This window comes from Modestobacter sp. VKM Ac-2978, assembly GCF_026968025.1.
In the GTDB taxonomy this organism is placed as follows: Bacteria; Actinomycetota; Actinomycetes; order Mycobacteriales; family Geodermatophilaceae; genus Modestobacter.
In genome coordinates, this window is record NZ_JAPVBP010000002.1 from 54,855 (window position 1) to 166,605 (window position 111,751).

Annotated in this window: 112 protein-coding genes, 3 tRNA genes and 1 pseudogene (2 of these 116 only partly in view); 64 read left to right on the plus strand and 52 right to left on the minus strand. The window is 74.1% G+C overall.

The window, feature by feature from the left end:
- A protein-coding gene (locus tag O2W53_RS04075) for an SDR family NAD(P)-dependent oxidoreductase (RefSeq protein WP_269161758.1) crosses the window boundary here: on the plus strand, positions 1–336 show its final stretch. Its footprint begins 582 nt before the window's first position; only the last 336 of its 918 coding nucleotides appear in the window; its start codon lies beyond the left edge, outside the window; the stop codon is at positions 334–336.
- Between the two features lies 1 nt (position 337).
- On the opposite strand, the gene O2W53_RS04080 is transcribed toward O2W53_RS04075, so the two are convergent.
- The 4 genes from O2W53_RS04080 to O2W53_RS04095 all read right to left on the minus strand — a co-directional run bounded on the left by O2W53_RS04080 (position 338) and on the right by O2W53_RS04095 (position 4,632).
- Positions 338–1,894 (minus strand): FUSC family protein, encoded by a 1,557-nt coding sequence (locus O2W53_RS04080; RefSeq protein WP_269161759.1) that lies wholly within the window; start codon positions 1,892–1,894, stop codon positions 338–340.
- Between the two features lie 86 nt (positions 1,895–1,980).
- Positions 1,981–2,952 carry an aldo/keto reductase gene (locus O2W53_RS04085; RefSeq protein WP_269161760.1) on the minus strand — a complete coding sequence of 324 codons (972 nt, stop codon included), beginning with the start codon at positions 2,950–2,952 and terminating at the stop codon, positions 1,981–1,983.
- 52 nt (positions 2,953–3,004) lie between these two features.
- The gene (locus O2W53_RS04090) at positions 3,005–4,057 is read right to left on the minus strand and encodes a winged helix DNA-binding domain-containing protein (protein ID WP_269161761.1); all 1,053 of its coding nucleotides are present in this window, start codon (positions 4,055–4,057) and stop codon (positions 3,005–3,007) included.
- 35 nt (positions 4,058–4,092) lie between these two features.
- The gene (locus O2W53_RS04095) at positions 4,093–4,632 is read right to left on the minus strand and encodes a GNAT family N-acetyltransferase (protein ID WP_269161762.1); all 540 of its coding nucleotides are present in this window, start codon (positions 4,630–4,632) and stop codon (positions 4,093–4,095) included.
- 224 nt (positions 4,633–4,856) lie between these two features.
- Here O2W53_RS04095 and O2W53_RS04100 point away from each other — a divergent pair, with 224 nt between their 5' ends.
- Entirely contained in the window at positions 4,857–5,288 is a 432-nt protein-coding gene (locus O2W53_RS04100; protein WP_269161763.1) for a DUF1801 domain-containing protein, read from the plus strand.
- Here O2W53_RS04100 and O2W53_RS04105 read toward each other — a convergent pair.
- Positions 5,273–5,917 carry a phosphoribosyltransferase gene (locus tag O2W53_RS04105; RefSeq protein ID WP_269161764.1) on the minus strand — a complete coding sequence of 215 codons (645 nt, stop codon included), beginning with the start codon at positions 5,915–5,917 and terminating at the stop codon, positions 5,273–5,275. The two genes, O2W53_RS04100 and O2W53_RS04105, sit on opposite strands and share 16 nt — an antisense overlap.
- Before the next feature lie 174 nt (positions 5,918–6,091).
- On the opposite strand from O2W53_RS04105, the gene O2W53_RS04110 reads away from it, so the two are divergent.
- Positions 6,092–6,301, plus strand: a complete 210-nt coding sequence (locus tag O2W53_RS04110; RefSeq protein ID WP_269161765.1) for a hypothetical protein — start codon at positions 6,092–6,094, stop codon at positions 6,299–6,301.
- A gap of 63 nt (positions 6,302–6,364) precedes the next feature.
- Positions 6,365–7,984, plus strand: coding sequence for an ABC-F family ATP-binding cassette domain-containing protein (locus O2W53_RS04115; protein ID WP_269161766.1), 1,620 nt, complete (start codon positions 6,365–6,367; stop codon positions 7,982–7,984).
- Positions 7,985–8,015: 31 nt separating this feature from the next.
- On the opposite strand, the gene O2W53_RS04120 is transcribed toward O2W53_RS04115, so the two are convergent.
- Together O2W53_RS04120 and O2W53_RS04125 are read right to left on the minus strand one after the other, a co-directional pair.
- Complete coding sequence (locus tag O2W53_RS04120) at positions 8,016–9,284, minus strand: MFS transporter (RefSeq protein WP_269161767.1); 1,269 nt, start codon at positions 9,282–9,284, stop codon at positions 8,016–8,018.
- A 179-nt stretch (positions 9,285–9,463) separates the two neighbouring features.
- Positions 9,464–10,645, minus strand: a complete 1,182-nt coding sequence (locus tag O2W53_RS04125; protein WP_269161768.1) for a zinc-dependent alcohol dehydrogenase — start codon at positions 10,643–10,645, stop codon at positions 9,464–9,466.
- A 276-nt stretch (positions 10,646–10,921) separates the two neighbouring features.
- Here O2W53_RS04125 and O2W53_RS04130 point away from each other — a divergent pair, with 276 nt between their 5' ends.
- The 4 genes from O2W53_RS04130 to O2W53_RS04145 all read left to right on the plus strand — a co-directional run bounded on the left by O2W53_RS04130 (position 10,922) and on the right by O2W53_RS04145 (position 14,461).
- Positions 10,922–12,004: a M23 family metallopeptidase gene (locus tag O2W53_RS04130; RefSeq protein WP_269161769.1), complete on the plus strand. Its 1,083-nt coding sequence runs from the start codon at positions 10,922–10,924 to the stop codon at positions 12,002–12,004.
- Positions 12,005–12,141: 137 nt separating this feature from the next.
- A complete protein-coding gene (locus tag O2W53_RS04135) occupies positions 12,142–13,065 on the plus strand; it encodes a cation diffusion facilitator family transporter (RefSeq protein ID WP_269161770.1) in 924 nt (307 codons plus the stop codon).
- Between the two features lie 32 nt (positions 13,066–13,097).
- On the plus strand, positions 13,098–13,616 hold the full coding sequence (locus O2W53_RS04140; RefSeq protein ID WP_269161771.1) for a metallophosphoesterase family protein: 519 nt from the start codon (positions 13,098–13,100) through the stop codon (positions 13,614–13,616).
- Positions 13,613–14,461 carry a putative RNA methyltransferase gene (locus O2W53_RS04145; RefSeq protein ID WP_269161772.1) on the plus strand — a complete coding sequence of 283 codons (849 nt, stop codon included), beginning with the start codon at positions 13,613–13,615 and terminating at the stop codon, positions 14,459–14,461. The genes O2W53_RS04140 and O2W53_RS04145 overlap by 4 nt, the downstream gene beginning before the upstream one ends.
- A 101-nt stretch (positions 14,462–14,562) precedes the next feature.
- Here O2W53_RS04145 and O2W53_RS04150 read toward each other — a convergent pair whose 3' ends face one another.
- Positions 14,563–14,838 carry a GlsB/YeaQ/YmgE family stress response membrane protein gene (locus tag O2W53_RS04150; protein WP_241175772.1) on the minus strand — a complete coding sequence of 92 codons (276 nt, stop codon included), beginning with the start codon at positions 14,836–14,838 and terminating at the stop codon, positions 14,563–14,565.
- Positions 14,839–15,117: 279 nt separating this feature from the next.
- Between O2W53_RS04150 and ctaD the strand changes: the two genes are divergently transcribed.
- Complete coding sequence (gene ctaD / locus O2W53_RS04155) at positions 15,118–16,878, plus strand: aa3-type cytochrome oxidase subunit I (protein WP_269161773.1); 1,761 nt, start codon at positions 15,118–15,120, stop codon at positions 16,876–16,878.
- A gap of 133 nt (positions 16,879–17,011) precedes the next feature.
- Entirely contained in the window at positions 17,012–18,262 is a 1,251-nt protein-coding gene (serB, locus tag O2W53_RS04160) for a phosphoserine phosphatase SerB (RefSeq protein WP_269161774.1), read from the plus strand.
- 112 nt (positions 18,263–18,374) lie between these two features.
- Here serB and O2W53_RS04165 read toward each other — a convergent pair whose 3' ends face one another.
- Positions 18,375–18,935 carry an isochorismatase family protein gene (locus O2W53_RS04165; RefSeq protein ID WP_269161775.1) on the minus strand — a complete coding sequence of 187 codons (561 nt, stop codon included), beginning with the start codon at positions 18,933–18,935 and terminating at the stop codon, positions 18,375–18,377.
- 48 nt (positions 18,936–18,983) lie between these two features.
- Entirely contained in the window at positions 18,984–20,279 is a 1,296-nt protein-coding gene (locus O2W53_RS04170) for a nicotinate phosphoribosyltransferase (RefSeq protein WP_269161776.1), read from the minus strand.
- Positions 20,280–20,341: 62 nt separating this feature from the next.
- Between O2W53_RS04170 and clpS the strand changes: the two genes are divergently transcribed.
- Both clpS and O2W53_RS04180 read left to right on the plus strand, forming a co-directional pair.
- Positions 20,342–20,638, plus strand: coding sequence for an ATP-dependent Clp protease adapter ClpS (gene clpS / locus O2W53_RS04175; RefSeq protein ID WP_036333437.1), 297 nt, complete (start codon positions 20,342–20,344; stop codon positions 20,636–20,638).
- The gene (locus tag O2W53_RS04180) at positions 20,635–21,147 is read left to right on the plus strand and encodes a DUF2017 family protein (protein ID WP_269161777.1); all 513 of its coding nucleotides are present in this window, start codon (positions 20,635–20,637) and stop codon (positions 21,145–21,147) included. The genes clpS and O2W53_RS04180 overlap by 4 nt, the downstream gene beginning before the upstream one ends.
- Here the strand turns inward: O2W53_RS04180 and O2W53_RS04185 are convergent.
- The gene (locus tag O2W53_RS04185) at positions 21,086–21,439 is read right to left on the minus strand and encodes a hypothetical protein (RefSeq protein WP_269161778.1); all 354 of its coding nucleotides are present in this window, start codon (positions 21,437–21,439) and stop codon (positions 21,086–21,088) included. The two genes, O2W53_RS04180 and O2W53_RS04185, sit on opposite strands and share 62 nt — an antisense overlap.
- Before the next feature lie 122 nt (positions 21,440–21,561).
- Between O2W53_RS04185 and O2W53_RS04190 the strand changes: the two genes are divergently transcribed.
- The 7 genes from O2W53_RS04190 (at position 21,562) to O2W53_RS04220 (ending at position 26,727) form a co-directional block, all read left to right on the plus strand.
- The gene (locus tag O2W53_RS04190; RefSeq protein WP_269161779.1) at positions 21,562–22,035 is read left to right on the plus strand and encodes a M67 family metallopeptidase; all 474 of its coding nucleotides are present in this window, start codon (positions 21,562–21,564) and stop codon (positions 22,033–22,035) included.
- Positions 22,036–22,154: 119 nt separating this feature from the next.
- Complete coding sequence (locus tag O2W53_RS04195; RefSeq protein ID WP_269161780.1) at positions 22,155–22,433, plus strand: MoaD/ThiS family protein; 279 nt, start codon at positions 22,155–22,157, stop codon at positions 22,431–22,433.
- Between the two features lie 44 nt (positions 22,434–22,477).
- On the plus strand, positions 22,478–23,428 hold the full coding sequence (locus O2W53_RS04200) for a PLP-dependent cysteine synthase family protein (RefSeq protein WP_036333447.1): 951 nt from the start codon (positions 22,478–22,480) through the stop codon (positions 23,426–23,428).
- Positions 23,419–24,072 carry an HAD-IA family hydrolase gene (locus O2W53_RS04205; RefSeq protein WP_269161781.1) on the plus strand — a complete coding sequence of 218 codons (654 nt, stop codon included), beginning with the start codon at positions 23,419–23,421 and terminating at the stop codon, positions 24,070–24,072. The genes O2W53_RS04200 and O2W53_RS04205 overlap by 10 nt, the downstream gene beginning before the upstream one ends.
- Before the next feature lie 78 nt (positions 24,073–24,150).
- Entirely contained in the window at positions 24,151–24,978 is an 828-nt protein-coding gene (gene murI / locus O2W53_RS04210; protein ID WP_269161782.1) for a glutamate racemase, read from the plus strand.
- Complete coding sequence (locus tag O2W53_RS04215) at positions 24,975–25,715, plus strand: MBL fold metallo-hydrolase (RefSeq protein ID WP_269161783.1); 741 nt, start codon at positions 24,975–24,977, stop codon at positions 25,713–25,715. Before murI ends, O2W53_RS04215 begins: the two co-directional genes overlap by 4 nt.
- Positions 25,716–25,770: 55 nt before the next feature.
- Positions 25,771–26,727 (plus strand): DNA polymerase domain-containing protein, encoded by a 957-nt coding sequence (locus O2W53_RS04220; protein ID WP_269161784.1) that lies wholly within the window; start codon positions 25,771–25,773, stop codon positions 26,725–26,727.
- Positions 26,728–26,737: 10 nt separating this feature from the next.
- On the opposite strand, the gene O2W53_RS04225 is transcribed toward O2W53_RS04220, so the two are convergent.
- On the minus strand, positions 26,738–27,118 hold the full coding sequence (locus O2W53_RS04225; RefSeq protein WP_269161785.1) for a VOC family protein: 381 nt from the start codon (positions 27,116–27,118) through the stop codon (positions 26,738–26,740).
- 195 nt (positions 27,119–27,313) lie between these two features.
- Between O2W53_RS04225 and O2W53_RS04230 the strand changes: the two genes are divergently transcribed.
- Positions 27,314–27,838 (plus strand): AAA family ATPase, encoded by a 525-nt coding sequence (locus O2W53_RS04230; protein WP_269161786.1) that lies wholly within the window; start codon positions 27,314–27,316, stop codon positions 27,836–27,838.
- Positions 27,839–27,923: 85 nt separating this feature from the next.
- Here the strand turns inward: O2W53_RS04230 and gndA are convergent, their stop codons facing one another.
- From gndA to O2W53_RS04245, 3 genes are all read right to left on the minus strand, one after another.
- A complete protein-coding gene (gene gndA / locus O2W53_RS04235; protein ID WP_269161787.1) occupies positions 27,924–29,363 on the minus strand; it encodes an NADP-dependent phosphogluconate dehydrogenase in 1,440 nt (479 codons plus the stop codon).
- Positions 29,364–29,445: 82 nt separating this feature from the next.
- Entirely contained in the window at positions 29,446–29,946 is a 501-nt protein-coding gene (gene bcp / locus O2W53_RS04240) for a thioredoxin-dependent thiol peroxidase (protein ID WP_269161788.1), read from the minus strand.
- A gap of 49 nt (positions 29,947–29,995) precedes the next feature.
- Complete coding sequence (locus tag O2W53_RS04245) at positions 29,996–30,400, minus strand: YjbQ family protein (RefSeq protein ID WP_269161789.1); 405 nt, start codon at positions 30,398–30,400, stop codon at positions 29,996–29,998.
- Positions 30,401–30,439: 39 nt separating this feature from the next.
- On the opposite strand from O2W53_RS04245, the gene rph reads away from it, so the two are divergent.
- Together rph and rdgB are read left to right on the plus strand one after the other, a co-directional pair.
- On the plus strand, positions 30,440–31,162 hold the full coding sequence (rph, locus tag O2W53_RS04250) for a ribonuclease PH (RefSeq protein ID WP_269161790.1): 723 nt from the start codon (positions 30,440–30,442) through the stop codon (positions 31,160–31,162).
- Positions 31,159–31,767 (plus strand): RdgB/HAM1 family non-canonical purine NTP pyrophosphatase, encoded by a 609-nt coding sequence (rdgB, locus tag O2W53_RS04255; RefSeq protein WP_269161791.1) that lies wholly within the window; start codon positions 31,159–31,161, stop codon positions 31,765–31,767. Before rph ends, rdgB begins: the two co-directional genes overlap by 4 nt.
- A 4-nt stretch (positions 31,768–31,771) precedes the next feature.
- On the opposite strand, the gene O2W53_RS04260 is transcribed toward rdgB, so the two are convergent.
- The 3 genes from O2W53_RS04260 to O2W53_RS04270 all read right to left on the minus strand — a co-directional run bounded on the left by O2W53_RS04260 (position 31,772) and on the right by O2W53_RS04270 (position 35,254).
- Positions 31,772–32,398 (minus strand): hypothetical protein, encoded by a 627-nt coding sequence (locus O2W53_RS04260; RefSeq protein ID WP_269161792.1) that lies wholly within the window; start codon positions 32,396–32,398, stop codon positions 31,772–31,774.
- Positions 32,395–34,473 carry a glycosyltransferase gene (locus tag O2W53_RS04265; protein ID WP_269161793.1) on the minus strand — a complete coding sequence of 693 codons (2,079 nt, stop codon included), beginning with the start codon at positions 34,471–34,473 and terminating at the stop codon, positions 32,395–32,397. The genes O2W53_RS04260 and O2W53_RS04265 overlap by 4 nt, the downstream gene beginning before the upstream one ends.
- Positions 34,474–34,564: 91 nt before the next feature.
- On the minus strand, positions 34,565–35,254 hold the full coding sequence (locus O2W53_RS04270) for a hypothetical protein (RefSeq protein ID WP_269161794.1): 690 nt from the start codon (positions 35,252–35,254) through the stop codon (positions 34,565–34,567).
- A 138-nt stretch (positions 35,255–35,392) separates the two neighbouring features.
- On the opposite strand from O2W53_RS04270, the gene O2W53_RS04275 reads away from it, so the two are divergent.
- Both O2W53_RS04275 and O2W53_RS04280 read left to right on the plus strand, forming a co-directional pair.
- Complete coding sequence (locus tag O2W53_RS04275) at positions 35,393–35,641, plus strand: hypothetical protein (RefSeq protein ID WP_269161795.1); 249 nt, start codon at positions 35,393–35,395, stop codon at positions 35,639–35,641.
- Between the two features lie 41 nt (positions 35,642–35,682).
- Positions 35,683–36,603, plus strand: a complete 921-nt coding sequence (locus O2W53_RS04280; RefSeq protein WP_269161796.1) for a DUF6910 family protein — start codon at positions 35,683–35,685, stop codon at positions 36,601–36,603.
- Here the strand turns inward: O2W53_RS04280 and O2W53_RS04285 are convergent.
- From O2W53_RS04285 to O2W53_RS04295, 3 genes are all read right to left on the minus strand, one after another.
- Entirely contained in the window at positions 36,596–37,294 is a 699-nt protein-coding gene (locus O2W53_RS04285; protein WP_269161797.1) for a hypothetical protein, read from the minus strand. The genes O2W53_RS04280 and O2W53_RS04285 overlap by 8 nt on opposite strands.
- A gap of 126 nt (positions 37,295–37,420) precedes the next feature.
- On the minus strand, positions 37,421–37,855 hold the full coding sequence (locus tag O2W53_RS04290; protein WP_269161798.1) for a hypothetical protein: 435 nt from the start codon (positions 37,853–37,855) through the stop codon (positions 37,421–37,423).
- Positions 37,856–38,007: 152 nt separating this feature from the next.
- Positions 38,008–38,088 (minus strand) — tRNA-Leu (locus O2W53_RS04295).
- 64 nt (positions 38,089–38,152) lie between these two features.
- Between O2W53_RS04295 and O2W53_RS04300 the strand changes: the two genes are divergently transcribed.
- From O2W53_RS04300 to O2W53_RS04325, 6 genes are all read left to right on the plus strand, one after another.
- On the plus strand, positions 38,153–38,434 hold the full coding sequence (locus tag O2W53_RS04300; RefSeq protein WP_269161799.1) for a DUF3618 domain-containing protein: 282 nt from the start codon (positions 38,153–38,155) through the stop codon (positions 38,432–38,434).
- A gap of 83 nt (positions 38,435–38,517) precedes the next feature.
- Positions 38,518–38,883, plus strand: a complete 366-nt coding sequence (locus O2W53_RS04305; protein WP_269162370.1) for a GNAT family N-acetyltransferase — start codon at positions 38,518–38,520, stop codon at positions 38,881–38,883.
- Positions 38,884–38,970: 87 nt separating this feature from the next.
- Positions 38,971–39,489 carry a DUF427 domain-containing protein gene (locus O2W53_RS04310; RefSeq protein ID WP_269161800.1) on the plus strand — a complete coding sequence of 173 codons (519 nt, stop codon included), beginning with the start codon at positions 38,971–38,973 and terminating at the stop codon, positions 39,487–39,489.
- 31 nt (positions 39,490–39,520) lie between these two features.
- Positions 39,521–39,814 carry a metal-sensitive transcriptional regulator gene (locus O2W53_RS04315; RefSeq protein ID WP_036333592.1) on the plus strand — a complete coding sequence of 98 codons (294 nt, stop codon included), beginning with the start codon at positions 39,521–39,523 and terminating at the stop codon, positions 39,812–39,814.
- 38 nt (positions 39,815–39,852) lie between these two features.
- Positions 39,853–40,059, plus strand: a complete 207-nt coding sequence (locus O2W53_RS04320; protein ID WP_269161801.1) for a heavy-metal-associated domain-containing protein — start codon at positions 39,853–39,855, stop codon at positions 40,057–40,059.
- Positions 40,056–42,326 (plus strand): heavy metal translocating P-type ATPase, encoded by a 2,271-nt coding sequence (locus O2W53_RS04325; protein ID WP_269161802.1) that lies wholly within the window; start codon positions 40,056–40,058, stop codon positions 42,324–42,326. The genes O2W53_RS04320 and O2W53_RS04325 overlap by 4 nt, the downstream gene beginning before the upstream one ends.
- A 28-nt stretch (positions 42,327–42,354) precedes the next feature.
- Here O2W53_RS04325 and O2W53_RS04330 read toward each other — a convergent pair whose 3' ends face one another.
- Entirely contained in the window at positions 42,355–42,975 is a 621-nt protein-coding gene (locus tag O2W53_RS04330; protein ID WP_269161803.1) for a TetR/AcrR family transcriptional regulator, read from the minus strand.
- Between the two features lie 120 nt (positions 42,976–43,095).
- Between O2W53_RS04330 and O2W53_RS04335 the strand changes: the two genes are divergently transcribed.
- Positions 43,096–44,175, plus strand: a complete 1,080-nt coding sequence (locus O2W53_RS04335) for an EAL domain-containing protein (protein WP_269161804.1) — start codon at positions 43,096–43,098, stop codon at positions 44,173–44,175.
- A gap of 11 nt (positions 44,176–44,186) precedes the next feature.
- Here the strand turns inward: O2W53_RS04335 and O2W53_RS04340 are convergent, their stop codons facing one another.
- Genes O2W53_RS04340 through O2W53_RS04350 form a run of 3 tightly spaced genes read right to left on the minus strand, consistent with a single transcriptional unit; the run spans position 44,187 to position 46,751 of the window.
- Positions 44,187–44,930: a phosphotransferase gene (locus O2W53_RS04340; RefSeq protein ID WP_269161805.1), complete on the minus strand. Its 744-nt coding sequence runs from the start codon at positions 44,928–44,930 to the stop codon at positions 44,187–44,189.
- Positions 44,927–45,526 (minus strand): histidine phosphatase family protein, encoded by a 600-nt coding sequence (locus O2W53_RS04345; RefSeq protein WP_269161806.1) that lies wholly within the window; start codon positions 45,524–45,526, stop codon positions 44,927–44,929. The genes O2W53_RS04340 and O2W53_RS04345 overlap by 4 nt, the downstream gene beginning before the upstream one ends.
- Complete coding sequence (locus O2W53_RS04350) at positions 45,519–46,751, minus strand: MFS transporter (RefSeq protein ID WP_269161807.1); 1,233 nt, start codon at positions 46,749–46,751, stop codon at positions 45,519–45,521. The genes O2W53_RS04345 and O2W53_RS04350 overlap by 8 nt, the downstream gene beginning before the upstream one ends.
- Positions 46,752–46,969: 218 nt before the next feature.
- On the opposite strand from O2W53_RS04350, the gene O2W53_RS04355 reads away from it, so the two are divergent.
- Together O2W53_RS04355 and O2W53_RS04360 are read left to right on the plus strand one after the other, a co-directional pair.
- Positions 46,970–47,824 (plus strand): aldo/keto reductase, encoded by an 855-nt coding sequence (locus O2W53_RS04355; RefSeq protein ID WP_269161808.1) that lies wholly within the window; start codon positions 46,970–46,972, stop codon positions 47,822–47,824.
- Between the two features lie 106 nt (positions 47,825–47,930).
- Positions 47,931–49,085, plus strand: coding sequence for an acyl-CoA dehydrogenase family protein (locus O2W53_RS04360; protein ID WP_269161809.1), 1,155 nt, complete (start codon positions 47,931–47,933; stop codon positions 49,083–49,085).
- 90 nt (positions 49,086–49,175) lie between these two features.
- Here O2W53_RS04360 and O2W53_RS04365 read toward each other — a convergent pair whose 3' ends face one another.
- The 6 genes and pseudogenes from O2W53_RS04365 to O2W53_RS04385 form a co-directional block, all read right to left on the minus strand.
- Positions 49,176–50,255, minus strand: a complete 1,080-nt coding sequence (locus O2W53_RS04365; protein ID WP_269161810.1) for an NAD-dependent epimerase/dehydratase family protein — start codon at positions 50,253–50,255, stop codon at positions 49,176–49,178.
- 29 nt (positions 50,256–50,284) lie between these two features.
- Positions 50,285–52,090, minus strand: coding sequence for a SpoIIE family protein phosphatase (locus O2W53_RS04370; RefSeq protein WP_269161811.1), 1,806 nt, complete (start codon positions 52,088–52,090; stop codon positions 50,285–50,287).
- 38 nt (positions 52,091–52,128) lie between these two features.
- The gene (locus O2W53_RS04375) at positions 52,129–52,974 is read right to left on the minus strand and encodes an alpha/beta fold hydrolase (RefSeq protein WP_269161812.1); all 846 of its coding nucleotides are present in this window, start codon (positions 52,972–52,974) and stop codon (positions 52,129–52,131) included.
- 56 nt (positions 52,975–53,030) lie between these two features.
- On the minus strand, positions 53,031–53,255 hold the full coding sequence (locus tag O2W53_RS04380; RefSeq protein ID WP_269161813.1) for a PCC domain-containing protein: 225 nt from the start codon (positions 53,253–53,255) through the stop codon (positions 53,031–53,033).
- An 82-nt stretch (positions 53,256–53,337) separates the two neighbouring features.
- A pseudogene (locus O2W53_RS23870) lies at positions 53,338–53,475 on the minus strand (PPC domain-containing DNA-binding protein); the annotation flags it as partial.
- Between the two features lie 5 nt (positions 53,476–53,480).
- Positions 53,481–53,711, minus strand: coding sequence for a hypothetical protein (locus tag O2W53_RS04385; RefSeq protein WP_269161814.1), 231 nt, complete (start codon positions 53,709–53,711; stop codon positions 53,481–53,483).
- Between the two features lie 169 nt (positions 53,712–53,880).
- Here O2W53_RS04385 and O2W53_RS04390 point away from each other — a divergent pair, with 169 nt between their 5' ends.
- The 4 genes from O2W53_RS04390 (at position 53,881) to O2W53_RS04405 (ending at position 60,352) form a co-directional block, all read left to right on the plus strand.
- On the plus strand, positions 53,881–55,668 hold the full coding sequence (locus O2W53_RS04390; RefSeq protein ID WP_269161815.1) for a thiamine pyrophosphate-requiring protein: 1,788 nt from the start codon (positions 53,881–53,883) through the stop codon (positions 55,666–55,668).
- 3 nt (positions 55,669–55,671) lie between these two features.
- Positions 55,672–58,761, plus strand: coding sequence for an FAD-binding and (Fe-S)-binding domain-containing protein (locus O2W53_RS04395; RefSeq protein ID WP_269161816.1), 3,090 nt, complete (start codon positions 55,672–55,674; stop codon positions 58,759–58,761).
- The gene (locus O2W53_RS04400) at positions 58,761–59,900 is read left to right on the plus strand and encodes an enolase C-terminal domain-like protein (RefSeq protein ID WP_269161817.1); all 1,140 of its coding nucleotides are present in this window, start codon (positions 58,761–58,763) and stop codon (positions 59,898–59,900) included. Before O2W53_RS04395 ends, O2W53_RS04400 begins: the two co-directional genes overlap by 1 nt.
- A 65-nt stretch (positions 59,901–59,965) precedes the next feature.
- On the plus strand, positions 59,966–60,352 hold the full coding sequence (locus tag O2W53_RS04405) for a DUF2267 domain-containing protein (RefSeq protein ID WP_269161818.1): 387 nt from the start codon (positions 59,966–59,968) through the stop codon (positions 60,350–60,352).
- A gap of 50 nt (positions 60,353–60,402) precedes the next feature.
- On the opposite strand, the gene O2W53_RS04410 is transcribed toward O2W53_RS04405, so the two are convergent.
- Positions 60,403–62,982: an EAL domain-containing protein gene (locus O2W53_RS04410; RefSeq protein ID WP_269161819.1), complete on the minus strand. Its 2,580-nt coding sequence runs from the start codon at positions 62,980–62,982 to the stop codon at positions 60,403–60,405.
- Between the two features lie 150 nt (positions 62,983–63,132).
- Here O2W53_RS04410 and idi point away from each other — a divergent pair, with 150 nt between their 5' ends.
- A complete protein-coding gene (gene idi / locus O2W53_RS04415; RefSeq protein ID WP_269161820.1) occupies positions 63,133–63,684 on the plus strand; it encodes an isopentenyl-diphosphate Delta-isomerase in 552 nt (183 codons plus the stop codon).
- A 75-nt stretch (positions 63,685–63,759) separates the two neighbouring features.
- On the opposite strand, the gene O2W53_RS04420 is transcribed toward idi, so the two are convergent.
- The gene (locus O2W53_RS04420) at positions 63,760–64,752 is read right to left on the minus strand and encodes an ATP-binding protein (RefSeq protein WP_269161821.1); all 993 of its coding nucleotides are present in this window, start codon (positions 64,750–64,752) and stop codon (positions 63,760–63,762) included.
- A gap of 135 nt (positions 64,753–64,887) precedes the next feature.
- On the opposite strand from O2W53_RS04420, the gene O2W53_RS04425 reads away from it, so the two are divergent.
- The 5 genes from O2W53_RS04425 to O2W53_RS04445 all read left to right on the plus strand — a co-directional run bounded on the left by O2W53_RS04425 (position 64,888) and on the right by O2W53_RS04445 (position 69,666).
- Complete coding sequence (locus O2W53_RS04425; RefSeq protein WP_269161822.1) at positions 64,888–65,931, plus strand: methylenetetrahydrofolate reductase C-terminal domain-containing protein; 1,044 nt, start codon at positions 64,888–64,890, stop codon at positions 65,929–65,931.
- The gene (locus O2W53_RS04430) at positions 65,928–66,692 is read left to right on the plus strand and encodes a class I SAM-dependent methyltransferase (RefSeq protein WP_269161823.1); all 765 of its coding nucleotides are present in this window, start codon (positions 65,928–65,930) and stop codon (positions 66,690–66,692) included. Before O2W53_RS04425 ends, O2W53_RS04430 begins: the two co-directional genes overlap by 4 nt.
- An 87-nt stretch (positions 66,693–66,779) precedes the next feature.
- Entirely contained in the window at positions 66,780–67,829 is a 1,050-nt protein-coding gene (locus tag O2W53_RS04435) for an NAD(P)-binding domain-containing protein (RefSeq protein WP_269161824.1), read from the plus strand.
- 251 nt (positions 67,830–68,080) lie between these two features.
- Positions 68,081–69,028 (plus strand): ice-binding family protein, encoded by a 948-nt coding sequence (locus O2W53_RS04440; RefSeq protein ID WP_269161825.1) that lies wholly within the window; start codon positions 68,081–68,083, stop codon positions 69,026–69,028.
- Complete coding sequence (locus O2W53_RS04445) at positions 69,025–69,666, plus strand: class F sortase (RefSeq protein WP_269161826.1); 642 nt, start codon at positions 69,025–69,027, stop codon at positions 69,664–69,666. Before O2W53_RS04440 ends, O2W53_RS04445 begins: the two co-directional genes overlap by 4 nt.
- Positions 69,667–69,676: 10 nt before the next feature.
- Here the strand turns inward: O2W53_RS04445 and O2W53_RS04450 are convergent, their stop codons facing one another.
- Positions 69,677–72,064: a SpoIIE family protein phosphatase gene (locus tag O2W53_RS04450; RefSeq protein ID WP_269161827.1), complete on the minus strand. Its 2,388-nt coding sequence runs from the start codon at positions 72,062–72,064 to the stop codon at positions 69,677–69,679.
- 172 nt (positions 72,065–72,236) lie between these two features.
- Positions 72,237–73,442: a PucR family transcriptional regulator gene (locus O2W53_RS04455; protein ID WP_269161828.1), complete on the minus strand. Its 1,206-nt coding sequence runs from the start codon at positions 73,440–73,442 to the stop codon at positions 72,237–72,239.
- Between the two features lie 145 nt (positions 73,443–73,587).
- Here O2W53_RS04455 and O2W53_RS04460 point away from each other — a divergent pair, with 145 nt between their 5' ends.
- Both O2W53_RS04460 and pruA read left to right on the plus strand, forming a co-directional pair.
- Positions 73,588–74,520, plus strand: coding sequence for a proline dehydrogenase family protein (locus O2W53_RS04460; RefSeq protein WP_269161829.1), 933 nt, complete (start codon positions 73,588–73,590; stop codon positions 74,518–74,520).
- A 54-nt stretch (positions 74,521–74,574) separates the two neighbouring features.
- Positions 74,575–76,200: an L-glutamate gamma-semialdehyde dehydrogenase gene (pruA, locus tag O2W53_RS04465; protein ID WP_269161830.1), complete on the plus strand. Its 1,626-nt coding sequence runs from the start codon at positions 74,575–74,577 to the stop codon at positions 76,198–76,200.
- Between the two features lie 68 nt (positions 76,201–76,268).
- Here pruA and O2W53_RS04470 read toward each other — a convergent pair whose 3' ends face one another.
- A complete protein-coding gene (locus O2W53_RS04470; protein WP_269161831.1) occupies positions 76,269–76,817 on the minus strand; it encodes a gluconokinase in 549 nt (182 codons plus the stop codon).
- 56 nt (positions 76,818–76,873) lie between these two features.
- On the opposite strand from O2W53_RS04470, the gene O2W53_RS04475 reads away from it, so the two are divergent.
- Positions 76,874–78,049 carry an MFS transporter gene (locus O2W53_RS04475; RefSeq protein ID WP_269161832.1) on the plus strand — a complete coding sequence of 392 codons (1,176 nt, stop codon included), beginning with the start codon at positions 76,874–76,876 and terminating at the stop codon, positions 78,047–78,049.
- A gap of 16 nt (positions 78,050–78,065) precedes the next feature.
- Here O2W53_RS04475 and O2W53_RS04480 read toward each other — a convergent pair whose 3' ends face one another.
- Genes O2W53_RS04480 through O2W53_RS04490 form a run of 3 tightly spaced genes read right to left on the minus strand, consistent with a single transcriptional unit; the run spans position 78,066 to position 80,009 of the window.
- Complete coding sequence (locus O2W53_RS04480; protein ID WP_269161833.1) at positions 78,066–78,437, minus strand: hypothetical protein; 372 nt, start codon at positions 78,435–78,437, stop codon at positions 78,066–78,068.
- Between the two features lie 14 nt (positions 78,438–78,451).
- The gene (locus tag O2W53_RS04485; protein ID WP_269161834.1) at positions 78,452–79,246 is read right to left on the minus strand and encodes an enoyl-CoA hydratase/isomerase family protein; all 795 of its coding nucleotides are present in this window, start codon (positions 79,244–79,246) and stop codon (positions 78,452–78,454) included.
- Positions 79,247–79,283: 37 nt separating this feature from the next.
- Positions 79,284–80,009 carry a GAF and ANTAR domain-containing protein gene (locus tag O2W53_RS04490; protein ID WP_269161835.1) on the minus strand — a complete coding sequence of 242 codons (726 nt, stop codon included), beginning with the start codon at positions 80,007–80,009 and terminating at the stop codon, positions 79,284–79,286.
- Between the two features lie 325 nt (positions 80,010–80,334).
- Here O2W53_RS04490 and O2W53_RS04495 point away from each other — a divergent pair, with 325 nt between their 5' ends.
- Together O2W53_RS04495 and O2W53_RS04500 are read left to right on the plus strand one after the other, a co-directional pair.
- Positions 80,335–81,096, plus strand: a complete 762-nt coding sequence (locus O2W53_RS04495; protein ID WP_442929268.1) for an ANTAR domain-containing protein — start codon at positions 80,335–80,337, stop codon at positions 81,094–81,096.
- A 248-nt stretch (positions 81,097–81,344) separates the two neighbouring features.
- Positions 81,345–82,211 carry a GNAT family N-acetyltransferase gene (locus O2W53_RS04500; RefSeq protein ID WP_269161836.1) on the plus strand — a complete coding sequence of 289 codons (867 nt, stop codon included), beginning with the start codon at positions 81,345–81,347 and terminating at the stop codon, positions 82,209–82,211.
- Between the two features lie 578 nt (positions 82,212–82,789).
- Here O2W53_RS04500 and O2W53_RS04505 read toward each other — a convergent pair.
- Positions 82,790–82,862 (minus strand) — tRNA-Lys (locus O2W53_RS04505).
- 232 nt (positions 82,863–83,094) lie between these two features.
- Here O2W53_RS04505 and O2W53_RS04510 point away from each other — a divergent pair.
- Positions 83,095–84,273: a L,D-transpeptidase gene (locus tag O2W53_RS04510; protein WP_269161837.1), complete on the plus strand. Its 1,179-nt coding sequence runs from the start codon at positions 83,095–83,097 to the stop codon at positions 84,271–84,273.
- A 31-nt stretch (positions 84,274–84,304) separates the two neighbouring features.
- Here O2W53_RS04510 and O2W53_RS04515 read toward each other — a convergent pair whose 3' ends face one another.
- Complete coding sequence (locus O2W53_RS04515) at positions 84,305–84,847, minus strand: DUF1353 domain-containing protein (protein WP_269161838.1); 543 nt, start codon at positions 84,845–84,847, stop codon at positions 84,305–84,307.
- Between the two features lie 130 nt (positions 84,848–84,977).
- Between O2W53_RS04515 and O2W53_RS04520 the strand changes: the two genes are divergently transcribed.
- Genes O2W53_RS04520 through O2W53_RS04540 form a run of 5 tightly spaced genes read left to right on the plus strand, consistent with a single transcriptional unit; the run spans position 84,978 to position 87,364 of the window.
- Positions 84,978–85,334, plus strand: coding sequence for a DMT family transporter (locus O2W53_RS04520; protein ID WP_269161839.1), 357 nt, complete (start codon positions 84,978–84,980; stop codon positions 85,332–85,334).
- On the plus strand, positions 85,331–85,651 hold the full coding sequence (locus O2W53_RS04525; RefSeq protein ID WP_269161840.1) for a DMT family transporter: 321 nt from the start codon (positions 85,331–85,333) through the stop codon (positions 85,649–85,651). The genes O2W53_RS04520 and O2W53_RS04525 overlap by 4 nt, the downstream gene beginning before the upstream one ends.
- A gap of 50 nt (positions 85,652–85,701) precedes the next feature.
- Positions 85,702–86,091, plus strand: a complete 390-nt coding sequence (locus O2W53_RS04530) for an ArsR/SmtB family transcription factor (protein WP_269162372.1) — start codon at positions 85,702–85,704, stop codon at positions 86,089–86,091.
- Entirely contained in the window at positions 86,088–86,714 is a 627-nt protein-coding gene (locus O2W53_RS04535) for a methyltransferase family protein (RefSeq protein ID WP_269161841.1), read from the plus strand. Before O2W53_RS04530 ends, O2W53_RS04535 begins: the two co-directional genes overlap by 4 nt.
- Entirely contained in the window at positions 86,711–87,364 is a 654-nt protein-coding gene (locus O2W53_RS04540) for a cation diffusion facilitator family transporter (RefSeq protein ID WP_269161842.1), read from the plus strand. The genes O2W53_RS04535 and O2W53_RS04540 overlap by 4 nt, the downstream gene beginning before the upstream one ends.
- A gap of 6 nt (positions 87,365–87,370) precedes the next feature.
- On the opposite strand, the gene O2W53_RS04545 is transcribed toward O2W53_RS04540, so the two are convergent.
- The 3 genes from O2W53_RS04545 to orn all read right to left on the minus strand — a co-directional run bounded on the left by O2W53_RS04545 (position 87,371) and on the right by orn (position 89,245).
- A complete protein-coding gene (locus tag O2W53_RS04545; protein WP_269161843.1) occupies positions 87,371–88,246 on the minus strand; it encodes a F510_1955 family glycosylhydrolase in 876 nt (291 codons plus the stop codon).
- Between the two features lie 189 nt (positions 88,247–88,435).
- Positions 88,436–88,511: transfer RNA gene (locus O2W53_RS04550), tRNA-His, on the minus strand.
- A 62-nt stretch (positions 88,512–88,573) separates the two neighbouring features.
- Positions 88,574–89,245, minus strand: a complete 672-nt coding sequence (gene orn, locus O2W53_RS04555; RefSeq protein WP_269161844.1) for an oligoribonuclease — start codon at positions 89,243–89,245, stop codon at positions 88,574–88,576.
- A gap of 139 nt (positions 89,246–89,384) precedes the next feature.
- On the opposite strand from orn, the gene O2W53_RS04560 reads away from it, so the two are divergent.
- Positions 89,385–90,608, plus strand: a complete 1,224-nt coding sequence (locus tag O2W53_RS04560) for a hypothetical protein (RefSeq protein ID WP_269161845.1) — start codon at positions 89,385–89,387, stop codon at positions 90,606–90,608.
- A 117-nt stretch (positions 90,609–90,725) separates the two neighbouring features.
- Complete coding sequence (locus O2W53_RS04565; RefSeq protein WP_269161846.1) at positions 90,726–92,495, plus strand: hypothetical protein; 1,770 nt, start codon at positions 90,726–90,728, stop codon at positions 92,493–92,495.
- Between the two features lie 62 nt (positions 92,496–92,557).
- On the opposite strand, the gene O2W53_RS04570 is transcribed toward O2W53_RS04565, so the two are convergent.
- Positions 92,558–93,154 carry an SACE_7040 family transcriptional regulator gene (locus tag O2W53_RS04570; protein ID WP_269161847.1) on the minus strand — a complete coding sequence of 199 codons (597 nt, stop codon included), beginning with the start codon at positions 93,152–93,154 and terminating at the stop codon, positions 92,558–92,560.
- Between the two features lie 63 nt (positions 93,155–93,217).
- Here O2W53_RS04570 and O2W53_RS04575 point away from each other — a divergent pair, with 63 nt between their 5' ends.
- Positions 93,218–94,819 carry a carboxyl transferase domain-containing protein gene (locus tag O2W53_RS04575; RefSeq protein ID WP_269161848.1) on the plus strand — a complete coding sequence of 534 codons (1,602 nt, stop codon included), beginning with the start codon at positions 93,218–93,220 and terminating at the stop codon, positions 94,817–94,819.
- Positions 94,820–94,871: 52 nt separating this feature from the next.
- On the opposite strand, the gene O2W53_RS04580 is transcribed toward O2W53_RS04575, so the two are convergent.
- Positions 94,872–95,402 carry a ferritin gene (locus tag O2W53_RS04580; RefSeq protein WP_269161849.1) on the minus strand — a complete coding sequence of 177 codons (531 nt, stop codon included), beginning with the start codon at positions 95,400–95,402 and terminating at the stop codon, positions 94,872–94,874.
- Positions 95,403–95,500: 98 nt separating this feature from the next.
- On the opposite strand from O2W53_RS04580, the gene O2W53_RS04585 reads away from it, so the two are divergent.
- Genes O2W53_RS04585 through O2W53_RS04595 form a run of 3 tightly spaced genes read left to right on the plus strand, consistent with a single transcriptional unit; the run spans position 95,501 to position 98,893 of the window.
- The gene (locus tag O2W53_RS04585) at positions 95,501–95,686 is read left to right on the plus strand and encodes a hypothetical protein (RefSeq protein WP_164702154.1); all 186 of its coding nucleotides are present in this window, start codon (positions 95,501–95,503) and stop codon (positions 95,684–95,686) included.
- A gap of 55 nt (positions 95,687–95,741) precedes the next feature.
- A complete protein-coding gene (locus O2W53_RS04590) occupies positions 95,742–97,736 on the plus strand; it encodes an acetyl-CoA carboxylase biotin carboxylase subunit (protein WP_269161850.1) in 1,995 nt (664 codons plus the stop codon).
- Between the two features lie 2 nt (positions 97,737–97,738).
- Positions 97,739–98,893 (plus strand): acyl-CoA dehydrogenase family protein, encoded by a 1,155-nt coding sequence (locus O2W53_RS04595; protein WP_269161851.1) that lies wholly within the window; start codon positions 97,739–97,741, stop codon positions 98,891–98,893.
- 100 nt (positions 98,894–98,993) lie between these two features.
- Here the strand turns inward: O2W53_RS04595 and codB are convergent, their stop codons facing one another.
- Positions 98,994–100,289 (minus strand): cytosine permease, encoded by a 1,296-nt coding sequence (codB, locus tag O2W53_RS04600; RefSeq protein ID WP_269161852.1) that lies wholly within the window; start codon positions 100,287–100,289, stop codon positions 98,994–98,996.
- Positions 100,286–100,792, minus strand: a complete 507-nt coding sequence (locus tag O2W53_RS04605; RefSeq protein ID WP_269161853.1) for a nucleoside deaminase — start codon at positions 100,790–100,792, stop codon at positions 100,286–100,288. Before O2W53_RS04605 ends, codB begins: the two co-directional genes overlap by 4 nt.
- 145 nt (positions 100,793–100,937) lie before the next feature.
- Between O2W53_RS04605 and O2W53_RS04610 the strand changes: the two genes are divergently transcribed.
- Complete coding sequence (locus O2W53_RS04610; protein WP_269161854.1) at positions 100,938–102,470, plus strand: helix-turn-helix domain-containing protein; 1,533 nt, start codon at positions 100,938–100,940, stop codon at positions 102,468–102,470.
- Positions 102,471–102,693: 223 nt separating this feature from the next.
- On the plus strand, positions 102,694–105,036 hold the full coding sequence (locus O2W53_RS04615; protein WP_269161855.1) for a metallophosphoesterase: 2,343 nt from the start codon (positions 102,694–102,696) through the stop codon (positions 105,034–105,036).
- A 76-nt stretch (positions 105,037–105,112) separates the two neighbouring features.
- Here the strand turns inward: O2W53_RS04615 and O2W53_RS04620 are convergent, their stop codons facing one another.
- From O2W53_RS04620 to O2W53_RS04635, 4 genes are all read right to left on the minus strand, one after another.
- Entirely contained in the window at positions 105,113–106,126 is a 1,014-nt protein-coding gene (locus O2W53_RS04620; RefSeq protein ID WP_269161856.1) for an NADPH:quinone reductase, read from the minus strand.
- Positions 106,127–106,165: 39 nt separating this feature from the next.
- Complete coding sequence (locus O2W53_RS04625) at positions 106,166–106,513, minus strand: WhiB family transcriptional regulator (RefSeq protein ID WP_269161857.1); 348 nt, start codon at positions 106,511–106,513, stop codon at positions 106,166–106,168.
- Positions 106,514–106,820: 307 nt separating this feature from the next.
- Positions 106,821–108,500: a DUF885 domain-containing protein gene (locus O2W53_RS04630; RefSeq protein ID WP_269161858.1), complete on the minus strand. Its 1,680-nt coding sequence runs from the start codon at positions 108,498–108,500 to the stop codon at positions 106,821–106,823.
- Positions 108,501–108,542: 42 nt separating this feature from the next.
- Entirely contained in the window at positions 108,543–108,992 is a 450-nt protein-coding gene (locus tag O2W53_RS04635) for a cupin domain-containing protein (protein ID WP_269161859.1), read from the minus strand.
- 141 nt (positions 108,993–109,133) lie between these two features.
- On the opposite strand from O2W53_RS04635, the gene O2W53_RS04640 reads away from it, so the two are divergent.
- Positions 109,134–109,982, plus strand: a complete 849-nt coding sequence (locus O2W53_RS04640; protein WP_269161860.1) for an SRPBCC family protein — start codon at positions 109,134–109,136, stop codon at positions 109,980–109,982.
- 252 nt (positions 109,983–110,234) lie between these two features.
- Positions 110,235–111,751: the 5' portion of a glycosyl hydrolase family 28-related protein gene (locus tag O2W53_RS04645; protein WP_269161861.1), read on the plus strand. The gene runs 328 nt beyond the window's last position; the window shows 1,517 of its 1,845 coding nt (coding positions 1–1,517); it begins with the start codon at positions 110,235–110,237; its stop codon lies off the right edge, out of view.

The following is a 111,751-nucleotide window of genomic DNA, read 5'->3' on the forward strand; positions in this document are numbered from 1 at the left end:
TGGTGCAACGTGCTCTTCACCCGGGAGCTGGCCCGACGATGGGCGCCGCAGGTCACCGCCACCTGCTTCGACCCGGGGGCGGTCGCCTCGTCCTTCGGCACGGCCTCCGGCGGGATCACCGGCCTGGCGTTCCGCACGCCGCTGACCGCGTTCATGCGCACCCCGGCCCAGGGAGCGGACACCCTGGTCTGGCTGGCCACCGCGGACGGCGGCTGGCGCAACGGCGGGCACCACGCGGACCGGTCGCCGGCCTGGACGGTGCCCTCGGCCCGGGACGACGTCCGGGCCCGCGAGCTGTGGGAGCTGTCGGCCCGGCTGGTCGGCCTCCCCGCCTGAGTCAGCCCGCCAGCTCGGCGTCGATCCGGGCGGAGACGGCGGCAGCCAGGGCGGCGTCGCCCCGAGCACGGGCACCCAGCAGGGCCCAGCTCAGGTCACCCACCTGGCGGGAGCGGCGCCCCCAGGCGTCCGCGCCGGGTGCGGAGAACAGCTCGGCCCGGGCGGCGGTGGCCACCTCGTTGAGCGTGACGAGCGCGTCCTCCAGCCGGCGGTCGGCCGGGGACCCGGCCGGGGCGTGCGCGGCCGCCACGGCGCACGCCGTCGTGGCGGTGACGGCGGCCGGCAGCCGGCGGCTGCCGGCCCGGGCGAACAGGAACAGCCCGGCCAGCAGGGCGACGGCCATGCCGACGAGGTTCTCCTCGATCCGGGCGACGATCAGCGCGGTGCCGGGGCGGTCGGGTGCGCCCAGGTGCACCAGCAGCAGGACCAGCGGGGTCAGGCAGGCGACGGAGATGACGTACTGGTGGGCGATGGTCAGCTCGACGGCCACCAGCAGCACGGCCACCAGCAGCACGGTCACCGCGGTCGGGGGCTGCAGGGCGAACGCCGCCCCGGCGACCAGGGTGCCCAGCAGGGTGCCGGTCACCCGGTGGAAGGCGCGGGCCCGGGTGTGCCGCGCGTCGACGCCCAGCAGCACGGCGACGGCCGAGCTGGCCGCCCAGTAGGGGCTGGGCAGGTCCACCGCGACCGCCACCAACCCGGCGACGGAGACCCCGATGCCGATCCGGGCAGCGGTCGACGTCCACAGCGGGGTGCGCCGCTGCCGGATCGCCGACGGGTCGGGTGCCGGGACGGCGGAGGCACCGGTCGGGTCGACCGGGGGGAGGGCTCGGGCGAACCGGTCCTCGATCTCCTGGACCTCGGTCACCAGCGAGGGGCGCCGGCGGCTGCCCATCGCGACCGCGGCCACCGCGGCCCGGACCGCGCGGGCGACGGCACCCGGACGGGTCGGGCCCAGCGCACCGCCCTCGGCTGCGGTGACCTCGGCCGACGCCGCCTGCACGGCCCGCCGTTCCGGGCCGGCCGGGTCCCACCACCAGGGGAGCATGACGACGACCCAGCTCAGTGCGGCAGCCGCGGCAGCCGCCGCCACGTGCTGGGCGACCACGTCCGGCGCGGAGGCGAGGGCGCTGGCGCTGCCGGCGACCAGCACGGGCGGGAGCGCCCCGGGCGGGCCGATCCGCCAGATCGCCGTCCCGGCGGCGGCCGCCGCGGCGATGCCGCCGAGCACCAGCACCAGCAGCACGGGGCGGTTCCCGGTGAGGCCGCCCAGGGCGATGGAGCAGACGATCACCACCGCGGTCCCGGCCGAGATCCAGGCGCGCCGGCGGTAGGGCAGGGAGTGCCCGTAGACGGCGGAGAAGCCACCGGCGAGTGCTCCCACCGACGCCGCACCCGGGGAGCCGAGCGCGAGCCCGAGGGTGAGCGGGACGACGAGGCAGAAGGCGGCCGACAGGGCCCGGACCCGGTGCAGCGACCAGAGGGTCGCGAGTGGGGGGAGCCGGGGACCCAACAGGTGCGGGGCGACCCGGCGCACGGAGGAGCGGGTGCCGGCCACGGACTCCACTGTGGCCGACACCGGGCTCCGTGTCGTGGACCCGGGTCACCCGCGCCGGGCGAGCTGGGTCACCCGCCTCCCCGTGCTCAGGAGAAGCCGACCACCGCATGCGGCGTGTAGGGCTCCTCGAGCCGGGCGATCTCCTCCGCCGACAGCCGCAGCTCCACCGCCGCGACCGCATCGTCCAGGTGCCGGTCCTTGGTGACACCGACGATCGGCGCGGTGACCACCGGCTTGCCGAGCACCCAGGCCAGGGCCACCTGCGCCCGCGGGACGCCGCGGGCCTCGGCGACCTCGGCCACCCGCTCGACGATCACCCGGTCCTCGTCGTTGTACAGCCTGCTGCCGAACTCGTCGGTCTCCGACCGGTTGGTCTGGGAGTCCCAGTCCCGGGTCAGCCGGCCACGGGCCAGCGGGCTCCACGGGATCACCCCGATGCCCTCGTCGGCGCAGAGCGGCAGCATCTCCCGCTCCTCTTCCCGGTTGAGCAGGTTGTAGTGGTCCTGCATGGAGACGAAGCGGTGCCAGCCGCGCTCGCCGGCCACGTGCAGGGCCTTGCTGAACTGCCAGGCCCACATGCTCGACGCGCCCAGGTAGCGCACCTTGCCCGACCGCACCGCGGAGTCCAGGGCCTCCAGCGTCTCCTCGATCGGCGTGGCCGGGTCCCAGCGGTGGATCTGGTACAGGTCCACGTAGTCGGTGCCCAGCCGCCTGAGGCTGGCGTCGAGCTCGGCCAGGACGGCCTTGCGGGACAGCCCCGCGCCGTTCGGCCCCGGCCGCATCCGGCCGTGCACCTTCGTGGCCAGGACGACGTCCTCCCGGTCGGCGAAGTCGCGGATCGCGCGGCCGGTGATCTCCTCGCTGGAGCCGGCCGAGTAGACGTTCGCGGTGTCGAAGAAGGTGATCCCGGCGGCCAGCGCCTTCTCGATGACGGCCCGGCTCTCCTCCTCGGGCAGGCTCCACGGATGACCGCCGCGGGCGGGGTCGCCGAAGCTCATCATCCCGAGACAGAGGCGGGACACCTGCAGGCCGGTGCTGCCCAGACGCGTGTACTCCATGGCCCGTCCCTTCCCCCGGCGCCGCCCTGCCCAACCCCGGGGGACGACGTGCTCAGGGCAGGGCGGCGTACCGCGCCTGCACGGCGGCCAGCCCCTCCGCGGACAGCTCGGTGAACGGCTCGACCTCGATGGGCCGGCCCTTGCCCCGCCCCGCCCGCCAGACCGCGACGACCTGCCCGGCACTGACCACGGTGGCCCGGAACATGCCGTTGCCGCCGGGCACGATCCGGTCGGCGAACGCGGCCGGCACGGTGCAGCTGCGGTCGGCGTAGCCGAGCACCAGTTCGTCGAAGCCGGGCAGCAGGTGGACGCCGTCGGCCTCGGCCCGGGCGGCGGCCAGCCGGTCGGGGGTCGCCGGGTCCATCCAGTGCTCGGTGCCGTCGACGACGAGGCGCTCCAGCTGCGGTGCGGCGATCGCCAGTCCGGCCTTGACGTCGCGGACGAGGACCCCGGCCCAGCGGACGAGGTCCTTCACGGTCGCCGGGCCGTGGGAGGAGAAGAACCGCCGGGTCAGCTCGCCGAGGGCCTCCGCACGCTCCAGCCGGCGGGGGGCGGGCACCCACTCGTCGAGCAGCACGAACTGCTGGTCACCGTCGGCGGTCGGGCCGAGCACGAGCGTGCCGGTCTGGGACAGGTACCAGAGCAGGTGGTAGCCGCGTTGACCGGTCGTGGGCACGCCGCCGGCCGAGATCGCAGCGAGCAGCTCGGCCCGGGACGACCGTCCACCGCCGCTGAGCGCATCGACGGCCAGCTCCCGTGCCCGCTCGATCTCGGCGTCGGTGATGCCCAGCGAGGCCCGTCTGGTGGACGCGCCGGCCAGTACCCGCGGGCCGAGCAGCTCCAGCATCCAGGGCAGGTCCTCGGCGGCGGTGAGGTGCAGCGTGCCGCGCATCGGCCAGGAACGGACCACCTCGCCGGCGTCCAGTGCGGCGGTGACCGCGGCCCGGGTGCCGCCGGCGGTGCGCAGCGCCACCGAGGTCAGCGCACCGGGCAGGTCCTGCCCCTGGACGGCGGCCGACCAGCGCACCGCCTCGGCCGGGGTCGCGCACCGTGGCCCGATCAGCCGCTGTGCCGCCATCCGGAGCCGGGCCAGGTCCACCGTCATGCCGACACCCTGGCAGCCCCTACCGACGGTCCTGGTCAGCGCGCCCGGTGCAGGTAGACCAGTCCCTCGGCGTCGGGCTCGGTGGTCAGCGGCCCGAACCCGACCGCGTCCGCCGTCCGCAGGCTGGCGGTGTTGTCCGGCTCGACACCGAGCACGAACTGCTCGACGTCGGCGAGCTCGTCGGCCGTGACGAGGGCGCGGAGCGTCGCCGTCCCGTACCCGTGGCGCCAGCGGGCCGGGTCGACCACGTAGGCGGCGCCCATGGTGCGGCGCTCGTCGGTGGCGACCACCTGCTCGGTGGCCGGGTCCCACTGCGTCCAGCGGTCGTAGACGTCGCCGCCGATCAGCGCGACCGGGGTGCCGTCGGCGTCCAGTGCGACGTACGAGTGCGCCCGCAGCACGGTCTGGCCGCGGAACTGCTCGCCCCGGGCGGCGGTGCGCAGGGCCAGCTCCCGTGCCGGCCAGCTGCGGCCGCCCAGCCGGCGCTGCACCTCGGGGTGGTCGAACCAGGGCAGCACGGACGGGAGCAGTTCGGGCTCGAACGGCACCAACCGGAGCGTCTCGCAGACGGACACGACCTCACCCTGCAACAGCCGCCCGGCCACGTCATCCGGAGGCGACGACCGCCGTCCCGCCCGGCGGGACGGCGTCCTCGTCGGCTGACGTCGTACCGTGCCCTCATGATGGGGATGGGCAATCTCGGCCCGGACGGGCGCCGCCGGCAGCGGCTGGTCGCCGGGATCATCGTGGCGGCGATGCTGCTGGCCGCGGGCGCGGTGCTGTTCAGCGGCGCCTTCTGATGGACGGCGGGCCGGCCATCGAGGCCTGGTTCGCCGCCGCCGGCACCCGGGAGGCCGACCTGCGGGCCACCGATGCGCTGGTCCAGGCCGCCGCGCCCGGCATCGATCGGCAGCTCGTGCCGATGGGCCGCGGGCAGGTGCTCGGGTACGGCCTGATGCCCTACCGGCCGCGATCGGCGACCGAGGCGACGATGTGGCCGCTGATCGCGTTGGCGGCGCAGAAGCGGCACCTCTCGCTGTACGTGTCGGCCGTCGTGGAGGGCGCCTACCTGGCCGAGTCGCGGGCCGCGCAGCTGGGGAAGGTGTCCTGCGGCAAGAGCTGCATCCGGTTCACGTCCCTGGACCGGGTGGACACGGTGGCGCTGGACCAGCTGATCCGCGACGCGGTGGCCAGCACCGCCCGTGGGGCGAACGACTACACGGGCGGCTGAGCGGCGCGGCGGAGGAGGTCGAGCACCTCGTCGTCCTCGGTGGCGCGGAAGTCGGCGTAGGCCTGGCCGACCGAGCGGAAGCCCGGCGGGCTGCTGAGCACGACCAGCTCGTCGGTCGCCGCGGCCAGGGCCGGGACCGCGTCCGGGGAGCAGACCGGGACGGCGAGCACCACCCGCGCGGCGCCCTGGGCCCGGGCGACGGCGCAGGCGGCACGGGCGGTCGAGCCGGTGGCGATGCCGTCGTCCACCAGCACGACGGTGCGGCCGGCCAGCGGCACCCGCGGGCGCACCTGGCGGAAGAGCCGGACCCGCCGGTCGACCGCCGCCTGCTGCTCGTCCCGGACGCGGGTGAGGTCGGCGTCGACCACGTCCGCCACCCGGAGCACCCGCTCCTCGAGCACCACCACGCCGCCCTCGCCGACCGCGCCCATGGCGAGCTCGGGCTGACCGGGCACCCCGAGCTTGCGCACGACGAGCACGTCCAGCGGTGCGGCGAGCGCTGCGGCGACCGGGGCGGCCACCGGCACTCCGCCCCGCGGCAGGCCGAGCACCACGGGCCCGGCCGCACCCACCTGGTCCAGCCGGCGGGCCAGCTGGGCGCCGGCATCGGCGCGGTCACGGAAGAACACGGCCACCTCCGGAGTGCGGTCCCTGCCCCGATGCTGCCGTCTCCGTGCGGGGTCCGGACGGGGTCCTAGGTCCCTGGTGGGTGCGCGGGGGACGGGGGAGCGTGGTGCCGGAGCAACACCCCGGGGGACGGGCCGGTCAGCGGCACGCGGGGCACGAGCACCGGAGGGCCCACGATGCCGTTGGCCGCGCTGCACACCGTCGGACCCGACCTGGCCGTCGACCTGGCCGTCGACCGGCTGGCCGAGGAACTCGGGCAGTGGCCGCAGGTGGTCCGGCCGGTGGTGCAGGAGTGCCGGCAGCAGCTCAGCGGCGCCCCCGCCGGTGCGTTGCCCGAGCTGGTCGAGCGGCTGGCCCGGCATCGCCTCCGGGCATCGGTGGACTGACCTCCGGACGGAGGTGGACTGACCGCCGGGAACCCGGTGGCGCCGTCGGCGGATGATGGTGGCATGGGATACGTCGACGTCACGGGGATCCGGTTCACCCTGCCGGACGGGCGGGTGCTCCTCGACGACGTCGCCTTCCGGATCGGGGAGGGCGCCTGCGCCGCGCTGGTCGGGGAGAACGGCGCCGGCAAGACCACGATGCTCCGGATCATCAGCGGTGACCTGACGCCGGACGCCGGTTCGGTGGCCCTCATCGGCGGGTTGGGCGTCATGCGCCAGTTCATCGGCTCGGTGCGCGACGACACGACCGTCCAGCGCTTCCTCGTCGACCTCGCCCCACCCGCCGTCCGGGAGGCCTGGCACGCCGTCGAGGACGCCGAGCTGCGGATGATGGAGGACGACGACGAGCCCACCCAGATGGCCTACGCCAACGCGCTGGCCCACTGGGGCGACGTCGGCGGGTACGACGTCGAGGTCACCTGGGACACCGTCACGGTCGCCGCGCTGGGCGTGCCCTACGACGGCTGCAAGTACCGCGAGCTGAACACGCTCTCCGGCGGTGAGCAGAAGCGGCTGGCCCTGGAGTGCCTGCTCCGCGGCCCCGACCAGGTGCTGCTGCTCGACGAGCCGGACAACTACCTCGACGTCCCCGGCAAGCGGTGGCTGGAGGAGCGGCTGATCGAGACCCGCAAGACGGTGCTGTTCGTCAGCCACGACCGGGAGCTGCTGGCCCGGGTCGCCGACCGGGTGGTCACCGTCGAGGGCGGCACGGCGTGGGTGCACGGCGGCAACTGGGCGAGCTACCCCGCGGCGCGCACCGCCCGGCACGAGCGGATGGCCGAGCTGCGCAGGCGCTGGGACGAGGAGCACGAGCGGCTGATCGACCTGGTCCGCACGCTGCAGCAGCAGGCGAAGAACTCCCCGGCCATGACGTCGACCTACCACGCCATGCAGACCCGGCTGGCCAAGTACGAGGCGGCCGGCGCACCGCCGGAGCCCCCGACGGAGCAGCACGTGACGATGCGGCTGCGGGGCGGCCGTACCGGCGTGCGGGTGGTGATGGCCGAGCAGCTGGAGCTGTCCGGCCTGATGCGCCCCTTCGACATAGAGGTCGAGTACGGCGACCGGGTCGCCGTCCTGGGCTCCAACGGGGCCGGCAAGTCGCACTTCCTGCGGCTGCTGGCCGGCCAGGACGTCGCGCACACCGGTGACTGGCGGCTCGGGGCGCGCGTCGTCCCCGGGTTCTTCGCCCAGACCCACGCCCATCCCGAGTGGCTGGACCGCACGCTGGTCGACCTGCTCTGGCACGGCGAGCCCGGGCGACCGGGCGTCGACCGCGGGCGGGCGATGGCGGCGCTGCGCCGGTACGGGCTGGCCCCTTCCGGTGACCAGCTGTTCCGGTCGCTCTCCGGTGGTCAGCAGGCCCGGTTCCAGGTGCTCCTGCTCGAGCTCTCCGGTGCCACCCTGCTGTTGCTCGACGAGCCGACCGACAACCTCGACGTGCTGTCGGCCGAGTCGCTGGAGGAGGCGCTGGACGCCTTCGACGGCACCGTGGTCGCGGTGACCCACGACCGCTGGTTCGCCCGCACCTTCGACCGCTTCCTGCTCTTCGGCGCCGACGGGCACGTGCGCGAGGTGCCCGAGCCGGTGTTCGACGAGGGCCGGGTCCAGCGCGCCCGCTGAGGCCGTCCGCCCCGCGGCGGCGGGGACGCCGTCAGCGGACGACGAACGGGACCTCGGGGACGGCGATGGGGGAGAGGACCCGCTGCCAGACGGCGACGTCGGCGTCCACCCGCGCGGCGCCCTCGGCGACCCGGGTCTCCGCAGCCAGCGCGGCCCGGTCCGCGCGGTCGCCCCGCACCGCCACCACCGCGATCCCGGTGCCGGCGAGTGCGAGGCCGGCGCCCACCCAGATCGGGGCGGTGTAGCCCAGCCCGGCCGACAGCACGCCGGCGCCGAGAGCAGCGCCCAGCGCGTTCGCCAGGTTGAACGCGGCCTGGTTCGCCGCGGACACCAGGCTCCCGCCGGGGACCCGGGCAGCCTCGATGACCCGGTTCTGCACCACCGGGCCGAGCGCGAAGGCCAGCGTCCCGAAGAGCACGAGCACCGGGACGGCGAGCACCGCGGTGTCGACGACGAGCGCGAAGAGCGCCAGCGCAGCGGCGGTGGCGACCAGGCCGACGGCGACGAAGGAGAGCCCCCACCGGTCACCGAGCCGGCCGCCGATCAGCGTGCCCACGGTGGTGCCGACGCCGAAGAGCGCCAGCACCGGGGTGACCCAGCCCTCGGACAGGCCGGTGAGCTCGGTGAGGATCGGGCTGACGTAGCTGTAGACGGCGAACAGCGCGGCGAACCCGACCATGGTCAGCCCGAGCACCAGCCACACGCCGGGCCGGCGGAATGCGCCCAGCTCGCTGCGCAGGTCGGTGGGCTCACCGGCGACGCCGGGCATCCAGGCGAGCAGCCCGGCGATGGTGACCAGCCCGATGACGGCGACCCCGGCGAAGACCACCCGCCAGCTCAGCTGCTGGGCGACGAAGGTGCCCAGCGGCACGCCCACGACGTTGGCCAGCGTCAACCCGGTGATCATCAGCGAGATCGCCTGGGTGGCCTTCTCCTTGGGCACCAGCCGGCGGGCGGCCACCGCCCCCACGCCGAAGAACGACCCGTGCGCCAGCGCGGCGAACACCCGGGCGGCCACGAGCGTGCCGTAGTCGGGGGCCAGCGCGGACAGCAGGTTGCCGATCGTGAACAGCACCATCAGCGCGACCAGCGTCTGTCGCGGGGTGAAGCGCACCCCGAGGGCGGTCAACGTGGGGGCGCCGATCACCACGCCGATGGCGTAGGCGGAGATGAGCAGCCCGACGGCGGAGACCGAGACGTCCAGCCCCTCGGCGATCTGGGGGAGCATCCCCATCACCACGAACTCGGTGGTGCCGATGCCGAAGGCACCGATGGCGAGCGCGATCAGGGCGCGGGGCAAGTCGGGACTCCTCGGTGGACTGCGGAGGGGGGCGGCCCTGACGTGGGCCTCCTCCAGCCAAGGGCAGGAGGGCCCCGGACCCTGCCTGCGCCGAGCATGAGACTGGTCACGTCGTCCCACCCGGCCACGTGCGACGGGCCGCGCACCGGTGCGCGGCCCGTCGGCCGGAGAGGGGTGGATCAGGGCTGGAGCAGCACCTTCACCGCGCCGTCCTGCTTCTGCCGGAAGGTCTCGTAGGCCTGCGACGCCTGCTCCAGCGGCACGTGGTGGGTGGCGAAGTCGTCGACGCCGAGCGGGTCGGCGTCGGTGAGCAGCGGGAGGATGTCGGGCACCCAGCGCCACACGTTCGCCTGGCCCATCCGCAGCTCGATCTGCTTGTCGAACATCCGCATGAGCGGCATCGGGTCGGTCGCCCCGCCGTAGACGCCGGACAGCGAGATGGTGCCGCCGCGGCGCACCGCCTCGATCGCGGTGTTGAGCGCGGCCATCCGGTCGATGCCGGCCACCGTCATGACCTTCTCCATGATGGCGTCGGGCACCAGGGCGCTGGCCTTCTGCGCGAACTTCGCGCCGGGGGAGCCGTGCGCCTCCATGCCGACGGCGTCGATGACGGCGTCCGGGCCGCGGCCGTCGGTCTTGTCCCGCACCCAGGCGACGACGTCGGCCTGGTCGGTGGAGTCCAGGACGTCGATCCCGTTGGCGCGGGCCCGGGCCAGCCGCTCGGGCACGACGTCGGACGCGAGCACCTGGGCCGCACCGAGGTGCTTGGCGATCCGGGTGGCCATGTCGCCGATCGGGCCGAGACCCAGCACCAGCACCGACCCGCCGGGGACGACGCCGGCGTACTGCACGGCCTGCCAGGCGGTGGGCAGCACGTCGGAGAGGTAGACGAAGCGGTCGTCGGCCGGGCCCTCGGGGACCTTGATCGGCAGGGTGTTGCCGAAGGGCACCCGCAGGTACTCGGCCTGGCCGCCGGGCACCTGGCCGTAGAGCTTCGTGTAGCCGAACAGCGAGGCGCCGAAGCCCTGCTCCCGGTTCTGCGTCGTCTCGCACTGGCTCTGCAGCCCCTGGTTGCACATCCAGCAGGTGCCGCAGGAGATGTTGAACGGGACGACGACGCGGTCGCCCGCCTTGAGCTCGGTGACCGCGGGACCGACCTCGCGGACGATGCCCATCGGCTCGTGGCCGAGCACGTCGCCGACGGTCATGAACGGCGCCATGACCTCGATCAGGTGGAGGTCCGAGCCGCAGATCCCGCTGGAGGTGACCTGCACGATCACGTCCGTGGGGTCCTTGATCTCCGGGTCCGGGACGGTGTCCACCCGGACGTCGTCCCGGCCGTGCCAGGTCACTGCGCGCATGGGGGTGCTCCTCGGGTCTGGGGTGCCCCGGACGGCCGCGACGGGGTCAGCAGGCCGTTCACCGGGGCGTGACGTTCCTCGCCCCTACCCATCACGGCGCGTTCGATTCCTGACCCGCGCGCAGTGATGACGTGACAGAGGGTGCCCGTTTGGCACTACTTGTTGTGACGTCGACCACTTGACCGGGTGTGCTTACCCGGCCGTCCACATCACGAACCGGTCACGGCGTGTTTACATGGGCGCCGCCCGAATGGCCCCCGACGGAAAGACAGGTGCATGGAACCGCAACACCTCGCCCGGCTCGACGACGAGGGGACGGTGCTCTCGGCCGGCACCGCTGGCGGGTCCGCCGCCACCACCCCGCCGTCCGGCCGCCCCGAGGTGCTCGCCTCCGTGCTGCCTTTCCGCCGGGCCGTCCGTCGTCCGCGCCGCCTCCTCGGTGCCGCCTCGACCCACACCGCGTCGGTCGCCTGCCCTGTCCCGGCCGGCGCCTCGCCGGTCACCGGGGCGGCGCAGTGGCCGCTCCCGGTCGAGGGTGCCGACCCGGTGCTGGTCGACGCCTGGCCGCTCGGGCCGGCCGGCACCTCGCTGCCGGCCGATGCCGCACCGGCCGCCGAGGTCGCGCCGAGCTCCCGCCGCCGGTTGACGGTCCCGTCCGGCCGCCCGGCGTTGTTCGTGGCCGCGGCGATCCTCGGGGTGGTCGGGCTCGGGCTCACCGCCGCCGGCGCACCATCCCCGGTCGCCCGGGCGGCGGCCGACGAGCCGGTCAGCGTCGCCGAGGAGCTGGGCCTGGTCCGGGCGGAGCAGCCCGCGCTCACCGGCGAGGAGGCCGCCGCCCGCCTGCAGGAGCTGGCCGTCACCCGCGCCCAGCGCGAGGACGCCGAGGCCGCCGCCGCCCAGGTGCAGGCCGAGGCGGACCGCGTCGCGGCCGAGGCTGCCGCGGCGGCCGCTGCCGAGGCGGCCCGGCCCAAGGCCGTGCTGCCCGTGCAGGGGCGGCTCACCAGCCAGTTCGGTTCGCGCTGGGGCACGCTGCACGCGGGCATCGACTTCGCCGCGCCGTTGGGCACCCCCGAGTACGCGGTGATGGACGGCGTCGTCCTCCGCGCCGGCGCGGCCAGTGGCTTCGGGCTGGCGGTCTACGTCCAGCACGCGAACGGCGACGTCTCGGTCTACGGCCACATGCAGGAGATCCTGGTCGAGGAGGGGCAGACCGTGCGGGCGGGCGACACCATCGCGCTGCTGGGCAACGAGGGGCAGTCCACCGGGCCGCACCTGCACTTCGAGGTGCACACCGGCGGCCTCGACGGGCCCCGGATCGACCCGCTCCCGTGGTTGCGCGAGCGCGGCGTCGCGATCTGAGGAAGGACCCCCTCGCCCCCACCACTCGCAGGCTGGTGGCGGGTCCCTGCGAGAGGGGCCGGACTGACGTGCCTGGCGTTCCCGGCTGACATGCGGCATCGTGCATGTCAGAACGCGGGGCGACGGAGGGGACGGCGATGGGTCACGACCACGGTGCGGGGCACGGCTCCGGCACCACGGCCGCCGGGCACCGCGGCCGGCTGGCCGTCGTCCTGGTCCTCACCGGCTCGGTCTTCGTCCTGGAGCTGGTCGGCGCGCTGATCTCGGGCTCACTGGCCCTCCTCGCCGACGCCGCCCACATGGCCACCGATGCGCTGGGCATCGGCATGGCCCTCGGTGCGGTCACCCTCGCCCAGCGCCCCGCCCGCGGCCGGCGCACCTTCGGCTGGCAGCGCATGGAGGTCCTCGCCGCCGTCGGCAACGGTCTGCTCCTGCTCGTCGTCGGCGGGTACGTCGTGGTCGAGGCGGTCCGCCGGATCGGCGACCCACCCGACATCGACTCCGGCTGGATGCTCGGCGTGGCCCTCGTCGGGCTGGCGGTCAACGTCGGCTCGCTCGCCCTGCTCCACTCCGGCCAGCGCGAGTCGCTGAACACCCGAGGCGCCTACCTCGAGGTGGTCGGTGACGCGCTGGGCTCCGTCGCCGTGATCGTCGCCGCCGTCGTCATCGCCACGACCGGCTGGACCGGGGCCGACGTCGTCGCCTCCCTCGCGGTCGGCGCGCTGGTCCTGCCCCGCGCCTGGTCGCTGCTGCGGGAGGCACTGGACGTGCTGCTGGAGGCGGCTCCCAAGGGGGTCGACCTGGCGCAGGTCCGCGACCACGTGCTCGGCGTCCCCGGCGTCCTGGACGTGCACGACCTGCACGCCTGGACCATCACCTCGGGTCTGCCGGTGCTCTCCGCGCACGTCGTCGTCAGTGACGAGGCGCTGGCCGACGGGCACGGCGGCCGGGTCCTCGATGCGCTCTGCAGCTGTCTGGGCGACCACTTCGACCTGGAGCACTGCACCTTCCAGCTCGAGTCGCCCGGGCACCGGAACCACGAGGCGCCCGTCCACGACTGAGTGGTCCCGAGGCGGACTGGGACGATGCCCCCGTGTCCGTCTCCCTGGTGATCACCGCCGACACCCACGTGCCCAAGCGGGCCCGTGACCTGCCCGATCCGCTGTGGCAGCAGATCGAGGCGGCCGACGTCGTGGTGCACGCCGGCGACTGGGTGGACGTGGCCCTGCTCGACGAGCTGGAGCGGCGGTCGCGGCGCCTGGTGGGGGTGTACGGCAACAACGACCACGGGGTGCTGCGGGACCGGCTCCCGGAGGTCACCCGGGTCGAGCTCGACGGCGTCCGGTTCGCGGTGGTGCACGAGACCGGGGACGCGAAGGGCCGGGAGCAGCGGTGCGCGGCCGCCTTCCCGGACGTCGACGTCCTGGTGTTCGGGCACAGCCACATCCCCTGGGACACCACCGCACCCACCGGTCTGCGGCTGCTCAACCCCGGGTCGCCCACCGACCGGCGCCGCCAGCCGTTCGCCACGTACCTCACGGCCACGGTCGATGTTGGGCAGCTGCGGGACGTGGTGCTGCACCGGCTGCCCGTGCGACCGCCGCGCCGGTGAGCCCGCCCCCGCTCCTCCCGGCCGCGGTCGCACTGCTCGCGTGCCCGATCTGCGGCCAGCAGCTCGCCGCTGACCCGGCCGGTCTCCGGTGCGCCGCCGGGCACGCCTTCGACCGGGCGCGGCAGGGCCACGTCACGCTCCTCCCGCCGGGCGGCAGCCCGCACGAGGGCGACTCCGCGGCGATGGTGGGGGACCGGGCGGACTTCCTGGCCGCCGGCCACTACGCCGGCATCACCGCGGCCCTCGCCGACGCCGCCCTCGCCGGGCCGCCGCCGCGGACGCTGCTCGACTCGGGCGGCGGCACCGGAGCGCACCTCGCCGGCGTGCTGGACCGGGCCCCCGCCACCGTCGGGGTGGTGCTCGACGCCTCCCGCTACGCCGCCCGCCGGGCCGCCCGCGCCCACCCCCGCGCGATGGCCGTGGTGGCCGACTCCTGGGCGCGCTGGCCGGTCCGGGACGGGTCCGTCGACCGGGTGCTCGTCGTCTTCGCCCCGCGCAACGGTGCGGAGACCGCCCGGGTGCTGACCCCGACCGGCCGGTTGGTCGTCGTCACCCCGGCCGCGGACCACCTGGCCGAGCTCGTCGGCCCGCTGGGGCTGCTGCACGTCGACCCGGCGAAGGCCGACCGGCTGGCCGCCACGCTCGAGCCGCACCTGCGTCCGGCCGGGACGGCGGGCCATCGATCGGTGCTGGAGCTGGACCACCTCGCGGTGCGCACGCTCGTCGGGATGGGCCCGCACGCCCGGCACCTCGCGGCGGGGGAGCTGGCCGCCCGGGTGGCCACGCTGCCGGAGCCGGTCGCGGTCACGGTGGCGGTCGACGTCGGCAGCTGGACGCGCGGCTGAGCGCGTGGCTCGGATCTGAGCAGGGCCCGGACGTGCCGAGGGCCCGGCCCTGCGGCCGGGTCCTCGGGGAGCCTGCTGGTGTCCGCTGCGGGGCGGGCGGGTCAGCGGGTGACGCGACGCTGCTTGCCGGTGGCGGCGACGTAGACCGCCAGCACGAGGATCGCGCCCAGGATCGACGCCCACCAGCCGCCGAGGTCGAACTCCAGCCCGTCACCCTGGACGAGGCTGAACACGAGGTTGCCCACCACCGAGCCGATGAGGCCGAGCACGAGGGTGGCGACGAGGCCGAGGTCCTGCTTGCCGGGGACCACGGCGCGGGCGATCAGACCGGCGACGAAGCCGATCAGGACGGTCAAGAGGATCCCACCGATGTCCACGGGCGACCTCCGGTGCACGACGGTCGAGCCGTCTCGCGCTGGGCCGTCCAGCGCAAGATCATCGATGCCCACGCCCGGACGTGACCAAACTCCCCGAGCCGTCGCATCGCCCGTCGGGGGGGTGGGCCGCCGGGGCCCCCCCCCGACACCCCTCCGTGCCGCGCCCACCTGCACTTCCGCCGGCGCCGGACCGGGCCCCCGGGGGAGTGTGCCGGGACGCGCCGCACCGACTCCTGCTCCCGCCGCGTCGGCCGTGACGTGACGGTCTAAGCTCCGACCGTGACGATCGCACCCGCCCCGATCGTGAGCCGGCCGAGCCCGGCGCACGAGGCCGAGAAGGGATCGCGGCTCCTCGGTCTGCTGCGCACCACCGACCACAAGACCATCGGCCTGATGTACACGACGGTGTCGTTCATCTGGTTCTTCGTCGGTGGCTTCATGGCGCTGCTGATGCGCGGTGAGCTGGCCCGCCCGGAGCTTCAGTTCCTCTCGCCCGAGCAGTACAACCAGCTGGTCACCATGCACGGCACGGTGATGCTGCTGTTCTTCGCGACGCCGATGTTCTTCGCCTTCGCGAACCTGATCATGCCGCTGCAGCTGGGCGCGCCCGACGTCGCCTTCCCGCGACTGAACGCCTTCTCCTTCTGGCTGTTCTTCTTCGGGTCCTCGATCGCCGTCTCCGGCTTCCTGACCCCGGGTGGCGCCGCCGACTTCGGCTGGTACGCCTACGTGCCGCTGTCGACCGGTGTGCACAGCCCCGGCGCCGGTGCCGACCTGTGGATCGCGGGCCTGGCGGTCAGTGGTCTCGGCACGATCCTCGGTGGCGTCAACTTCATCGCCACGATCGTCTGCCTGCGGGCGCCGGGCCTGACGATGTTCCGGATGTCCATCTTCACCTGGGCATCGCTGGTCACCAGCATCCTGATCCTGCTCGCCTTCCCGATCCTGACCGCCGCGCTGTTCGCGCTGCTGGCCGACCGGCACCTCGGTGCGCAGGTCTACTCGCCGGAGAACGGCGGGCCGTTGCTGTGGCAGCACCTGTTCTGGTTCTTCGGGCATCCAGAGGTCTACATCATCGCGTTGCCGTTCTTCGGCATCATCAGCGAGGTCATCCCGGTCTTCAGCCGCAAGCCGCTGTTCGGCTACAAGGGCATGGTCTTCGCGCTCATCGCGATCACCGCCTTGTCGCTGGCGGTCTGGGCGCACCACATGTTCGCCACCGGCGCGGTGCTGCTGCCCTTCTTCGCCTTCCTGACGTACCTGATCGCGGTTCCGACCGGGATCAAGTTCTTCAACTGGATCGGCACGATGTGGCGCGGCCAGATCACCTTCGAGACGCCGATGCTGTTCTCGATCGGCTTCCTCATCACCTTCCTGCTCGGTGGTCTGACCGGTGTCCTGCTGGCGAGCCCGCCGCTGGACTGGCACGTCAACGACAGCTACTTCGTCGTGGCCCACTTCCACTACGTCGTCTTCGGCACCGTGGTGTTCGCCGCCTACGCCGGTCTGTACTTCTGGTTCCCGAAGATGTGCGGCCGGATGATGGACGAGAAGATCGGCAAGCTGCACTTCTGGCTGACCTTCATCGGCTTCCACGCCACGTTCCTCATCCAGCACTGGCTGGGCAACGCGGGCATGCCGCGCCGGTACGCCGACTACCTCGCGACCGACGGCGGCGGCTCCTTCACCACGATGCACACGATCTCCACCATCGGGTCGTTCGTCCTGGGTGCCTCGGTGATCCCGTTCGTCTACAACGTCGTGAAGTCGTGGAAGCACGGCCGGCTGGCGCTGCGCGACGACCCCTGGGGTCACGGCAACTCGCTGGAGTGGGCGACCTCGTCGCCTCCGCCGCGGCACAACTTCGTCGAGATCCCCCGGATCCGGTCGGAGCGCCCCGCGTTCGAGCTGCACTACCCGCACCTGCGGGACCGCCTGGAGATGGAGGCGCACGCCGGCAAGGGGCACCAGCCCTACGCCAGCGAGGCCGGTCTCACCGGCGGCGCCCGCCAGGGAGCCGACGACAAGGACCCGACCTGAGCAAGGCCCTCTGAGAGGGACGCACGGACGCCCCGTCAGCCGATCGGCTGACGGGGCGTCCGTGCGTCCGGGGCCGGGGACCGTCGGGCAGGGTGCGGTCGGGGGGCGATCACCGGTCCGGCACGATGACCGCGTGACCGACCGCGCCGCCGCCCCAGCGCCGACCGACCCGACTGCTGCACCGCCGACGTCGGACGGTGCTCTGCTGACCGTGACCGGCAGCGACCGGCCGGGGGTGACCGCGGCGCTGTTCGCCGCGCTGGCCGAGCTCGGCCCGCACCCGGTCGAGGTCCTCGACGTCGAACAGGTCGTGGTGCACGGCCAGCTGGTGCTGGGTGTCGTCGTCGGGAGCCCGGAGAGCGGCTCCGTCGGGTCCCTGGCCGACCGACTGCGCGCCACTGTCGCCGAGGTGGCGTCCCGGACCGGCGTCGCGGTGAGCGTCCAGCCCACCGCGGCCGGCAGCGCCCGGCAGGAGCGCACCGCCCGCCACCACGTCATCGTGCTCGGCCGCCCCGTCCCGCCCGCTGCCGTCGCCGGCGCCGCGCGCGCCATCGCCGGGGTGGGCGGCAACATCGAGGCGATCCGCCGGCTGTCGGACTACCCGGTCACCAGCTTCGAGCTGACCGTCTCCGGTGCCGCCTCCACCGAGCTGCGGACGGCGCTGGCCACGGTCGCCGCCGAGACGGGCACCGACATCGCCGTGGAGCAGGTCGGGCTGGCCCGGCGCGGCAAGCGGCTGATCGTGCTGGACGTCGACTCCACCCTGGTGCGCGGCGAGGTGATCGACGAGCTGGCCGCCCGGGCCGGCCGGGCCGCCGAGGTCGCCCGGATCACCGCGGCGGCGATGAACGGCGAGCTCGACTTCGAGGAGTCCCTCCGGGCGCGGGTGGCGGTGCTGGCCGGGCTGCCGGTGGGTGTGCTGGAGGAGGTCCGCGCGCACCTGGTCCTCACCCCGGGCGCCCGCACCCTGATCCGCACCCTGCAGCGGCTGGGGTTCCGCTGCGGCATCGTCAGCGGCGGGTTCACCCAGATCACCGATCCGCTGGCCGCCGAGCTCGGGCTGGACTTCGCCGCCGCGAACACCCTCGAGGTGGCCGACGGCCGGCTGACCGGTGGGCTCGTCGGCGAGGTCGTCGACCGGGCGGGCAAGGCCCGGGCGCTGGCCCGCTTCGCCGCGCAGCACGGCGTCCCGCTGGACCAGACGGTCGCCGTGGGCGACGGCGCCAACGACCTCGACATGCTCAACGCGGCCGGGCTGGGCATCGCCTTCAACGCCAAGCCGTTCGTGCGCGACCAGGCGCACGCCGCGTTGAACCAGCCCTACCTCGACGCCGTCCTGCAGGTCCTCGGGTTCACCCGCGACGAGGTGCTGGACGCCAGCTGAACGCCAGTCAGCACTGGGGACTGGCGACGACGGGAGGCCGGAGGCCTCCCCGAGGAGGCAGCTCAGCGGCTCCACGCGAGTCGGGCACGGCTGCTGACCGCGGTGTCGTCCGTCAGGACGACGATGTGATGAGCTCCACGCCGGCGGTGCGGAGCTGCTCCAGGGCCGCCTCGGTGGTGGCCGGTGAGACGCCGGCGGTGAGCTCCAGCAGCACCCGGGTGGCGAACCCGGCGCCGACCCCGTCCAGCGCGGTGGCCCGGACGCAGTGGTCGGTGGCGATGCCGACGACGTCGATCGCGTCGACCCCGTGGGCCCGCAGCCAGTCGGCCAGCGGCTGCCCGTCGAAGGAGCCCTCGAAGCCGGAGTAGGCGGCTTCGTACTCGCCCTTGTCGAAGACCGCCTCGATCGGTCGCCGGTCCAGGTCGGAGTGCAGCTCGACCCCGGACGTGCCGACGACGCAGTGCGCGGGCCAGGTCTCCAGGTAGTCGGGCTGCTCGGCGAAGTGGCCACCCGGGTCGACGTGGTGGTCCCGGGTGGCGACGACGTGCGCGTAGTCGGTCGCGGCGGCGTGGGCGCTGATCGCCCGGGCGACGGCGGTGCCGCCGTCGACGGCGAGGCTCCCGCCCTCGCAGAAGTCGTTCTGCACGTCCACGATCACCAGGGCCCGGGTCATGACCCCATCCTGCCCCGGCGAGGACCTCCGCAGGGGCGGGGCCCTCGGCTACCCGGTGACGGTGTCGATCGCCGGCTCGCCCCGGGACAGCGACCACGCCTCGGTCGGCAGGGCGCTGCGCGCCTGGACGTGCAGGTCCCGGGCAGCGGCCAGGGACTCGGCGGGGGAGCGGGGGTCGACGAGCTCGCCCCCGCGGACCAGCGGCCGGATCAGGTCACGGTCGTGCTCCCGGGCGGGGACGGGTGCCGCGCTCACCACCTCGGCGGTCGCCGTCCCGTCGGCGTCGTGCCGCCGGACGGCGTGCTTGCGGCCGCCCACCGAGCGCTTGCCCACGGAGTTCTTGGCCACCGGCACCCCGTCCCGGGCCACGAGCTTGTAGACCATCCCGACGGTGGGCGAGCCGGAGCCGGTCACCAGTGAGGTGCCCACCCCGTAGCCGTCGACCGGGGCGGCCGCCAGCGCGGCGATCGCGTACTCGTCGAGGTCGCTGGTGACGATGACCCGGGTGTCCGTCGCGCCCAGGGAGTCCAGCAGCTCGCGGGCGCGGGTCGCCTCGATGGCGAGGTCACCGGAGTCCAGCCGGACGGCGCCGAGCTCCGGGCCGGCCACCTCGACCGCCGTCCGGATGCCCTGCTCGGTGTCGTAGGTGTCGACCAGCAGCGTCGTCCCGACGCCCAGGGTGTCCAGCTGCGCGCGGAACGCCGCCGCCTCGTCGTCGTGCAGCAGGGTGAAGGCGTGAGCGCTGGTGCCGGTCGTGGGGATGCCGTAGCGCGCGCCGGCGGCCAGGTTCGACGTGGCCGAGAAGCCGACCAGGGCCGCGGCCCGCGCCGCGGCGACGGCGGCCTCCTCGTGCGTGCGCCGGGAGCCCATCTCGATGCACGGGCGGCCACAGGCGGCGCCGACCATCCGGGCGCCGGCCGCGGCGATGGCGCTGTCGTGGTTGAGGATCGACAGCACCAGGGTCTCCAGCAGGACCGCCTGGCCGAACGGGGCCCGCACGGTCAGCACCGGTGAGCCGGGGAAGTAGAGGTCACCCTCGGCGTAGCCGTCGACGTCCCCGGTGAACCGGAAGCCGGCCAGGTGCTCCAGCAGTCGTGGGTCGTCCACGCCCTGCTGCCGGAGCGCGTCCAGCTCGGCGTCCCCGAAGCGGAAGTCGGCCAGCGCCTCCAGGAACCGGCCGGTGCCGGCGAGCACCCCGTACCGCCTGCCGTGCGGCAGCCGGCGGGCGAACACCTCGAAGACGCAGTCCCGGTCGGCGGTGCCGTCGGCCAGGGCGGCGGCCAGCATCGTCAGCTCGTAGCGGTCGGTGAACATCGCGGGGCTGAGCGGCGGGCTCTGCGGCATGGAGCAGCACGATAGGTGCCCACCGACTGCGTCGCGGGAGGCGGTCGTCCTAGAGTGCTCACGTGGCCGGACCGCTCGCGCCCGAACGGGTGTCGGAGACGTCGACGGGGGAGGAGTCCGCCCTCGACCGCCCCTGGGTCACCGTCGTCTGGGACGACCCGGTCAACCTGATGACCTACGTGACGTTCGTGCTCCAGGAGCTGTTCGGGTACGACGAGGCGACCGCGACGGAGCTCATGCTGCAGGTGCACAACGAGGGCAAGGCCATCGTCAGCTCCGGCCCGCGGGAGCGGATGGAGCACGACACCAACCGGCTGCACGCCTACGGGCTGTGGGCCACGTACCAGCGGGACGCATGAAGCCGTTCCGCCGCAAGGGCGACGAGCTGGTGGCCCGGCTGGTCGACGCCGAGGCCGACATCGTGGGCCTGTTGCTGGACCAGCTGGAGCAGCTGCTGGCCGCCGACCCGGCCGACTCCGGGGGAGACCCGGTGCTGGAGCGGCTGCTGCCCAGCGGTCACGCCAGCGACCCGCAGCTGGCCGCCGAGTACCGCGACCTCACCGAGGCCGGGCTGCGCAGCGGCAAGGCCGACGACCTGGCGATGGTCCGGGCGACCGTGCCGCCCGACGGCGGCGAGGTGCGGCTGGACGCCGAGCAGGCGCGTGCCTGGCTGCGCACCACCAACGACCTCCGGTTGGCGATGGGCACCCGGCTGGGCATCACCGCGGAGACCGAACCCCCGGAGATCGACGCCGCGGGCGAGGGGGCCGACGACGAGAACTCGCAGCTGGCCGTCTACTACTGGCTCACCGCCGTGCAGGGGTCGTTGATCGACGCCTTGGCCGCCGGTCGAGGCGACCGACGGTGAGCAGCACCAGGATGGCGACGAGCAGGTCGGCGACGAAGAACACGTAGACCAGGCTGTGCACCGTCACGTCCTGCACGAGCGCCCCGATGCAGGACAGCAGGGTGATGCCGGACAGACCGGCCAGCAGCACCAGCCCGATGAGCCGGCCGAGCACCACCAGGACCAGTTCGACCCGGTCGGTCCGCTCGTCTGTGGCACGGCCACTGCGGTGCAACAGCCGGGCCGATCCGATGGCCAGGGCCGGCAGCGCGACCAGGACGACGCCGACCACCATGAGAACCTCGATCACCACGGTCGGCGACGTTATCGGTCGGACACGTCTGCGACGCAATCCGTTCCTCCGCCGGTCACCCGTTCCGGCGGCCGCCCGGGGCGGGGAGGACGCCGGCCGGCGGCGCTGCCTAGACTGGTGGTGTGCTGCGCATCGACCGCGCGACCTACGACGCCATCGTGGCCCACGCCCGGGAAGACCACCCGGACGAGGCCTGTGGCGTCGTCGCCGGTCCCGAGGGCAGTGACCGGCCCGAGCGCTTCATCCCGATGCTCAACGCGGCCCGCTCGCCGACGTTCTACGAGTTCGACAGCGCCGACCTGCTGAAGCTGTACCGCGACATGGACGACCGGGACGAGGTGCCCGTGGTCATCTACCACTCGCACACCGCCACCGAGGCCCACCCCTCGCGCACCGACATCAGCTACGCCTCCGAGCCCGAGGCGCACTACGTGCTGGTCTCCACCCGCGAGCACGGCGCCCGGACCGGCCTGGCCGGCGACGAGGTCGAGTTCCGCAGCTTCCGGATCGTCGACGGCGAGGTGCGCGAGGAGGACGTCGAGGTCGTCGAGTCCTACCTGTTCGGCCACTCGCCGACCACCGTCGTCTACGACTGAGCGCCAGCTCACCCCGCGGCCGGCGGAATCGCCGGCCGCGCACCGGCGTTCCCCCGAGCAGTCGTTCCCGCGCGCCTTGCGCGCGACCCCCCTGTCACCCCGCGAGAAGGAGTTCCCCCATGGCCATCGAGGTCCGCATCCCGACCATCCTGCGCACCCACACCGGCGGCAACAAGACCGTCCAGGGGAGCGGCGACACGCTCGGCGCGCTGGTCGACGACATCGACAGCCAGCACCCCGGCATCAAGGGCCGTCTGGTCACCGACGAGGGCAAGCTGCACCGCTTCGTGAACGTCTACGTCAACGACGAGGACGTGCGCTTCACCGGTGCGCTCGACACCTCCGTCAAGGACGGCGACTCGGTCACGATCCTCCCCGCCGTCGCCGGCGGCTGCTGACCCGGAGCCTCCCCGCCCGGTACCGCGACTCCAGGAGACCCGCCATGGCCCGCTTCGCCTCCCTCGTCGACTCGCTCGGCAACACCCCGCTGGTGGGGCTGCCGGCGCTGTCGCCCACCCCCGACGTCCGGCTGTGGGCCAAGCTCGAGGACCACAACCCCACCGGTTCGATCAAGGACCGGGCCGCCATCGCCATGATCGAGGCGGCGGAGAAGGAGGGGCGGCTGCAGCCGGGCAGCACGATCCTGGAGCCCACCAGCGGCAACACCGGCATCTCGCTGGCCATGGTCGCCCGGCAGCGCGGCTACCAGCTGATCTGCGTGATGCCGGAGAACACCTCGATCGAGCGGCGTCAGCTGCTGGAGATGTACGGCGCGCGGATCATCAGCTCCCCGGCCGCCGGGGGCAGCAACCAGGCCGTCGCCGTCGCCAAGGGGCTGGCCGCCGAGCACGACGACTGGGTGATGCTCTACCAGTACGGCAACCCGGCCAACGCCGAGGCGCACTACACCGGCACCGGTCCGGAGATCCTGGCCGACATGCCCTCGATCACCCACTTCGTGGCGGGGCTGGGCACCACCGGCACGCTGATGGGCGTCTCCCGGTACCTGCGGGAGAAGAAGCCCGACGTCCAGGTGATCGCCGCCGAGCCGCGCTACGGCGAGCTGGTCTACGGCCTGCGCAACATCGACGAGGGGTTCATCCCCGAGCTCTACGACGCCGACCTGCTGGACTCACGGTTCTCCGTCGGGCCGGACGACGCGATCCACCGCACCCGGCAGCTCGTCGAGCGCGAGGGCATCTTCGCCGGCATCTCGACCGGGGCGATCCTGCACGCGGCCCTCGGCGTCGCCGACAAGGAGGTCGCGGCCGGCCGCAAGGCCGACATCGTCTTCATCGTCTGCGACGGCGGGTGGAAGTACCTCTCCACCGGGGCCTACGCCGGCACGCTCGAGGAGGCCAGCGCCGCTCTGGAAGGCCAGCTGTGGGCCTGATCCTGCCGGCGCGGGGGCTGTTGTTCGACAACGACGGGGTGCTGGTCGACTCCGAGCCCAGCGTGGTGCGCTCCTGGTCGCGCTGGGCGGTGGACTCCGGGCTGGACCCGGCTGAGGTCATGGCGGCGGTGCCCGGCCGCCGGGCTGCCGACACGGTGGCGGTGTTCGTCAAGCCCGAGGACGTCGAGCGGTCGGTCGCCCTGATCACCCGCTACGAGCTGGAGGACGTCGCCGGCACGATCGCCGTCCCCGGCGTCCTGGACCTCATCGCGCAGCTCGACGACGTCCCCTGGGCCGTGGTGACCTCCGGCGTCCGCGAGCTGGCCACCGCGCGGCTGCGGGCCGCCGGTGTCCCGGTGCCCGAGGTCGTGGTGACCGCCGAGGACGTCGTCGCGGGCAAGCCCCACCCCGAGCCGTACCTGACCGGGGCGACCCGGCTCGGCGTCCCCCCGGGTGAGGTGATCGTGCTCGAGGACAGCCCGAGCGGGGTGAGCGCGGGGCTGGCGGCCGGCGCCACCGTGCTCGGCATCGGCCGGACGGCGCTGGCCAGCGACGCGACCGCCGTCGTCCAGGACCTGACCGGCGCCCGCTGGACCGGGGACGGGCTGCTGCTCCCGGACGCGGCGCTGCTGCGTCGTCCCTGACCGACCGTCGGGGCGTGACCACCGTCTCGGCCCGGCCACGAGGGGATGTCCGACCGGGCCGTTAGCCTGGCTGCCGACATGAGCACTGCGACATCGGGAGCCGACGCCCCCATCGGGATCTTCGACTCCGGGGTCGGTGGGCTCACCGTGGCCCGCGCCGTCCTCGACCAGCTGCCGCACGAGGCGATCCGCTACCTCGGCGACACCGCGCACAGCCCGTACGGTCCCCGGCCGATCGCCGACGTCCGCCGGCACTCGCTCGCGGCCATGGACCAGCTGGTCGCCGACGGCGTCAAGATGCTCGTCATCGCCTGCAACTCCGCCAGCGCCGCCTGCCTCGGCGACGCCCGGGAGCGCTACGACGTCCCGGTGGTGGAGGTGGTGCTCCCCGCGGTCCGCCGGGCGACCGCCGCGACGCGGAACGGGCGGGTGGGCGTCATCGCCACCCAGGCCACCGTCCGGAGCGGCGCGTACGAGGACGCCTTCGCCGCCGCCCCCCAGCTGAGCGTCACCAGCGCCGCCTGCCCCAGCTTCGTCGACTTCGTCGAGCGCGGGATCACCAGCGGCCGGCAGCTCGTCGGGCTGGCGCAGTCCTACCTCGACCCGCTGCTGGGAGCCGGGGTCGACACCGTCGTGCTCGGCTGCACGCACTATCCGTTGCTCACCGGTGTCCTGTCGCTGGTGCTGGGCGAGGAGGTCACGCTGGTGTCCAGCGCGGAGGAGACGGCCAAGGACGTGTACCGGGTGCTGACCCGGACCGACCTGCTGCGCGACCCCGAGGGCCCGCCGCCGGTGCACCGGTTCCTGGCCACCGGCGACCCCGAGCCCTTCGCCCGGCTCGGCCGGCGGTTCCTGGGCCCCGAGGTCGACGCCGTCCTGCGTGCGGGTGCGGAGGCCGGGGAGTGAGGCTGACCGTCGTCGGCTGCTCCGGCAGCGCACCGGGCCCGTCCTCGCCCGCCTCGTGCTACCTGGTGGAGCACGAGGAGTTCGCGTTGCTGCTGGACCTGGGCAACGGGTCCTTCGGCGCCCTGCAGGGGCTGATCGACCCCGGTCGGGTCGACGCCGTCTACCTCAGCCACCTGCACGCCGACCACTGCCTGGACGCGGCGCCCTTCATCGTGTGGCACCGCTATTCGGGCCGCTCCGACGGTCGTGCCGTGCCGCTGTACGCACCGGTCGGCGCCGACCGCCGGCTGGCCGCCGCCTACGACGCCGACGGCGGGCCGATCGACGACGTCTTCGACGTCACCGCGGTCGGCCCGGGCAGTTGGTCGATCGGACCGTTCCAGGTGCGGACGGTGCGGACGGCCCACCCGGTCGAGTGCTACGCCGTGCGGTTGACCGCCGGGGGCCGGTCGCTGGTCTACACCGGTGACACCGGCCCGTCGGACGCCGTCGTCGAGCTGGCCCGGGGGGCGGACGTGCTGCTGGCCGAGGCCGCCTACCCCGACGTCCCCGACCTGCCCCCGGGGCTGCACCTGACCGGCCGGCAGGCCGGGGAGCACGCCGCTGCGGCCGGGGTCGGCCGGCTGCTCGTCACGCACGTGCCCGCCTGGGTCGACGCCGAGGCGCAGCTGGCCGACGCGCGATCGGTCTTCCCGGCCGCCGAGCTCGCCCGGCACGCCGCCGTCCACGACATCTGAGGACGGGGCGGCCTGACCGGTTGCCCCACGGGGCGGCGCCCGGCACGGTGACCGGGTGGCCACCAGCGAAGAACGGGACGGCGTCCGGCTGAGCAGCCTGGACTCCCCGCTGGGCGACGGGCTCGAGGTGACCAAGCGCGACCTGGTCGACCACCTCGACGCCTTCGCCGACCGGCTCGTCCCGCTGCTCGCCGGGCGGCCACTGACCATCAAACGGGTGCGGCCCGGAGCGGCCCCGTTCATCCAGCGCGACGTGCCCAAGGGCGCGCCGGAGTGGGTGCGGACGGTGGCCACCTGGTCCGACCGGGCCCACCGCGAGGTGCACCAGGTGCTGGTCGAGGACCGCCGCACCCTGCTCTGGCTGGCCAACCAGCGGGCCGTGGAGTACCACGTGCCGTTCAGCCGGGTGGGGGAGGAGCAGCCGACCGGGCTGGTGCTCGACCTCGACCCGCCCGACGGTGCGCCGTTCGACGTGGTCGTGCGCACGGCCCGGCTGTGCCGCCGCGCGCTCGCCGAGGCCGGCCTGACGGCGGCGGTGAAGACGAGCGGGTCGACGGGGGTGCACGTCGTCGTCCCGGTGCACGGCTCACCGGCCGAGGACGTCGCCGCCGCCACCCGCGCCCTGGCGGCTCGGGCCGAACGCCTCGACCCCGAGCTGGCGACCACCGCCTACGTGGTGGCCGAGCGGGGTGGCCGGGTGTTCGTCGACTCGACCCGCTCGGGCCGGGGCACGGTGGCGGCGGCCTACAGCCCGCGGGTGCGGCCCGGTCTGCCGGTCTCGGCGCCGGTGGGCTGGGAGGAGCTGGACGACGTCCGGCCGGGGGACGTCACCGTGCGCACCGCGCGGGAACGGATCGGGGACGACGACCCGTGGGCGTCGGCGCTGCCCGAGCCGCAGCAGCTGCCCGCCGATCTGGTCGCCGAGGGGCACACCATCCCGGTCGCCCGGGTGGCCGCGATGCACGAGGGCAAGCGGCGCGCCCGCGCGAAGGCGGCTGAGAGCGGGTCGTGAGCGGGTGGCCTCAGCGGGCCGGATGGCCCAGGTCGACGACGCAGAAGAGGTTGCCGTCGGGGTCGGCGAGGACCACGAAGTCCGGGTCGTCCGGGTAGCCGTCCCAGTCGACCCGCTGGGCGCCCAGTCCGACGAGGCGGTCGACCTCGGCCGTCTGCTCAGCCCGGTCGGCGACGTGCAGGTCGAGGTGCGACCGCGGGTGGGCCGGCGCCGGTGTGATGCTGATCTGCAGGGCCAGTCGGGTGCCAGGGGCACCACCGGGTGGGGCCAGGACGGTGGCGCAGCCGCCGAAGCCGCCCTCGAGCAGTTCGTGGCCGAGGGCGCGCCGCCAGAACTCCGCGGCGCGCTGGACGTCGGTCACCCCGAGGACCACCTGACCGAGGGAGAGCACCGGGCGATCCTGGCACGCCGGCTCCGACCGGTCACGTGTGCCAGGTCGGAGCCGACCTCCGACTGGCCTGGCAGCACCGGGCGGTTCCTTCCGTGGGACCCCGGTTGGCCGTGCGGCCCGGCGTGCCAGCCGAGGCCGGGGACGTGGCGAGCCTGACCGGGCGGGTGGGCGCAGTCGGGCTCGTACGGTGGCGCGGTGATCCTCTGGCTGCACGGGGCGTTCGGTGTCGGGAAGTCCTCGGTCGCGGCAGAGCTGCACCGCCGCCGGCCGGAACTGGTGCCGTACGACCCCGAGCTGGTCGGGTACCTGCTGCGGCGGTCCCTGCCGGTCCCGACCGGGGACTTCCAGGATCTGGCGGAGTGGCGAGAGCTCGTCGTCGCAACGGGCGCAGTGCTGGACGATGCAGGTCGCCGTCTGGTGCTGGCACCGATGACGCTGCTCCAGGAGCAGTACGCCGGTGAGGTGTTCGCCGGGCTGGCTGCCCGTGGGGTCGAGGTGCGACACGTCCTGCTCGACGTCGCCGATGACGAGCTGTCCCGCCGGATCCGCACCGATGCGGCTGAGCCGGGCGCACGATCGTGGCGGCTCGAGCGCGTTCCTGCGTACGAGGCAGCCCGGCCGTGGCTGGTCTCGGCGGCCGACCTGGTCGTGGACACCACGGCCAGGACGGTCGAGCAGGTGGCCGACGAGGTGTCGGGCGCGTTGCCCGCCGCGCGGTGAACGCCGGGCTCGCGGTGCAGGGGCCGGGCTCGCCCTGCAGGACGAGCCCGGCGACCGGGGCGCGAGCCCGGCGATCATGCGTGGGTCAGCTGGTCTGCACCTCGCGGCCGTCCTCGCCCCACATGGTGTGGAAGTTGCCCTCGCGGTCGGTGCGCCGGTAGGTGTGGGCGCCGAAGAGGTCGCGCAGGCCCTGGATCAGCGCGGCCGGGAGACGCTCGGCGCGCAGGCCGTCGTAGTAGGCCAGCGCGCTGGCGAAGCCGGGCACCGGCACGCCGTGCCGGGCCGCCCCCGCCACGATCTGCCGCCAGCTCTCCTGGCCCTCGCTGACCGCGCCGCGGAAGTAGTCGTTGGTCAGCAGCGTGGTCACGTCGGGCTCGTCGGTGAAGACCTGGCTGATCCGGTCCAGGAAGCGCGCCCGGATGATGCAGCCGCCGCGCCAGATCTTGGCCAGCGCGGCCCGGTCGATGTCCCAGCCGTGCTGGTCGGCGCCCTGGGTGATCTGGTCGAACCCCTGGGCGTAGGCCACGACCTTCGAGGCGTACAGCGCCTGGCGCACCGACTCGATGAAGGCGTCCTTGTCGGCCACCTGCTCGTCCCACTCGCGGTCGGGCCCCGGCAGCACCCGCTGCGCGGCCTGCCGCTGCTCGCGGTGCCCGGACAGTGCCCGGGCGAAGACTGCTTCGGCGATGCCGCTGACCGGCACCCCGAGGTCCAGCGCCGACTGCACCGTCCAGCGACCGGTGCCCTTCTGCTCGGCCTCGTCCAGCACGATGTCGACGAACGGCCCACCGGTCTCTGCGTCGGTGTGCCGCAGCACCTGCGCGGTGATCTCGATCAGGTAGCTCTCGAGGTCGCCCTCGTTCCAGCTGGCGAAGACGTCACCGATCTCCGCGGGCGTCAGCTCCAGCCCCTGGCGCAGCAGGTCGTAGGCCTCGGCGATGAGCTGCATGTCGGCGTACTCGATGCCGTTGTGCACCATCTTCACGAAGTGGCCGGCGCCGCTGGCCCCGATGTGGGTGCAGCACGGCTCGCCGTCGACGACGGCGGCGATCGACTCCAGCAGCGGGCCGACCAGCGCGTAGGCCTCCTTCGAGCCGCCGGGCATGATGCTCGGCCCGTTGAGCGCGCCCTCCTCCCCGCCGCTGATCCCGGTGCCCATGAAGTGCAGGCCCCGGGCGGTGAGCGCCTCGGTGCGGCGGATCGTGTCGGTGAACAGGGCGTTGCCGCCGTCCATCAGCACGTCGCCCTCGTCCAGCAGCGGGGCGATCTCCTCGATCACGCCGTCGGTGGCCGCACCCGCCTGCACCATGACGATGATCTTGCGCGGGCGCTGCAGGGCGCCGACGAAATCCGCCATCGACCCGGTCGGCACGAAGTCGCCCTCGCTGCCGTACTGCTCGACGAGGGCGTCGGTGCGCCCTCTGCTGCGGTTGTGCAGCACCACCTGGTGGCCGTGCCGGGCGAGGTTGCGGGCGAGGTTGGCGCCCATGACCGCGAGCCCGGTGACGCCGATCTGATCACTCATGCCACGACCCTGCCCGAGCCGGGCCCGGCTGACCAGCGCCGTCCCAGCCCCTGGACAGCACGGGGCCAGAGGGGCGGGGCTCTCAGGCGATGCCGAGGTCCCGCATCAGCTTCGCCACGTGCCCGGTGGCCTTCACGTTGTAGGCGGCCTTCTCGATCCGGCCGTCCGCGTCGACGACGAAGGTCGACCGGATGACCCCGACGACCTCCTTGCCGTACAGCTTCTTCGGGCCGTAGGCGCCGTAGGCCGTCAGCACCTGCTTCTCCGGGTCGGAGACCAGCGTGATGGACAGCTCCTCCTGCTCCCGGAACCGGCTCAGCTTCTCCGGGACGTCGGGGGAGACGCCGATGATGTCGAGCCCGGCCTCGGCCAGGTCCCCGGCCGCGGCGGTGAAGTCGACGGCCTGGGTGGTGCAGCCCGGGGTGAGCGCGGCCGGGTAGCAGTACACGATGACCCGCCGACCGCGGAAGGACGACAGCGAGACGGGCGTGCCGTCGGCGTCCGGGAGGGTGAACTCCGGCGCCGGGTCACCGGGCGCGAGGCGGACGGGGGCGGTGTCGATGCCGCGGTCGGTCTCGGTCATGGGGTGGATGGTGCCGCAACCGACCGTCGGTTCCCAACCCGGCCGCCGGTCAGCCGGGCAGGAAGCTGAACCGCACGTGCCGGGAGGGGTTGTCGACGTTGGTGTCGACGAAGCAGATGCGCTGCCAGGTGCCCAGGGTCATCCGCCCCTCGAGCACCGGCACGGTGGCGTGCGGCGGGACGAAGGCCGGCAGCACGTGGTCCCGGCCGTGCCCGGGAGCGCCGTGCCGGTGCCGCCAGCGGTCGTCGCGGGGGAGCAGCTCGTCGAGCTGGGCGAGCAGGTCGTCGTCACTTCCGGCGCCGGTCTCGATGATCGCGATCCCCGCGGTGGCGTGCGGCACGAAGACCTGCAGCAGGCCGTCGCTCTCGCCGCGGACGAACTCGGCGCACTCGTCGGTCAGGTCGACGACGGAGGGCACGCCCCCGGTCCGGACGGATCGCAGCTCGGAACGCATGGGGGAGAGGGTGACACGGCGGCACTACCCTCGGACCACGTGACCCGCCCCGACGGCCGCGCGGCCGACCAGCTCCGTCCGGTGACCATCACCCGCAACTGGCTCGACCACGCCGAGGGCTCGGTGCTCGTCGAGTTCGGCCGGACCCGCGTGCTCTGCGCGGCCAGCGTCACCGAGGGCGTGCCCCGCTGGCGCCGCGGCTCGGGGCTGGGTTGGGTCACCGCCGAGTACTCGATGCTGCCGCGGGCCACCCACACCCGCAGCGACCGTGAGTCGGTCAAGGGCAAGGTCGGTGGCCGCACCCACGAGATCAGTCGGCTCATCGGCCGGTCGCTGCGGGCCAGCATCGACCTGGCCGCGCTGGGGGAGAACAGCATCGCGCTGGACTGCGACGTCCTGCAGGCGGACGGCGGCACCCGCACCGCGGCGATCACCGGCGCCTACGTGGCCCTCGCCGACGCGGTGAGCTGGCTCGGTGAGCGCGGCAAGCTGGCCAGCGCCACCCCGCTGCCGAACTCGGTGGCCGCGGTCAGCGTGGGCGTCATCGACGGCGAGCCGCGGCTCGACCTCGCCTACGAGGAGGACGTCACCGCCGGCACCGACATGAACGTCGTGTGCACCGGCACCGGCGGCTTCGTCGAGGTGCAGGGGACGGCGGAGGGCGCCGTCTTCGACCGGGCCACCCTCGACGAGCTGCTCGACCTGGCGGTCGCCGGCTGCGCGGAGCTGACCCTGGCCCAGCAGGTGGCGTTGTCGGCGTGACCCAGCTGCTGCTCGCCACCCGCAACGCCGGCAAGCTCGCCGAGCTGCAGCGGCTGCTGGCCACCGCCGTCCCCGGGGTCGAGGTGCTCGGCCTCCGCGACGTCGCGGAGTACCCCGAGGCCCCGGAGACCGGGGCGACGTTCGAGGAGAACGCCCTGCTCAAGGCCCGGGAGGCGGTCCGGTACACCGGGCTGCCCGCGGTCGCCGACGACTCCGGGCTGACCGTCGACGCGCTCAACGGGATGCCGGGGATCCTGTCCGCGCGCTGGTCCGGCCGGCACGGGGACGACCCGGCCAACACCGCCCTGCTCCTCGGACAGCTCGCCGACGTGCCCGACGAGCGGCGCGGCGCGGCGTTCGTCTGCGCCGCCGCGCTGGTCACGCCCGACGGCGGCGAGCACGTGCTGGAGCGGCGCTGGCGGGGCACGGTCGTCCGGGAGCCGCGGGGCAGCAACGGTTTCGGCTACGACCCGGTGTTCGTGCCGGCGGGCCACACGGTCACGTCGGCGGAGCTGGAGCCGGCGGAGAAGGACGCGATCAGCCACCGGGGGCAGGCGTTCGCCGCGCTGCTGCCGGTCATCGGCGAGGTGCTCGGCGGGCGCTGAGCCGTCAGCGGCGCTGCATCCAGTCGATGAACCACAGCGAGAACGCCGCCAGCAGCGGGTGGAACGCCAGCACGAGGAACGCCGCGAGCACCCGGTCGGAGCGCCAGTAGTTGCGCAGCCGCACGCCTCGGCTCCAGCCGCGGCTGCGGTCGACGCTCAGCGCCCGCTGGGCGACCGCGGCCTCCTCCTCCGCGGTGAGCGGGCGGGAGTGTGCCGCCTGCCAGGCCTCGACCCGGGCCCAGCCGGGGGCGACCCCGCACCCCAGGGCCAGCAGCGCTGCGCCGCCGAGCAGTGGCAGCAGGGCGTCCGATTCCAGCACGACCAGGCCGGCGGCCGCCGCGCCGGCGGCGAACCCGGCGACGGTGACCGCACCCAGGCAGAAGACCAGCCCGAACGCGACGAGCAGGATCAGGTAGCCGGGCAGCAGCACGTCGTGCAGTGACCGGTCGGTGGCGAGCAGGACGACGGTCTCCACCGCGAGCACGAGCGCGCAGGTCAGCAGCACCCGGCGCATCGGCACCCGGGGCGGCCCGGCCGCGGTGGCCAGCCGCATCCGCGACTCGGCGTGGCTCTCCGCCTCGGCGGGTGAGGCATCCGGGCGCAGGACGGCCAGCGGATCGGCGGCGGTCATGCCCGGTCCTCCGGCGTGGTGTCCGGTGCGGGGGGTGGCACGGGCACGGTGTGCGGGTCCATCAGCCGGACGACGTCCCGTACGACCGGCGGCGTCGCGGTGGCCGGGGCCGGCGCCGGGCGGACCGTGGCCGGGCCGTCGTCCATGCTCGGCACGTCCTCGACCTGGACGTGGCTGGACAGCCCGTGGTCCGTCTTCTCCCAGTAGAACGGGTTGACCACGAGCTGCCACAGCGCCTTGTACGAGGCGATCGAGTGCAGCAGCCAGTAGAGCGGGGAGAGCAGCGCGAACGGCACCAGGCCGTACGTGCGCCGCTTGAAGCCGGCCAGCAGCGACAGGTAGATGATCACGCCGTTGCCGAGCAGCAGGTTGGCCAGGCTGACCTGGACCAGCCACTCGGGCAGCGCGGGCGTGAGGGCCCCGGGCCACAGCAGCTCGACCGCCAGCATCGCGTACAGCCACGGGGCGGCCAGGAACATCAGCGGGGTGCCGCCGATGAGCAGCGCGAAGCCCGCCGTCTGCCGCGGGCCGACGCTGCGCAGCAGCCGCCACGGGTGCCGGGAGTGCACCAGGACGGTCTGCATGTAGCCCTTGATCCAGCGGCTGCGCTGCCGGATCCAGTTGCCGACGGCCATGTTGGCCTCCTCGTACGTCGTCGAGTTGACGACGGCGACGCGGTGGCCGCGGGCGGAGGCGCGGATGCCGAGGTCGGCGTCCTCGGTGACGTTGTAGGGGTCCCAGCCACCGAGGTCGCGCAGCATGTCGGTGCGGAAGTGGTTGCTGGTGCCGCCCAGCGGGATGGGCAGCCGCAGCTTGTCCAGCCCGGCCAGGGTGTAGTCGAACCAGGAGGAGTACTCCAGGGTGAACATGCGGGTGAGCAGGTTCTCCCGGGCGTTGAAGTAGTTCAGCGCGGCCTGCACGCAGACCAGGTCGTCCCCGCCCTTGCGGAAGGCGATGAGCGACTTCTTCAGCTGGTCGGCGTCGGGGCGGTCCTCGGCGTCGTAGATGACCACGTACTCGCCGCGGGCGAAGGCCAGCCCGACGTTGCAGGCGCGGGGCTTGGTCTTGGGCAGCGAGTGCGGGACGACGACGATCCGGACGATGTCCGGCGGCGCGGCGGCCAGCGCGGCCGTCAGCGTCTCCGGGTCGTCCTCCTCCAGCAGGAGCAGGATCTCCAGCTTCTCCCGGGGCCAGTCCAGGTCGGCCAGGTTGCGCATCAGCAGCCCGACGATCCCGGCCTCCTTGTAGACCGGGACGAGGATCGTGTAGACGGGCAGCTCGGCGTCCTCCAGCGCGGCGACCTCCGCGGCGGTGACCTGCTCGACGGTCTCCCAGGCGGTGCCGACCGTGCTGATCAGGGCCTTGGCGCCGACGGCGAGGGCGACGGCGACGTTCACCGTGCCGACCAGCACCAGCATGGTCAGCGAGGGGTCGAGCACCAGGCCGGTCACGGTGGCGACGAGGAGGGCGAGCGCGCCGGCGACCTGCGGCCAGACGAACACCGTGGACGCCGACTCGTCGGGCCGGCGTTCGGCCAGCGCGCTGACCGCGTCGTGCACCAGCTCCTCGCGCCACACGGTGCGCAGTGCCCGCTGCACGTCCCAGTCGGTGGTGACCACCTGGCGCACCCGCGGGATGCCGGTGCGCTGCACGACCACCTCGGCGAGGTGCGCCGACGGTCGGCCGGCGGTGGCGACGACCACCTGGGGGAGGCCGTCGCCGTCCTCCTCGACGCGCAGCGGCACCCAGGTCTCCCGGGCCAGCATCGCGGCGGGGAAGCGGCGGGCCAGCTCCTCGTCGACGTCCACCGGGTCGACGAACGCCAGGTCGGCGCCCCAGACCGCGGCCAGACCGACGTAGAGCTCGCGCCGGGTCACCCAGCCCTTGGCCAGGACGACGGAGCCCAGTGGTGCGCCCACCCGTTCGTGCTGCGCCAGGGCCTCGGCGAGCTGGGCCTCGGTGAGCACGCCCTGCTCGACCAGGACGGTGCCGAGCCGCTCGGGCGCGGCGTGCCGGCCACCGGCACGGCGCGATGCCAGGCCGGGCGTGGCGCCACGGGGCGCGGGAACCGTCACCCCGGGGTGGTCGGCACCTGCGCCGTCCAGCTGAGCCCGGCCAGGGGAGGGGTCACCCGGTCGGGTGAGCCGGCGACCCGGCGCCCGGGGGTCACCAGGGCTGCTCGGCCAGCACTGCGTGGCCGTACCCGACGATCAGGAACGGGTGGCGATCGCGGGCCGTGCTCCAGGCGTCCTGCCAGTCCTCGCCAGCGGTGTCCGCGTAGTAGCCGCCGTCGACCGTGCCGGGACTCGCTGGTCCGACCGGTACGTCCGACGGACGGAAGCTCGCCTCGATGAACGTGCCGTCGCCGTCCGCGCTCCACAGCCGGACGCCGATCACGTCGGTCACGGGCCGACGGTTCGCGCGCATCCAGTCGACGTCCACGCCGGTGCCCCAGTCGTTCCCCTGGACGAACCAGTCGATGGAGCCCCATCCCTGTTCGTCCAGTGCCTCCTCGAACGAGTCGAGCCCGTCCAGGCCGCCGAACGCCGCGTCCGGTCCGGCCTCCAGGGGGAAGCCGGTCGTGATCGTCAGCCCGCACGTGGACCGGTGGGTGTCGTGGATCTTCCAGTTGTCCGTACCGGCGGTGCACCCGGTGTCGATCCGGGTGCCCAGCTCGTCACCGGCGCCGAGGTGGTCGGCGATCGCGGTCAGGCCGCCCGTCATGTGCTCGACGAGACGCTCGCGGTCGGCAGCGAGCGGCTCCTCGGTGGGGTCCAGCAGCTCGGGGTCGCCGCACCCGGTCAGCAGGGTCAGCACCGCCAGGGTCGTGGCCGCCCACGGTGCTCGCTGCGACATCGCCGGTCTCCGCTCCGGCGTGCCCCGCGGCCCGCCTCAGCGGGCATCCTGCCGGTCCGCGGCGCGGTGTGGCGGGACGCCGTTACGGTCGGGTCCCAGCGGCCGCGCCGGGCGGCCGGAGGAGTGGGGGAGGGCCCGATGGCGGACCTGGAGGCGCTGCGCCGGTTCGGGCTGGTGCTGGAGATGGCCGAGGCGGCCGGGGACGGCGACTGGCGGGCCTGGACGAAGGTGCTGGGCGGCCTGGACGAGGACACCCGCGCGGACGTCGTCCGACAGTCGTCGCTGGTGATCGCCATGCTCTGCGAGCGGGAGGCCGAGCGGCGTGGCATCACCCGGGACCAGTTCCTGGCCCAGTTCCGTGCCGAGGCGATGGACTCCCTCGGCTGATCCCAGGCGTGCCGAGCCGTCCGGGCGGGCAGGGCAGAGGGATGCGGATCACAGTGGACGACGTCCGGACGCTGACCTTCGACGATGGGACGCCGGTGACCGCCGCGTCCGCGATCGCGCCGCTGGGCGAGGGCTGGCTGGTCGCCCCGGACGACTCGACGATCGCCGCCTGGGTGCGGCCGGGCGGGGTGACACCGGTGCGCGTGCTGCCGCCGGTCGAAGGGCTCGACCACTTCAGCGAGCCGGCGGGCACCAAGCACCTCAAGCCCGACCTGGAGGTGGCCTGCCCGGCCGAGGTGGACGGTGAGCCGGCCGTCCTGCTGCTGGGGTCGGGGTCGACGCCCCGGCGGATGCGCGGGGTGCTGGTGCGGTTGGAGGACGGCGAACCCGTCGTGCAGGTCGGCGAGCTCGGTCCGCTCTACGCCACGGTCGGGCAGCTGCTGGAGGTGCCGGCAGAGCAGCTGAACCTGGAGGGGGCCAGCCGGCACGGGGACACCGTCCGCTGGTTCCACCGGGGCAACCTCGCCGCCGGGGCGGGGCCGGCCAGCGTCGACGTGCCGCTGGCCGACCTGGTCGCCGCCGTGCTGGGCCGGGCCGGCGTCGATGCGGTGCCGGTGTCGGCGCCCCGGTCCTACGACCTCGGCCGGGTGGCCGGTGTGGGGCTGGCGGTCACCGACGCGATCGCGCTGCCCGACGGGCGGGCCCTGCTCTCCGCGGCCGCCGAGGACACCCCCAACTCGGTCGACGACGGGCCGGTCGTCGCAGCGGCCCTCGCGCTGGTCGACGGCGAGACGGTGCTCGACATCGCGGCGGTGCCCGAGGTCGAGGGCCGGGTGCACAAGGTGGAGGGGCTGGCGCTGCGGGAGGTGGAGGACGCCCGGGCGCACGTGCTGGCCGTGGTGGACGACGACGTCCCGGGTGCGCCGTCGGTGCAGCTGGAGCTGCGGGTCGAGTTCAGCTGAGCCCTCCCGCCCCGGGCGTGGCCGGGTCGGCTCCCTCCGCGCGGCGTCCCTCCAGGAAGTAGGCGCCCAGCGCCCCGGCCAGGGTCGCGAACACGGCGACGGAGTAGACGGCCAGGGCGACCTCCAGGAAGCGGGCGAGGCCGTGGTCGGTGTCCAGCAGCGCACCGGTGATGGTGGCCATGGCCGCGTCGTGCAGCGCGGGGCCGTAGGTGTCGTAGGCCCCCACCACGTAGAGCAGCTGACTGCTGGCCAGGACGACGACGCCGGTCACCGCGGCGAGCCAGCCGATCCGGTTGGTGAGCAGCCGGCCGGCCGACCGGGAGCCGCGGATGGCGGCGGACAGCACGCCGCCGACGCGGGCGGTCCGCAGCAGGGTGAGGGCGCGGGCGAAGCGGAGGAACGGCAGCGCCAGGAAGATCAGCTGCCACCAGTTGCGCAGCCAGAAGCGGCGCTGGCTGGGCGCCCGGACCGCCCGGAAGACGAACTCGCTGACGAAGACCGCCCAGCAGATCCAGCCGAGGACGCTCAGCGTCGTCACCAGCCAGGGCTCCCGGGCCAGGGCCTGGCCCAGGACGATCAGCACGAACACCAGGCCGAGCACGCCCATCGGCCGGTCGAGCTTCGTGGCCAGCCCCTCCGTCTCGACCGAGGGGTCGGCGGGGCGTCGGCGGATCGTGCCCGTGTCGCGCATGGAACAGCCCCTACCCACCTGCGGCCGGAGGGCGCACCTCGGTGTTCGGCACCCCGACGGCTCCCGGGAACGAGGCCGCTCGACCCCCTCGACGTGGGGGCGGTCAGCCGAGCGTCGGCAGCGCGCTCACCGGACCGGATCGAGCATGCGATCGAAGACGGCGCCAGTGCCCTGAGCCTGTACGTACTTGCCTGCCACGTCGACGGCCCAGTCCCGCCGCGACCACGTCGTCGGGCGGTAGAGGCCCAGCGCGGTGTTGAGGAGGACGTCACCCACGTAGACGAGAGCGAACACGGAGTTGACGGCCTTCTGGCCGCGCAGCCCCTGGGAGGCGGCGACGCCGTAGGCCGCGCCCCACATGGTCCCGAGCGCGAAGTGCGTGACGTAGTTCAGACGTCGTCGACCGCTTCGTGTCCTGGGACGGGCCAGGGTGACCTTCTCGGCGAGGTCGGCCGGGGCATGGCTCTCGTCCCGCTTGGTGAGGGGCATCTCCACGAACTCCTGGAAGGCCGTCATCACGACGGTCCCGCCCACGCCCGCGACGACGCCGCGTCCGATCATGCTCGACGTCGAAGGCCGTTGTGTCCGCATGCACGGCGCGTACCCGGCTGCGCTGCAGACACACGAACCGTCATCGGGAGCGGGGCAGCCCCGGACACCGTCCGGGTGATCCGCGTGCTCACACAGCCCGTCCGGGTCAGGAGGCGTCCACGTGCGGGAGAGGGGAGTCGAACCCCTACGCCCGAAGGCACCAGATCCTAAGTCTGGCGTGGCTGCCGTTACACCACTCCCGCGTTGGGGGGAGTGTAGGAGCCTCCCGCTCGGCCGCGGTCGGACCGATCTGGCAGGCTGTCGCCCGTGCCGAGGACCCCTGAGCAGATCCAGCAGGAGATCGACGCCGCCCGCGAGTCCCTGGGGGCGACCCTGGACGAACTGGCGTTCCGCACGAACCCGCAGCGCCTGGCCGACCAGGGCAAGGCGAAGGTGCAGGAGTTCCTGCAGAGCCCGCCCGGGATCGCGATCGTCAGCGTGGTCGGCCTGACCATCACCTTCGTCGTGACCCGGAAGGTCGTCCGCCGCGTCCGGGGCACCGACCGCCGCCGGGTCGAGCCCGTGGTCACCTACCGCCGGGTGCGCTGACCCCGGACGTCGGCGTCCGCCGGGCCACGGTCCGGGACGCTGACGCGGTCACCGCCGTCTTCCTCGGCTCTCGGGCCGTGGCCATGCCCTGGCTGGCGCGACCACACTCCGACGACAAGACCCGCTGGTGGGTCGAGCACGTCGTGCTGACGCAGCACCGCACCTGGGTGGTGACCGACGAGGACGACGTCGTGGGCTTCGCCGCCGTGGCCGCCGGTCGCCTGGAGCACCTCTACCTGCGCCCGGACCGGCGCCGTCAGGGGATCGGCTCGCTGCTGTTCCGGCAGGTGCAGGCGGCCGAGCCCACCGGGTTCACCCTCGTCGTCTTCGCGCGCAACACCGCTGCCCGGGCGTTCTACGAGCGGCACGGCTGCCGGGTGGTCGGCGCCGGGAACGGGAGCGGGAACGAGGAGCGCGAGCCCGACGTCACCTACCGCTGGGCGCCCTGAGCCGGGTGCCGACATCGAGTGTCGAGTTGTGCACGCCGCACCTGCGGGGGAGTCGTGCACAGCTCGTCACTCGGCGAGCGTCGACGGGTGAGGCGCACACTCGGCGGGGTGTACCCACCGCCCCGTGACCCCGTCGGACCCGGCCAGGAGTCGGTCTGGAGCTACCCGCGCCCGCCGTCGGCCGAGGTGACCGGACGACGCCTCGAGCTCACCCTCGGCGGGCGGGTCATCGCCCGCACCGACCGGGCCGTGCGGGTCTGCGAGACCAGCCACCCGCCGGTCTTCTACGTCCCCCGGGACGACGTGGCGGCCGGCGTCCTGGAGCGCGGCGCCGGCTCGTCGTGGTGCGAGTTCAAGGGGATGGCCACCTACTGGGACGCCGTCGTCGACGGCGTGCGGCACGACTCGATCGCCTGGTCCTACGAGCAGCCCACGGCCGGCTACGAGCAGCTGCGCGGCGCACTCGCCTTCTACCCGAGCCGGCTGGACGCCGCGACCGTCGACGGCGAGCCGGTACGGGCGCAGGCCGGTGACTTCTACGGCGGCTGGATCACCGACGAGGTGGTCGGCCCGTTCAAGGGCGAACCCGGCACGCGCGGGTGGTGAACCCCTACCCCCCAGGGGTATGCTCAACGGCATGACGGGCTATGCCGGCGACAAGGACCAGGTGCTCGCGCGCCTCAAGCGGGTCGAGGGCCAGGTCCGCGGCATCGCGCGGATGGTGGAGGACGACACGTACTGCATCGACGTCCTCACCCAGGTCTCGGCGGCCACCAAGGCCCTGCAGGCGGTCGCGCTCGGCCTGCTCGACGACCACCTCGGCCACTGCGTCCGCGACGCGGTGGCCAGCAGCGCCGACGACGACGGTGCCGCCGCCGACGCCAAGATCGCCGAGGCCTCGGCCGCCATCGCCCGGCTCGTCCGTTCCTGACCCCGCTCCCTGACCCAGCTCCCGAGGAGAGAACCACCGTGCAGACCCTGGACTTCACCGTCACCGGCATGACCTGCCAGCACTGCGTCGCCTCCGTCACCGAGGAGGTCACCGAGCTCTCCGGCGTGCAGGAGGTCGACGTCGACCTGGCCACCGGCCGGCTGCGCGTCGTCGGCGACGTCACCACCGACCAGGTGCAGGCCGCCGTGTCCGAGGCCGGCGACTACACCGCCCAGCCGGCATGAGCGCCGGGCCCCAGGCGGAGCCGTCTGCAGCCGGGGGCCCGGCCGCCGGAGAAGAGGTCCGCCTCGACATCACCGGCATGACCTGCGCGAGCTGCGCCAACCGGATCGAGCGCAAGCTCAACAAGCTCGACGGCGTGCAGGCCAGCGTCAACTACGCCACCGAGGCCGCGACCGTCCGGTTCGACCCGGCCCGCGTCGACCCCGACCAGCTGGTGGCCACCGTCGCGGCCGCCGGCTACTCCGCCGCACTGCCGGCGCCGCCGGTCACCGAGGACGACGCCGGGGCCCCGGACGAGGTGGCCCGGACGCCGGAGACCGCGCTGCGGCAGCGGCTGCTGGTCAGCGCCGCGCTCACCCTGCCGGTGCTGGTGCTGTCCATGGTCCCGGCGCTGCAGTTCGACAACTGGCAGTGGCTCGCGCTCACCCTGGCCAGCCCGGTCGCGGTGTGGGGAGCCTGGCCGTTCCACCGCGCCGCGGTGGTCAACGCCCGGCACGGGGCCAGCACCATGGACACCCTGGTCTCGATCGGGATCAGCGCCGCGTACCTCTGGTCGCTGTGGGCGCTGTTCCTCGGCGACGCGGGGATGCCCGGCATGCGGATGGAGTTCACGCTCCTGCCCGAGCGCGGCGCCGGCACGCACGAGATCTACCTGGAGGTCGCCGCGGCGGTCACCGTCTTCCTGCTGGCCGGCCGCTGGGCCGAGGCCCGCGCCAAGCGCCGCTCCGGTGCCGCGCTGACCGCGCTGCTGGAGCTGGGGGCCAAGGACGCCGCCGTGCTGCGGGACGGGCGCGAGGTGCGGGTGCCGATCGGCCAGCTCGTCGTCGGCGACCGCTTCGTCGTCCGGCCGGGGGAGAAGGTCGCCACCGACGGCGTCGTCGTCAGCGGCAGCTCCGCGGTCGACCTGTCGATGCTGACCGGCGAGAGCGTGCCGGTCGAGGTCTCCGCCGGTGACCGGGTCACCGGTGCGACGGTCAACGTCGGCGGCCGGCTGGTCGTCGAGGCGACCCGGGTGGGCACCGACACGACGCTGGCCCAGCTCGGCCGGCTGGTCACCCAGGCGCAGAGCGGCAAGGCGCCGGTGCAGCGGCTGGCCGACCGGGTCTCGGCGGTCTTCGTCCCCGTCGTCCTGGTCATCGCGGTGGCCACCCTGGTCACCTGGCTGGTCGTGACCGGCGACGTCACGGCGGCCTTCACCGCCGCGGTCGCCGTGCTCGTCATCGCCTGCCCGTGCGCGCTGGGCCTGGCCACGCCCACCGCCCTGCTGGTCGGCACCGGCCGTGGCGCCCAGCTCGGCGTGCTGATCAAGGGCCCGGAGGTGCTGGAGAGCACCCGCCGGGTCGACACCGTGCTGCTGGACAAGACCGGCACCGTCACCACCGGGCAGATGAGCCTGGTGGAGGTCGCCGGGCACCCGGAGACGCTGCGGCTGGCGGCCGCGGTGGAGGCCGGCTCCGAGCACCCGATCGCCCGGGCGATCGTCGCCGCCGCCGGTGAGCTCCCCGAGGTCGAGGGCTTCGCCAGTCAGCAGGGGATCGGCGTGCAGGGGCGGGTGGACGGCCGGGACGTCGTCGTCGGGCGGGCATCGGCGATGCCCGGCCCGGTGCCGGCGGACCTGGCCGCGGTGGTCGAGCGGGCCGAGCAGGCCGGGCAGACCGCCGTGCTGGTCGCCGTGGACGGCGCGGTCGCCGGGGTCTGCGTCGTCGCCGACACCGTGAAGCCCACCAGTGCGGCGGCGATCGCACGGCTGCGGGAGCTGGGGCTCGCGCCGGTGCTGCTTACCGGTGACAACGCCGGTGCCGCCGCCGCGGTGGCCCGCTCGGTCGGGCTGGACCCCGACCGGGGCGAGGTCGTCGCCGGCGTGCTGCCCGCGGGCAAGGTCGACGTCGTCCGGGAGCTGCAGGCCCAGGGTCGGGTGGTCGCCATGGTCGGGGACGGCGTCAACGACGCGCCCGCGCTGGCCCAGGCCGACCTGGGGCTGGCGATGGGCTCGGGCACCGACGTCGCCATCGAGGCCAGCGACCTGACCCTGGTCCGGGCCGACCTGGACGCCGCGGTCGACGCCGTCCGGCTGTCCCGGCGGACCCTCGCGGTGATCAAGGGCAACCTGTTCTGGGCCTTCGCCTACAACGTCGCGCTGGTGCCGCTGGCCGCCCTGGGGTTCCTCAACCCGCTGCTGGCCGGGTTGGCGATGGCGGCGTCCTCGGTGCTGGTGGTCACCAACAGCCTGCGGTTGCGGGCCTTCCGGTCCAGCGCGCCGGCGGCCTGAGGCCGCCGGCGCGGGTCAGGAGGCCGGCTCAGGCGGTGCGGCGGGCGGTGACCAGCGGCAGGACGACGTCGGTCAGCACCTCGTCGGCGAACTCGGGGGAGACGGGCTCCCCGCCGAAGAGCCAGCGCTGCAGGATCGGCGAGCTCGCCGTCGAGGCGACCGCGGTGCCCAGCGCCGCCGGAGAGACCTCGCCGCGGGCCTCGGCCCGTTCCCACACCTGGCGGAACGCCGAGCCCCAGACCTCCATCGGGCCGCTGTGGAAGGCCTCGCGCAGCTCCGGCTCGTGCGGCAGCGCCGACAGCAGCGACAGCGTGGCCGCCCCCAGGGGGCCGTTGACCGCATCGACCAGCCAGTGCAGCAGGAGCCGGAGGTCGCCCTCGAGCGAACCGGTGTCGGGGGGCTCGATCGACGTCTGGCTCAGCTCGGCGACGGCGTCGGCGACCAGCTCGGACTTGGTCCGCCAGCGGCGGTAGATCGTGGCCTTGCCGACGCCGGCGGCCGAGGCGACGGCGTCCATCGTCAGGGCCGCGTAGCCGGACTCGGCCAGCACCTGCAGGATCGCCTGCCGGATGGCCCCGTCGCGGGAGGGGTCACGCGGCCGCCCGCCGCGACCGGGGCGTGGAGCATCGGCGGGGGTTAGGGGAGGCACACCTGGGACACTAGCCGAGTTGATCTTCGATGGCGTGTGACCTCCCCCGTGCTGGGGACGGGCAGGACCCGGCCCGCGCGCCTGCGTGTTCGTGGGGTCACCGTCGGTCATCCTGCAGCGGTGAACGAGCCTGTGGACGTCGTTCGTCCCTCCTGGGAGACCCCCCAGCGTGCCCGCCGGCTGCTGCTGGCCAGCACGCTCAGCCACGTGCTGCCCAGCATCTCCCGGATCGCCGGGGCCATGGGGCTGCGGATCGGCACCGCCCCCGGACTCCTGGACATCGTGGACGACGAGGGCGGCCGGCGGATCGACCGGCTGTTCCAGCGGCTGGCCCGGGAGCTGACCGCTGCCGAGACCGAGGCCGTCCGGGTGACCGCCGACCCGCCCAGCGACGGCGTCGCCCTGGCCACCCGGCTGCTCACCGCACCCACGCTCGCCGTCGAGCTGGCCCGCCGCGGGGTGACCGTGGAGATGGCGCTTCTCACCGACGCGGAGCTGTGGCCGGTGTACCAGCCGATCATGTCCCTCACGACCGGCGGGATGGTGGGCCACGAGGCGCTGCTGCGCGGCCGGGTCGACGGGCGCGAGGTCGGCGGCGGCGACCTGTTCTTCCTCGCCGAGCGGGCCGGCTGGCTGCGTCGGCTGGACCGGGTGGCCCGGGAGGCCGCCATCCGCGGCGCGGCCGGGTGGCTGGGCAGCGCGGACCTCTACGTGAACTCCGACCCGGCGGCGGTGCACCGGCCCTCGGTGTGCCTGGCCAGCACCGAGCGGGCGGCGCACGACAGCGGCATCGACCCCCGGCAGCTGGTGTTCGAGGTCGTCGCCTCGCACGCGGTGATCGACCACGAGCACCTGCTCTCGGTGCTCGAGCACCACCGGTCGCTGGGCTGGCGGGTCGCGCTGGACGACGTCGGCGTCGGCTGGTCCAGCCTGGCGCTGGTGAGCGTGGTGCGCCCCGACGTCGTCAAGCTCAGCAAGACCCTGGTCTCCCGGCTGCAGGAACCCGGTGCCCAGGCCATCGCCCGGGCGCTCACCGAGCTGACCCACCTGCAGGGCGGGGTCGTGGTGGCCGAGGGCATCGAGTCCGAGCGGATCGCCGACCAGGCGCGCGCGGTGGGGGCCGACCTGGGTCAGGGCTGGCTGTTCGGCCGCCCGGTGCGCCCCGAGCCCGAGGCCGAACCGGAGCTCGTCTTCGCCTGAGGGGGGCCGGTTCAGCCCAGCGCCGCGGCCCAGTCGTCGGTGTGGGCGGCCAGGTGGTCGGCTGTCCGCTGCCAGTACGGCCCGTCCTCGGTCCAGATGCGCGCCCATGGTCGCCGGCCGTTCGCCGCCCCGGAGCGGAGCAGCTCGACCATCGCCGTCACCCGGCGGTGCAGCATCGGCACCAGTGCTGCGCGCCCGGCGTCGTCCAGGCCGTAGCCGTCCACGACCGCACGCAGCCGCGGCAAGGTGGGTGCGAGCGGTCGGTCCGCCCGCAGAGGCACCGCGGTCTGCGCCGTGTAGGCCAGGTCCCACAGCCGTGAACCGGGTCCGGCGGCGTCCCAGTCGATCAGCGCCCACCCGGCCGGTCGGCGTACCAGGTTCCACGGCGCCGGATCGTGGTGGACGACGAGGTCCTCGCGGTCGGCGGGGATGGCGGTCTGCCACACCGCGTCCGGAGGTGGGGTGAAGTCAGCCGCGGCGTCGTGGAAGTCGCGCAGCAACCGCCCGACCGCGCCCAGGTCCGTGGTGCTCCACCGGGGATCGGGAGAGCCGGCCTCGCCAGCGAGGAACTGCAGCACCTGTCGCCCCTGCTCGTCGCGCCCGAGCGGGCGGGGCGCGCCAGGGAAGCCCACGGCGTGCAGGTGCGCCAGGAGGGCGTCGACGGAGTCGGTCCAGGGCCCGGCCGGGCGGCGGACGGTGTCGCCCACGCGCACCACGCCGCTGCTCGCGTTGGTCGGCAGCGGCTCCTCGGTCACGGGCAGCCGGTGTTCCAGCCGGTCAGTGCCTGCCACTCGTGGTCGAACCCGAGCGTGCCGTACCGGCCGGTGGCGAGGGGGAGCAGTGCGCCCTGCTCCGGGCCGAAGCCGATCCAGCGGGCGGCGAGGACCCGCAGCACGTGGCCGTGCGCCACGAGGGCGACGTCCCCGTCGGCCAGCAGCGGGCGGGCCTTCTCCAGCACCCGGTCGACCCGTTCGGCCACCTGCGCCAGCGTCTCGCCCGGGGTCTCGCCGGGGATCGTGCCGTCGTGCCACAGCGACCACGAGCGGCCGACCCGCTCGCTGATCTCCGGCGTCGTCAGCCCCTCCCAGCCGCCGTAGTCGACCTCGACGAGGTCCGGCTCCAGCTGGGCGTCGATGCCGCCCTCGAACAGCCCGGCGAGCTCGGCGGTGTGCCGGGCCCGGATCAGCGGGCTGACGAAGGCGTGCGTGATCTCCCGCTGCCCGAGCACCGGGCGCAGCCGCCGGCCGTCGTCCTCACCGTGCGGCAACAGCGGCAGGTCGGTCAGGCCGGTGTGCTGCCCGCTCGCGCTCCACTCGGTCTGCCCGTGCCGGACGACCACCAGCTCACCCACGACGTTCCTCCCCTGCGGGGACCGGTACCGGTCCCGCCTCGCTTGCTGCCTCGGTCCGGCCACCGGCGGATGCCGTGCCGGCCACGGCCATGACGATCACAGACCCCAGGATGACCAGCAGCGGCGCACTCCAACCACCGCTCGCCTCGTGCACGGCGCCGATCACCAGGGGTCCGGTCGCGGCCACGACGTAACCGCCACCCTGCACCATCGCCGAGAGGCGGCGGTTCTCGGTCAGGTCCTGGGACCGGCGCACGATCGCGATGAAGACCACGGTGATGCCACCGCCCTGGGCGATCCCGGCCAGCGAGCACCACAGGGCCCACAGCGACGGGGCGGTCAGCAGCCCCAGCGGCAGCGCCGCCCAGACGACGGTGACCGCCAGCAGCACCATGGACGGGCGCTTCCACCAGGCCACCAGCGCCGGGACGGCGAAGGCGCCGACCACGGCGAACACCTGGAACAGCGCGGAGCTGGCCCCGGCCGCCGCCCGGGTCATCCCGTTCACGTCGGCCAGCAGGGTGGGCAGCCAGGCGGTCGCCCCGTAGTAGCTGAACGCCTGGCCGGCGAACGCCAGCGTCAGGCCCCAGGCCGCCGGCTGTCGCCAGACCGAGCGACCGGGCGCGACCGGTGCCGGCGGAGGCGGTGCGGTGCCCGCCGCCTCGGCCGCGGCGGTGCGGGCGACCTGCTGGCGCAGCGCGGCGGTCCAGACGGTGGCGGCGACGACGACCAGGAGCCCCCAGGCGGCCAGTGCCACCTGCCAGCCGACCAGGTCGGCGAGTGGGGCGGTGAGGGCGGAGGTGAGCGTGGAGCCGATGTTCAGCGCCGCCGTGTAGGCAGCGGTGACCACGTTGGTGGCGCCGGGGAAGTCGCGGCCGATGACGACCGGGACGACGACGTTCCCGACCGTGATGGCCAGGCCGATGACGACGGTGCCCGCGATCGCGGCAGTGGGGCTGCCGAGTGAGCGCAGCAGCGTGCCGGCGAGCACCCCGGCCATCGAGACGACGACCGCGCGGTGGACCCCGGTACGGGCGATCAGCAGCGACGCCAGCGGGGCGGCCAGCCCGAAGCAGAGCACCGGGATGCTGGTCAGCAGCCCGATCGTGCCGGTGGAGACCCCCAGGTCGGCCCGCATGGCGTCGACCACGGGGGCGATCGCCACCAGCGGCCCGCGCAGGTTCAGTGCGACCAGCACCACCCCGGCCAGCAGGAGGAGCGGCACGGCCGTCGTCCCGGCCCGCCCCCTCGGTCGCGCCAGGCCGCTTCGTTGCACCGGTCCACCTTCCTCCAGCTGCAGGTGCCGGTCGACGGCGGGGGACGGCGGGTGGCACCGGTCACAGTCGGGTGACCCGGGAAGGGTCGACGACCGGAACACCTTGTGCACAACGAGTCCCGCAGGCACGGCCGCGGGCACCGGACACCCGATGCGCAGGAGGACCCATGACCACCGCCACCAACCCGCTCACCTTCGACCTCGGTGGGGACCTGACCGTCCACCGCCTCGGCTACGGCGCCATGCAGCTGACCGGCCCCGGTGTCTGGGACCAGCCGGCCGACCGCCCGGGCGCGATCGAGGTCGTGCGGGCCGCGATCGAGGCGGGGGTCGACTTCATCGACACCGCCGACTCCTACGGTCCGCAGGTCAGCGAGCAGATCATCGCCGAGGCCGCGTTCCCGTACCCCGACGGGCTCGTCATCGGCACCAAGGCGGGCCTGACCCGGACCGGCCCCGGCGTGTGGCCGGTGTGCGGGCGCCCGGAGTACCTCACCCAGCAGGTCGAGCTCTCGCTGCGCAACCTGAAGGTCGACCGGATCGACCTCATCCAGCTGCACCGGATCGACCCGCAGGTGCCGCTGGCCGACCAGCTCGGCGCCTTCGCCGACCTCAAGGAGCAGGGCAAGGTGCGGCACATCGGCGTCTCCGAGGTCTCCGTCGACGAGCTGAAGGCGGCCCGCGCGATCACCGAGATCGTCAGCGTTCAGAACCTGTACAACCTGACCAACCGGCAGTCCCAGGACGTGCTGGAGTACGCCGAGGCCGAGGGCATCGCCTTCATCCCGTGGTTCCCGATCGCCACCGGTGACCTGGCCAAGCCCGACAGCCCGGTCGCGGCCGTGGCGGAGGAGCTCGGCGCCACCCCGTCGCAGGTCGCGCTGGCCTGGCTGCTGCAGAAGTCCCCGGTCATCCTGCCGATCCCGGGCACCAAGTCGGTCGACCACCTGACCGAGAACCTCGGCGCGGCCCAGCTCACCCTCTCCGCCGACGAGATGGCCCGCCTGGACGCGCTCGCCTGACGGAGGACCCCGTCCTCCTCGTCCCTCGCACGCTCGGGGCGAGCCTCTGGACGGGGCCGTGGACCCCCGGTCGCGCTGTGCGCGGCCGGGGGTTCAGCATGTCGGCATGGACAACGATGTCTTCCGCCAGGTCAAGGACGCCGTCCGCCAGCTGGTCCGGGAGGTGGTCGTCCCCCGCGAGGAGGAGATCGACCTCGACGACCGGATCCCCGACGAGCTGCGCAGCGCCGCCGCGGAGATGGGCCTGTTCGGCTACGCGCTGCCCGAGGAGCACGGCGGCCTCGGCGTCACCATGAGCGAGGACGTCCAGCTGGCCTTCGAGTTCGGCTACACGACCCCGGCGTTCCGGTCGCTGTTCGGCACCAACAACGGCATCGCCGGACAGGTGATCGCCAAGTTCGGCAACGAGGAGCAGCAGAAGACGTACCTGCCCCGGCTGGCGGCCGGTGAGCTGATCGGCTCCTTCGCGCTCACCGAGGCCGAGGCCGGCTCCGACCCGGCCGGGCTGCGCACCGCCGCCCGCCGGGACGGCGACGGGTGGGTGATCAGCGGCGGGAAGCGCTACATCACCAACGCGCCGATCGCCGACCTGTTCGTCGTCTTCGCCCGTACCGACCCGGCCGAGCGCGGTGGCCGCGGCATCTCCACCTTCGTCGTGGACGCGACCGCCCCCGGGGTCACCGTCGGCCCGAAGGACAAGAAGATGGGCCAGTCCGGCGCCTGGACCGCCGAGGTGTTCTTCGACGACGCCCGGGTCGACGCCGGTGCGCTGATCGGCGAGGAGGGCCGCGGCTACGCCAAGGCGCTGACCGTGCTCTCCCGCGGCCGGCTGCACATCGCCGCGCTCTGCGTGGGGATGGCGCAGCGGGTGCTCGACGAGTCGGTCGCCTACGCCGCCACCGCGAAGCAGGGCGGGGCGCCGATCGGCCGGTTCCAGCTGGTGCAGGCGATGCTCGCCGACATGCACACCGAGCTGCTGGCCGCCCGCAGCATGGTCATCGACGTCGCCGCCCGTTACGACTCCGGCGAGGACACCTCCGTCGGCCCCTCGGCGGCGAAGCTCTTCTGCAGCGAGATGGTCGGCCGCGCCACCGACCGCGCCGTGCAGGTGCACGGCGGGCTGGGCTACCTGCGGACGACACCGGTCGAGCGCTTCTACCGCGACGCCCGCCTCTACCGGCTCTACGAGGGCACCAGCGAGGTGCAGAAGGTGATCATCGGCAACGCGCTGCTCCGCGCCGCCGGCATGCCCCGCACCTGAACGTCGACACTCTCGCGCCGTTCCCGCCGCTCCTCCGCTGCCGCAACGGCGGGGGAGCGGCGGGAACGCCGCAGGAGTGACCGGTATCAGCTACGCGGGCGTGTGCTCGGGGCCGGTGCCGGGGTGCAGCAGCGGGCCGGTGTGACCCTGCCCCGTGCTCAGTGCGGCCACGAACTCGCGCAGCAGGTCGCCGCCGTTGTGCCGGGCCCGCCAGTCCAGCTCGATGCGGGCCCTGGTGGTGTCCAACGGCGGCACCCCCATCCCCAGGTCCAGCCAGCCCGGCTCGATCTGCAGCAGGTGGGCGAGGAAGGCCGCCTGCATGCCGGTGCGCAGCACGACCGCCGGCACCGGCACCCGCCGCGCGCCCAGCGCGCCGGCCAGCCCGTCGGCGTCGAAGTTGGGCGGGGCCGTGAGGTTGAACGCGCCCGGTGCCCGGCGGTCGATGATCCGGGAGATCGCGTCGGCGACGTCGTCGGCGTGCACGAACCCGAGGTGCAGGGAGCTGGGCAGCGGCAGGGGGAGCAGCTTGGCCACCGCGCCGGGCAGGGCCCGCGCGGCCGGGAAGAAGACCGGGCCGAGGAAGTACCGGCCGATCTCGCTGGCCGCGTCGGGCTGCAGCACCAGCGTCGGGCGGGTCACCGAGACGGTGACGTCAGGGTGCGCTGCGTCGAAGTCCCGCACGAACTGCTCGCACTGCACCTTCTGCCGGCTGTACTGGGAGCTGGGGACGCCGGTGGCGGGCCAGTCCTCGCCGACCGGGTGGGTCTGCGGGCCGGCGGCGTACGTGCCGATCGAGGACATGTGCACCACGTGCCGGACGCCGGCGGCACCGGCGGCGGCGAGCACCCGGCGGGTGCCCTCGATGTTGACGGCGTGCAGCACGTCGGGCTCCCGGTCCGGGATCAGCGCCCAGGCCAGGTGCACGACGACGTCGACGCCGTCGAGGAACTCGGCCAGCACCGGCTCGCTGTCCGGGGAGCCCAGGTCGGCGCGGAACCACCGCACCCCGGCGTAGGGCTCGGTCTCCGGTGGGCGGCGGCGGGCCAGCCCGCGCACCTCGGCCACGCCGGTGTCGGCGAGGGCGCGCAGCAGCGCCGTCCCCACGTTGCCGCTCGCGCCGGTGATCGCCACGGTCATGCCCGGGAGGAGTCCGCTGTTCAGCTCAGCCATGCCCCGGCGCTACCCGCGCGACCCCGTCGTCACCCGTCGCCGGTCGAGCGGGCCGGACCGGGAGGGCGCGGTCGGTCCTCCGGGTGGAACCGCACCGCGATCAGGGCCACGTCGTCGGTGACGTCCGCGGGCACCAGCCGGTCCAGCAGGGTGTCGCACAGCTCGTCCACCGGCCGCTGCCCCAGGTCGGCGACCGCGGCCTGCAGCGCGGCCAGCCCCTCGTCCAGGTCCGCCCCGCGCCGTTCGATGAGGCCGTCGGTGTACAGCAGCAGGGTGGCGTCGTCCGGCATCGCCGCCTGGTGACCGGTGCGGGCGACGTCGGCCTGGACGCCGAGCATCAGGTCGGGCCGGGTGTCCAGCACCGTGCTCGTGCCGTCGGGGGCCAGCAGCAGCGGCGGGGGGTGGCCGGCGCTGGCCCAGCGCAGCAGGCGGGTCGTGCTGCCCGGCAGGTCGGGCCGCCGCTCGATCCGGGCCAGCAGGGCGGTGGCGAGGGTGCTGACGTCGAGCCCTCGCGCGGTCCGCTCGGCCCGGCGCAGGACCGCGGGCAGGTCGCCGTCGTCGTCGTAGGCCAGGGCGCGCATCAGCCCGCGCCACTGGCCCATCGCCGCGGCCGCGCGGCTGTCGTGCCCGACGACGTCGCCGATCACCAGGACCGTGGACCCGTCGTGCTGCAGGAACGCGTCGTACCAGTCGCCGCCGACCTGGGCGCCGTGCGCGGCCGGCTGGTAGCGGACGGCGACGTGCAGGTGGTCGGGCTCCGGTGGCGGGGTGAGCAGCGCCTGCTGGAGCCGGTCGGACAGCGCCCGCTCCTGGGCCGCCTGCTCCTCGAGCCGGCGCAGCTCGGCTGCCTGCGCGGCGGCGGCCCGCCGGTCGGTGAGGTCGCGGAAGGAGACCACGACACCGGTGACGGCGCCGTCCTCGACCGTGGGCACGGCGACCAGCTCGACCGGCACCGGGGTGCCGTCACGGCGCCAGAACACCTCGTCGTCGGCGACCACCGGGACACCGGTGCGCAGTGCCCGCCAGGTGGGGCACTCCTCGCGCGGGTAGGGGGAGCCGTCGCGGCGGTGGCGGTGGATCAGCGCGTGCTGCTCACCGCCGAGCTGCTCCTCCCGGCTGTGGCCGGTGATCCGGATGGCCGCCGGGTTGACGAACTCGACCCGGCCGTCGGTGTCCAGCCCGTAGATGCCGTCGGCGGTGTTGGCCAGCACCTTCTCCGACAGCTCGAGCGCCCGGGACAGCTGCGCCTCGACCGCGCGGAGGTGGGCGAGGTCGGCCGAGCGGGCCGCGTCCAGCCGGCGCAGCGCCTCGGCCTCCTCCTGCGCGGCGGTGGCCTGGGCGGCGGTGCGGGCGGCGGCCAGCCGGTCGGTGACGTCCGTGCCGTTGGGCAGGAGGTAGACGGTCCCGGTGGCCTGGTCCTGGACCAGCTGCAGGGTCAGGTCCAGCGTCCGCTCGCTGCCGTCGGCCTGGAACCAGGGGGTCTGTGCGCGCACCGGGGCGCCGCCGGCCGCCACCTCGGCGCACCAGGCGCGGACCCGCTCGGCCACCGCGGTGCTCCCGCTCCACCAGCCGGTGGCCCAGAACGGCCGACCGACCTCCTCGGCCGGGGTCAGGCCACTGCCCTCGAAAGCCTGCCGGTTGGCGGCGAGCAGGGTGCCGTCGGTGCGGCAGATCGCGAGCAGGGCGAGGCTCGTGTCGTCCAGGGCGTGGAACCAGGCCGGCGCGCCGCCCACGGCGACAGCGCCGTCGGCCGGTGGGCTGGGCTGGGGGATGTCGATGAAGGGCTCCTGGTCCGGGTGGGGGTGTGACTGTCGGCTGCTGCTCAGGACGAGCATGCCGGGACCCACCGACGAACGGTGCGGACGGGGGCCGGTCAGCGGGGCGGCGTCCCGGCCGTGCGCACGTGTGCGGTGACGAGCTCCGCGGTCCGCTCGGCGGCGAGTTCGGGGATCCAGTGGCCGACGTCCTCGAGTACCTCCAGCGCGTACGGGGCGGCGACGAACGAGGCGCTCGCCTCGGTCGCTGTCCGGCCCAGGAAGGGGTCGCGGGCGCCCCAGAGGTGCAGGGTGGGCACCCGCACCGTGCCCACCGGTGCACCGCCGGCGAGTGGCAGCGCCCGGTACCAGTTCAGCGCGGCGGTGAGCGCGCCCGGCTCGCGCATCCGCTCGACGTAGCGGTCCACCAGCTCGGCCGGCAGCCCGCCCTGGCGCAGCGTCCGGCGCAGCACCGCGCCGCGGCCGGCCAGCAGCACCGCCTCCGGGACGGCGGGCAGCTGGAAGAACCCGACGTAGGCCGACCGCACCCCCTGGTCGCTGTGGCCCAGCGCCTGGCTCATCGCCGCGGGGTGCGGCACCGACAGGGCGGTCAGCGTGCGCACCCGCCAGGGGTGCCAGGCCGCCAGCGCCCAGGCCGCGATCCCGCCCCAGTCGTGGCCGACGACGTGCGCGCTGGGCAGGCCGGCGGCGTCCAGCATCGCCAGGACGTCGTCGACGACCGTCCGCAGCCGGTAGGCCGAACGCCCGCTCGGCCGGGCACCGGGGGAGTACCCGCGCTGGTCCGGGGCGAGCGTGCGCAACCCGGCCGAGTGCAGGGCCGGGCTCAGCCGGTCGAAGGCACCGGCGTCCTGCGGGAACCCGTGCAGCAGGACGACGGGCTCGCCGTCCGCCGGCCCGGAGTCGCGGACGTCGAAGACGAGGTCGCCGTGGCGGAAGGTGTCCATGCCCGGCTCACTGCCCGCTCCGCCGCCGCCTCACGCCGGGTCGCCGAGTCAGGCCCTCAGGAGGCGTCCGGGTCGATCAGCGCCAGGCCGGAGGCCGGGTCGTGCCGGCGCTGGAGGTGCCTTGCGCCGGTGGTGACCACCAGCTCGAGGGTCGGGCGGGTCACCGCACGCAGCAGGTGCCCGCCCACGGTGGACCCGTCCCGCCGGCCGCATACCACGTGCGCGTGGACCTGCCAGCCGCCTTCGCCGTCCCGGGTGATGTCGCCTGCCAGGGTCAGCACCTCCACCTTGGTCGGGCACCGGGATCTCGGCGTGCTCCTGCTCGTCGAGGTCGTAGTACCCGAGGGTCGCCGAGGGGAAGGCGCCGATCCCGGTGAAGGAGCTGCCCGGCAGGTCGTTCTGCTCGGCCCAGCCGGTGAGCCCGCCCACGACCTCGTCGTCGGTGTCGAACACGACGGCGTGCTGCCGGGGCGGACCGTCGGTGAGCAGCTTCGTCCGCATCGGGGTCAGCTGCCCAGGCGAGCCTTGAGCATGGCCTTGCCCTGCTCGCCGCCCTTGCGGCTCTCGCTCTGCGCCTTGCGGAAGAACTCCGCCAGCTCGGAGTCGCCTGCGCGTTCGGCGTCCTGGACGTAGGCCTCCAGGCGCAGTGCGTTATCCAGGCTGGCCTGGGTGAACCAGAGCAGGTTGTAGTCCTTGTCAGCGGTGCCGGTGACGTTGCCGGTCTCGTTGCTGGTCATGGCGTGGTCCTCCGTTCCGTTGGTGATCTGGACCACTCATCCCTACCCCGAGATCTCCGCACGATCAACTGACCGCGGTCGGCCCGATTCCGGGCCCGTCGTCGTTTTCCGTCCCGGGTCAGGGGTAGGCGGTCGGCGGACGATGAAGTCGACGCGAGGGGATCTCGCCATGAGTCGCACTGTCGCTGACGTCCTTCTGGAACGACTGCACGAGTGGGATGTGGAGAAGGTCTTCGCCTATCCGGGGGACGGGATCAACGGGATCCTGGCGTCCTTCGGGAAACAGGACCACCTGCAGTTCATCCAGTCCCGGCACGAGGAGATGTCCGCCTTCGAGGCGGTCGGCTACGCCAAGTTCACCGGCCGCGTCGGGGTCTGCCTGGCCACCTCCGGCCCGGGCGCCATCCACCTGCTCAACGGCCTGTACGACGCCAAGCTCGACCACGTGCCGGTCGTCGCGATCGTCGGGCAGACCGACCGCAGCGCCATGGGCGGTTCCTACCAGCAGGAGGTGGACCTGCTGTCGCTGTTCAAGGACGTCGCCCACCACTACGTGCACGTGGTCAACGTGCCCGAGCAGCTGCCCAACGTCCTGGACCGGGCCATGCGCACAGCAGCGGCCGAGCACGCGCCGACGGCGATCATCATCCCGGCCGACGTGCAGGAGCTGGAGTACAGCCCGCCGACGCACGAGCACAAGATGGTGCCCTCGAGCGGCGTGCACACCTCCACGCCGCGGGTGACCCCGGACGACCCCTCCATCCGCGCCGCCGCCGACCTGCTCAACGCCGGGGGCAAGGTGGCGATGCTCGTCGGGCAGGGCGCCCGGGGTGCCCGCGACGAGGTGGTCGAGGTCGCCGACCTGCTCGGCGCCGGTGTGGCCAAGGCGCTGCTGGGGAAGGACGTGCTCCCCGACGACCTGCCGTTCGTCACCGGGTCGATCGGGCTGCTGGGCACGCGTCCCACCTGGGACATGATGAAGGACTGCGACACCCTGCTGACCGTGGGCTCGAACCTGCCCTACAGCGAGTTCTTCCCCGAGTACGACCAGGCCCGCGGCGTGCAGATCGACCACGACGCGAAGTACATCGGGATGCGCTACCCCTACGAGCTCAACCTCGTCGGCGACGCGGCGGCCACGCTGCGCGCGCTGATCCCGCTGCTGGAGCGCAAGCAGGACCGGTCCTGGCGGGAGGGCATCGAGGACGACGTCCGGCGGTGGTGGGAGACCATCCACATGCGGGCGATGACCGACGCCGACCCGGTCAACCCGATGCGGCTGTTCTGGGAGCTCAACGACCGGTTGCCCGGCAACGCGATCCTCACCGCGGACTCCGGGTCGGCGGCGAACTGGTACGCCCGGCACCTCCGGTTCGGCCCGGACAACCGGGGATCGCTGTCGGGGACCCTGGCCACCATGGGCCCGGCCGTGCCCTACGGGATCGGTGCCAAGTTCGGCCACCCCGACCGGCCGGTCATCGCCTTCGCCGGGGACGGCGCGATGCAGATGAACGGCCTGGCCGAGCTGATCACCATCTCCCGTTACTGGCAGGAGTGGACCGACCCGCGGCTGGTCGTGGCGGTGCTGCACAACAACGACCTGAACCAGGTGACCTGGGAGATGCGGGCCATGGGCGGGGAGCCCAAGCTCGCGGAGTCGCAGACCCTCCCGGATGTCTCCTACGCGGCCTTCGCCGCCGGGCTGGGGCTCGAGGCGATCACCGTCGACGACCCCGAGCAGGTCGGCCCGGCCTGGGACCGCGCGCTGTCCGCCGGGAAGCCGGCGGTCATCGACGTGCTGTGCGACGCGGACGTCCCGCCGATCCCGCCGCACGCCACGCTCGACCAGATGACCGAGACCGCGAAGTCGCTGTTCAAGGGCGACGAGAACGCCTGGGGAGTGGTCAAGCAGGGCGCCAAGACCAAGATCCAGGAGTTCCTGCCGCACCGGAGCTGAGCCGTGGCCACCACCGACCTCCCCGACCCGCACACCGTGTGGCCGAGGCCAGCCGGCGAGCAGGACGTCGACGTGGTCGCGCTGGAGGCGGAGCTGGCCCGCCGGGTCGACGGCGAGGTCCGCTTCGACGCCGGTACCCGGGGCGCGTACTCCACCGATGCGTCCAACTACCGCACCCCGCCGCTGGGTGTGGTGGAGCCCCGCACGGTGGAGGACGCCGTCGAGGCCGCGGCCGTCTGCCGTGAGCACCGGGTCCCGCTGCTGTCCCGCGGCGGTGGGACCAGCCTGTCCGGCCAGACCACGAACGCCGCCGTCGTCCTGGACTGGAGCCGGCACTGCAACCGGCTGGAGTCCGTGGACGTCGAGGGCAGGACCTGCGTGGTGGAGCCGGGCATGGTGCTCGACCACCTCGACGACCAGCTGGCCGAGCACGGTCTGACCTGGGGGCCGCAGCCGGCCACCCACTGGACCTGCACGGTCGGCGGGATGCTCGGGAACAACGCGTGCGGCTCGTCGGCGCAGGTCTACGGCAAGGCCGTGGACAAGGTGTCCCGGTTGGAGGTGCTCCTCGCCGACGGCACCCGGATGTGGACGGGCCCCACGTCGGACGAGGAGTACGCCCGCGTCGTCGAGGCCGGTGGGCGCCCGGCCGAGGTGTACCGGGGTCTCCGTGCGCTGCGGGACGAGCACCTGGCGCAGATCCGGACGGCGTACCCGCAGATCCCGCGGCGGGTGTCGGGCTACAACCTGGATTCGCTGCTGCCGGAGCACGGCTTCGACCTGGCCCGGGCGCTGGTCGGCAGCGAGGGGACGCTGGTGACCGTCCTGCGCGCCGAGCTGCAGCTCGCCGAGCTGCCCCGGCACCGACGGCTGGCCGTGCTCGGGTACCCGGACGTGGTGACCGCCGGCCGGGAGGTCACCCGGGTGCTGCCCTGGCGGCCGCACCGGCTGGAGGGCGTCGACGACGTCCTGCGCCGGAACCAGGCCGAGGAGGGGATGAACCCGCGGGCACTGGAGAAGCTGCCCGAGGGGGACGGTTGGCTGCTCGTCGAGCTCGCCGACGACGACCCCGACGAGCTCGGCCGGCGGATGGACGGGCTGGTCGCCGACGTCTGTGCGGCGCCGGAGCCGCCGTCGGTCCTCGTCCTGGACGACCCCGCGGAGCAGGCAGACCTCTGGGCCTTCCGCGAGGCGGGGCTGGGCGCGACGGCGCACCCGCCGAGTGGGCGCGACACCTGGCCCGGCTGGGAGGACTCCGCGGTCGCGCCGGAGGACCTGGGGCCCTACCTCGCGGAGCTGCGGGACCTGCTGGACCGGCACGGGCTGACCCCGGCGTCCACGTACGGGCACTTCGGGCACGGCTGCGTGCACCTGCGCATCCCGTTCGAGCTGGGTTCCCCCGGCGGCGCCACGGGCTACCGGTCCTTCCTGGAGGAGGCCGCGGACCTGGTCACCCGCTACGGCGGATCGCTGTCCGGCGAGCACGGTGACGGCCAGGTCCGCGGCGAGCTGCTCGCCCGGATGTACCCCCCGGAGCTGATCGGCGCCTTCCAGCGGATGAAGGAGCTGTTCGACCCGGAGAACCGGATGAACCCGGGCAAGGTGGTCCGCCCGCGGCCCCTGGACGCAGACCTGAGGCTCACCACCGAGTACCCGGCGTGGGAGCCGGAGGTGGCGTTCGGCTACCCGGAGGACGGCGGCTCCTTCGCGCAGGCGGCCGCCCGCTGCGTCGGCGTCGGCAAGTGCCGGGCCACGCTCGGGGAGGGCGCCGAGGGTGCGGTGATGTGCCCGAGCTACCAGGTGACCGGCGACGAGGTGCACTCCACCCGGGGTCGGGCCCGGCTGCTGTTCGAGATGCTCCGCGGCGACGTCGTCCGGGACCGGTGGCGCTCGACCGCCGTCCGGGACGCCCTGGACCTGTGCCTGGCCTGCAAGGGGTGCAAGAGCGACTGCCCGGTCGACGTCGACATGGCGACCTACAAGGCGGAGTTCCTCTCCCACCACTACGCCGGCCGGGTGCGCCCGCGCACCCACTACTCGCTGGGCTGGCTCCCGCTGGCGGCCCGCGTCGCGGCGCTGGCCCCCGGGGTGGTGAACGTGGCCACCCAGACGCCGGGTCTGCGCCGGCTCGTGCAGGCCGCCGCCGGGATCACCCCCGAGCGGGAGCTGCCGCTGTTCGCGCCCGAGCGGTTCACCCACTGGTACCGGGAGCGTGGTCCGCGCGGGGACGGTCGGCACGGTGAGGTGCTGCTCTGGCCGGACACCTTCACCGAGTTCTTCCACCCGGCCATCGGCCGGGCGGCGGTGACGGTGCTGGAGGACGCCGGCTTCCGGGTGCGGCTGCCGGAGCAGGAGCTCTGCTGCGGGCTCACCTGGATCTCCACCGGCCAGTTGGACGTGGCCTCCCGGGTGCTGCGTCGCACGGCGCAGGCGCTCGGCCCCGCGGTGCGGGACGGGCTGCCGGTCGTCGGGCTGGAGCCCAGCTGCACCGCGGTGTTCCGGGCCGACGCGCCCGAGCTCCTCCCCGACGACGACGACGTCCGCCGGCTCGCCGAGAGCACCCGGACCCTCGCCGAGCTGCTCGCCGAGCGGGCCCCGGACTGGTCGCCGCCACCGGCCGAGCACACGGCGATGGTGCAGACCCACTGCCACCACCACTCGATCATGGGGTTCGACGCCGACCGCGAGCTCCTGCGCAAGGCCGGGTTCGACGCCGACGTGCTGGACTCCGGCTGCTGTGGACTCGCCGGCAACTTCGGGTTCGAGCGCGGCCACCACGAGGTGTCGATGGCGTGCGGGGAGCAGGTGCTGCTGCCGGCCGTGCGGGACGGCGATCCCCGCGCGGTGGTGCTGGCGGACGGCTTCAGCTGCCGCACCCAGATCGAGCAGGGCGACACCGGACGGCGGGCGGTGCACTCCGCAGAGGCGCTGGCCGGCCTGGTCGAGGGTGCTCGCCTGGCCGAGCACCCCGAGCAGGTGCTGGCCGGTCGCCCGCGGCCGCCGGGCCGGGTCGCCCAGGGTGCGGCCCTGGCCGCCACGGCTGCGCTCGGCGTCGCCGCGGCGGCCACCGGACTGCGGCGGGTGCGCGGCTGATGGCCACGGACCGGGGCCCGGGCGCGCACAGCGGGACGTCGTCCGACCCGCGGGTCGACGCGCTGGAGGTCGCCGTCTACCGGCTGCCCACCGACCGGCCCGAGGCGGACGGCACGCTGAGCTGGGACGCCACCACCGCCGTGGTGGTGCACGCCTCCGGCGGCGGCAGCACCGGGGTCGGCTGGACCTACGCCGACGCCTCGGTGGCCGCCGTGGTCCGCAGCCTGCTCACCGACGTGGTCGTCGGCTGCCCGGTGCTCGACCCGCCGGCAGCCGCGTTCGACATGGCGCGCGCCGTCCGCAACGCGGGTGCACCGGGCCTGGTGGCGATGGCGATCTCGGCCGTCGACGTCGCGCTGTGGGACCTGAAGGCGCGGCTGCTCGACGTCCCGCTCACGGGCCTGCTCGGTGCGGTGCGCCGGGACTCCGCGGTCTACGCCAGCGGGGGGTTCACCACCTACGACGACGCCGCCACCCGCGACGAGCTCGACGGCTGGCTGGCGCGCGGCCACGACCAGGCGAAGATCAAGATCGGGGAGTCCTGGGGGACGGCGGTGCCCCGGGACCTCGCGCGCACCCGGCTGGCCCGCGAGGTGCTGGGGGACGACGCCGCCCTGCTCGTCGACGCCAACGGTGGCTACACCGCGAAGCAGGCGGTCCGGGTCGGTCGGGAGCTCGACGACCTCGGCGTCGTCTGGTTCGAGGAGCCGGTCTCCTCCGACGACCTGGCCGGGCTGCGGCTGGTCCGCGAGAGCCTCGACTGCGACGTGGCCGCCGGGGAGTACGGCGCCCGGTTGCCCGACTTCGCGGCCATGTGCGGCGCTGGGGCGGTCGACTGCCTGCAGGTGGACGCCAGCCGCTGCGGCGGGGTGACCGAGTGGCTCCGGGCCTGCGCGGTGGCCGCCGGGCACCAGCTGGAGGTGTCGTCGCACTGCGTGCCCACCCTGCACGCGCACCTCGGGCCGGCGACGCCGAACCTGCGGCACCTGGAGTGGTTCCACGACCACGAGCGGTTCGAGCGCCGGCTCTTCGACGGCGTCGTCGAGCCGGTGCACGGTCGTGTCCGTCCGCCGGGTGAGGCGCCCGGCCTCGGGCTGACGGTGCGCACCGAGGACGTCGAGGACCTCCGCATCGGCTGACCGGTGCGGTCCGGTGCCCGCGGACCTCGCGGGCGCGTCATCCGAGGAACGAGGAGGAACGACCGATGCAGGAACACGAGTTCGTCTCCGCCGTGCAGCAGTCCGCCGGCATCCCCGACCACGAGCACGCCGTGCAGGCGGTCCGGGCCACCCTCATGGTGCTGGGCCAGCGGTTGTCCACCGAGGCGGCCGACCTGGCGGCGCAGTTGCCAGGGGGGCTGGCCGAGGCGGTCCCGACCGACGGGTCGGTCGAGCGCTTCGACCTGGCGGAGTTCTACCGCCGGGTGGCCGAAGCGGAGGGCCAGGGCTGCACCCCCGAGCAGGCGCGGCAGCACGCCCGTGCGGTCACCGCAGCGCTGCGGGAGGCGGTGGGGGCGGAGTACCTGCACGTGCTCGACCAGCTGCCCGCCGACTACGGCGACCTGACGCACACGGAGAACGCCCAGCACTGACCGAGCAGCCACCGTCGGCGGCCTGGCTCACCGCCCGCTGCGGGTTCCGATCACGCGGCGGGGACGGTGGCCGGCGCCGACTCGGGCAGCACGTGGGAGAAGACCGACGTCGGTTCCCCGGCCTGGTCCCGGACCACCGAGACGCGCACGAGCACCGGCACCTCGTGGCCGTCGGCGTGCCGGAAGCGGGTGGAGAGCTCGGTGACGCCGATGAACTCGGTGAACAGCCCACCGACCGCCGCCTGGCCGTCGGCCGGGGTCAGGTCCTGGACGCGGCGGGCGGCGAGCGCCTCGGTCGTGGTCCCCAGCAGCGCCGCGAACGCCTTGTTCACCCGCACCAGCGAGCCGTCCATCCGGGTCAGAGTCATGCCGATCGGGGCGTCGTCGAAGGCGTGCCGGAACATCAGCTCGCTGTCGGCCAGGTCCCGCCGTGCCTCGACCGTGGCGGTCACGTCCCGGGAGACCGACAGCACCTCCCGCACCGTGCCGTCGTCGGCGGCCAGCCGCCGGGTGTCGCTCTCCAGCCAGCGGACGCTGCCGTCCCGGTGCAGCACCCGGTGCACGCCGAGGCCGTCGGCGTAGCGGGCGGCCAGCTCGGGGTCCGCGCGGACGCGCGCGAGGTCGTCGGGGTGGAAGAACTCACCCACGGACCTGCCGACCAGCTCCTGCGGCAGCCAGCCGAGGATCGGCCCGCTGCTGGCCGAGGCGTAGGTGATGACCCGCTCCGGGGTGGTCACCAGGACCAGTTCGTCGTTGCCGCCCAGTGGCAGCACGGCGTCGGTGGCCAGGGGTTCGGCCAGGGTGCGGGAGGTGAGCAGTCCGGCGAGCCGGGGCGAGGCCGGCTCGGGGCGGCCGAACAGCCAGCCCTGCGCCGAGTCGCAGCCCATCGACACCAGCTGCTGTGCCTGCTCGGCGGTCTCGACGCCCTCGGCGCAGACCCGGCGGCCCAGGCTGTGCGCCGCCTCGATGACCAGCCGGACCAGCACCGCGTCGGCGGTGTCGCTGGCGACCCGCTCGATGAACGAGCGGTCGATCTTGACCAGGTGCACCGGCAGGGCGCGCAGCAGCGTCAGCGCGGAGTGCCCGGCGCCGAAGTCGTCCAGGGCCAGTCGCACGCCGAGGTCGCGCACCTGGCTCAGCCGCGCTGCGGTGGCGGTGAGGTCGGTGATCGCCGCGGTCTCGGTGATCTCCAGGCACAGCCGGTCCGGAGCCAGCCCGCTGTCGGCCAGCGCCCGGGTGACGTCGTCGATGAAGCCCCGCTGGGCCAGCTGCACCGGGGAGACGTTGACGGCCACGGTCGGGGGCATCCCGGAGGGGCCGGCCGGCCAGCCCGCGGCCTCCCGGCACGCCGTCTGCAGCACCCAGCGCCCGAGGTCGACGACCAGGCCGGTCCGCTCGGCGAGCGGGATGAACTGGTCGGGGGCCACCCTGCCCAGCTCGTCGTCCTCCCAGCGGGCCAGCGCCTCCACCCCGGTCACCTGACCGGAGGGCAGCGTGACGACCGGCTGGTAGTGCAGGGAGAGCGAGCGCGACTCGATGGCCAGCCGCAGCCGCCGTTCCATCCGGTGCCGGGCGCGCACCGCGTCGGTGGTCTCGGCCTCCTCCAGCAGTGCGGTGTCGAAGTGGGCCACCCGGCCCCGGCCCAGCGACTTCGCCCGGAACATCGCCAGGTCGGCCCGGTGCAGCAACTCGTCCGGCGAGCGCACCTCCATCGAGCAGCTGGCCACCCCGACGCTCGCCCCGAGGCTGGCCAGCTGTTCGGCGTCCCGGTGGGCGCCGCGCGGGAGGACGACGAACGGCGCCGCCGCGGTCAGCACGATCCGCTCCGCCAGCGCGGTGCTCTGCGCGGTGGTCAGCGCCGGCGTCAGCAGGGCGAACTCGTCGCCGCTGAGCCGGACCACCAGGTCCTCGCTGCGGGCGACGGTGCGCAGCCGGTGCGCGAACTCGGTCAGCACGTCATCACCGGCCGCGTGACCGAGATGGTCGTTGACGTCCTTGAACCGGTCCAGGTCGATGACGAACAGCACGGCGGAGGACCCCGGGCAGACCGCCTGCCGCAGCCGCTCGAGCAGGAACAGCCGGTTCGGCAGCCCGGTGAGGGGGTCGTGCAGGGCCTGGTGGGCGTACTCCTGGGCGAGCTGTTCGAAGACGGCCGTCACCGGTGCGACGCCCAGGCGGCCGTCGGGCCAGGAGACCAGCACGCCGTCGAGCAGGTCCTCGCCACCGGAGCGCCGTTGGATGACGGCCGCAGCCGCGCGGGCGACGGGGCAGTCGGCGGGGTACCGCAGCGTCTCCGGTGGTGCGGCGTCCCGCACCCGACGGCGCTGCTGCAACAGGCGGCCGTAGCCCAGCCGGCCGGTCATGGACAGCTCGAACCACGATCGGCTGACCAGCACCGGGTCGCCGGGCCCGTCGACGACGACCCAGCGGAGGGTGGCATCGCGCCGGAACAGCGCGTCGACCGAGGCCATCGTGGCGCCACCGGGCACCCGGTGGACGGGCTGCGCGAGTTCGCGGAGGGTGCCGCCGGCGTCGGTGCGGGCCAGATCGGCGGAGAGCGCGACCTGGAGTGCTCCGTCGGGGAGGGCTACGTCGGCGAGTGCGGCGGTCGCCGTCGCGGTGCTGCTCATCCGTGCTGGTCCTCTCGGGTCGCCTGCCATGGTGACGCCGACGAGTGTGCAGATGATCGCTGTGCGTGACGACGCCCTCTCACCCGTCCGAGTCGATCTTGATCGACGGTCCTCTGCGCGCGATGGACCCGCGTCGGGGATCATGGGGGTGTGGTGGCATCCCCGACGGCAGAGCTGATCGTGCTGGTCGACGAGGACGGGGCGGAGATCGGCACCATGCCGAAGCCGCTGGTGCACACCGGCGAGACGCCGTTGCACCGCGCGTTCTCCGCCTACCTCTTCGCCGACGACGGCCGGCTGCTGGTCACCCGCAGAGCGGAGGACAAGGCCACCTTCCCGGGGATGTGGACCAACACGGTCTGCGGGCACCCGGGGCCGGGTGAGGACGACCTGCAGGCGATCGCCCGACGCGCCCGCTTCGAGCTCGGGCTCGACGTGGCCGACCTGCGCCCGGCGCTGCCCTCCTACCGCTACCGGGCCGAGTTCCGGGGCGTCGTGGAGAACGAGATCTGCCCGGTCTACGTCGGCCGGTTCACCGGCACGCCGGCACCCGAGCCCACCGAGGTGGGGGAGTGGGAGGTGCTGGACTGGGCCACCTTCCGCGACCGCCAGGAGACCCAGCAGTACGACGCGTGGTCGCCCTGGTGTCGCGAGCAGGCCCGCCTCATCGAGGCCGCCGGGCTGCTCCCCGTCGCCGGGTGACCGCGACGGCCGCGCTGCGCAGCCCCCTCACGAGGCTCGCCCGTGCGAGCGCGGGCGAGCCTCGGGAGGGGGCTGTCAGCAGGCGTTGACGACCAGGCGGACGGTGCAGCCGTCGCCGGAGTCGTCGGCCGGCGACGCGGTCAGGCTGTCGACCGAGCGGCGGGCCAGCCACAGGCCCATCCCGCCGACCCCCATGTCCCCGTGCGCCGGTCCGTAGCCCACCAGCGGGTCGTCGAAGGCGGTGCCCCGGTCGGTGACCGCGCACAGCAGCCGCTCCGGCGTGCACCACAGCCGCACGTCGACCGGCGGCACGCCGTGCTCGGAGGCGTTGGCGGTGACCTCGTCTATGGCCAGCACGAAGTCCTGCGCGGCGTCCGGGGACAGGGAGCTGTCGGCCAGCACCCGGTTCAGCGCCCGGCGCAGCGCCCGCATGTCGTCGAGGTCGACCATGGACAGCGTGGGCTCGGTCTCCTCCAGCGGATCGGGGATCGTGGCCCGCTGCACCTCGCGGAGGATCTCGTCGGGCGCCCGGAAGTCCGGGCTGCGGACGACGCCCTCCTCGGTCAACAGCCACGGGTGGGTCGCCCGGGCGACGGCGTCGACGTCCGGGCGACCCTCGACGGGCGGACCGAGCAGGCAGATGTGCTCGACCGGGCGCTCGGCGAGCACGTGGTTCAGCAGGGCCTCAGTCTGCAGCCACATCGCCGGATCGGCGTCCGCTCCGCCGGGCCCGGTCACCAGGTGCAGGCGGCGGCCAGCCACCGGGGCGCACTCGTCGACCAGCCCGGTGATCGCCGCGAGGACGGCCGGTGGTCGGCCGTCGACCGGCTGGGTCGGGGCGACGTGTACGTCCCCGGCCTCCCGCAGCGCGGTCACCAGCGCACTCGCCACCTTCTCGGGGCAGGCGATCACCACCGGCTCCCCGGCGGCCAGGGCCTTCCGGAGCACCGGGCCCACGACCCGGGTCAGGTCCCTGCCCGGCTGGAGCACGTGCCCCACGTGCCGGTACCCCTGGTGCTCGACCCGCTGGTGCTGGGGCGTCTGGTGCTCTTGGTTGCGCTGCGTCACGGGTCACCTCCTCGTCGTCTTCTCCGACTGAGCCCCCTGTGCCCGAAGACGGTGATCGGGACACATCGGTGCCTGCGCGGCCACACAGCGGGCGCCCAGGGTTTCGGCCGGGGTGCGCCGGGTCAGCGACCAGGGGTGGGCGCAGCGGAGCAGAGGAGCGCCATCCGCGCCGAGGAACGGCCCGGTTGCCCCAAGCGGATGGTCTTCGGGCCGTGCGGCGGGGTGCGCGACGACGGGGGTTGTGAGCTGGCGCCGCACCCCTGCGTCTTCCTGGCCCCGCCGTTGCCACGCTGGACCGAGCCGACCCCGTCGGCGCCGCTGCCTCCACCGGGTGGCCTGCTGGACCGGGCCCGGATCGGCCCCGTCGTCCTCACCGACCTGACGGTGCGCCCGTTCGACCCGGCCTCGGTGCGGGCGGTCGTGGCCGCGTTGGCGCCGGTCAGCGACGGGCTGCTGGTCGGGGAGCACCAGAACCGGCCCGACCTCCCGCCCACGCTGATGGCCCAGGAGGTGCTGGCCGCCGGCGGTCGGCCGTGGACGACGCTGGCCTGCCGGGACCGCAACCGCGTGGTGCTGGAGCAGGAGCTCGCGGGCCTGGCCGCGGTGGGCGTCGACGGGGTGCTCTGCGTGACCGGCGACGGCCGCGGCCCGGGCGTGCGGCCCGGCGTCAGCTCGGTGTTCGACCTCGACGGCACCCGGCTCGCCGCCCTGGCTGCCGCGGCCGGGCTGACCGCGGCGGTGCCGGAGTCACCGGATGCGCCGCCGGTACCGCTGCGCCCGCAGCGGGTCGCCGAGAAGGAGCGCGCCGGCGCCCGGCTGTGCGTGCTCAACCACGTGGCCGGCCCGGCCCGGCTCGCCGCCTTCACCACCGCCGCCCGGGCGGCGGGGGCGACCCTCCCGTTCCTCGCCTCGGTCGCCGTCTACACCGACGAGCGCTCCGCGCGGGTGCTCCAGGCCTTCCCCGGCCTGCACCTCGACGACGCGGCCGTCGAGCGGGTGCTCGCCGCCCCCGACCCTGTGGCCGCCGGCATCGAGGCCGCGGTCGGGGAGGCGCGGGCCCTGCTCGCCGTGCCGGGCGTGGTGGGGGTCAACCTGTCCGGGCTGGCGTCGGCCGGCGGACCGGCAGCGGCCGCAGCAGTCAAGGCCGAGGTGGCCACCAGGATCCGGGAGGGCACGTGAGCGAGATCGCCAGCGAGGCGATGGAGTCGGAGTTCGGCACGGTGGCCGGCTGGACCGAGGAGGCGGTGCGCGCGCTCGGGCCGGAGCACGCCGTGCCGGCCGGCTGCCGGGGCAGCGGCAGCGAGGGTGCGCTGCGCTGGCTGGCCGACGCGCTGGCCCTCCGCGCCGGGGACCGGGTGCTCGACGCCGGCGCCGGGGTCGGCGGGCCGGCCGGCTGGCTGGCCGCCGACCGGGGGGTGCGAGCGGTCTGCGCCGAGCCGATGGTCGAGGCCGTGCACGCCAGCCGCGCGCTCTTCGGGCTGCCGTCGGTGGTGGCGCTGTCCCAGGCACTGCCGCTCGCCGATGCCTCCTTCGACGCCGCCTGGACCCTCGGTGTGCTCTGCACCACCGAGGAGAAGCCGGCGATGCTCGGCGAGCTGGCCCGCGTGCTGGTGCCCGGCGGCCGGCTCGGGCTGCTGGTGTTCGTGGCTGAGGCGCCGCTGCCGCCGCCGCTGCCGGAGGGCAACAGCTTCCCGACCCCCGCGGAGGTCGACGCCCTGCTGGCCGGGGCGGGCTTCGCGGTCACCGGCACCGCCGATGCCGATCTCGGCGACAGCCCGCCGGAGTGGCAGCGACGGGCCGACGCGGTCGACGCCGAGGTCCGGCGCCGGCACGGGGACCACCCGGCGTGGGCGCAGGCCGAGGAGCAGTCCGGCCGGGTCGGCCGGCTGCTGGGCTCGGGTGCACTGCGGCCCCGGCTGCTCACCGCCGTCCGCAGCTGAGGGAGGAGCCTCTCCGCCGCACCCCTCGCAGGAGAGGGCAGGGCGGCACCGTGGCATGCGACGGGCCTCTGCGGTGTTCGGCCGGGCGTGCACAACGACGTGGTGGTGATCGGTGCCGGTCAAGCCGGGTTGGCGGCGGCGCATGCGCTGCGGCGGGCCGGTGCGGACTCCGCCCTCCTCGACGGGAACGCCGGGCCGGGCGGCGCCTGGCAGCACCGCTGGCCCTCCCTGCGGCTGGACGCGGCCCACCGGATCCACCCGCTGCCCGGCCTGCCCCTGCCCGCTGCCGACCCGGCGGCACCGGCCAGTCAGGTGGTCGCCGACTACTTCGCCGACTACGAGCAGCGCTTCGACCTGCCCGTCCACCGGCCGGTCGCTGTCCGGTCGGTGCGCCGCACCGCCGAGGGGTTCGCGCTGGACACCAGCGCAGGGGAGTGGACGGCGCACGGGCTGGTCAACGCCACCGGCACCTGGACCCGGCCGTTCTGGCCGACCTACCCCGGGCGTGAGCTGTTCGGTGGTCGCCAGCTGCACGCCGCCGACTACCGCGGTGCCGAGGAGTTCCGCGGCCGGCACGTGGTCGTCGTCGGCGGCGGCACATCGGCGGTGCAACAGCTGATCGAGATCAGCGCGGTCGCCGACACCACCTGGGTCACCCGGCGCGAGCCGGCCTGGCGCAGCGTCGGGTTCGACGAGGACGCCGGCCGGGCCGCGGTGGCGCTGGTCGACCAGCGCGTGCGCGCCGGGCTGCCCCCGGGCAGCGTCGTGGGCGTGACCGGGTTGGTCGAGACCGACGCGGTGCTCGCCGCCCGGGCCCGGGGGGTGCTGGACCGGCTGCCGGTGTTCGACCGGCTCACCGCCGACGGGGTGGTCTGGGACGGCGACCCGGGTCGCTTCGTGCCGGCGGACGTCGTCCTGTGGGCCACCGGTTTCCGGCCGGCGCTGGAGCACCTGGCGCCGCTGCACCTGCGGGCCCCAGGCGGGGGCATCGCGATGGACGGGACCCGGGTGGTCGCCGAACCCCGGCTGCACCTGGTCGGCTACGGCCCCTCGGCGAGCACGATCGGGGCCAACCGGGCCGGCCCGAGCGCGGTGCGAGAGCTGCTCCGCACGCTGCGGGGCGACGTCGCGGCCTGAGCAGATGGTGCCAAAGGGAGCCGGTCAGTCCGTCACCCATTGGGACTACAAAGAGTCATTGCACGACTACGCTTCCGTACTGTTCGGGGGGGAGGGCACCTCGAGCATCGGCACCCACGCCGATGACGTCCCCAGCGCACCGCGAGTCCGACCCCCGCGTCGGAGACAGGAGCGCCGACGTGGCGTCGGTCCCCAGCACACTCCCCAGCCCCACCCGCCGGACACGTCGTGACCCGTTCCGGTCGGTCAGCGTGCGGCGCACCACCCTCTGCGGCGTCGCGATGGTGGCCGCCTCGTCCCTCGTCCTCGTCACCGCGGGCAGTGCCCAGGCAGCGCCAGCGGCGACCGCCGTGCCCCTCGGCACGGCAGAGCCGTTCGCCGTGTTGTCCGGATCCTCGTTCTCGAACACCGGGCCCACCGTGATCGCCGGGGACATCGGCGCGTCCGACCCCTCGATGGTCGGCACCACCTCGATCGCGCTCACCGGCACCAACCACGGCAACGACAGCGTCACCGCCAGCGCGAACGCCGCCCTGACCAACGCCCTGGTGTCGGCCGCCGGCCAGGGACCCGGTGACACCATCTCGGCCGACCTGGCCGGACAGACGCTCACCCCCGGCATCTACACGTCGCCCTCGGCGCTCAGCATCGCCGGCCCCACGCCGCTCGTCCTGGACGGCCAGGGCGACCCCAACGCGGTCTTCCTGTTCCAGGCGGGGTCCACGCTCATCACCCAACCGGGCACGTCGGTCGACCTCATCAACGGGGCGACGGCGTGCAACGTCTTCTGGCAGGTCGGCAGCTCGACCACGCTGGGCGTGAACTCGGTCTTCCGGGGCGTCGTGCTGACCCTGACGGACACCACGATGAACACCGGCGCGACGCTGGAGGGCTCGGTGCTCTCCAGCGGTGCGGTGACCCTGGACAGCAACACGATCATCCGGCCGGCCTGTGCGACACCCCCCACGACGCCGCCCACGACGACGCCGCCCCCGACGACGACGCCGCCCACCGCGACGCCGACCGACACGCCCGCACCCACCGCGACGCCGACCGGTACCCCCACACCCACCGCGACGCCGACCGGCACGACGGAACGACCCACCTCCTACGGCCAGGTCGGCCGGGTGCCGGTCGGCTCCGTGGACACCGGTGACGGCAGCAGCACCCCCCAGGGGTCGACGTCGACCACGCCGTGACCTCCGGCCGCGCGGCCGGAGCACGCCGGCGACCGGTTCAGCTGCGCCTGGTCGGCCTGGCCGCGCTGGTCGCCCTCGGGGCGACCGGTTGCGCCGGTGGGACGCCGACCGCGCCCTCGGCCGGAGCGGCGGCCACCTCGACGTCGGCCGGTTCGGCTGCCACCCCCGAGCTGCCCGCCGTGCTGACGGCGTCCGTCCCGGTACGGGTGCAGATCCCGGCCATCGGGGTGGACTCGGAGCTGATGGACCTCGGCCTGCAGGCCGACGGCACGATGGAGGTGCCGGCCGGCGGTTTCCCGGCCGGCTGGTACACCGGGGCGCCGACGCCTGGGGAGCGGGGGCCGGCGGTGCTGGCGGGCCACGTCGACTGGGGTGGCGCGCCCGGGGTCTTCGCCGAGCTGCGCGACGTGGTGCCCGGCGACGAGATCACCGTGTCCCGCGCCGACGGGAGCACGGCCGTGTTCGCCGTGCGGGAGGTCGGGCAGTACGACAAGGACGACTTCCCGACCGCCGCCGTGTACGGCGACCTCGACCACGCCGGACTGCGGGTGATCACCTGCGGAGGGGTGTTCGACGAGCTGGCCGACAGCTACCTGGACAACACCGTCGTCTTCGCGGACCTGGTACCGCCCGCCTGACCGGTGCCGGTCAGGCGGGGCGGTCCTGCGGGTTGAGCCGCACGGCGACGAGCGCGACGTCGTCGTCCGCGCGGTCGGGGAGCATCCGGGCCAGCAGCTGGTCGGCCAGCTCGCCGACCGGTGCCTGCCACACCCGGCCGAACTCCTCGCGCAACCTCTCGACCCCGGTGTCGAACAGCTGGTCCCGGCGCTCGACCAGACCGTCGGTGTAGAGCAGCACGGTCGACCCGCGGGGGATGGTCCGGACGTGGTCCTGGCGCTGGGCCGTGGGTTCCACGCCGAGCAGCAGGTCTGCGCGGGCGCCGTCGTACACCTCGATCTCCCCGTCGGGGCCGGCGACCACCGGCGGCAGGTGCCCGGCGTTGGCCCAGCGCAGCCGGGTGACCCCGCGCTGGACCTCGTCGTCGGTCTGCTCCAGCCGGGCGACCAGCACCGACGCCATCGTCTTCAGCTCCAGACCGGCCATGGCCCGGTCCAGTCGCCGGAGCACACCGGCGGGGCTGTCGTCGCTGTCGTAGGTGATGCCGCGCAGCAGCCCGCGCAGCTGGCCCATGCAGGCGGCGGCCTCGGTGTCGTGCCCGACGACGTCGCCGATCACCAGCACCGTGGCGCCGTCGGGCTGCTGGAACACGTCGTACCAGTCGCCGCCCACCTGCGCCTCCCGCGCCGCGGGTACGTACCGCACCGCGAAGTCCAGGTGGTCGGGGTTCGGTGGCTCGGACAGCAGGCTGCGCTGCAGGGTCAGCGCGGTGCGGGCCACCCGCCGGGAGCGGGCGTACAGCGCCTCCAGCAGGTTGTTGCGCAGCTCGCCGGCCTCGGCCAGCTCTGCCGGCGTCCAGGGCTCGGCGCGGTTGCGCACCGTCTCCCGCCAGCGGTCGAAGGACTTGCGCGGCGAGAGCCGCACGGAGTCGCCCTCCCGCTCGGCGATCGCCTTGTTGTGCGGGTCGCCGCCCCAGTCGACCGAGTGCACCTGTTCCGCGCGGGTCCAGATGACGTACTGCCCCTCGGGCAGCGGCAGGGCCAGCACGCCACAGGCCAACTCGGCCGGGGCGTCCAGCTGGGGCGCGACCAGGGGCAGCCGATCGGTGCTGACGACGTCGCTGGACTGCCGTCCGGCCCAGCGGGCCAGCACACCGGCCGTCTCCGGGGACAGTGGGACGCCGGCGCTGCCGGAGTGCCCCTGCAGGTTGACCACCACCGAGGAGGCCGGGACGACGTCGAGCAGACCCGGGCGGCCGAGCATGGTCTCCGCCAGCGGCCGGTCCTCGTCCAGCGCCGCAGCGGTCAGCCACGCCATCGTCGAGCGCACCCGCAGGGCCCGCCGGTGCTCCTCGTCCTCGGTCCGGTCGACCAGCCGCAGCGACAGCGCGGAACCCAGGAACTCCGCCGCAGCCCTGGTGGCATAGGGCGGGGCGTGCGGGCCGGTGTAGTGGTGACAGGCGATGAGCCCCCAGAGCTTCTCCCCGCGCATCAGCGAGATGGACATCGAGGCGCGCACGCCCATGTTCTGCAGGTACTCGCAGTGGATCGGCGAGACGCTGCGCAGCGTGGCGTAGGTGAGGTCGAGCGGCTGACCCGTCGCGGGCAGGTCGACCGGTTCCAGCGGCGACGGCGTGTAGTCGACGTCGGAGATCAGCCGGATCCAGCTCTTCTCGTACAGCGCCCGGGCCTGGGCCGGGACGTCCGAGGCGGGGTAGTGCAGCCCGAGGAAGGAGTTGAGCTCGGGGAGCTTCGCCTCGGCGACGACCTCGCCGTTGTACTCGGCGTCGTAGCGGTAGACCATCACCCGGTCGAAGCCGGTGAGCGCCCGTACCGCCTCGGCGGTGATGTCGAAGAGGCCCTGCAGCGAGCCGGCCCGGTTGAGGTCGGCGATCGTCCCGCGCACCGCCTGGTAGGTGTTCGGGAAGGAGAACGGCCGCGGACCGAAGGCAGGCTCGAGCTCGATGACCAGCGTGCTGGCCGAGGGGGTCACCGCCTGGTCGCTGAGCGGCGGGGCGGCTGCCGCGTCGGGGACGACGCTGCCGTCGGGGGCGTGGGTCGCCCGGTGCAGGATCGCGTCGACCGGGCAGGGGGTGCCGTCGCAGTCCAGGATCAGCTCGACCGGGTTGCGCTCGCGCAGGTCGCCGAACGCGCTGGCCGACCGCGCGATCGCCTCGGCCGGCGCCAGTCCGACGACGTCGGCGAGGGGACGCCCCAGGGCGTCGTCCCAGGCGATGCCGACGACGTTGGCGAGGTTGCGGGACACCTGACGGACCACCATGTCCGGCTCGCTGACCGCCAGCAGCACACCGCGGGGCTGGATGCTGCCGGGCACGTGGATCGGCTCGCGCTCGCAGTTGCTCAGGTCGACGGGCTCACCCGGCGCCAGCCAGGGACCGGCCTGTAGTTGGTCCGTCATGCGGAGGCCCCGTTCGTCGCCGGAGTGGAGGGCCGCCGCGTCTCGACGGGCTGGTGCTCTGCCGGCGCCCCGGTTCGCGGGCGGCGCGGCACGTCGGCGTCGTCGGCCACGCGGTCCCCGTCGGTCGTGGCGTCGTTCCCGGACCGGGCAGACGCTCGTCGAGCAGAAGTCATCAGCCTGTTGAGCTTAGGTCACCGTTGCGGCGGGCGAGTTCCGGAACCGGGTTCGTGGATGTGAGCCGCGCCGCACGCACGCCCAGGTGCAGCAGCAGCCGGTCGGCGCCGTCGGCGAGGTCGAGCCCGGTCAGCTCGGAGATCCGGCCGAGCCGGTAGTAGAGCGTCTGGCGGTGGATGCACAGCTGCGCCGCCGCGCGCTGCGGGCTGCCGGCGCAGTCCAGCCACACCTCGGCGGTGCCGGTGAGCACCGGGTCGGCCAGCAGGCGGGCCAGTGCGGGGTCCGGTCCGGGCAGCGCGGCCACCTGCCGCCACGGGCCGAGCTCGGACCAGGACGCCGCCGGGGCGAGCCGGGGGTCGACGGCGGCGACCCGCGCCGCGGTGCGCGCCTCGTGCCACTGGGCGGGCAGCTCCAGGCAGCCGCGCCGTGGCGCGGCGACGCCGGCCGTGCTACCCGCAGGCAACTGCCCCAGGGCAGCCGCACTCAGCGCCCCGGCCGGACGGGCGTCGGCGTCCCCGGGCAGGGGGAGCAGGACCGCCACCGCCGCGGCAGGCCCGCCGCCGGAGGGAAGGACCGCGCTGACCGCCCCGGCCCCGGGCGGCGTCCAGTCGGTGGGCAGCCCCGGTGGAGCCGGGTGCAGCGCCACCAGCGTCACCGTCGTCCGGTCGCCCCCCAGGGCGTCGGTCAGCTCCCGCAGCGACCGCCCGGGGGCGTTGCCGGTGAGTGCAGCGCGCAACGCCGCCGACAGGTCGGCGGTGCCGGGCCGGCCCTCCGCGAGCAGCCGACCGGCCTCGGCGGCCAGCGCCACCGCCTCGGCCAGGCCCGGGGCGGCCGGGTCCTCGACGTCGGTGCGGCCCTCGTCGAGCAGCCAGAGGTACCCCTGCAACCGCCCGCCCGCGCGCACCGGCAGGCACAGCCGGGTCAAGATGCCGGCCGCCGGGTCGGCCGGGACCCGCAGCGGGTCCAGGGCGTCGGCGATGCCGAACTCCTCGAACCGGTGACGCACCTCCGCCGTCGAGCCCCGACCGAGGATCGACCGCGCCCGGACGGCGTCCATCATGGCGCCGGCGCTGCCGGCCGCCGTGCTCGCCGGCTCGTCGTGCGCGCAGAACGCGAGCATCGTGAAGTCGCGGTCCTCCAGCGTCGCCGGGGCGGCGAGCAGACGGGACACCTCGTCCACCAGGTCCTGCAGGTCGTCGCGCACCGGGACCTCCTCTCGCCGTCTCAGACGATCGTACGAGGGTTCCCCGGCGAGTCCGGACATCTGTCGCTGGTGCGCGGTGGGTCGGCGTCCCTAGCGTTCGGGGCACCGCACCACCACGCAGCAGACCGCCCCGTCGGAGGCCCCCGTGCTCACCCAGAAGGCACTCCTCGCCGCCGCCCGCCGTCCCGGGCTCCGCCGCGTGGTCACCGGCACGCCCGTGACCCGCCGGGTGGTCGAGCGCTTCGTCGCCGGGGAGTCCCTCCCCGAGGCGATCGAGGTCGTGCAGGCCCTGTCCGCCGACGGCCTGGCGGTCACCCTCGACCACCTGGGCGAGGACGTGACCGACCGCAGCGAGGCCCGGCGCACCCGCGATGCCTACCTGGCCGCGCTCGAGGCCCTGGCGCCGCTGGGCCTGGGCCGGGCCGCCGAGGTGTCGGTGAAGCTGTCCGCCTTCGGCCAGGCGCTGCCAGTGGGTGGGGACGACCTGGCGCTGGAGCTGGTGCGCCCGGTCGTCGAGGCCGCCACGGCGCTGGGCACCACGGTGACCCTGGACATGGAGGACTCCCGCACGGTCGACGCCACCCTCGCCGTCCTGGCCGAGCTGCGGCGCGAGCACCCGGCCACCGGTGCGGTGCTCCAGGCGATGCTGCACCGCACCGAGGACGATGCCCGAGCCCTCGCCGTCCCCGGGTCGCGGGTGCGGCTGGTCAAGGGGGCCTACCACGAGCCGGCCTCGGTCGCGTACCAGGAGAAGGCGGACGTCGACGCCGCTTACGGCCGCTGCCTGGAGACGCTGGTCCGCGGGCCCGGCTACCCGATGGCCGGCACCCACGACCCGCGGTTCGTCCAGCAGACGCTGGACCTGGTCGCCGAGACCGGCCGCTCGTCCGACAGCTACGAGTTCCAGATGCTCTACGGCATCCGCCCCGACGAGCAGACCCGCCTCGCCGCCGAGGGGCACACCGTCCGGGCCTACGTGCCCTACGGCGGCGACTGGTACGGCTACTTCATGCGCCGCCTCGCCGAGCGCCCGGCCAACCTGCAGTTCTTCCTCCGCTCCCTCGCCACCAAGTCCTGAACCGCCCCACCAAAATGGCCATTTTGGTGCCACCCGTCTCCTGAGGAGCACCCCATGGACGCCGTCACCCAGGTCCCCGCGCCGCGCAACGAGCCGGTCGGCGACTACGCCCCCGGCTCGCCGGAGCGGGCCGCCCTCCAGCAGCGGCTCACCGAGCTCGCCGCCTCGCCGGTCGAGCTGACCGCCACCATCGGCGGGCAGCAGAAGACGGCCGGCGGCGCGGCCTTCGACGTCGTCGCCCCGCACCGGCACGCCCAGGTGCTCGGCACGTCGGCCGCCGCCACCGCCGCCGACGCCCAGGAGGCGGTGCGCTGCGCCAAGGACGCCGCCCCCGGCTGGTCGGAGCTGTCCTTCGACGACCGGGCGGCGGTGTTCCTCAAGGCCGCCGACCTGCTCGCCGGGCCGTGGCGGCAGACCCTCAACGCCGCCACGATGCTCGGGCAGAGCAAGACGGCGTTCCAGGCCGAGATCGACGCCGCCTGCGAGCTGATCGACTTCTGGCGCTACAACGTGCACTTCGCCCGCCAGGTGCTGGCCGAGCAGCCGGTCTCCGGCCCGGGCGTCTGGAACCGCGTCGACCACCGCCCGCTGGAGGGCTTCGTCTACGCGGTCACCCCGTTCAACTTCACCGCCATCGCCGGCAACCTGCCCACCGCGCCGGCCCTGATGGGCAACACGGTCATCTGGAAGCCGGCCCCCACCCAGCAGTTCGCCGCGCACTTCCTGATGCGGCTGCTCGAGGCCGCCGGCCTGCCGCCGGGTGTGATCAACATGCTGCCGGGCGACGGGGTCGCGGTCTCCGACGTGGTGCTCGCCGACCGCGACCTGGCCGGCATCCACTTCACCGGCTCGACCCCGGTGTTCCAGCACCTGTGGCGCACGGTGGGGGAGAACATCGCCGGCTACCGCGGCTACCCGCGGATCGTGGGGGAGACCGGCGGCAAGGACTTCATCGTCGCCCACCCCTCCGCCGACCCGGACGTGCTGCGCACCGCGATGATCCGCGGCTCCTTCGAGTACCAGGGCCAGAAGTGCTCGGCGGCGTCGCGGGCCTACGTGCCGCGCAGCCTCTGGGGCCGGATCCGTGACGACCTGATCGGCACCGTCGAGGAGATCCCGATGGGCGACGTCACCGACTTCTCCAACTTCATGGGCGCGGTCATCGACCGGAAGTCGTTCACCAAGCTGTCGAAGGTGCTGGAGTCGGCGAAGGACGACGACGCGCTCACCGTCGTCGCCGGCGGGACGGCGGATGACAGCGAGGGCTTCTTCGTGCGGCCGACCGTCATCGAGGGCACCGACCCCGAGCACGACGTCTTCACCACCGAGTACTTCGGCCCGGTGCTGGCGGTGCACGTCTACGACGACGCCGACTACGACACAGTGCTGAGGCAGATGGAGTCGGTGGCGCCCTACGCGCTGACCGGTGCGGTCATCGCCCAGGACCGGACGGCGATCGCGCACGCCCAGCGGTTCCTGCGGCACGCGGCCGGCAACTTCTACGTCAACGACAAGCCCACCGGCGCCGTCGTCGGCCAGCAGCCCTTCGGCGGTGGCCGCGGCTCGGGCACCAACGACAAGGCCGGCGCGGCGCAGAACCTGCTGCGCTGGACCAGCACCCGGTCGCTCAAGGAGACGTTCGTCCCGGCGACCGACCACCGCTACCCGCACATGGGGTAGCAGCCGCAGCGTTGATCATCGGCGAGTGGCTGCCCGCGCCGGCCAGCCACTCGCCGATGGTCGACAGCTCAGCGGGGGAGGGGGATCTGCCGCTCGTCGCAGAGCTCGGCGAGCATCTGGCCGACCGTCTCCTCCACCGAGCCCTCCCCGGGCACCACCGCGCCCGGCTCGTCGTCGCCCAGCGGCTGCAGGGTGTCCAGCTGGCTGCGCAGCAGGGTCGGCGGCATGTAGTGCCCCTTGCGCGCGGCGAGCCGCTCGGTGAGCACCTCCTCGGAGGTGTCGGCGTGCGCGAACCACACCGAGGGGTGGCCGTCGCAGAGCAGGTCGCGGTAGCTGCGCTTGAGCGCGGAGCAGGTGAGGATGAACGACGTCCCGGCGGCCTCGTGCTCGCCGATCAGCTCGGCCATGCGGCGCAGCCACGGCCAGCGGTCCTCGTCGTCCAGCGGGGTGCCACTGCGCATCTTCTCGACGTTCTCCGGCGGGTGCAGGTCGTCGCCCTCGATGAACTCCCACTGCAGGCGGCGGGCGAGCTCGTTCGCGACGGTCGACTTGCCGGAGCCGGAGACCCCCATGACGACGATCGAGGTGGTCGCCGGGATGCTGTCCGTGGTTTCCATGCCCCGACCGTATTGAGTCGAGGGAGGAGTTGGGAACCGGGACGGGGGCACGGGACGTGACGACGACGGGGCGACGGTCCTCGCTGTGGCGACTGCCGGCCGTCCGCTCCCTGGTCGCGCTCAACGCCCTCGGGTTCCTCAGCTACTCGCTGCTGCTGTCGGCGCTGCCCGCGCACGCCGCCGCGCTGGGCGCCGGGCTCACCGCTGCCGGCTCGGTGACCACGGTGTTCCTGGTGGCCACCGTGCTCGCCCAGACGGCGGTGCCGGCGCTGGTCGCCCGGCTGGGCATCGGCCCGGTGTTGGCCGGCGGGCTGATCGCGCTGGGGGCGCCGTCCCCGCTCTACCTGCTGGCCGACGACGTGCGCTGGTTCGCCGTCGTCTCGGTGGTGCGCGGGGTGGGGTTCGCGGTGCTCACCGTGCTCGGCTCGACGATCGCCGCCCAGGCTGTGCCGCCGGAGCGGCGCGGTGAGTCGATCGGCATCTACGGGCTGGCGATCTCGGTGCCGACGCTCGCGGCGGTGCCCGGCGGGACGGCGCTCACCCTGGCCGGCCACTTCCCGTGGGTCGCCGCGATGGCGGCCGCGCCGGTGCTCGCGCTGGTGTTCGTGCCGGGGTTGGTGCGGGCGCTCGGCCCGCCGGAGGTGTCCGCCCCGGGTGGGTCGCGGGCGGCCGTGTGGGCCGCAGCGGCGCCGTCGCTGGTGCTGCTGGGGGTGACCCTGGCCGGTGGTGGGCTGGTCACCTTCCTGCCGATCGAGCTGCCCGACGGCGCGCTGGCGGTGGTGGCGCTGCTGGTCTTCGGGGTCAGCACCGCTCTGTTCCGGTGGGGCGCCGGGGTGCTGGTCGACCGGCTGGGGGCGCGGGTGCTGCTGCCGGCCACGCTGGCCAGCGGGGTCGTCGGGATGCTGCTGGTGGCGCTGGGACTGCGGGTCGAGGGCGCCGGTGGGGCCGCGGCCGTGCTGATCGGGGCCTTCGCCCTGGGCGTCGCCTACGGCGCGGTGCAGAACCTGACCCTGGTGATCGCGCTGGCCCGGGCCGGGGCCGGGCAGACGACGACGGTCAGCGCCGTGTGGAACGCCTGTTACGACACCGGCACCGCGATCGGCGCGCTGGCCGTCGGGGCGGTGGCCGCGCAGGTCGGGCTGTCGCTGAGCTACGTGTTCGTGGCGGTGCTGCTCGCATTGGCGCTGCCGCTGGCGGTCACGTTGCCCCGCGCACTGCGCGCCACGAGCTGAGCGCTGCCGGCTGGGCTCAGCCGGCGGACGCCTGGTCGCCCAGCCGCTGCCGGGCCGCCTCGGCCAACCGCTCCACGGTCTGCACCTCGGCGGCGGCCTCCCGCAGCCAGGTGCGCAGCCCGTCGACGTCGTACCGGTTGCGGTCGCGCAGCTGGCCGAGCAGCACCTGCCGGGCGCTGGACTGGGCGCGCATCGCCGTCGGCAGGGTGCGGCCGGTGCGGCGGGCCCGGGTGGTGAGGCCGGCGCCGAGGAAGACCAGCTCCCGGACGTCGGACAGCCCGGCGAGGAGCGCCTCGGCGTCCTCGGGCCGGCCGTCGGCCAGCAGCTGCAGGTACTCGTCGGCGCGGCGGGCGCCGGCGTCGGCGGGCTTCTCAGACGGTGCGGTCACCCCTCCACTGTCCCTCACCGGCCGGACCACTGCGGCGGCCGCTTCTCCAGGTACGCGGCGATCCCCTCGCGCCGGTCCTCGCTCAGGTAGGGGTTCGGTCCGACGTCCAGACGCAGCGCCGCGGCCAGCGGCAGCTCGAGCCCCTTGACCGCGGTCTCCTTCATCCGGCGCACCGAGATCGGGGCGTTGCCGGCGATCCGCTCGGCGAGGGCCAGGGCCGTGGGGAGGACGTCGTCGACCGGGACGACGCGGTTCACCAGCCCCCAGCGGGCGGCGTCCTCGCTGGTGACGTACTCGCCGGTGAAGAGCATCTCCAGCGCGATGCCGGTCGGGATGCGCTTGGGCAGCACGACGGACCCGTAGTTGGCGCCCATGCCGATCGTCGCCTCCGGCAGGCCGAGCTTGATCCCGGGTGCGGCGATCCTGATGTCACAGGCCAGCGCCAGCTCGAAGCCGCCGGCGACGGCGTGCCCGCCGAGGGCGGCGATCACCGGCACGTACGTCTCGCCGAGCACCTCGAAAAGGTTGCGCCCGGGGCGGTTCATCGGTGGCCGGAAGGGCTCCCCGCGCTGGTCGCGCTCCCGGATCTCCTTGAGGTCGAACCCGGCGCAGAAGGCCGGCCCGTTCCCGGTGAGCACGATGGCCCGGACGTCGGCGTCCTCGGCGCAGGCGAGCAGCTCGTCGACCAGGTCGGCCTGCAACGCCGAGGACAGCGCGTTGCGCCGCTCGGGCCGGTCGAGGGTCAGTACGCGGACGTGCCCTCGGGTCTCGACGGTCAGTCCCGACTCGCGGCGCTGCGGTTCGCTCATGGCCGCGATCCTGCCCGCACCGGTCAGGTCCGGCAGGTCAGGCGGAGGGGAGCTCGCCGGTCTGCACGAACTGCTCGGCGATGTCGCGGACCTTCCGGTTGGTCTCCATCGACAGCTCGGCCAGGGCGGAGAACGCCCGGTCGGCCGGCCACTTGTAACGCTCCATCAGGATGCCCTTGGCCTGGTCGATGACCGCCCGGGAGTCCAGGGCCGCGCGCAGGTGCTCGGCGCGCCCGACGGCGGTCTCGTAGAGGTACATGTTCGACACCGGGACCACGGCGTAGGCCGCGAACCGGGCCGCGGTCCGACGGGTCTGCTCGTCCAGTGGCCGGGAGGTGCGCGCGTAGACGTTCAGCCCGCCGGTGATCAGCTCCTGCGGCGGCAGCGGGAAGGACAGCACCCCGCGGCACCCGCGCTCGGCAGCGGCCTGCGGGAACGGGCCCCACCGCTGCTCCGCGGCGGTGTCCAGCAGCTCGACCACCGCACCCGTCGTCGCCGCCTCCATGCAGGGCCCGGAGCCCTGCGCGTACTGCACGAGGTCCAGGTCGAGGGCGAGGGGGTCGCTCGCGGCAACGGTCGACGAGCGGCCGTCGGCGACGATGGTGACCGAGATCGCGGGGTCTCCGGAGAGCACCCGGGCGGCCAGGTCGGTGACCCGCTGCAGCACCGACTCCAGGGAGTGCTCGGCGAACGACAGCCGGCCCAGCTCGTCGAAGGCGAGCTGGACCAGGTCGGCGTCGGGATCAGGGGTGGGGCGAGTCAACGTGGTACTCCGGCGGCAGGTGGCACCGGACAGCAGCATGCGCCGGCGGAGAGACGGGCCCTGGGAGACCACCGAGGACCCGCCGAGGACGGGGTCGAGGACCCCGCTGCCGCACGCCGGCTGTGTGACGTTGTGGCACCCGGAGCATAGCCGGGGCCGGTGAACGAGTCGGGCCGCGTGCGAACGGTGTCGATCATGCTCCGGCAGGTAGCGTTGTCATCGGTGCCGTCATCGGTGCCGTCATGCGGCACTGACGTGCGTCAGACAGCGGCGTGCACGCGAGCGGGGCCTCAGTGCGGGGCCCTCGCCGAGGTCGCCATCCCCGGTGCTCCACCGACCGGAGGTCGACCTGTCCATCTCTGACGGACCCCTGTCCCGTGACGCCACCGACGCGCTCGCACGCCTGGGCAACCTGGCGCTGCGGGACCACTCGATGGAGTCGGTGCTGCAGGCCGTCGCCGACCTGGTCAAGCAGGTGCTGCCGGGCGAGATCGAGGCATCGATCTCGCTGCTGGTCAACGACAAGGCGACGACCACGGTCTACACCGGCCAGCTCGCCCTGGACCTGGACGAGAGCCAGTACGGCCGCGGCTACGGCCCCTGCCTGCACGCTGCCTCGACCGGCGAGCTGGTCGAGATCGCCGACGCGCGCGTCGAGGACCGCTGGCCCGACTACGGCCAGGCCGCCTGGCAGCGGGGCAGTGGCAGCTCGCTGTCGGTGCCGCTGCCCGTCCAGGAACAGGTGGCGGGCGCCCTCAACATCTACGCCCGCAAGCCGTACGCCTTCGACGAGGAGGCCCGGTCGGCCGCGGTGCGGTTCGCCCCCTATGCCGGGGTCGCAGTGGGGAACATGTACGCGTACCAGGGCGCCCGGGAGATGGCGGAGAACCTGCAGATCGCCCTGGAGTCCCGGGCGGTGATCGACCAGGCCAAGGGCATCCTGATGGAGCGGCACAAGCTCACCGCCGACCAGGCGTTCCAGGCGCTGGCCGCGGTCTCCATGCGGCGCAACCGCAAGGTCCGGGAGATAGCCGAGACGCTCGTCCGCACGGGGGAGTTCCGGGTCGACGGCCCGGCGGCCGGCTGAACGTCCGCTGCCCCCGATCCGGTTGGGCCACGACGCGCACGGGCAGAACCCGAGCAGGGGCCGTCTGCGTGCCGGCACACAGAGGACCCCAGGCTCGGTGGTCGAGACGCCGGCCACCGGGCCGCTCCCATCCGCGGACGGCGTCCGGGCCGAACACCCTCCGGTCGCGTCGTCCCCCTGCCCCCGGGTCGGCGCGGCTGCCCGGCCGAGGCGGGACGCGCAGGGCGTGGACCTGCCAGGCTGCGCCCGTGCCTCCGTCCACCGTCGTGCGCCCGGCAACGCCGGACGAGGCCGGCTTCCTCACCGAGCTGGCTCTGCGCAGCAAGGCGTACTGGGGCTACCCGGCCGACTTCCTGGCGGCCTGCCGCGCCCACCTCACCGTCGACCCGGCCGACTGCGACGGTGCCTCCGTGCGCGTCGCCGAGTGCGGCGGCCAGGTGCTCGGGTTCTGGCGCCTCGCGCCCACGGACGACCCGGTGCGGGGAGAGCTGACCGACCTGTTCGTCGAGCCACGGGCGATCGGCAGCGGCGTCGGCCGGCTGCTGGTGACCGACGCCGTGGCGCACGCCCGAGCCCGCGGCTGGCGCACGCTGGAGCTCGACGCCGACCCACGCGCCGAGGCCTTCTACCGGAACCTCGGCGCGGTGCGGATCGGGCTCTCGCCCAGCACGGCGTCACCGGGTCGCTCCCTGCCCCGGATGTCGCTGGCCGTCCCGGCGCGCCACCACGTCGTCTGCGGGGCGCTCGTCCGGGAGGGCCGGGTCCTCCTGGGGCACCGGGCGGCGGGTCGTCGCTGGTACCCCGACGTGTGGGATCTGCCCGGCGGGCACGTGGAGGACGGCGAGAGCGAGCTTGCCGCGCTCCGCCGTGAGCTGCGGGAGGAGGTGGGCGTGCAGGTGGCGGGCGTGGACCCCGAGCCGGTCGCGCGGCTGCTCGACGAGGACCTGCAGTTGGCGGTGTGGTCCGTGCGCGACTGGGCGGGTGAGCCGGTGAACTGCTGCCCGGAGGAGCACGACGAGCTGCGCTGGGTTGCCCCGGACGAGCTGGCGGAGCTCAGCCTGGCGGACGCCCGGTACGTCGACCTGCTCGGCGGACTGTGCACAGGCGAGGGGTGACGCCGTCCTCGGCAGTGGCCGCGGAGCCCGCAGCCGACCACGTTCCAGACGTGTCGCCTGTTGCAGGCGTCCTCTGATGATCGAGCTGGGGGGAGGGCCTGGCAGGGGGTGCTCGACGGGCTAGGGACGACGGCCGATCCGGGTCAATGTCCACAGGGCGCATCGGCGGCAGATGAACACCCCAGGGGTGCCCCCCAACTCGTGCACTGCCGAGTGAGGAAGCTGTCGCCCGCAACAGCCACAAGGCACCAGCTCCGCACCCGGGGGCGTCGGCCGCCCAAGGGACTTCACGTCAAGACCGACATCAGGTCGTCGGCCGTCGGAGACCCAGCCACGTCGTCGTCGGCCTCCTGCCAGTTGGGGCCGCCGTCGGAGCAGACGAGCGTCAGGTCCACGTCAGCATCCTCGCGCAGTCCGTCCAGCTGTGGGTGCACGAGTGAGTCGACGTCGACCCGGCCGGCGGGTCGTCCGCGCGTCGGCGGAGAGGGCCACGCGCAACGGAACTGGAGACACCAGCCTGCAGGAAACGACGAAGCGGCGACGTCCGTGGACATCGCCGCTGGTCGTGGCAGTGCGTGTGCGCCATCAGGGACTCGAACCCCGAACCCGCTGATTAAGAGTCAGCTGCTCTGCCAATTGAGCTAATGGCGCGTGTCGCTCGACGTGGTCGGGCAACAGGAGAGGACTCTACACGCCGATCCGGCTCCACCGTCCGATGGGGTCGGGTCATCCACGTCACGTGTTGCGGCGCACAACGAACTGTCAGCAGGAGCGTGGAGACTGGGCGACGGTGCGGACGCCCGCCGGGAAGGCCCCGGTCGGCGCGCACCGGAACAGGGGACAGGTCTTCGTGGGTTCGCAGCAGGCGAGACGGTTCGCTGCAGTGCTCATCGCCGCGTTGCTCGCCGTGCTGGCGGCCTGCTCGGGGTCGTCGTCCGAGGCCGCGCCGGACGACGCGGCCGGGTCGCCGACCGCCACACCCGTCGCGCCCGCCGTGGTGACGGTGAGCCTGGCCGACGGGGCCGCCGACGTCCCACCGACCACCCCGCTGGAGGTCACCGTCACCGGTGGCGAGCTGGGCGACGTCACCGTCGCGGACGCCACCGGCGCCGAGCTGACCGGCAGTCTCGAGCCCCTGGCGGGCGATCCGTCCACCGCCGTGTGGACGTCGGAGGGCGAGCTGGACTACGGCACGAGCTACACGGTCACCGCCACGGCCGCCAACGCCGCCGCCGCCGAGAGCACCGCCACCTCGACCTTCACCACGGTGACCCCGGAGACGCTGTCCACCCCGGGCATCGGCCCGCTGGACGGCACCACCGTGGGTGTCGGCATGCCGATCCGGGTCTTCTTCGACGAGCCGGTCGCCGACCAGGCCGCGGTGGAGAGCCACCTCCTCGTCACCAGCAGCACGCCCACCGACGGGGTCTGGAACTGGGTGCGCGACGACGAGGTGCACTTCCGGCCCTCCACCTACTGGCCGGCCGACACCGAGGTGACGCTGGAGGCCGACCTGTACGGGGTCGACTTCGGGGAGGGCGTCTGGGGCGAGAAGGACCGCACCGTCTCCTTCAGCGTGGGGGAGCGGCACGTCTCCGTCGCCGACGCCGCGGCCCACACCCTGACCGTCCACGACGGCGATCAGCTCGTGCAGACCTTCCCGATGAGCGCCGGCGACGCGGAGAACCCGACGCACAACGGTGCGCACGTCGTCCTGGAGAAGTTCGCCGACATCACCATGGACTCCTCGACGTTCGGCCTGGCCGTCGACGCACCCGGTGGCTACCGCACCGACGTCGAGTACGCGACGCGCATCTCCAACAACGGCGAGTTCGTGCACGCCGCCCCGTGGTCGCTGGCCGACCAGGGCTCGCGGAACGTGAGCCACGGCTGCATCAACCTGGCCACCGAGAACGCGAAGTGGTTCTACGACTTCTCCCAGCCCGGTGACGTCGTCGAGGTCGTCAACTCGATCGGCGGCACGCTGACCGCCGCCGACGGCGACATCTACGACTGGGCCATCCCGTGGGAGGAGTGGACGGCGGGCAGCGCGCTGTCCTGAGCATCCGGGCACCCGGCCGGCGCCGGCCGGGTCAGTGCCACACGTCGGGTTCCGGTTCCGGCGTGCGACCTGCGGTCAGCCGGGTGACCAGCGACTCGGCGACCCGGTAGACCGCCAGCGCCACCGCGATCACCCCCGCCGGCGGGACGACGACCGGAGCGGCCAGCACCGAGAGGGCCAGCACCCGCGGGGCGTCGCGCCACCAGCCCGCCCGCCGCACCGGGTTGACCAGCGCCCCCCAGCGGACGCCGCACCACATCAGCCAGCGGCGCAGCGGCGGTACTCCGAGCTCGCGCATCACCCGCCGGAAGACCCCGTCGGCGTCCCGGGCGGAGACCAGCCCGCCGGGCACCGCGACGTCGGTCAGCCAGTCGTGCAGGACGGCGGCCGGGGTGTAGCGCCCGGAGCGCGGGAAGAGCCACACCACGACGCGGGGCACCGAGGCGAAGTCGGTCCGGAAACCGGGTGGGACGACGAAGGTGTCCCGGTCACCGCGGTAGACCAGGGGCGCCAGCACCTCCCACGTGTTGTCGGTGGCCCGGCGCACGGCGAGGGCGAGGGAGTCGAAGGGCACGGTCGGGAGGATCCCCCCGCGCACCGTCCCCGACACCCGCCCCGCCCGGATCGCCGGTCGCGGCCGGATGGTGAGGTGACCGGGTGAGACCGGACCGGAAGTCGGGAGACCGTTTCGACAGGAGTGCCGCGTGAACCGGTGGTTGTGGCTGACCGGTGCGATCGTCGTCGAGGTCGCCGCGACCCTCGCGCTGCGCGCGGCCACCGAGCAGGCCGCCTGGTACCTGCCGGTGGTCGTCGGCTACGTCGCCTCGTTCCTCTTCCTGGCCGGTGCCCTGCGTCAGGGGATGGCCATCGGCGTCGCCTACGGCATCTGGGGTGCCAGCGGGGTGGTGCTCACCGCCGTCGCCGCGGCCTCCCTGTTCGGTGAGCCGCTGACCCCGCTGATGGGCCTGGGCTTCGCGGTCATCGTCGCCGGGGTGCTGCTCGTGGAGCTCGGCGCGCAGCGCGCCGAGCAGTCGCCCGCACGGATGGGGGAGGGACGGTGACCTGGCTGTTCCTGGCCGCGGCCATCGGCTGCGAGGTGGCTGCCACCATGTCGCTGCGCGCCTCCGACGGTCTGCGCGACAAGCGCTGGGCCCCGCTGATCGTCCTGGGGTACCTGGCCTGCTTCTCCTTCCTCACCCTCGCGCTGAAGGCGGGGCTGGCCGTCGGCGTGGCCTACGGCATCTGGGTCGCCAGCGGCGTCGCGTTGACCGCCGTGCTCGCGCACCTCGCGTTCCGCGACCCGCTCACCCGGACGATGGGGGCCGGCATCGCGCTCATCGCGGTGGGCGTCCTGCTCGTCGAGCTCGGCGCCCATTGAGCGACTCTGTCCACCACATCGTCTGCTGTGGCTATCATCGCCGCGTGACGATGCTGGAGGACGGCGCGGCCGTGACGTCGGCGGGAGATGGCGCGCCCGCGGTCGACGAGTCCGCCGCGCTCACTGCGGCGGCGTGCATGTTCCGCAGCCTGGGTGACCCGGCCCGGCTGGCGATCGTGCGGCACCTGACCCTCGGCGAGCACAAGGTCGTGGAGCTGACCGAGCACCTGGGCCTGGCCCAGTCGACGGTGTCGGCACACCTGTCCTGCCTGCGCGACTGCGGGCTGGTCACCTCCCGGCCCCAGGGTCGTGCCTCGATGTGGTCGCTGACGACCGCCCCTCAGCTGCTGGCGCTGCTCGCCGCGGCCGAGCAGCTGCTCTCCGCCACCGGCGACGCCGTCGCGCTGTGTCCCACCTACGGCCAGCGGAGCCGGTCGTGATCGTCGTTGCGCTCGTCCTCTACGTCGTCGCACTGGTCGTGCTGTTCGGCGTGCGGTCATGGGTCCAGCACCGGCGCACCGGCTCGGCCGGCTTCCACGGCATCTCCGGCACCCCCGCCCGAGCCGGGTGGTGGGGCGGTGTGCTGTTCGTGGTCGCGCTGGTGCTCGGCCTGGCCGGCCCGCTGCTCGCCGTCCTCGGCGTGACCAGCACTCATCCGCCGGTGGCAGTCCAGGTCCTCGGCCTGGTGCTGGCGTCGGCCGGGTTCCCCGCGACGCTGGCCGGCCAGACCGGCATGGGCAATTCATGGCGGATCGGCGTCGACCCGGCCGAGCGCACCGGACTGGTCACCGGCGGGGTCTTCGCCCAGGTCCGCAACCCGGTCTTCGCGGCGATGGTCACCGCGCAGGCGGGTGTCACGCTGATGGTCCCCTCGCCGGTCAGCGTGGCGGCGCTGGTCGCCTTGGTCGTGGCGGTCGAGCTGCAGGTGCGCACGGTCGAGGAGCCGTACCTGCGTGCCGTGCACGGCGAGGTCTACACCGACTACGCCGCCAGGACGGGCCGCTTCCTGCCCGGCATCGGCCGACTCGCCCCCGCCGTGCCCACCCAGGGGGTCTCCGCGTGACCGCCCGGCCGATCGCCCTGAGCGAGGCCGAGACCGAACGGCTGACCCGCCGCGGGCTGCGCCTGGCGCAGTTCACCGTGGTCTACAACGTCGCCGAGGGTGCCGTCGCGATCACCGCCGGCCTGCTCGCCGGGCTGGTGTCCCTGGTGGGCTTCGGCGTCGACTCCGGCATCGAGTCCCTCGCCGCCGTCCTCGTGGGGCTGCGGCTGGCGGCCCGGCTGCGGCACGGCAGCACCGACGAGGACAAGGAGCGTCGCGCGCTCAAGGCCGTGGCGATCACCTTCTTCGTCCTGGCCGCGTACGTGCTGATCGAGGGTGTCCGCAGCCTGCTCGGCGACGAGGAGCCGAACACCTCCACCGTCGGGCTCGTCCTGCTGGCCGCCTCCATCGTGGTCATGCCGCTGCTGGCCCGCGCCAAGCGCCGCGTCGGGCTGGCGCTCGGCGGCGACCCGCTGGTCCTCGCCGACGCGGCCGAGACCCGGATCTGCGTGCTGCTGAGCATCTCCACCCTCGCCGGGCTGGGGCTCTACGCGCTCACCGGCGCCGCCTGGCTCGACCCGGTCGCCGGCTTCGTCATCGCGGCCTTCGCCGTCCACGAGGGCCGGGAGGCGTGGGAGGGCGAACTCGTCGAGGACGACGACGACGACTGAGGGGCGTCAGGACTCCCGGTACCACTCGGTGAAGGTCTCCCCGCCGTCCGTGGAGGCCAGAACCGCGCCCTCGACGGCGACGTAGACGTCCTGCCCGTCCACGGTCAGCGCCTCCGGCGGGCCCCCGGCGCTGCCGCGCTCGGCCCAGGTCCGGCCCCCGTCGGCGCTGCCGAACACCGTTCCGTCGGGGGAGACGCCCACCGCAGAGCTGCCGTCGGCGGCGATGTCGACCAGGACCAGCAGCGGTGCGTCCGGGACGGCGGTGAAGGTGCCCCCGGCGTCCTCGCTCACCACCAGACCGGCTTCGGTGGTGGCGAGCACCCGCTGCGGATCAGCCGGGTCGGCGGCGAGGTCGGCGAGCCGCAGCTGGCCGCGGTCGGCCCACTCGACGCCGTCCTCGCTGACCAGCAGCCGGCCGCCGCTGTAGCCGTAGACGACGCCGTCGGCCGCGTCCAGTGCGTGGAAGTCGGCCTCCCCGGCCAGCGACAGGGTCTCCCAGGTCTGCCCGCCGTCGGTGCTCTCGAGCAAGCCCAGGTTCGCCGGGCCCTCCTGCCCGTCGCCGGGGTGGCCGCTGGCCAGGTAGCGCTCCGGGCCGACGACCGTGAAGCCCATGAAGTCCTGCACCCGGTCGGCGATCCGGGTCAGCTCCCCGTCCGGGGAGATGCGCACCAACCCGTGGTGCGTCCCGGCGACCAGGGCGTCGTCGGCCGGGTCGATGCCCAGCCCGTGCACGTGCTCGAGGGTCACGTCCGCCGGGGAGGCGTGGGTGCCCTCGTCGTGGCTGTGCGCCTCGCCGTCGGCTGCGACCTGGTCTCCGGCAGTGGCGTCGGTGCCGCACCCGGCGAGGAGCAGTGCCCCGGCCGCGGCGGCACCGACCAGCACCCGCCGCCGTGGACCCGTGGCGGCTGCGGGGACGGATCGAGCGGCTCGGGACGGCAGGACAGACGGTGACATGAGCTCCCCACAGAGACCGGACGGGCGTACTGCTCCACACAGCATCCGCCGCCGGCCGGGCCGGCGGCGCCGAGACGGACGGAGGCCCCGGTCAGCGAACTGACCAGGGCCTCCGGGTGGGGTGAGTGACGGGACTTGAACCCGCGACATCCAGGATCACAACCTGGCGCTCTACCAGCTGAGCTACACCCACCATGCACACCGGGCGGCTGGCGAGAGCCGACCCGGTGGACGAGAACACGATACCGGAGGCGGTCAGCTCTCCGACGAGGCCGGGGTCGGGGCCGGCTCGGTGTCGACCGCGAGCAGTGGAGCGAAGGCGGCCACGACGTCGGTGGCCGCCGCCTGGGCCTGGTCGCTGCTGGGGCCCGGCTCGGGCACGAAGAGGGTCTGCCGGTAGTACGCCAGCTCCCGGATCGACTCCAGGATGTCGGCCAGCGCCCGGTGGGCCAGGCCCTTGGGCGGCTGGGCGAAGTAGACCCGGGGGAACCAGCGGCGGCCGAGCTCCTTGATCGAGGAGACGTCGATCATCCGGTAGTGCAGGTGGTCGTCGAGTTCGGGCATGTCCCGGGCGAGGAAGCCGCGGTCGGTGCCGATCGAGTTGCCGCACAGCGGGGCGGTGCGGCGCTCGGGGACGAACCGCTTCACGTAGGCGAGCACCAGGGCCTGGGCCTCCTCGAGGGTGACCGTGGAGGCGCGCACCTCCTCGGTGAGCCCGGACTTGGCGTGCATCTCGGTGACCACGTCGGCCATGCCGGCCAGGTCGGAGTCCTCGGCGTGGATGATCACGTCCAGACCCGCGTCGAGCACGTTCAGCTGGGAGTCGGTGACCACGACCGCGACCTCGATGAGCTTGTCGCTGGCCAGGTCGAGCCCGGTCATCTCACAGTCGATCCAGACCAGGTTGTTCGCTGCGCTGTCGGCCACGGTCGCGACCCTACGCACCGCTCGGCGGACCACCGGCCACACCCGCCCCACCGCTCCCGGTCCGCTCCGGCAATCGGGTCTCCGGGCCATCTCCCGCCGCTACAGTCCGGGCTCCTGCACCGACCTCGCGGAGCCGCTCGTGTCCTCCAGCACCTCCCTCACCCCGCGCTCCGACACGGCGGTGCCGGCACCGGCCTCGCCGGGCGCCGCGTTCCGGCACCCGATCGCGCTCCTGCGTTGGCTCTGGCAGGCCTACCTGACCCCCGGCCGCCCCGGCCGGCCCACCAGCCAGGACGAGCTGCGCTGGGTCTACACGGCCTGGCTGGCTGCGTTCGCGCTGAAGATGCTCGGCTCCTCCTGGGACGTCTCCTGGCACTTCAAGTGGCTGCGCGACGACCTGGCCCCGCCGCACCTGCTCAACTCGGCCGGCACCGTGCTCGTCGTCGCCCTCGTCGTCTTCCACAGCTACAGCGGCTACGGCGTCGACCGGCGGGCACTGCAGCTCATGCAGGCCGGCATCGGCACCTTCCTGGTCGCCGTCCCGATCGACGTCCTCAACCACCGCATCAACGGGCTGGACATCACCAGCTGGAGCCCCAGCCACGCGCTGCTGTACGTGGGGACGGCGATCATGCTCGCCGGTGCCATCCGGGGCTGGTGGCTCTACGCGGCACCCGGCCGGCTGCGCGACCTGGTGTCGCTGGGGCTGTGGCTGTTCTTCGTGGAGAACGTGCTCTTCCCCAACCAGCACCAGGAGTACGGCGTGCTGTCCCTGGCCGACTACCGCGCCGGCCGCACCACCGCCGAACCGCAGCTGCTCGACTTCGCCGCCTCCCAGGGGCAGACCCCGATCCAGTTCATGCTCCCGGTGCCCGCCTGGGTGCACCCGGCCTGGTTGGTCTGCGCCGGGCTGCTCGCCCTGGTGGTGGCCCGCAGGACCGTGGGCCTGCGCTGGACGGCGACGACCCTGGCCGGGGTCTACCTGGCCTACCGGGCGGTGACCGGGCTGCTGCTGGACGCCACCGGCTTCCCGCCCTCGGTGCTGCCGCTGATGCTGCTGGCCGGCGCGGTCCTCGTCGACCTGGCCGTGCTCGCCCGGGTCCCGGGCTGGCTGGCCGGCCTGGCCGTCACCGGGGGAGTGGCCGCCGCGGCGGTGGTCCAGTCGACGCTCGACGTCATCCCGCCGTGGAACTGGTCGGCCCTGCCCCTGGTGGCCGTCGGCCTCGCCGCGCTGTGGGGCGCACTGGACGTGCTGACCAGGAGCTCCTGGTGGGTCCGCTGGCAGGCGCCGCTGGAGCCGGGCCGCCCCTCGGCCGGGGACACGCCGGTCGCGGTCACGGACGGCGGCGCGTCCTCGCGCTGAGCCCGGGACGGGCCGGTCGATGACGTAACGTCGAACCGGTCCGCCGCCCAGCCGCCGCGGCGCCCGCCGCGGCCGCACCCGTCCCGCCGCGCCCCGCTGCCTGCCCCTGGAGAGTCCGTGCTGATCCTCACGCCGACGCCGCTGCAGACAGCGGCCGAGCGTGCGTTCTTCGCCGAACTCGCCGGCTGGGACACCGGCAGCGGCGTGCGCGGTGCGGTGATGGCCGCACTGCCGGTCGTCGAGGGGCCGATGCAGCGCCGGCAGTCCGACGCGGTGCTGTTCGTGCCCGAGGGCGTCGCCGTCGTCCGGGTGGTCGAGGTGGAGCGCCAGTCCGGCGTCGTCACCGCCTCACCCGAGGGCGCCTGGACCATCGGTCCCGGCGACGGCCCCGGTGAGGTGCTCCAGCTGGCCGGTGGGGGCTCCAACCCACTCGACGGCCTGATGCGGTCGGGCATGCACGCCGCGGTGACGCTGCGGCAGGCCGGGCTGGAGCCCGGGCGGATCGCCCGGCTCACCGTCCTCACCGGCTCGGTGACGGGACTGCTGCCGGCCGACGGCGACCTGGGCGAGGGTGACCAGGTCGCCCTCCTGGACTCGGGCTCGCTGCAGCTCGGGGTCGCCCGCGCGGCCCGGCACGCGGGCACGGACAACCCCCGACTGTGGACGACGGCCGACGTCCGGGCCGGCATCGAGGCCCTCGGCATGGCCGGCCGGATCCCCACGGTCGAGGAGCTCAACGGCGAGGGGTTCCCCTACTCGCCCTACGTGCTGCGCCGTCCGGACCTGCTGACCCCGGCCGCGCTGAACGCCGCACCCCGCCGCACCACCGTCGCCGCGCCGACGTCCGCACCGGCGGCCGGGGCGAGGCGCAGCAGCGGCGAGGCCGGGCCGCTGGTCGACCCGGCCGCCGCCGCCCGGATCGCCGCCGCCGCCGTCGAGGCGCAGGAGGCCGCCGAGCGGAGGGACGTCGCGCCGCAGTCCGCCGCCGCCCCGCCCGCGGAGGAGGCTCCCTCGGACCGCCGGCCGCCGGGCCGCCCCGGCGACACCATGGCGCTGGTCCACGAGCCGGCCGAGCCCTCGGCGGACGACACCGGTGGGCTGGGTGGGCTCTTCGGTGCCGCCGGCGCCTCGGCGCCCGTCGCGGAGCCCACCCCACCGCGGCTGCGCGAGCTGCCGCCGGAGCTCCGTCCCCGCCCGCAGGTGCGGTCCGTCGGACCGGCGGGGGGCAGCACGGCGACCGCCCGGGGTGACTCCTCCCGCGGCAGGCAGGTCGCCCTGGTGCTGGCGGCGCTGGCGGTGGTGGCGCTGCTCGTCGTCGTGGGCGTCCTGGCGCTCAGCGACGACGACGGCGACGCGCGGGCGACGACGGCCGGCGCGACCACCGGCTCAGCACCCGCCACGTCGGCGGCGCCGGGCCCCGTCGTCGGCGCCACCGCGGTCGTCAACGGCACCACCTTCACGCTGCGCGTGGTCGAGGAGAACTCGACCTGCATCGGGCACTCCTACGACGCCGTCGCCGGGTTCTTCGCCAACAACGACTGCACCGACCTGGACCGGGCGCTGTGGTCGGCCGAGGTCGAGGGCCTGCCCGCCGTCGTCTCGGTGGCCCGGGTGACCATGCCCGACCCGGCGAGCGCGCAGGCGCTCCGGTCGCTGGCCGACACCGACGGCAGCGGCAACGTCAGCGACCTGCTGCGCGAGGGCGCGAGCTACGAGGGCGCCCCCGAGGGGCTCTCCGGCGCGCAGTACGCCAGCAGTCAGCAGGGCGACACGGTCAGCATCGTGGAGACCTCGTGGGCCGGGGCCGAGCGGGGCGCCACCTCGGCGCTGGACGCCCTGGCCAGCGCCGGGCTCTCGCTGCCCGGAGACGGGGTCGACGCCAACTGAAGAAGGACCCCGCTGCCCCCCGCCGCTCGCAAGCTCGCGGCGGGGCCCTGCAGCGGGGCCGTTCAGGAAAGGGCGGCGGCGATCGCCATCTCGGCCAGCAACCCGGCCATCGCCGGGCGGGCGACCCGGCCTGCGCTGTGCGGGGTGGAGTTGATCAGCCCGAAGAGCGCGTGCGCCCGAGCGCGGCAGGCCGCCGTCGAGGCCTCGGGGTGGAGCCGGGCCAGCACGGCGACCCACTCCTCGACGTAGCGCCGCTGCAGCTGCCGCACCTGGCGGGCGTCCCGGTCGGTCAGCGCGCCCAGGTCCCGGTCCTGCACGGTGATCAGGGCGGGGTTGTCCAGCGCGAAGTCGACCTGGAACTCCACCAGGGCGCGCAGCTGGTCGACCGGTGACGCCCCGGCCGCCGCGACCCGTTCGGTGCCGCCGGCCAGCAGCCGCTCGCTGATCCGCAGCAGCATCTCGGCCAGCATGGCGTCCTTGCTGGCGAAGTGCCGGTAGATCGCCGGGCCGGTCACGCCCACCGCGGCGCCCACGTCGTCGACGCCGACCGCGCGCGAGCCCCGTTCGGCGAAGAGCTGGGCGGCCGCGCGCAGGATCTGCTCCCGGCGGGAGGGGTTCGCCGCGTCGCTGTGCAGGGCGCTGTCCTGCTGGGACGTCACGGCGTCAGGTTAATCGCCGTTCACCCTGGACCAAGACTGTGAACCGTGGTTAACCTCACTCCCGTGGACGCACCGGTGCTGCACAGTGCCCCGTCGGCCGACCCGGCGGTGGCCGGCAACGCCGCGCACCACGCCGGCCTGGCCGCCGCGCTGGCCGCCCAGCTGGCCCGGGTGGCGCTCGGTGGGGGTGAGCGGGCCCGGCAGCGGCACACCGACCGCGGCAAGCTGCTGCCGCGCGAGCGCGTCGACGCGCTGCTGGACCCCGGGAGCCCGTTCCTGGAGTTGTCGCCGCTGGCCGCGCACGGCCTCTACGACGACGAGGCGCCGGCCGCCGGGATCATCACCGGGGTCGGCCGGGTGGCCGGTCGCGAGGTGGTCGTCGTCGCCAACGACGCCACCGTCAAGGGCGGCACCTACTACCCGATGACGGTGAAGAAGCACCTGCGGGCGCAGGAGGTGGCCAAGGAGAACCGGCTGCCCTGCATCTACCTGGTCGACTCCGGCGGGGCCTTCCTGCCGCTGCAGGACGAGGTCTTCCCCGACCGCGAGCACTTCGGCCGGATCTTCTTCAACCAGGCGAACCTGTCCAAGGCCGGGATCCCGCAGATCGCCGCCGTCCTCGGGTCGTGCACCGCCGGCGGTGCCTACGTGCCGGCGATGAGCGACGAGGCGGTCATCGTCCGCGACCAGGGCACGATCTTCCTGGGCGGCCCGCCGCTGGTGAAGGCGGCGACGGGGGAGGAGGTCAGCGCCGAGGACCTCGGCGGCGGCGACCTGCACTCCCGGGTCAGCGGCGTCACCGACCACCTCGCCGAGGACGACGCGCACGCGCTGCAGATCGTCCGGCAGATCGTCGGCACCCTCGGCCCGCGCGAGCCCCGGCCCTGGGACGTCGAGCCGGTCGAGGAGCCCGCGTACCCGGCGGAGAGCCTCTACGACGTCGTCCCGGTCGACACCCGCACGCCCTACGACGTCCGCGAGGTGATCGCCCGGCTGGTCGACGGCAGCCGGTTCGCCGAGTTCAAGCCGCTGTACGGGTCCACGCTGGTCACCGGCTTCGCCCGGCTGCACGGGCACCCGGTGGGGATCATCGCCAACAACGGCGTCCTGTTCGGTGAGTCCGCGCTCAAGGGCGCGCACTTCATCGAGCTGTGCGACCGGCGCAAGACCCCGCTGCTGTTCCTGCAGAACATCTCCGGGTTCATGGTCGGCCGCGACTACGAGGCCGGCGGCATCGCCAAGCACGGCGCGAAGATGGTCACCGCCGTGGCCTGCGCACGGGTGCCCAAGCTGACCGTCGTCATCGGTGGCTCGTTCGGCGCCGGCAACTACTCGATGTGCGGCCGGGCGTACTCACCCCGGTTCCTGTTCACCTGGCCCAACGCCCGCATCTCGGTGATGGGCGGGGAGCAGGCGGCCAGCGTGCTGGCGCAGGTCCGCCGGGACCGGCTCGGGGACGACTGGAGCGCCGAGGACGAGGAGGCGTTCAAGGCGCCGATCCGCCAGCGCTACGAGGAGCAGGGCCACCCGTACCACGCCACCGCCCGGCTCTGGGACGACGGCGTCATCGACCCCGCCCAGACCCGCACCGTGCTCGGGCTCGCGCTCTCCGCGTGCGCCAACGCCCCCCTCGAGGAGGTCGGCTATGGCGTCTTCCGGATGTGAGCGGTCGCCCTGGTCCCACCAAAATGGCCATTTCGGTGGGACCGGAGCGGGGTCAGTTGGTGGCGCCGGCGATCGCGGGGGCCATCGGGTCGGTGCCCTCGGGCTTGACCTCGCGCAGCACGTAGTCCTCGATCTGCTCCACGTCGTGGGCCGAGCGGCGGACGACGGTGAGCAGGTCGCTCATCTTGCTGACCTCCTCGACCTGCTCCTTGATGAACCACTGCATGAACTGGTCGGAGGCGAAGTCGTTGTGCTGCCGGGCGACCGCGGTGAGCTGGTTGATCTGCTCGGTGACCCGCTTCTCCTGCTCCAGGGCGAGGGCGACCGGCGCCACGACGTCGGAGAACTCGGTGGTCGGGGCCGCGATGCCGGGGATCTTCACCGGGGCGTCGGCGTCGAGCAGGTAGCGGACCATCATCATCGCGTGGTCGCGCTCCTCGCCGGCCTGGTCGAAGAACAGCTGCGCGGTCTGCGGCATGGTCTGCTCGTCGAAGTAGATGGCGCAGGCGACGTACTGCTGGTGGGCGGCGAACTCGTGGCCGATCTGGGCGTTGAGCAGGTCGATGAAGGCATCGGCGGCCATCGGGACTCCTGTAGGTCGCTGGGTGACGTCCCTCGAACGGTATCGGGCGACACGCCGCAGCCGTGGACGGGTCGGCAAGGCATGGCTAACCTCACCGCGTGGGGAAGCCGGCCAAGATGCCCAAGAAGAAGTGCTGCGTCGACAAGCCCCGGTGCGGTCGCTGTCCGCTGCGGGCGCTCGCCGAGGGGACGCTCCCGCCCGGCTACACCGTCAAGAAGCGCCGGCTGGTCAAGGCCACCAAGGCCGACGTCGTCCTCGCGAAGAGCACCCGCAAGGCGGCCTGATCCCACCTGGGGCCGGAGTCGCGCTCTTGGCCCCTTCCGTGGGGGGTGCTGAGGCGTGTTCGAGACCGTCCTGGTCGCCAACCGCGGGGAGATCGCCGTCCGGGTCATCCGGACGCTGCGGGCGATGGGCATCCGCTCGGTCGCGGTGTACAGCGAGGCCGACGCCGGTGCGCTGCACACCCGGCTGGCCGACGTCGCCGTCCCGATCGGGCCCGCCCCGGCCGCGCTGAGCTACCTGTCCATCGAGCGGGTGCTGGACGCCGCCCGGCGCACCGGCGCGCAGGCCGTGCACCCCGGCTACGGCTTCCTCTCCGAGAACGTCGAGTTCGCCCGCGCCTGCGAGAAGGCCGGGATCGTCTTCATCGGCCCGCCGGTCGCCGCGATCGAGGCGATGGGCGACAAGATCCGGGCCAAGCAGACCGTCGCCGCCGCCGGGGTGCCGGTCGTGCCAGGCCGCACCGAGCCGGGCATGGACGACGCCGCGGTCGCCCGGGCCGCGGTCGAGGTCGGCTTCCCGGTGCTGCTCAAGCCCAGCGCCGGCGGTGGCGGCAAGGGCATGCGGGTGGTGCGCGACCCGGCCGAGCTGGCCGAGCAGATCGCCGGTGCCCGCCGCGAGGCCCGCAGCTCCTTCGGCGACGACACGCTGCTGGTCGAGCGCTACCTCGGGCACTCCCGGCACATCGAGGTGCAGGTCTTCGGCGACGAGCACGGCACCGTGGTCCACCTGGGCGAGCGGGAGTGCAGCCTGCAGCGCCGGCACCAGAAGGTGGTCGAGGAGGCGCCGTCCCCGCTGCTCTCCCCGGCCCAGCGGGAGGCGATGGGCGCAGCGGCGGTCGAGGCGGCCCGGGCGGTCGGCTACACCGGCGCCGGGACGGTCGAGTTCATCGTCGACGCCGACGCGCCACAGGACTTCTTCTTCCTGGAGATGAACACCCGGCTGCAGGTCGAGCACCCGGTCACCGAGTGCGTCACCGGGCTGGACCTGGTGGAGCTGCAGCTGCGGGTGGCGGCCGGGGAGCGGCTGCCGATCGGGCAGGACGACGTCCGGCTGACCGGCCACGCGATCGAGGCCCGGGTCTACGCCGAGGACCCGGCGCGCGGGTTCCTGCCGCAGGCCGGGGAGGTCGTCGGGCTGGTCGAGCCGGCCGGCGCCGGCGTCCGGGTGGACAGCTCGCTGCGGGTCGGCGGCGTCATCGGCACCGATTACGACCCGATGCTGGCCAAGGTGATCGCCTGGGGCCCGGACCGGGAGACCGCTCGTGCGCGGCTGGTCACCGCCCTCGGCGACACCGCCGTCCTGGGCGTGGCCACCAACACCGGCTTCCTGCGGGACCTGCTGACCGACCCCGACGTCGTCGCCGGCCGGCTGGACACCGGGCTGATCGAACGCCGCGGCGAGGCGCTGACCGGTGCCCGGCCGATCCCCCCGCACGTCCACGCCGCGGCGGCGCTGGCGCTGCTGGCCGAGGTGGAGCCCCGGGGCGCAGCGGTCGACCCGTGGGCGGACACCTCGGGCTGGCGGCTCGGCGAGCCGGCCTGGACGGTGCGCCGGCTGCAGGCGCCCGGCGCCGATCCGGTGACGGTGCGGGTGCGCGGCCGGTCGACGGCCGCGCAGGTGCGCGTCGGGGACGGCGAGCCGATGTCCGCCCGCATCGACCGGGAGGGCGAACGGGTGACGGTGACCCTCGACGACGTCACCACCCGCTACACCGTGGTGCACGCCGGGGGCACGGTCTGGCTCGCCGGGGACGGGCACGCGGTCGGGCTGCGCGAGCACGAACGGCTCGCCACGACCGGGACGGCGGCCGGGTCCGACGGTGCGGTGACCGCGCCGATGCCCGGCACGGTCACGGTCGTACAGGTGTCCCTCGGGGACCAGGTGGAGGCGGGCACCCCGCTGCTGGTCGTCGAGGCGATGAAGATGGAGCACGTGCTGACCGCCCCGCTCGCGGGGACGGTCACCGAGCTCCCGGTGACGGCCGGCCAGTCGGTCCGGCTCGACGAGCGGGTGGCCGTGGTGACCCCACCGGCGCCCGGCGAGGAGGAGTGACCGTGCTGGACTACCGGCTCGACGAGGAGACCGAGGCGCTGCGGAAGGTGGTCCGCGAGTTCGCCGTGGAGGTCATCGCCCCGCAGATCGGCGGGTTCTACGAACGCGACGAGTTCCCCACCGACATCGTGCGGCAGATGGGCGAGCTGGGGCTGTTCGGCCTGCCGTTCCCCGAGGAGTACGGCGGCTCCGGCGGCGACTACTTCACCCTCTGCGTGGCGCTGGAGGAGCTGGCCCGGGTCGACAGCTCGGTGGCGATCACCCTGGAGGCCGGGGTGTCGCTGGGCGCCATGCCGATCTTCCGGTTCGGCACCGAGGAACAGAAGCAGCAGTGGCTGCCCCGGCTGTGCGCCGGCCAGGCGCTGGGCGCCTTCGGGCTCACCGAGGCCGGTGGCGGTTCCGATGCCGGGGCCACCAAGACGACCGCCCGGCTCGAGGACGGCGAGTGGGTGATCAACGGCTCGAAGGCCTTCATCACCAACTCCGGCACCGAGATCACCGACCTGGTCATCGTCACCGCAGTCACCGGAACCAAGCCCGACGGCGGCAAGGAGATCTCCACGATCATCGTGCCGTCGGGCACCCCGGGCTTCGCCGTCGGCAAGCGGTACGCCAAGGTCGGCTGGAACGCCTCGGACACCCGCGAGCTCTCCTTCAGCGACTGCCGGGTGCCCGCGGAGAACCTGGTGGGCGAGCGGGGGCGCGGGTACGCCCAGTTCCTGTCGATCCTGGACGAGGGCCGGATCGCGATCTCCGCGCTGGCCGTGGGGCTGGCCCAGGGTTGCGTCGACGAGTCGGTCAAGTACGCCGGGGAGCGGGAGGCGTTCGGGCAGCCGATCGGCCGCAACCAGGCGGTGCAGTTCATGATCGCCGACATGGAGGTGCGGGCCTCGACCGCGCGGCTGGCCTACTACCGGGCGGCGGAGAAGATGCTGCGCGGGGAGCCGTTCAAGCGGGAGGCCTCGATCGCCAAGCTGTACAGCTCGGAGATGGCGATGGAGAACGCCCGCTACGCCACCCAGGTGCACGGCGGGTACGGCTTCATGACCGAGTTCCCGGTCGGCCGTTTCTACCGCGACGCCAAGATCCTGGAGATCGGCGAGGGGACGAGCGAGGTGCAGCGGATGCTCATCGCCCGCTCTCTCGGCCTCGGCTGAGCGACCTCGCCGGTCGAGTGCGCAGTCCCGGTCGTCCGCCGCGGCGTGTCCGCGCGGGTCGGCGACCGGGACTGCGCACTCGAGGCGCCGGTCCGCCGGGTCAGCCGACCGGGGCCGGGCGACGGCCGCGCTGCACGACCAGCACCCCGACGACCGCCACCACGACGCCGATCACCGGCGGGATGCCCCAGCCGGCCTCGTTGCTCGCCCAGGCGGCGATCGAGGCCACCACGTAGACGCCGATGTTGCGCCACTCGACGCTCGGCAGCAGCGCGGTGGCACCGGACATGCCGTTCCGCCACCGGGCCAGGAAGTCGCCGATCACCACGCCGCCGAGCGGGGGGATCAGGATGCCCAGCCACACCAGGTAGTCGATCAGGTTGTCGTAGATGCCGGTGACGGCCAGCAGCGTGCCCAGCACGACCCCGCCCACCACGAAGGGCTTCTTCGACCGGGAGTCGGCGATCTCGGCGCCGGCGACGCCGAAGTTGTAGGCGGTGTTGTCGTTGGTCGTCCAGAGGTTGGCCACCAGGAAGACCAGCCCCCAGCCGACCAGGCCGAGCTGGTAGAGCACCAGCACGAAGTCGCCCTCCCCGAACGCCACGGCCCCGATCGCGCCGAAGCCGAGCATCAGCAGCTCGCCGACGAGGAAGGCGACCAGGCAGGCCCAGAAGCCCGCCGACGGGGTGCGCGCGAAGCGGGTCCAGTTGGGTGCCTGGGTGCCGCCGGAGGCGAAGGTGCCGACGACGATCGTCACCGCGACCGCGACGGTCATCGTCTCGCTGGGCACGATCGCCGTCAGCCCGCTCCAGCCGCCGACCTCCTCCAGCGACCGCCAGGTCACCCATCCGGCGAGCGCCAGCAGCAGCGGCACCGAGACCAGCGACAGCGCGTACATCCCCTTGTAGCCGAAGTACGCCGTCGCGCCCATCACCGCGCCGCCGACCAGCATCAGCGCCACCTCCGGCCCGCGGCCGTCCCAGCCGAGTGCGCTGGCGGTGAGCTGGGCGAGGGTGGCGACGGTGACGCCGTACCAGCCGATCTGGGTGCCGCCGAGCAGCAGGGAGGCGAGCTTCGCGCCGCGCGTGCCGAGCGTGTAGCGGCACATCATCACCGTGGTCAGCCCGGTGCGGGCGCCGATGCCGCCGATCGCGCCGACGTAGACGCCCAGCACGGCGCTGCCCAGCAGCAGCACCCAGATCAGGCTGGTGGCGGAGAAGGCCGCCCCGATCTGCGCGCCGGCCAGCATCGTCGGGGTGAAGAAGGTGAACCCGAGCAGCACGATGGACAGCGAGAACAGCGACCGCCGTGCCGACGCGGGCACCGGGTCGATCGGGTAGTCGGGGTCGACGACGGCGGCCGGGGACTCCGCGTGGCGGCTGGTGCTGGCGCTCATCGGGCTTCCTCCGCACCGGTACGCGCGGGCGGCTCTGCGCCGTCCTCGCCGATGTCCTCGTTCCACAGCGCCGGCTGGGCCGCGATGAAGTCGGTCATCAGGTCGATGCACCCCGGGTCGTCGAGGACGACGACCTCCACGCCGTGCTCGGCGAGCCAGTCGTGCCCGCCGCTGAACGTGCGCGCCTCCCCGACGACGAGCCGGGTGATGCCGAACTGGCGGACCAGCCCGCTGCAGTACCAACAGGGGGACAGCGTGGTCACCATCGTGGTGCCGCGGTAGGAGGGGCGGCGGCCGGCGGCCCGGAACGCCGCCGTCTCGGCGTGGACGGACGGGTCGGCGTCCTGCACCCGTCGGTTGTGGCCACGGCCCCACACGGTGCCGTCCGGGCCGATCAGCGCGGCCCCGATCGGCACCCCGCCCGTGGACAAGCCGGTCCGGGCCTCCGCCAGGGCCACCTCCAGCCACGCGCGGTCCTGGTCCGGTGGCTGGGGAGTCGTCATGTGGGTCCTCCTCGTGGGGCGGTCGCCCAGGTACCTGCGGGCTGGTCCTCCGCAGGGTCCGCCGTGCGGCGAGGGGTGGGCAATACGCTTGGTGTCGGGGATCGTCCTGTTGGTCCATGACGAACTGTCGACCGGGGGGACGCCTGTGGCGCTGACGCTGGCCGAGTTCCTGCTCCTGCCCTCGGTGCGGCAGGCCAGTCCGGAGGTGGCCGTCCCGCCCGCGCGGCTGGGCGCCGCCGTCCGCTGGGTGCACTCCAGCGAGATCTACGAGATCGGCCCCCTGCTGTCGGCCGGCGACCTGCTGCTCACCACCGGCCTCGGCCTGGCCGGGGTGGACGCCGGCGCCCGGCGGCACTGGGTCCGCGAGCTGGCGGCCCAGCGGGTGTCGGCGGTGGCCATGGAGCTGGGCCGGTCACTGCCGGACCTGCCGGGCGAGATCCTCGACGAGGCCACCCGGCACGGCCTGCCGCTGTACGTGTTGCGCCAGGTCGTGCCGTTCATCCGCATCTCCGAGGAGGCCAACGGCGCGATCCTGCACGCGGACGCGCCCCGGCTGCGGCTGGCCGACCAGGTGGTGCACGAGGTGCACGCGGCACTGGCCGCCGGCGGCGGGACCCCCGCAGTGGTGTCCTGCGCCGCGGCTGTGACCGGCGGCCCGGCCGCACTCGTCACCCGGTCGGGGCAGGTGGTGGCCGCCGCGGGGCTGCGGGACCAGCGGGCGACCGAACGGCTGCTCCGCCGGCCTGCGGCGAGCTCGCCGGTCCGCATCTGGGACGTCGACTGGGGGTCGGTCCTGCTGGGGCCCGGCCCCGGCTGCGACCTGCCCGGGCTGCGGGTGCTGGCGGCGCGGCTGGCGAGTGTGGCGGCGGTGGCGGTCGGGCAGTCGGGAACGGGGACGCCCGGCGACCTCGCGGCGCCGCTGCTCGCCGACCTGCTCGCCGACGCCGTCCCCGGGGTCCGTGAGCTGCTGGTCCGCGCCGGACTGGCGCGCTTCCACCCGTCGCCGGATGCGCGGCTGCTCGGCATCGCCGCGTCCGCACCCGACCCTCGGCAGGTGCTGGCGACCTGGGCCCACGTCGCGTCGACCCACGACCTGGAGCTGCTCGCCGACCGGGTCCGTGGGGAGGCCGTGGGGCTCGTCGCGGTCCCTGCCGCCCCGGACCGACCCGACCCGGCCGGGTGGCTGGCGAGCGTCCTCCCCGCTGCCGGGGTGGTCACCACCGTCGGCCCGGAGGTCCCGGTGGCCGACGCCGGCCGTTCCCTGCGGGAGGCGCACGACGCCCTGCCGGTGGCCACGCTGCTCGGACGGGGGACCGCGGTCACCCGCGACCTGACCCTGCTCCGGCTGCTGGGCCGGCTGGACGACCGGGCGCTGGCCCTCCTGGTGGACGACGCGCTGTCGCCGTTGCTGGCCTGGGACGCCGCGCATGGCAGCGACCTGGTGCAGACCCTCGCCGTCCTCCTGCGGCACGGGGGCAGCAGGACCCGCACAGCCGATGCGCTGCACGTGCAGCGGCAGTCGCTCTACCTGCGGCTGGCCCGGATCGAGGCACTGCTGGGGCGCCCCGTCGACGACCCGACGTCCCACGAGCACCTGGTCGTGGCCACCAGTGCCCGGGCGCTGCTCGACGCCCGGGCAGCGCAGCAGCGCTCGCGACACCGCCGGCTGGGCGGTTGACCCCGCCCGAGGCCCGGCCGAGCGTGCCAGCGGTGAGCGGAGCCGGCCGGGTCCACCTGCCGTCGCGGTTCCGGTACGGGCCGAGCCGGAGAAGATGATCTAGACGCTTCACGTCCGGCTGGTCCGGCGTACACAGCGCGGACACCGAGCGGCCACAGCCGCTCGACAGCGTGCTGGAGCGGTGGGACCCCCCACCGCCCCAGCACAGTCGAAGGACGTCCCCATGCACCTGCTCAGCCCACGGCCCGCACACCGCGGCGCCACCCCCGCCCGGACGGCGTGCCTGCGGGCCGTCGCCGGGGTCGGGGTGGCCGCCACGGTCGCCGGTCTCGCCACCGCCGGTGGCCTGGTCACCGCCGGCCCGGCGGCGGCCGCGCCCGTCGAGGCCGCGACCGTCGAGGCCGCGACCGTCGAGGCCGCTGCCACCGAGCCGGCCTCCCGGTTCACCCTCGCCGTCCTGCCGGACACGCAGTTCTACTCGCGGTACGCCGAGTCGGAGTTCGAGCGGCCCGACCGCTACGGCGACGGCAACAACCCCTTCGCCGCCCAGACCGAGTGGCTCGCCGAGCACGCCGACGAGCTGCGCATCCCGTTCGTCACCCACCTCGGCGACGTCGTGGACCAGGTCAACCAGGAGGGCGAGTGGCGCACCGCCGACGCCGCCATGCAGACCCTGGACGACGCCGACCTGCCGTACTCGGTGCTGGCCGGCAACCACGACGTCCGGAACAGCTCGAGCAACCACTACGACGACCAGTACGACCTGGCCCGAGAGCCCTTCCTGCGCTGGTTCGGGCCTGACCGGGCGGCCGAGCAGTCGACCTACGGCGGCAGCGACCCGACGGGGATGAACCAGTACCACGTGTTCGAGGCCGAGGGTCAGCAGTTCATGGTGCTGGCGCTGTCCTGGCGGGCGTCCGACGCCACCCTGCGCTGGGCCGACGAGGTGATGGCGCAGCACCCGACCGTGCCGGTCATCCTCACCTCGCACGACATCATCGGCATCCAGGACGACGGGGTCTCCCCGCAGGAGACCGGCTACGGCCTGCGGCTCTGGGACCAGCTCATCAAGGGCAACGACCAGATCTTCATGACCCTGAACGGCCACTTCCACGGCGCGACCCAGCTGGTGAAGCAGAACGACGCCGGGCACGCGGTGACCCAGGTCCTGATGGACTACCAGATGGCCTACGAGGGCGGGAACGGCTACCTCGGCCTGTTCGAGTTCGACCTCACCAACGACACCATCTCGGCGCAGACCGCCTCGCCGTGGGTGGTCGCCAAGCCGCAGGAGAAGCTGACCTCCTACGACCAGGCGTTCCTCGAGGGCCCCAACGAGCAGTTCACCCTGGACATCGACTTCTCCGAGCGGTTCGCCGGCTTCAACCCCGGGTTCACCGCCGGCTCCGCCGACGAGCCCTCGCTCACCCAGGCGGCGCGCGACATCCTGCTCGACGGCTTCGTCAGCCCCGACCCGGTCACCACCGAGCTGCCGGGCTCGACGGCGGACTACCCGCAGGTCGAGGGGACGCTGGCGCACTGGCGGATGAACGGGCTGCGCGGGGTGGTCGCCCAGGGCGGCGTCATCCGCGACGTCGAGGGCAACAACCGCAACAACCTCATGCGCGTGCCGATCAGCCGGTCCGGCTCGCCGACCGCACAGCTGCGGGACGTGAACTTCTCCCAGGAAGCGCACCCGTACTCCTCGGACGGAGCCGCGGTCTGCTTCAGCAACGCCAGCAAGCAGACCGACCGGTACAGCTACCTGACCACGCGCGCGGACGCGCCGGTGAACCTGGCGGCGCTGGAGAACGGCTACACGATCGAGACGTTCCTCCAGATCGACGAGAGCTGGACCCAGTCCGACAACGCGTGGATGAAGGCGATCGTGCGCTCGGGCAACCGCTCGCAGATCGGCGTGCCGCAGACCCGCTGGGACTGGACGGCGTCCCCGGTGGCCCTGGGCCTGTCGAACCTCAAGGAGTTCCAGTGGACCGAGGTGCCGATCGACACCGCCAAGGGTGACCGCACCTCGTGGTCGGGCGAGATCATGGTCGACACGTGGGCGCACGTGGCCCTGGTGAACGACCCGGCCACGGCCACAACGACGATGTACGTCGACGGTGCCCCGGTGCTGCGCAACGCCTCGAACACCGTGGGCCACGGGCTGGACGACGCGATGCCGTGGATCTTCGGTGCCGACTGGGTCGACGACCAGGCCACCAACGGCTGGAACGGCTGCATCGGTGAGACCCGCGTGGTCGACCACCCGATCGGCCGGGACGAGTGGCTGACCGCCCGGGCCGACATCGAGGGCCTCACGGTCACCTCGCCGGCGGTCGACACGACGACGTCGCCGGCGGTCACGGCCACCGGCACCGGCACCCCCGGCGCCACCGTCACGGTGACGGCCGGCATCACGCGCACGGTCGTCGTCGGCAAGGACGGCACCTGGCGGGCGGCCCTGGGCACGCTGCGCCCGGGCACGTACGAGCTGACCGCCCAACAGTCGCTGGGTGAGCGGTCCGCCGATCCGGTGAGCGTGCCCTTCCGCGTGGCCCGCTGACCTGACCCGAGCACGGCGACGCCCCCTCTCCCGGCCTGAGCCGGGGGAGGGGGCGTCCTCGTGTCCGGGTCCTTCGTCAGGCGGTGACGTCGATGAGCACCTTGCCGACGGCGCCGTCCTGCACCGCCTGGTGGGCGGCCGCGGTCTCGGACAGCGGGTGGACGTGCAGCGGCAGCCCGGCGTCCGCGCCGACCCGGACCGCGCCGTCGAGCACCGCGGAGTTGACGTCCTCGACGGCGATGTCCTTCGCCCGGGCGGGCTCGGTGTAGACGAGCACGAACTGCCAGCGGGCGTTGGGGACCATCTGGGCGCGCACTGGGATGGTCACCTCGGCGCCGCCGTCGTCGGCGTACATGGCGACCGCGCCGTGCAGGGCGATCACCTGGGCGTCGGTGGCGGCGTTCTGCGCGGCGGAGACCTCGACGATGGAGTCGACGCCCTTGGGCGCGATCTTGCCGACCTCGGTGACGACGTCCTGCCGCTTGTAGTCGATGACGTGGTCGGCGCCGGCCTTGGCGGCCAGCTGTGCCTTCGCCGGGGAGCTGACCGTGGCGATGACGGTGGCCTCGGCCCAGCGGGCGAGCTGGATGGCCGCGTTGCCGACCGCGCCGGCGCCGCCCTGCACCAGCACGGTGCGGCCGTTGAGCGAGCCGGGGGCGAGCCGGTCGGGGAGTGACTCCGCCACGGTGAGGCAGCGGTGTGCGGTGAGGAACGGGATGCCGAGGGCGGCGCCCAGTTCGAAGGAGGGGTCGGCACCCAGGAGCACGGTCTGCCGGGCCGGGACGACGGTGTACTCCGCCGCCGTGCCGTGCGGCCGCTGCCACGCGGCCTCCCAGACCCACACCCGCTCGCCGACGACCACGGGGTCGACGCCCTCGCCGACCGCGTCGATCGTGCCGGCGCCGTCCTGGTTGGGCACCTGGCCGCCGGGGCCGGGCTGGGCGGTGCTGCGGGTCTTCCAGTCGGTGGGGTTCACGCCGGAGAGGGCCAGGCGCACCCGCACCTCACCGGGGCCGGGGTCGGGGGTGGGGCGGTCGACGAGCTGCAGGACGTCAGGGCCGCCGGGCTGGGTGTAGGTGATGGCTCGCACGAGCCGCTCCTACCCGTCGCACCGGCTGCGATGCGCCGTTCAGCTGGCGCGGCGGCGGAGGCGACGACGCTCGCGCTCGGAGAGCCCGCCCCAGATGCCGAAGCGCTCGTCCATGGTCAGGGCGTACTCCAGGCACTCGGCCCGGACCTCGCAGCCGGTGCAGATCTTCTTGGCCTCCCGGGTCGAGCCGCCCTTCTCCGGGAAGAACGCCTCCGGGTCGGTCTCGGCGCACAGGGCGCGCTCCTGCCAGCTCTGGTCCTCGGTGTCCATGCCCGGGAAGCCGGCGTCGAAGACGTCGGCCAGGCCCAGGACGTCCTGCCCGTAGGTGACCGGGGCCGCCTCGGCAGCAGCAGTCCGGTAGTCGCTCATCCACGTCACGTCAGCCATCACGATGCGTCCCCCTGCGTCTCGTTCCGGCGTACCGCGGTTGCGGTTGCCGTTTCGTCACCGTCGGTGACTTCGAGAGGAATTACACGGGGGTCATTCCGAGGCGTCAAATGTCGGGCATGTGACGCCGAACCCCATGGGTCACAGCTGCCCCGGCGGCCTCACGAGCATGTCGAGATCGGCCCGACACGCCGTGTCCGGGGTCAGGTTCTGCCCACCGGGACCGAACGGTTCGTCCAGATCGAGATCGGCCGTCGGCGCTGGATCTGGACGTTCCGGACCCGCGACGTCCACCCGGCAGTCGAGGTCAGAACCGGGCGAGCTCCGCCGCGAGCGGCCCCAGCCCCAGCGGCCCGAGGTCGAGGACGGCGCGGTGCCAGGCCTTGAGGTCGAAGCCCGCGCCGGCGCGCTGCTCGGCCTGCGCGCGGCAGGTCAGGAACACCCGCTCGCCGACCTTGTAGGACGGCGCCTGGCCCGGCCAGCCCAGGTAGCGGTGCAGCTCGTCCACCCGCATCGCGTCCTCCATGTCCACGTGCGTGCGGAGGAACGCCAGGGCGACGTCGTAGGTCCAGCGGTCACCGGCGGCCCGGCCGGGCGGGATGGGCAGGTCCAGGTGGACCCCGATGTCCAGGACGACGCGGGCGGCCCGCAGCTCCTGGGCATCGAGCATGCCCAGCCGGTCGCCGGGGTCGTCGAGGAAGCCCAGCTCGCCCATCAGCCGCTCGGAGTACAGCGCCCAGCCCTCACCGTGCCCGGAGCACCAGCAGAGCAGCCGCTGCCAGCGGTTGAGCAGGGCGGCGCTGTAGACGGTCTGCCCGATCTGCAGGTGGTGGCCGGGCACGCCCTCGTGGAAGACCGTGGTCGTCTCCCGCCAGGTGGTCATGTCGGTGACGCCGTCGGGCAGCGACCACCACATCCGGCCGGGGCGGCTGAAGTCCTCGGTCGGGGCGGTGTAGTAGACGCCCTCGCCGGAGGTGGGGGTGAGCCGGCCCTCGACCCGCTTCACCGGGCCGGGGATGTCGAAGTGCACGCCGTCCAGCGCGGTCATCGCCCGGTCGGCCGTGTCCTGCAGCCAGGCCTGCAGCGCCTCGCGCCCGCGCACCTGCCGGGCCGGGTCGGCGTCCAGCACGGCCATCGCCTCGGCGATGCCCTTCCCGGGGGCGATCTGCTCGGCGACCGCCCGCTTCTCGGCGACGACCCGGGCCAGCTCGGCCCAGCCCCAGGCGTAGGTCTCCTCCAGGTCGAGGTCCACGCCGGTGAACAGCCGGGACTCCAGCGCGTACCGCTCGCGGCCGACGCCGTCGGCCTGGGGTGCGCGGGGGAGGAGCTCGCGTTCGACCGTGTCGGCGAAGTCGAGGAGCGCGGTGTGCACCCCCTCCACCGCCCGGTCGAGGTCGGCGCGCAACGCGTCGCCCACCGACGCCCGGCCGGTGAACTCGGCGTAGAAGCTGGGCTGCCCGCCGGCGCCGGCCCACCGGCGGGCGATGCCGGCGGCCAGCCGCACCTGCCGGACGGCGGAGACTCGGCCCTCGTCGGCGGCGGCGGTCAGCCCGGCCACGTAGCCGGCGAGCGCCTCGGGGATCCCGGCGATCCGCCGGGCGATGACCGCCCAGTCCTCCTCGGTGTCGGTGGGCATCAGGTCGAACGTGGTGCGGAAGTCCTGGAGCGGGCTCTCCATGCTGTTGAGCGCAGCCTGCGTCCAGCCGGCGTCGTGCAGCGCCAGCTCGGCGCCGAGCCGCTCGAGCATCGCGCTGCGGGCGACCTCGTCCCGCCGGTCGACCGGCTCGATCCGCTCCACCTCGGCGACGGTGCGGCGCAGCAGGTCGGCGCTGGCTGCGTGCCCGGCGGGGGTCAGGTCGGGCCAGCGGTCGTCGTGCCCGGGGACGCCGATGTAGGTCGCCACGGTCGGCTGGTCGGCGGCGTAGGCGTCGACGAAACGGTCGGCCAGCAGGTCGAGGGGGGACGGCGGACGCGCGGGCTCGGTCACGCCGGGGACGCTAGCCGCGGGCAGGCACGGCTGCAGCGGGGCTCAGTCGTCGGCGCCGCCGCCCTGCGGCGTCAGCGAGGGCAGGGCCACCACGATCGCCTCCTGGCTGCTGCGGGCGATCAGCACCACGGCCTCCTCGTCGCTGAGGTTCTCCTCGCGGTGCGGCGTGTACGGGGGCACGAAGACGTAGTCGCCCGGGCCGGTCTGCAGCCGCACCTCCTCGCCGTGCTCGGCGAAGACGAACACCGGGTGGCCGCGCAGGACGTGGATCGCCGTCTCCGAGTCGCCGTGGTGGTGGTCGCCGGAGCCGGTGTGCGGAGGCACGCGGGTCTCGCCCATCCACAGCCGCTCCGAACCGACCGTCGTGGCCGAGATCGCCTCCCGCCGCGACATGCCGGCGGTCTGTGCCGTCTCCCCGGACAGCTCGCCGGCGCGGACGTGCCGCAGCGGCCGGTGCCAGTCGTCGGGGGTCTCCTGCTGCGGTCGGGCCACGGTGCTCCTCCAGTGGTTCGGGACGTCGAGGTCATCTTCGCCGATCGAGCAGCCAGGTGGCCGGTCCCCGACGCGTGGATCCACCGATCGACGGGGTAGGGGGTGGGCCAGAGCACGTCCTGCTACGGAGGAGGAACGGCGATGACCACCAAGGTCGAAGAGTCCATCCAGGTCGACGTCCCGGTACGCACCGCGTACGACCAGTGGACGCAGTTCGAGGACTTCCCGCACTTCATGGGCGGGGTCAAGGAGGTCCAGCAGCGCGGTGACCAGCGGCTGCACTGGGTGGCCGAGATCGCCGGGGTGAAGCGGGAGTGGGACGCGGCCATCCTGGAGCAGGTGCCCGACCAGAAGATCGCCTGGGCCGCCACGGGGGGCGCGACCAACGCCGGCGCCGTCCGGTTCGAGCCTGCGGGTCCGGCCTCCACGATCGTCCACCTGACGCTGGAGTACGAGCCCGAGGGCGTGGTCGAGCAGGCCGGCGACAAGCTCGGCATCGTGGGCCGGCAGGTGAAGTCGGACCTGGCGAAGTTCAAGGACCTGATCGAGGACGAGGGCTACGCGAGCGGTGCGTGGCGCGGGTCCGTCCGGCCCGGGATGGGGGCCGGCACGCCCGGCGTCGAAGACGCGGCGTCCTCTCGTGGGGACAGCGGCAAGGCCGGCATCTCGGCGAAGAGCGTGGTTGCCGGCGTCGCTGCGGTCGCCGCTGCCGGAGCGGCCGTGGCCGCCTCGAAGAGCGGGTCGGACGACGAGTCGCAGCCCGAGTCGCAGCCCCAGTCGCAGCCGCGCGAGGTGCCTGCCGCGCCGCCGGTGGTCCCGGCGCAGCCGGTGACCGGTGTCGAGCAGCCGCCGGCGGCCGACGTTCGGGACGAGGTGCTGGTCGAGCAGCCGGACGCCGGTGCCCGCGTCACCCCGGCGGCCGAGGACGACACGCCGACCGGACGTGACGACGGCGAGGAGCCGATGATCCGCGGCGGCAGCCCTCGCTGACCCCGACGGTGGGGGGAGGGGGCGGATCGGCCCTCCCCCCACCCACGGCACAGCGCCTCGAGGGCACGCCGATGGCCTCTTGACACAGCTCTGCCCCTCGTCGACCCTCCCGGTGACCCGAGTCACGTGACACGTGTCACCTACTCAACGACGAGGACCCGCATGGCATCTCCCAGCGCCCCTGCCCGCCCGTTGTCCCCACCGCGCCGACGAGCGCCCGCCCGTGGCCGCCACCTCGGTGGCCTGCTGACCTTGGCCCTGCCACTCGCGGTGCTCGCCGTCCCGGCGACCGCGAGCGCCGCGCCACCCGGCCACGGGCCGGGCGGGGGCGGGGGTCCGGGCGGAGGTGTGGCCGACCTCGGCCCGAACGTCACCGTCTTCGACCCGAGCATGCCGGTCGACCAGATCCAGGCCACCCTCGACGCCACCTACGCCCAGCAGGTCGACAACGAGATGGGCACCGAGCGCTACGCCTACCTCTTCGCGCCGGGCACCTACGGCACCGACAGCGACCCGCTGCAGATCAAGGTCGGCTACTACACGGAGATCTCGGGGCTCGGCGACTCGCCGTCCGACGTGGTGATCAACGGCAAGGTCGAGACCTACAACCGCTGCCTGGCCCCGGACAACTGCATCGCGCTGAACAACTTCTGGCGCACCGTCTCCAACCTGACCATCCAGGTCAACGGCACCGGGCAGGACGGCTGCCGGGCGCCGACGAACTTCTGGGCCGTCTCCCAGGCGGTGTCCATGCGCCGGGTCCAGGTACAGGGCGGCGACCTCTCCCTGATGGACTACTGCACCGCAGGGCCGCAGTACGCCAGCGGCGGGTTCATCGCCGACTCGACCGCCGGCACCGTCATCAACGGCTCGCAGCAGCAGTGGTACACCCGCAACAGCGTGATCGCCGAGTGGACCAACGGCGTGTGGAACCAGGTCTTCTCCGGCGTCGAGGGCGCCCCGGCCGACGCCACGTTCCCCGACCCGCCGTACACCACCCTGGAGACCACCCCGGTCAGCCGGGAGAAGCCGTTCCTGTTCCTGGACGAGCGCGGCCGCTACGCCGTCCGGGTGCCGGACGCCCAGCGCGACACCCGCGGGTTGAGCTGGGACGACGGGATGACCGCCGGGCGCACCATCCCGTTGGCGGAGTTCCTCGTCGTCACCCCGGACACCGGGTTCGGGCGGATCAACGCCCAGCTCGCCCGGGGCGGGCACCTGCTGTTCACCCCCGGGGTCTACGACGTCGCGCACAGCCTGAAGGTCAAGCGGGCGGACACCGTCGTGCTGGGCATCGGGCACGCGACGCTCACGGCCGACCGCGGTGTCACGCCGCTGGAGATCGAGGACGTGCCCGGCGTGGTCGTCGCCGGCATGACCATCGACGCCGGGAGCCGGCTGTCCCCGGTGCTGCTGCAGGTGGGCGACGGCAAGGGCCGGTCCCGGTCCGACGCGGCGAACCCGACGACGCTGTCCGACGTCTACTTCCGGGTCGGCGGCCCGCACGTCGGGAAGACCGACGTCGCCCTGCAGGTGAACAGCGACCACGTGCTCATCGACCACACCTGGGTGTGGCGCGCCGACCACGGGGTGGAGGACTTCACCGCCGGCGTCAACGGCGACACCGACCGCTGGCGGACCAACGTCGGACGCAACGGCGTGGTCGTCAACGGCGACGACGTCACCGCCACCGGCCTCTTCGTCGAGCACTTCCAGCAGCACAACACCATCTGGAACGGCGAGCGCGGCCGGGTCGTGCTGTACCAGAA

What these genes read in the sequence shown, in the direction of transcription:
- O2W53_RS04315 (WP_036333592.1), top strand. Translation starts at nt 39,521, where the DNA reads ATGACGGGCTATGCCGGCGACAAGGACCAGGTGCTCGCGCGCCTCAAG.
- O2W53_RS04370 (WP_269161811.1), bottom strand. Translation starts at nt 52,090, where the DNA reads ATGCTCGTCCTGAGCAGCAGCCGACAGTCACACCCCCACCCGGACCAG.
- O2W53_RS04125 (WP_269161768.1), bottom strand. Translation starts at nt 10,645, where the DNA reads ATGCGCGCAGTGACCTGGCACGGCCGGGACGACGTCCGGGTGGACACC.
- bcp (WP_269161788.1), bottom strand. Translation starts at nt 29,946, where the DNA reads ATGACCGAGACCGACCGCGGCATCGACACCGCCCCCGTCCGCCTCGCG.
- O2W53_RS04180 (WP_269161777.1), top strand. Translation starts at nt 20,635, where the DNA reads ATGAAGCCGTTCCGCCGCAAGGGCGACGAGCTGGTGGCCCGGCTGGTC.
- O2W53_RS04110 (WP_269161765.1), top strand. Translation starts at nt 6,092, where the DNA reads ATGCCGTTGGCCGCGCTGCACACCGTCGGACCCGACCTGGCCGTCGAC.
- O2W53_RS04450 (WP_269161827.1), bottom strand. Translation starts at nt 72,064, where the DNA reads ATGACGGACCAACTACAGGCCGGTCCCTGGCTGGCGCCGGGTGAGCCC.
- O2W53_RS04615 (WP_269161855.1), top strand. Translation starts at nt 102,694, where the DNA reads ATGCACCTGCTCAGCCCACGGCCCGCACACCGCGGCGCCACCCCCGCC.
- O2W53_RS04195 (WP_269161780.1), top strand. Translation starts at nt 22,155, where the DNA reads ATGGCCATCGAGGTCCGCATCCCGACCATCCTGCGCACCCACACCGGC.
- pruA (WP_269161830.1), top strand. Translation starts at nt 74,575, where the DNA reads ATGGACGCCGTCACCCAGGTCCCCGCGCCGCGCAACGAGCCGGTCGGC.
- O2W53_RS04485 (WP_269161834.1), bottom strand. Translation starts at nt 79,246, where the DNA reads ATGAGCGAACCGCAGCGCCGCGAGTCGGGACTGACCGTCGAGACCCGA.
- O2W53_RS04390 (WP_269161815.1), top strand. Translation starts at nt 53,881, where the DNA reads ATGAGTCGCACTGTCGCTGACGTCCTTCTGGAACGACTGCACGAGTGG.
- O2W53_RS04130 (WP_269161769.1), top strand. Translation starts at nt 10,922, where the DNA reads ATGGAACCGCAACACCTCGCCCGGCTCGACGACGAGGGGACGGTGCTC.
- O2W53_RS04170 (WP_269161776.1), bottom strand. Translation starts at nt 20,279, where the DNA reads ATGCCGCAGAGCCCGCCGCTCAGCCCCGCGATGTTCACCGACCGCTAC.
- O2W53_RS04530 (WP_269162372.1), top strand. Translation starts at nt 85,702, where the DNA reads ATGCTGGAGGACGGCGCGGCCGTGACGTCGGCGGGAGATGGCGCGCCC.
- O2W53_RS04115 (WP_269161766.1), top strand. Translation starts at nt 6,365, where the DNA reads ATGGGATACGTCGACGTCACGGGGATCCGGTTCACCCTGCCGGACGGG.
- O2W53_RS04625 (WP_269161857.1), bottom strand. Translation starts at nt 106,513, where the DNA reads ATGGCTGACGTGACGTGGATGAGCGACTACCGGACTGCTGCTGCCGAG.
- O2W53_RS04365 (WP_269161810.1), bottom strand. Translation starts at nt 50,255, where the DNA reads ATGGCTGAGCTGAACAGCGGACTCCTCCCGGGCATGACCGTGGCGATC.
- O2W53_RS04100 (WP_269161763.1), top strand. Translation starts at nt 4,857, where the DNA reads ATGGACGGCGGGCCGGCCATCGAGGCCTGGTTCGCCGCCGCCGGCACC.
- O2W53_RS04280 (WP_269161796.1), top strand. Translation starts at nt 35,683, where the DNA reads ATGCGGATCACAGTGGACGACGTCCGGACGCTGACCTTCGACGATGGG.
- O2W53_RS04405 (WP_269161818.1), top strand. Translation starts at nt 59,966, where the DNA reads ATGCAGGAACACGAGTTCGTCTCCGCCGTGCAGCAGTCCGCCGGCATC.
- O2W53_RS04085 (WP_269161760.1), bottom strand. Translation starts at nt 2,952, where the DNA reads ATGGAGTACACGCGTCTGGGCAGCACCGGCCTGCAGGTGTCCCGCCTC.
- O2W53_RS04375 (WP_269161812.1), bottom strand. Translation starts at nt 52,974, where the DNA reads ATGGACACCTTCCGCCACGGCGACCTCGTCTTCGACGTCCGCGACTCC.
- O2W53_RS04305 (WP_269162370.1), top strand. Translation starts at nt 38,518, where the DNA reads ATGCCCTGGCTGGCGCGACCACACTCCGACGACAAGACCCGCTGGTGG.
- O2W53_RS04090 (WP_269161761.1), bottom strand. Translation starts at nt 4,057, where the DNA reads ATGACGGTGGACCTGGCCCGGCTCCGGATGGCGGCACAGCGGCTGATC.
- O2W53_RS04200 (WP_036333447.1), top strand. Translation starts at nt 22,478, where the DNA reads ATGGCCCGCTTCGCCTCCCTCGTCGACTCGCTCGGCAACACCCCGCTG.
- O2W53_RS04640 (WP_269161860.1), top strand. Translation starts at nt 109,134, where the DNA reads ATGACCACCAAGGTCGAAGAGTCCATCCAGGTCGACGTCCCGGTACGC.
- O2W53_RS04275 (WP_269161795.1), top strand. Translation starts at nt 35,393, where the DNA reads ATGGCGGACCTGGAGGCGCTGCGCCGGTTCGGGCTGGTGCTGGAGATG.
- O2W53_RS04385 (WP_269161814.1), bottom strand. Translation starts at nt 53,711, where the DNA reads ATGACCAGCAACGAGACCGGCAACGTCACCGGCACCGCTGACAAGGAC.
- O2W53_RS04470 (WP_269161831.1), bottom strand. Translation starts at nt 76,817, where the DNA reads ATGGAAACCACGGACAGCATCCCGGCGACCACCTCGATCGTCGTCATG.
- O2W53_RS04400 (WP_269161817.1), top strand. Translation starts at nt 58,761, where the DNA reads ATGGCCACGGACCGGGGCCCGGGCGCGCACAGCGGGACGTCGTCCGAC.
- O2W53_RS04355 (WP_269161808.1), top strand. Translation starts at nt 46,970, where the DNA reads ATGACCACCGCCACCAACCCGCTCACCTTCGACCTCGGTGGGGACCTG.
- O2W53_RS04165 (WP_269161775.1), bottom strand. Translation starts at nt 18,935, where the DNA reads ATGACCCGGGCCCTGGTGATCGTGGACGTGCAGAACGACTTCTGCGAG.
- gndA (WP_269161787.1), bottom strand. Translation starts at nt 29,363, where the DNA reads ATGAGTGATCAGATCGGCGTCACCGGGCTCGCGGTCATGGGCGCCAAC.
- O2W53_RS04285 (WP_269161797.1), bottom strand. Translation starts at nt 37,294, where the DNA reads ATGCGCGACACGGGCACGATCCGCCGACGCCCCGCCGACCCCTCGGTC.
- O2W53_RS04260 (WP_269161792.1), bottom strand. Translation starts at nt 32,398, where the DNA reads ATGACCGCCGCCGATCCGCTGGCCGTCCTGCGCCCGGATGCCTCACCC.
- O2W53_RS04580 (WP_269161849.1), bottom strand. Translation starts at nt 95,402, where the DNA reads ATGGCCGCCGATGCCTTCATCGACCTGCTCAACGCCCAGATCGGCCAC.
- O2W53_RS04245 (WP_269161789.1), bottom strand. Translation starts at nt 30,400, where the DNA reads ATGCGTTCCGAGCTGCGATCCGTCCGGACCGGGGGCGTGCCCTCCGTC.
- O2W53_RS04605 (WP_269161853.1), bottom strand. Translation starts at nt 100,792, where the DNA reads ATGACGACTCCCCAGCCACCGGACCAGGACCGCGCGTGGCTGGAGGTG.
- O2W53_RS04135 (WP_269161770.1), top strand. Translation starts at nt 12,142, where the DNA reads ATGGGTCACGACCACGGTGCGGGGCACGGCTCCGGCACCACGGCCGCC.
- O2W53_RS04360 (WP_269161809.1), top strand. Translation starts at nt 47,931, where the DNA reads ATGGACAACGATGTCTTCCGCCAGGTCAAGGACGCCGTCCGCCAGCTG.
- O2W53_RS04290 (WP_269161798.1), bottom strand. Translation starts at nt 37,855, where the DNA reads ATGATCGGACGCGGCGTCGTCGCGGGCGTGGGCGGGACCGTCGTGATG.
- O2W53_RS04270 (WP_269161794.1), bottom strand. Translation starts at nt 35,254, where the DNA reads ATGTCGCAGCGAGCACCGTGGGCGGCCACGACCCTGGCGGTGCTGACC.
- murI (WP_269161782.1), top strand. Translation starts at nt 24,151, where the DNA reads ATGAGCACTGCGACATCGGGAGCCGACGCCCCCATCGGGATCTTCGAC.
- codB (WP_269161852.1), bottom strand. Translation starts at nt 100,289, where the DNA reads ATGAGCGCCAGCACCAGCCGCCACGCGGAGTCCCCGGCCGCCGTCGTC.
- O2W53_RS04410 (WP_269161819.1), bottom strand. Translation starts at nt 62,982, where the DNA reads ATGAGCAGCACCGCGACGGCGACCGCCGCACTCGCCGACGTAGCCCTC.
- O2W53_RS04325 (WP_269161802.1), top strand. Translation starts at nt 40,056, where the DNA reads ATGAGCGCCGGGCCCCAGGCGGAGCCGTCTGCAGCCGGGGGCCCGGCC.